Raw genomic sequence first — 115343 nt, 5'->3', positions numbered from 1 at the left:
GGCGTGGCGACAAATGCGGCGAGCAGGCCGGTAGCGAAGGAGCCGCCCGAACTCGGCTTTCCGCCCGAAATCGCGATCCCCGGAATGGAAAACAGGCCGAGGAAATTGGCCGTGATCGCAGCCGACAGGACGAACAGCGAGGCGATGATCGCAGGCTCCTGCAACTGGAACGCCCAGCCCACCTGTTGCCCTGCCGACCGCAGCAACAGGATCAGCGCGCCCAGCCCCGCACAGGCCAGCACGACGCCTGCGGTATAGGCCAGCGCATCGCGCCGCGCCGCAGCCTCGTCGCCGCCCGCCTTCGCCAGCGCGAGAGCCTTGAGGCTGAGGATCGGAAACACGCAGGGCATCACGTTGAGCAGCAGCCCGCCGAGCAGCGATGCGAGGAGCAGCACCCACAATTCGGGCACGGCATCCGGGCCGCGCAGGGGCTTCACCCCTTCGAGCGGTACGTCGGCAGGTTCGGCGACGAAGCGCACGCCGCGCCCTTCGCCCATCGAGAGAATGCCTTCGACCTGGGCGGGCGTTTCCCCGCCCGCTTTCCCGATACGGGTCAGCGGCAGTTCGGCAACGAGGAGATTGCCCTCGCGCACCCATGTCTGGATAGCGGCATATTGCGGCCTGAGGCCGTTCCCGAGGTCGGCATTCTCGAGGAAGAGGTGGAGATCGCCCAGTTCCATCGAGGCGGGCAGCGGGATGCCGATGCGCAGGCGTTCGCCTGTAATCTCGAAGCCTGCCGTGCTGTCGAGCAGCGGCGCGACTGCCGCCCGCCAAGCGGCGAAGTCGCCGCCACTCGTGGCCCGCAGCGCCGCATCCTGCGGCACGCAGACGCGGTCGGTGCAGGCCAGGTATTCGACATAGCCTGTTACCGGCGCAAGAGCGGCGACGTCGGCACCCTTGGGCGGCGTTATCGGCACGAGGACGACATACTCGCCCTCGAAAATGTGGTTCATCAGCCCGCCGATCAGCAGGGTCTGCGGCACGGGGTAGAGCGGCTTTCCGACCACCCAGCCGTCGGGCAGGTCGAGCTGCAAGTCCATACCCTGCCCCGCATCGCCCGGGTTCGCCCAATAGCCGTGCCATTCGGGCGCGCTCGGCGTGAACCGCAGGGCCAGCAACCATTCCTCGCCCGCTCCGGGCGCACCATTGGCGTAAAGCTGGACCGCGATATTGTCGTCGCCATAACGGGGCGCACGGTCCTGCGCGTGGGACACCGCCGGCAGCAGGCACAGGACAACGATCAGGATCATTGCCATCCTGACCCGCCAGACGTCCATAATCCTTGCCAGTGTCACGCCGCCCGCTCTAGGGACGGTGCCCATGACAGACAAGCGCGACCTGCTCATTCTCGGCGGCGGACTCGTCGGCTCCACACTGGCGCTGGCAGCCGCGAAACAGGGCTTTACTAGCCACCTGGTCGACCGGGCCGATCCGGCAGAACTCACCGCAGAAGGCTTCGACGGGCGGGCTTCCGCCATCTCGACCGCCAGCTGGCGCCTGTTCCGCAATATCGGCCTCGCCGACACGCTGGAGCCGCATGGCTGCCCGATCGAAAGCATCGCCGTGCTCGACCAGATGAAGCCGGGCCGCCTCGACTTCACGCCCGAGGAACACGAAGGCTCGTTGGGCCGGATGTTCGCCAACCGCGTGCTGCGCACCGCGCTGTTCGATGCGGTGAAAGCGGAACCGCTCATCACGCTCCATGCGCCGGTCGAAGTGACCGAACGCCACCGCGATGCCTATGGGGTCTCCGCCACGCTGGCGGACGGCAAGATGCTCAAGGCCGATTTACTGGTCGGCGCGGAGGGCCGCCGCTCCCCCACGCGCGAGGATGCCGCGCTCAAGATGGCGAGCTGGGACTACTCGCACCGCGCCATCATCACCGGGCTCGACCACTCGAAACCGCATGGCGGCGTGGCCTGGGAGATTTTCTATCCCGCAGGACCTTTCGCGCTCCTTCCGCTGCTCGACGGGCCGGACGGCCAGCACCGCAGCGCGCTGGTCTGGACCGTTGACGAGAAAGATGCAGCCGGCGTGCTGAAGATGGGCGAGCGTGCTTTCCTTGCCGAAGTGCAGAAGCGCATGGGCGACCTGCTCGGCGATCTCACGCTGAACAGCCCGCGCACCTCCTACCCGCTTACTTTCCAGCATACTGCGCGCATCGTGGGCGAGCGCATGGCGCTGGTCGGCGACAGTGCCCACGGGATGCATCCGATCGCGGGACAGGGCCTCAACCTCGGCCTGCGCGATGTCGGTGCATTGGTCGAAGTGCTCGGCGATGCCCGCAGGCTCGGCCTCGACATCGGCGATGCGCAGGTGCTGGACCGCTACGAGAAGTGGCGCGCGCTCGATTCCATCATGGTCATGGGCGCAACCGACAGCCTGACCCGCCTGTTCGGCGTGCCCGGCAAGGCGGCCAGCGCGGTGCGCAGGCTCGGCATGGCGGGTGTCCAGCGGTCAGGCTGGCTCAAGAAGTTCTTCATGGACGAGGCCCGCGGCGTTTCGGGCGACGTGCCCGAACTGATGAAGGCCTGAGCGCCTACTCCACCGGGCTCGGCTGTTCGATCCGGTTGCCTGCCCCGTCGCGCAGGCGACGTGGTTCGAGCACGGCTGCGGTTTCGATCAGGTCCAGCGCACGCTGCGCGGAGGCATAGCGTTCCGCATCGCGCAGCCAGCCTTCGGCATTGACCGCGCCCGGCAGGTTGCGAACCTCTGCCACGGCGGCATCCGCGCGGCCCGACTGCAGGAACAGCCGTGCCCGTTCCAGCCGCTTTTCGGGCTGCGGCGACGGCGCACTTTCGCGGCGGATGGTGAACAGCGCGCCCAGTTCGTCGGCAAAGCGTTCGAGGCTCGGCTTGCCTTCGCCCGTCTGCAATTGCGGGGCGAGCCCGTCGAGCCGGGCGATCAGCTGGTCGAGCGTCACCGGCTCGCGCGAGAAAGTGAGAATGGTGTTCACCGCATTGGGCAGCGCGTCGCCGAAACGCAGGCGCAGCTGGTCGGCGAGGTAGCCGAGCTCGGCCCCCTTATCGATCGCGCGGCGCGTGGCGAAGGCGATCAGTAGCCCTTCGGCGCGGGCGACATTGCCTGCCGAAGCTTCGGCCTGGAGATCCAGCCGGGCGAGGCGTTGTTCGGCAGCGGCAAGGCGCTGGTCGATACCGCCCTGTTGCTCGGCGACACGTTCCACCGCCTGTGCGGCGGCGCTTTCGCTGGCGCTGGGCGTGGGGCTTGGTGCGGCAGTTTCGGTGGCAGCGGGTGCGGCGATCTGCGCCGGTTCTTGCGCCACCTCTTCCGAGGCGTTCATCCGCCAGGCGACGTAGCCCACCAGGGCAGCCCCCAGCGCGAATGCGCCGGTCACGGCAAGCAACAAGGAGCGCGTGCTGCCCCCGGCCCGCCGAGTGCTCGAATACTCGTCCATCATACTCCAATCCACGACCCCGACGCCACTTTCCGGACGCCTGATTACCCCGCTCCTGTCTGGCACAGTTGTTCCACCAAGGCCAGTAGCTCGGCATCGCGAGGGTGGCTCGAGGTGTGGACGGATTGCCAGCCATCGCCTGCCATGCCCGCAATTCGCGGGCCGAGCGCCGCGACGGTGATGGCCGACCGGTCGATGCCCAGCCGCTCGCACTCCTCGCGCAGGCGCACTGCGGCCTCGCCCGAATGGAGCAGAACGATACCGCCTTTGCCCAGCGCTGCCGCCATGTCCTCCGGAATATCGAGCGGCACGGTGCGGTAGACCACGCGGGTGTCGATGCGGGTGCCTTCGGGCGGGTCCAGTTCGACATGCGCCTCGCCGGCCAGCCGCAGCAGACGACGTCCGTCCAGCTTCGCCTCGTCGAGCAGCGCCTGCAGGCCGCCGCGACCGGTGCGCGACACGATGAAGCCCTTTTCGCGGGCGCCTTCGGCTGTCGCTTCGCCCACGGCATAGACGGGCAGCTTGACCAACCGGTCGAGATTGATGCCGCCGTGCCGGAAGACGTTGGAGCTGCCGACCAGCAGGCCGTCGTAATCATCGGCGGTCGGCGCGCCCCATTCGGCCGGTTCGACCGCGAAGAGCGGACATCCGTGCGCGTCCAGGCCCAGTGCACGGGCGGTTTCCAGCGTTACGGACAGGCCCGGTTCGGGCCGGAAGACGAAGACCGGGCGGCTCACCCCATCTGCCCGAAATTGACCGACACTTCCCTCGGCGCTTCGCGCAGCATGTCGCGCGCAAGGGCGATGGCCTCGTCCGTGTCGTCCGGCTCGAAGCGCGCTTCGCTTTCGACGCGGATCGACCCGTCGGGGCTGTAGATGGCGGCGCGCATGTGCAGGCGTTCGCCCTCTTGCGTGGTGAGCACGGCGATGGGGCTGTGGCAGGTCCCGCCCAGCCCTTCGAGCAGGGCTCGCTCGGCCAGCACTTCCTGCCGGCTCTGTTCGTGGTCGATCGCGGAAAGAAGCTCGCGCGTGCGTTCGTCGCTGGTGCGGCATTCGACACCGATGGCGGCCTGGGCAGGCGCGGGCAGCCATTCCTGCGGATCGAGCCGAGTGCCGGTATTGTCCTCGCCCAGCCGCATCAGGCCCGCAGCGGCAAGGAAAGTCGCGTCGGCCTCGCCCGCTTCCAGCTTGGCCATACGGGTGGCGACATTGCCGCGAATACCGACCACTTGGAGATCGGGGCGGGCATGGAGCAATTGCGCGGCGCGGCGCGGGGCGCTGGTGCCCACCCGCGCGCCTACCGGGATGGCCGCGATGGAAGCTGCGCCCAGCAGCACGTCGGCCTTGTCCGCGCGCGGCAGGATCGCGCCGATGGCCAGCGCATCGGGGCGGATCGTCTCCACGTCCTTCATCGAATGGACCGCGGCGTCGATGCGCCCCTCGTTCAGCCAGATGTCGAGTTCGCGGGTCCACAGCGCCTTGCCGCCGATATCGGCGAGCGGGCGGTCCTGGATCCGGTCGCCGCTGGCGATAACGGGGACGAGTTCGACCGCCCCGACGTCCCAGCCGTGGGCGGCGCACAGGCGTGCGCGCGTCTCTTCGGCCTGCGCCATGGCGAGCGGCGAACGGCGGGTTCCAAGGCGCATGATCGGTGTGTCGGACATTGCGGTCGCTTGCCCTAGCGAGCGAGACCGCTAAGGGAAAGCGAAGTTATGACGCTTGTTCTCGGTATCGAAAGTTCCTGCGACGAAACCGCCGCCGCGCTGGTCGACGGCAACCGGCGGATCGTCGCGCAAAGGATCGCCTCGCAAGACGAGGAACACGCCCCCTTCGGCGGGGTCGTGCCCGAAATCGCGGCGCGTGCCCATGCCGAACGGCTCGCCCCGATGATTGCGGGCGTGCTCACGGATGCCGGCGTCACGCTGGACGATTGCGATGCCATTGCGGCCACTGCCGGCCCCGGCCTCATCGGCGGGGTCATGGTCGGGCTGGTCAGCGCCAAGGCGCTGGCGATGACGAGCGATACGCCGCTTATCGCCATCAATCACCTCGAAGGCCATGCGCTGAGCCCGCGCCTTGCCGATGCGGACCTCGCCTTCCCCTATGCCCTGCTGCTGGTATCTGGCGGACACTGCCAGATCCTGCGCGTCGACGGCGTGGGCCGCTATCGCCGGCTGGCGACGACCATCGACGATGCGCTGGGCGAGGCGTTCGACAAGACCGCCAAGATCCTCGGCCTCGGCTTTCCCGGCGGTCCTGCGGTCGAGCGGCTGGCGGCGACGGGCGATGCGAAGGCCGTCCCGCTTCCCCGCCCAATGGTCGGCAGCGGCGAGCCGCATTTCTCCTTTGCCGGCCTGAAAAGCGCCGTCATGCGTGCTCACGAGAGCGGGAAATATGCGCCCGAGGACATTGCGGCGAGCTTCCAGCAGGCCGCTGTCGATTGCGTCATCGACCGGCTGCGGATAGCGCTGGCAGCGATGGGACCCGTTGAAACACTGGTGGTGGCAGGCGGCGTGGCCGCCAATGCGACCGTGCGCACCGCGCTCGAAACCCTCGCGGGCGAGCATTCGATGCGCTTCACCGCTCCGCCGCCGCGCCTCTGCACCGATAATGCGGCGATGATCGCCTGGGCCGGTGTCGAGCGCCTGCTGATGGACGGCTTCGCGCCCGATCCGCTCGATATTTCGGCCCGCCCGCGCTGGCCGCTCGATCCCGAGGCAGAACCCGTGCGCGGTGCAGGAGTGAAGGCATGACGAGCGTCGGGGTTCTCGGAGCCGGTGCATGGGGCACGGCGCTGGCGCAGATGCTGGCAAGCGACGGGCGCGCAGTGCGCATCTGGGCGCGGGAGGAAGAACTGGTCGCCGAAATCAACGCCGCGCACACCAATTCGCTGTTCCTGCCAAGCGCGCGCCTGGCCGAGAGCATTACCGCCACATCCGACCTTGCCGACATGGCCGCGCTCGACGTGCTGCTGGTGGTCACGCCCGCCCAGCACATGGGCAGCGTGCTGGCTGCCATGCCAGCCCACCCGCGCGACCTCGTCCTGTGTTCCAAGGGTATCGAAGCCGGTTCGGGGCGCCTGATGAACCACGTGGCGAAGGAAGCCGCGCCCGGCAGCGCCATCGCCGTGCTGTCCGGCCCCACCTTTGCCCATGAAGTGGCCGCAGGGCTGCCGACCGCCGTGACGCTCGCCTGCGCGGGCGGCGAGGCGCAATGGGACAGGCTCTCGTCCGTCGTCGCCCGCCCCGCCTTCCGCCCCTATTATTCCGACGACGTGACCGGCGCGGAGATCGGCGGCGCGGTGAAGAACGTCCTCGCCATCGCCTGCGGTGTGGTAGACGGCCTCGGCCTCGGCCAGAATGCCCGCGCGGCGCTGATCGCGCGCGGTTATGCCGAAATGCTGCGCTTCGGCGAGGCATTGGGCGCAAGGGCGGAAACGCTGGCGGGCCTATGCGGCCTCGGCGACCTCGTGCTCACCTGCTCTTCCACCTCCAGCCGCAATTTCTCGCTCGGCAAGGCGCTGGGCGAAGGCCAGAGCGCCGAAGCGCTGATGGCCGACCGGCGCACCGTGGCCGAAGGCGCGCATACCGCGCCCGTGCTGGTCGAACTGGCCGCGCGCCACGCTGTCGCCATGCCCATCGTCGCCGCGGTCTATGCGCTGCTGCAGGGCGGCAATCCCAAGGCTGTGGTCGAAGGCATCCTCGCCCGCCCGCTCAAGGCCGAACTGGGCGATGCGGGATGAGTGCCGCCGCGCAGGATGAAGACCTGACCGCCCTCGCCAAGGGCGGACGGCAGAATTTCTTCGGCTTCCTGCTGCGCCTGCTGGCGCGCCTGCCCTTCCTGTTCATCGCGGGCCGCCTTTACGGCCCCGATGCGCTGGGTCGCTTCGCTTCGGCACTGGTCGTGGTCGAGCTTGTCGCGCTGCTGTGTTCCATGGGCGAGAAGCGCGGCCTTGCGCAGCGTCTTGCCGAAGGGGAGGACGCACACCCTGCAAACCTCGTCTACGACGGGATGCTGCTGGCGGTCGTCTTTTCCGCGATTGCCGCGGTTTTCTTCTGGTTCGTGCCCGCCCCGCTTTTCCCGAGCGGCGAGTTCACCCAGTTCGACCGGCTGATCGTCCTTGCCATTCCCGGCTATGCGCTGACCGAAATCGTGCTGGCAGCGCAGGCCTATCGCTATGACATCGCCACCACGGTGCGCGCCCGCGCGGTGGTGGAGCCGTGGACGATCTCGATCATGGCGGGCGTTTTCGTCTTTATTCCCGCGCTTGCCGACAGCGGCCTTGCGCTGGCCTATCTCGCCTCGATCTATGCGGGCCTCGCGGTTGGCCTGTGGTCTTTCTTCCGCAGCTATGGCCCGCCGCGCCGCTGGCGACCCGAATTCGGCTATATGCGCAAGGTCACTGCGCGCGCCCTGCCGCTGGCCACGGCCGATGCGATCGAATGGGGTACGCGCCGCCTCGACATTTTCATCCTCGGCCTGTTCGCCGCGCCTGCCGCGGTCGGCGTCTATTACATCGCCCAGCAGGTCGCGAGCCTGCCGCAGAAACTGAAGACCAGTTTCGAGCCGATCCTCGGGCCCGTCATCACCAAGAACCTGAAGACCAAGAACTACGAGGCGATCGCCAAGCAGGTCTGCCAGGTGGGCTTCTGGATCATCGCTGCACAGGCAGGCATCGCGCTGGCGCTGGGCGTTCCGGGCGAAGCGGTCATGGGCCTCGTCGGGCCGGAATTCGTCGGCGGCACGGGCGCGCTGGCCTTCCTGCTGGCGGCCGAAGTGGTCGCGGCGACCGCCGTCGTGTCCGAAGCGGTGCTGATCTACGTCGCGCGGGGCCGCAACCTTGCCATCTCGGTCGGCACGATTGCCTTCCAGGCGGCGTTGACGATCACGCTGATCCTGCTGGTCGAGCGGCTGGGTTACGGCGAGCCGTTCAAGGCCGCTGCGGCCGCGATCGCCCTCATGGTCGCGCTAGGCGTGGCAAGTCTCGTGAAGGCGCTGCTGCTGACCCGGATCCTCGGATATCCGATCAACAACTGGCGCTGGGCGCTGGTCTATGCGGTCGCCCCGGCAGTGCTGGTCGGCTGGGCCGCCACACAGCTTCCCGAATGGGCCGAACTGGCATTCGGCATACCGGCGATCCTGCTGACGTATGGCTTTATCATCTGGAAACGGGGCTTCGGCCCCGAAGACCGGGTGCTTTTCCAGCGAAATAAGGCAGAGACGCCCGAATAGGGCACGTCCTGCCGCGTTTTCCTAAAACACAATAGATTCAACATTTTGCCTGCGCATTGCAGCCAGTTTCGGCGCGCATCGACGTGTGCCCGATTGACTCTCGCCTTATTTATGCCACAATTTGGCCTTGTTGATGCCATTATTTATGTAATAACATCACATCTGGGAGAACGAATCGTGGAGAGGAAGAAAATGGACAATCGGACACGTCTTGCCGGCGGCTCGATGGCGCTGGCATCCACCATGGCCTTGCTGCTGCTTGCCGGATGCGAAGCGACCAACCGGAACGAGCAGGTCGAACACGTCACCACCCTGGATATTGCCGAACCGGCCTATGCGCCGATGTACGAAAGCGCCGAGGCCGAGGCCGTTGCCGCCCCCTCGCCCGTCATGGCTCCCTGGACCGGCGATCCTGCGCTGATCCCGCAAGAAGACCGCGAACGCTATGCCGGGGAGGCGGTGTCGCCCATCCGGATTGCCGCGGTGGAGCCGGTATCCACCTTCTCGGTCGACGTCGATACGGGCGCCTATGCCAATGCCCGCCGTTTCCTGACCATGGGCCAGCTGCCCCCTCAGGATGCGGTGCGCACGGAAGAGATGATCAACTATTTCCGCTATGACTATGCCGCGCCGCAGGACCGTTCCAAGCCGTTCTCGGTCACGCTCGACACGGCAGCCAGCCCGTGGAACGCGCAAGCGAAGCTGGTGCGCGTGGGCCTGCGCGGATACGACTTGCCGCGCGAAGATCGTCCGGCGGCGAACCTTGTCTTCCTCGTCGATGTGTCCGGATCGATGGACAGCCCCGACAAGCTGCCGCTGGTCAAGCAGGCGCTTTCCGGCCTTGCCGGGGAAATGACCGGCAGGGACAAGGTGTCGATCGTCGTCTACGCGGGCAGCACGGGCGTCGTGCTCGAACCCACCAGCAGCCCGGCCAAGGTGCGTGCCGCCCTCGCCCGGCTCGGTGCAGGCGGATCGACCGCCGGCGCGGCAGGGCTCGAACTCGCCTATGCCATGGCCGAACAAGGCTTCATCAAGGGCGGCGTCAACCGCGTGATCCTGGCCACGGACGGCGATTTCAACGTCGGCATTTCCAATACCGACACGCTGATCGACATGATCGAGCGGAAGCGCGACAGCGGCATTACGCTCACCACACTCGGCTTCGGGACAGGCAATTACAACGAGGCGATGATGGAACAGATCGCCGACCACGGTAACGGCAATTACGCCTATATCGACACCGCGCTGGAAGCGAAGAAAGTGCTGCGCGACGAGATGAGCTCCACGCTCTTCACCATCGCCAAGGACGTGAAGATCCAGGTCGAATTCAATCCCGCCGCAGTCAGCCAGTACCGCCTGATCGGCTACGAGAACCGCGTGCTTCGCGAAGAGGATTTCGCCAACGACCGCGTCGATGCCGGCGATATCGGGGCAGGGCACCAGGTCACCGCGCTCTACGAGGTGATCCCCGCAGGCGCAAAAGGCTGGGTCGGCGAACGCCGCTACGATGCGAATAAGGGCAAGGCTGCGTCCGGCCCCGCCGACGAAGCCGCCTTCGTCCAGCTGCGCTACAAGCTGCCCGGCGCATCGCAGTCGAAGCTGCTCCAGTACCGCCTGCCTGCAACTGCGCTGGAAACGCGGCGCCTGCCGCAGGGCGACTTCGCCTTTGCCACTGCAGTTGCGGCCTATGGCCAGAAGCTGCGCGGCGATGCGCTGCTCGCCGATTTCGGCTGGGACCAGGTTGTCAGGCTCGCCGGAAGCCAGTCCGATTTCTGGCGGCAGGAGTTCGTCGAGCTCGCCCGCACGGCCGAAGCGCAGATGTAATAGCCCGCCCCGCGCGCCGCAGGTCTTGCACCCACGCGGCGCGCGGCTAGAAGGCGGGGCGATGACGTCGCGCCCCGCCCTCACTATCGCGCTCGGTGCCGCCCTCGTGGCGGCGCTCGGCTATGTGGCGAGCGGACCGGGCGCCGATGCAATGGGCGCCCGCCTGGCCGAACAGGCCGATGCAGCCCTGAGGGAAGCCGGCCTCGGCATGGTCAGCGCGCAGTTCACCGACCGTTTCGGCGCGCCCACCCGGCACCCGATGCTCTCCGGCGGCGAAAAGCTCGACGAAGGCCGCCGCGCAGAAGCCGCCCGGCTGGTCGCCTCGCTCCCCGGCGTCGGCGGGACGAGCTGGGAAGACGGCTTCGCCAATGCCGCAGCAGGCGCGATCGAGTACGAACCGCTGCACTGCCAAGAAGATGTCGAAGGGCTGCTGCGCACCCGCTCCATCCGCTTCGAGGAAGCGAGCGCGGAATTGCTGCCGGTCAGCATGATCCTGATCGACGAGGTGGCGGACGCGCTGCGCCCCTGTCTCGGCTCGATCATCGCGATTACCGGCCATACCGACGACACGGGCACCGAGCCGGGCAATATCGCGCTCAGCATGGACCGTGCGCGTGCCGTGCGCGAAGCGCTGGTCCAGCGCGGCATCCCGCGCGATGGTCTGCGCGCGCAGGGCGTCGGATCGGCCGAGCCGGTCGAAGGCCTCGCTCCCAACGATCCGGCCAATCGCCGCATCGAATTCTCGGTCGTCCGGATCGAGCCGCTCAAACCCACGCCAGTCGATACGCCGGGACCGCGCTGATGCCCATCTGGCTCGAAACCACCGCCCTCATGCTGGCCGCCTACGGGTTCGGCCTCGCCATCGGCTGGACCATCTGGGGCCGCGCACCGGCGCCGGATACGGAAGATATGCAGGAGAAGGATACGCTATGAGCGAACTCATCGCCGAACAGTGGCTGCTGGTCGTCGTCGCCCTCGTCATCGGGCTGGTAGTCGCATTCTACCTCTTCCACGCAGGCAAGCGCACCCGCGTCACCGGCGCGAAAAGCGACGTGCTGGATGAAGGCGCGGAAAAAGCGCAGCGCAATGCCGCGCTGATCGACAGTGCGCCCGCCGCCACCCGTGATGCGACGCACGCCGCTGCGCCCGCTCCCGCCGCGACCGGGGGCGACGACCTCACCCGCATCAAGGGCGTCGGTCCGAAACTGGCCGCGACGCTGACCTCGCTCGGTGTCACCCGGTTCGAGCAGATCGCCGCCTGGGACGATGCCGAGATCGACCGGATCGACGCGCAGCTCGGCCGCTTCGAAGGCCGCATCCGCCGCGATGACTGGGTCGGCCAGGCCGCCTTCCTCGCCAAGGGCGACACGGCGGGCTTTACGCAGAAATACGGCGCCACCGCCTGATCCGGGAACCATCCCCTCCCCACGCGTTAATCATTTGGGTCGAGAGCGCGTGAGGAGACACGGATGGGACAATTGCAGCAGCCATTGCGCATTCTCGTGGCCGAGGATGAACTGATTATCGGCTACGACCTGTGCGATACCGTGGCGGAAGCCGGGTACGTCGTGGAAGGCCCGTTCGACGACCTTTCGTCGGCCATGCTCGCCTACCAGAAGAACAAGCCCGACATCGCGATTCTCGACGTCCAGCTTGGCGATGGCATCGTCTATCCGCTTGCCGAACAGATGATGGCGGAAGACGTGACGGTCATCTTCCATTCCGGCCAGTTGACACCCGACGAGGTGCATGAACGCTTCCCCGGTGCCCGCGCACTGATGAAGCCCTGCCCGCCTGCCGAAGTCATCCATTCGGTGCAGGAAGCTGCCCTGACCCACTGATTTCCGCTTGCCGGAACCTACCGCGCGCTCCGTCCATTGGCTTGTCATACGCAAGACAATTCAAGGAGTTCGCCATGTCCCTTCCCAAGATGATCGCCGCCCATCCGCAGGTGCAGGACGAGACCGAGGAACTGGTCCTCGCCGCGCGCCACGCGATGCTGTGTTCGCTGTTCTGCACCTCCTGCGCCGATGCCTGCGTGGCAGAGGACATGGACATGGCGCAGTGCATCCGTAACTGCCTCGACTGCGCCGACGTCTGCGCTGCCACCGCGCGGCTCGCCGTGCGCCGCACCGCGCAGAATATCGAGGTCCTGCGCGCCCAGCTCGAAACCTGCATCAAGGCCTGCGAGACCTGCGCTGCCGAATGCAGCCAGCACGACAACCCGCACTGCCAGCTGTGCGCCACCATGTGCCGCGAATGCGCCGAGGATTGCCGCAAGGCCCTGCCGCTCGTTAAGTGAGGCAAAGCGCGCCGGCTCGTGATATGCTGGGCGCTTCATGTCGAAGCTCCAGTCCTTCCTCGCCCTAGACGGCGCCGACCGGATCGCCACTTTCGAGGCGATGGGACTGCTGCTCTACGCAAGGCTGCTGGTCGCGATGGTACCGCCGCGCCGCTGGCGTTCGCGCTTCGGCTCGATCGGCTGCGCTTCGCCCCAAGGCGGACGCGAGGCGGTCGATCTCGGCACGGTCAGGCGCATGCGCCTTGCCGTGATGCGCGCGCTGCGCAATGTGCCCGGCGCGCCGAACTGCTTGCCCCAGGCGCTGGCGGCCCGCTGGATGCTGGAGCGGCGCGGGATCGCCTCCGACCTTTATATCGGCACCCAGCGCGCACCGGGCGACCACCCGCGCTTCCACGCGTGGCTCAAAGTGGGCGAGGAATGGGTCACGGGAGTATGCGACGAGGGCGAATATGCGCTCTTTTCTACAGGCGATGCGGAAGTGGCCTGAAAGGGCGCTTGTCCGGCCTTGCACCGCGCCGCGCTTGGTGCCAGTGCCCGACCCGTAACAAAGGAGACTATATGGCCGGCCCTAACAGCGGGATGGTGCCCTTCGACTGGGAAGACCCGTTCAACCTCGACGACCAGCTGACCGAGGAAGAGCGGATGATCCGCGATGCAGCAAATGCCTTTGCACAGGGCGAGCTGCAGCCGCGCGTCACCGACGCGTACCGTGAAGAAATGGACGCGCCCGAACTCTTCCCGCTTATGGGCCAGGCCGGCCTGCTGGGCGCGACCGTGCCCGAGGAATACGGCGGCGCGGGAGCCAGCTATGTCGCCTATGGCCTGATAGCGCGCGAGATCGAGCGCGTGGACAGCGGCTACCGCTCGATGGCCTCGGTCCAGTCCAGCCTCGTGATGTATCCGATCCACGCCTATGGTTCGGAAGAACAGAAGCGCAAATACCTCCCCGGCCTCGCCAGCGGCGAACTGATCGGCTGCTTCGGCCTGACCGAACCCGACGCGGGCTCCGACCCGGCCGGCATGAAGACCGTCGCGAAGAAGGACGGCGACGGCTACACAATCTCCGGCTCCAAGACCTGGATTTCCAACGCCCCCTTCGCCGACGTCTTCGTCGTCTGGGCGAAGAGCGAGGCGCATGGCGGCGGCATCCGCGGCTTCATCCTCGAAAAGGGAATGGAGGGTCTTTCCGCTCCCAAGATCAAGGGCAAGCTGTCGCTGCGCGCCTCGACCACCGGCATGATCGTCATGGACGAGGTGAAGGTGGGTGCGGACGCGCTGCTGCCCGAAGTGCAGGGCCTCAAGGGTCCCTTCGGCTGCCTCAACCGCGCACGCTACGGCATCAGCTGGGGCGCGCTGGGTGCAGCGGAATTCTGCATGCACGCCGCGCGCCAGTACGGCCTCGACCGTCACCAGTTCGGCGTGCCGCTGGCATCGAAGCAGCTCTACCAGCTGAAGCTTGCCGACATGATGACCGAAATCTCGCTCGGCCTGCAGGGTAGCTTGCGCGTCGGCCGCCTGATGGACGAAGGCAAATTCTCGCCCGACATGATCTCGATCGTGAAGCGCAACAATGTCGGCAAGGCGCTCGATATCGCGCGCAAGGCCCGCGACATGCACGGCGGCAACGGCATTTCCGAAGAATACCAGGTGATCCGTCACATGGTGAACCTGGAAACGGTCAACACCTACGAAGGCACGCATGACGTCCATGCGCTGATCCTCGGCCGGGCCATCACCGGGATCGCTGCGTTCTGATGCCCTTTCCTACTTTTGCGCGTGGTGGCATCAGGGTCTCATGAGAGAGCCGAGAACCGCAGCAACCCGCGCAAAAGCAGGCCCGGGCACGCCCGGCGCTTTTTCCGCCTGGACCGTGTTCCATCTGTTCCAAGCTGTAGGAGAGGCCGCATGATGAAGCTGCATGGCTACTACCGCTCGTCGACCAGCTACCGCCTGCGCATCGCGCTGGAATTGAAGGGGCTGGATTACGAATACGTGCCGGTAAACCTGCTGACTTCGGAGCAGAAGGGTCAAGCCTTCACCAGCCGCAATCCGTTCGGCTCGGTCCCGCTGCTCGAAGCCGACGGGCGCGACCGCGCGCAGTCGATGGCGCAGCTGGAATGGCTGGACGAAGCCTATCCCGAAAACCCGCTGCTGCCGGCGGACGTCGAAGACCGCTACACCGCCCGCGAACTGGCTTATGCCATCGCCACAGAACTGCACGCGCCGCTGAACCTGCCGGTGCTCAAGTACCTCGCCAATGAATACGGCAAGTCGCAGGACGAGATCGGCGTGTGGTACCGCCACTGGCTCGCCCGCACGCTCGAACCGCTCGAAGCGCGGCTTGCGCAGCTGGGCACCGGCGACTTCCTGTTCGATAAACCCGGCTTCTTCGAGGTCTGCCTGCTGCCGCAGGTCTACAATGCGCAGCGCTTCGCCTTCGACTTTAGCGCCATGCCCCACATCACCCGGATCGAGCAGGCCTGCCTTGCCCTGCCCGCCTTCCAGCGGGCCCACCCGGACAACCAGATAGACAACCCCGAGAGGAAATAGCCCCATGAAGCTCGCCACAATCAAGGACGGAACCCGCGACGGCAAGCTGGTGGTCGTCTCCAAGGACCTGACGCGCTACTGCGCCGCGGACAACATCGCCCCGACGCTGCAGGCCGCGCTCGACAATTGGGACGAGATCGCGCCCAAGCTCGAAGCGCTTTACATCGATGTCGAACACCAGGTCGTGCCGTGCGAACGCTTCCACGAGCGCGAGGCACATTCGCCGCTGCCGCGTGCCTACCAGTGGGCCGACGGCTCGGCCTACATCAACCACGTCGAACTGGTCCGCAAGGCGCGCGGCGCGGAAGTGCCGGAGAGCTTCTACCACGATCCGCTGATGTACCAGGGCGGCAGCGACAGCTTCCTCGCCCCGCGCGACGATATCCCGCTGGGCGACACCAAGTGGGGCTGCGACATGGAAGGCGAAGTCGCCGTCATCACCGACGACGTGCCGATGGGCGTCACGTCCGAGGAAGCAGCAGGACACATCAAGCTGGTCATGCTGGTCAACGACGTGTCCCTTCGCGGCCTGATCCCGGGTGAACTGGCCAAGGGCTTCGGCTTCTTCCAGTCCAAACCTGCCAGCGCCTTCTCGCCGGTCGCCGTCACGCCGGACGAGCTGGGCGATGCGTGGTCGGGCAATGTCATCCACTTGCCGCTGATGGTCGATTACAACGGCCAGCCCTTCGGCCGCGCCAATGCGGGCGTCGATGCGACCTTCAGCCTCGCCGATCTGGTGGCCCATGCCGCCAAGACCCGGAACCTGTGCGCAGGCAGCATCATCGGTTCGGGCACCGTTTCGAACCAGGGCCCCGATGGCGATCCGGGCAAGCCGGTGGCCGAGGGCGGCCTCGGCTACAGCTGCATCGCGGAAATCCGCATGATCGAGACTATCGCCGACGGCGAGGCCAAGACTCCCTTCATGAAGCCGGGCGACACGGTGCGCGTCGAAATGCGCGACAGCGAAGGGCACTCCATCTTCGGCGCGATCGAACAGAAAGTGGTGGAGGCCTGAATAGCCCCTCCCCCCTCGCGGGCAAGCGGATAGGCCTGCTGTCCTCGTGGGTCTCGCGCCGCAATGGCGGCGTGTTCGAAGCGGTGGTCGGGCAGGCGCAGATGCTGCGCGGCCTTGGCGCGGAGCCGGTCGTCATCGGCGTGCGCGATGCAGCGAGCGAAGAGGATCGCTGGCGTTTCGGCGATGCCGAAGTGCTGCTGGCGGAACCGCGCGGACCGCAGGCGCTGGCCTATTCGCCGGACCTCGACGCCCTCGTTGCGGGAGCGAAACTCGACCTCCTTCACCTGCATGGCATCTGGCAGTATCCCAGCCATGTGGCGGGCCGCTTCGCACGCACAACGCGAAAGCCGCTGGTCATCAGTCCGCACGGCATGCTCGATCCGTGGATCACCTCTCGCAATGCGTGGAAGAAGCACGCAGCCCGCTTCCTGTGGGAGCGCGAGGCATGGTCTTCGGCCAGCGCTTTCCACGCCCTCACCGAAGCGGAAGCCCGCGACATCGCTGCCGAAACCGGCGCTTCGCGGATCGATATCGTGCCCAACGCCGCCCCCGCCCTGTCGGGGGCGCGAACGGACCAGCGCCCGCCGATGGCGCTCTATCTCGGGCGGATCCATCCCAAGAAGAACATCACTGCCCTCGTCGACGCTTGGCTACAGGTGCGCGGCCGCCTGCCCGCCGATGCAGTGCTGACGATTGCCGGATGGGGCGACGATGAAGGGATCGCCGCGCTCGAAAGCGCAATGCCGCAAGGGGGCGCATCAGGTATCGAGTTCGTGGGAACGGCCTTCGGATCGCAAAAGGCGGCGCTGCTGGACCTCGCCCGTTTCCTCGTGCTTCCCTCGCAAAGCGAAGGCCTGCCGATGGCGGTGCTCGAAGCATGGGCGGCGGGCGTGCCTACGCTGATGAGCGAGGCCTGCCATTTGCCCGAAGGCTTCGCTGCGGGCGCGGCCATCGACTGCGGTACCGGCAGCGACACGATCGCCGCCGCGCTGCTCGCAGCTTTTGCCATGCCCGATAGCGAATGGGATGCGATGTCCCTTGCCGCGCGGAATCTCGCTTCGGGTCCGTTCTCGCAGGCCAGCGTCGCGAAGCGCTGGGAGGGGAGCTACGCCGCGTTGCTCTAGTCGCCCTGCCCCACCCGCTGGAGGCGCACATTGTCCAGCGTCACGGCATCGCTACCGGGACGCAGCCAGATGCCGACAACCTCGTTTTCGCACCCCTTGGCGCGCAGCAACTGGCCCCGTGCCAGCGCCCCTCCCGCCTGCGAGGGTCTTTCGGGTTGGCCGCAATCGAGCGAGGCGAGCAGCGTATCGCTTTGCGAACCAGCGACGCTGGCAAATGCCCGGTACTCGCCCGCTTCCAAGGCCACCGGCTGCGACAGGACGAGCCGCGTCACGCTGGTCCGGTTGGCCAGCTCCACCGCCCCGCCCACTGCCGCGATGCGGACACCGCCCGAGCCATGCCGCCGCCAGCCGAACAGCGCATCCTCGCCCAGCTTGTCGAAGGCGGGATCGGCCAGCAGTTGGCCACTGGATGCCCCGGAGCACTGCACGCGCTGGAGGGCCTGCGCATCGGCGCGGTAATTGCGCCGGGCCAACTCGCGCACCAGCGGATCGATCCGCGCACAGCCGAGCGGGATCGCCCCGGCATTGCGGGTCAGGAATGCCGCCCGCTCGCGCAGGATGGCCGCATCCTGCCCTTCGGCTCGCAGATAGGCATCGGTCCAGAGCGACTGCGTGCCAAGCCGGCGGGCCAGTTCCGCCCTGCCTTCCTCGCGCGATTCCATGATCGCGAACAGCCCGTCCAAGACGCGGGTTTCCGGATGAACCCTCAAGAGGATGTCAAAATGGCGCGCGGCATCTGCCACACGGCCCTCGTCCATCGCGATCGCCGTGAAGGCGCCCTGCGCCAGCGGCTCGCGTGCACTGATTGCGGCCGCGACCTTCATCGCTTCGCCGCCCAGGGCTTCGTCGCCGCTGGCATAGGCTGCCGCGCCAAGGAAGGCCGGACCGCGCGCATCGGCAGGATCCGCGAGGATCGCCTCGCGCGCCGAGGCCGACGCAAGGTCCAGCTCCCCCGCAACCAGGTGCCGCGCGGCAGTCACACGGGCGGCATCGGCGCGGAATGGCGCCGGGACGAGGCGCTCGTCGCCGGGCTGGTGCGAACTCAACCGGTCGAAACCGGAGAAGAGCGCAAGGGCAGCGAAGAGGGCAATGCCGAGCGTCGCCGGCCAGCGCCCCCGCAGCTTCGTCATGCCGCGCCGCGTCCTTGTTTGTCGGTGTAGGAATAGTAGTCGTAGCCGTAATAGGCCGAATAGCGATTGCCCGAACGGCTGGGATCGAACTTGGCCAGCGCCGCGCCGAGGATGGTCGGCTCCATCGAGCGCAAGCGCCGCAGCGCCGCCTTCAGGGCGCCGCTATGCCCGCGCTCTGCCTCGACCACGAAGATCGTGCCATCAGCGATGGCGGCGAGCATCGGCGCATCGGCAAGGCCGAGGATCGGCGGACTGTCGACGATAACCACGCCGTAACGCTGGCTGAAGCTTTCGAGCAGCTGGGCCATGCGCGGGGAGGACAGGAGCTCCGTCGGGCTCGGCGGCAGCGGACCTGCGGGAAGCAGGTCGAACTCGGTCTCGCCATGCTTGACGCGGGTCGCCACATCGCCTGGCTCGCCCTGCGCGATCAGCAGGTCGGTCAGGCCGCGTTCGCTGCTGATGCCCACCAGCTTGTGCAGCGCAGGTCGGCGAAGGTCGGCATCTATGAGCAGCGGCGCGATACCGATGCGCGCGAGGCCAACGGCGATGGCGAAGCTGGTCGTGCTCTTGCCTTCGGCCGCCTGCGCACTGGTGACCACGATGACCTTCGGCAGGCCGGTGGGCGTCGAATAGAGCAGTGCCCCGCGCATCGAGTTGTAGGCTTCCGCAATCGGCGATTTCGGTTCCGCCAAGGCTTCGAGCGGGGACTGGTCTTCCGCCCGCGGCACCACGCCGAGCAGCGAAAGGCCGAGCTTTTCTTCCACGTCCTCGGGTGTGTGGATCACGTCGTCCAACTGGTCGCGCAGGAAGATCGCGACACCCGCGAGGGCAAGGCCGATTAGCAGCCCAATGGCGAGATTGCGCGGCAGGCTGGGCGATGATGGATCGCCGGGCACTTCGGCGCGATCGATAATGGTAATGTTGCTCGAGGCGATGCCTGCCGAGGCGTTCAGTTCGCGGTAGCGCTGGAGCAGGCCGTCATAGATCGAACGGGCCGTATCCGCCTCGCGCGCGAGGACGTTGTAGCGCACCGACTGGTCCTGTTCGGCGAGCGTTGCACCGCGCGCCTCGCTGACCTGCCCTTCCAGCCGCTTTTCGGCAGCTTCCGCAGCGAGGTACTCGGACCGGATCGACTGACGCACCTCGTTGGCGGTGCGGGTCAGTTGGCCGTTGACGGCCGCAAGATCCCCTTCGAGCCGCGAGGTCGCGGGATGGCCTGCAAGATAGCGTTCGCGCGCGACCTGCAGTTCGCTTTCGAGCTGCGCGCGGCGGGTCATCAGCGCCTGGATCGTCGGATTGGACAGAACCGGCTGCGACGACAGGAGCGGGGCGTTTCTTACCGCGTCCCAACGCGACTGGGCGGCAATGCGTGCCTCGCGCGCGCGGATCGCGGCCTGGTTGTATTGCAGCAGGCTGGACGACGTGACCGTGCCGGTAGCCAGTTCAGGTCCCGTGGGCGCAAAGGCATCGCGCGTGCGGATAAGCCCCGTCTGGCGCGCGTAATCGTTGAGCGCTGCCTCCGACTGTTCGAGCGAGGCGCGCGCCTCTTCCAGCTGCTCGGCGACGAAATTGCGGGCATAGGCCGAACTGTCGAACCGCCGCTGCAGGTTCTGCTGGATGAATTCCTCGGCAAAGGCATTAGCGATGCGCGCGGTGATTTCCGCATCGGTGCTGGAGAATGCGACCAGCGCGATGCGCGTCGACCGGCGCAATTCGACCGTCGTGTTGTCCTGCAGCAGGTCGATCGCCAGCTTGCGCTTCTCGCGCTCTTCCGTCGGTACCGACTGCGGCGCGACTTCCATCGCGCCGAAGAACCGCTCGTCATTGGCCAGATCCAGCCCGTCGGCTACCCGCTCTGCCAATGCGCGGCTGCGCAGGACGTCCAGCTGCGTATTCAGAAAGCGGTCGATGTCCCAGTCGGACGGCGGGGCGATCTGCGTTTCGAATTCGCCGCCCAGCACTTCGTCGCTCTGGTCGTTGATCTGGACGCTGGACGTCGCGGTGAAGCGCGGCGTGTCGAGCATGGTGACCACCAGCGCCAGCGCTATGGCCGCTCCGACGATGCCGACCGCCATCCAGGCATACCGCCGGATCGCGCCCAGCACCGCGCGGATCGCCGCGCTGATGCCGTTTTCGCCCGATGCGGCATAGGCGGCCGCGTAGCGGTCACGCACGGTGGGCATGGCAGAAAGCGTCTGGTCGGTCATCCGATGGGCCTGAAGATGCCGAATACGGGCAAGGCGCGCAGGACATCCTGCCACGCGCCGCGAATGCTGGAATAGCCGACCACCACGACATCGCCGGGGACGAGCGCAACATCGGGCATCCGGCCGCCGCGGATCGCCCGCAGGTCGAAGCGGCCTGCCTGCCGCTGCCCGTCGACGGTGCGGAAGATCATCACCTCGTCGAGCTTGGCGGTTTCCGTCGGGCTGCGCGCAAGGGCCAGGGCCGACAGCAAGGTCTGCCCTTCCGCGTAGGGGAATACACCGGGCTGCTCGACTTCGCCTTCAACGGCAATGGTGCGGCCTTGCCCCTGCTTGACGAGGACAGTGACGCGGGGATCGCGCAGGTAATTGGTCGCGTAGGCGGCCTCTACCGCGGCAGCGAGTTCGGCGGCGCTGAGACCGACCGCGCGAACCTCTCCCACTAGCGGCAAGGTCACATTGCCCGCATTGTCGAGCGCGACCTCTTCCACCGAAAGTTCGGGTTCATCGAAGACGCGAACCGACACCACATCGCCGGGCGAAAGGGTGTAGCGGCTCGGCAGGGTCGCGGCGGGTTCGACTGCCACCGCATCGTACCCGGCCTGTCCGGCGGGAACCACCGGATCGAGCGGCGCTTGGCAAGCCGTAAGGCCCAGCACGCAGGCAAGCGCGATTGCGTGCTGTCCACCTGCCGTCTGCAAGAGCCGTGTCATCAATCCTGTTCCGTTTCCCGTCGGGCCCGGAAGGGCGGCCTGACAGGGCCAAGAAGCCCGGCCGCCACCCCTGCAAGGCAGGCGATCGCCATGTTTCGCAAGGGGTAATCGACGAGAGAATGCAGCGCAATGACGCCAAGCACGCCAAGGGCAAAGAACTGTGGAGTGCGCTCTTCGGGCGACTCGCGCAGGGCTATGCGGGCCAGCGAGACCAGCAGGACGGCACCAAGCACCAGCAGGACGGGAGCGCCTATGCCCGTCTCGAGCAGAAGTTCGAGATAATCGTTGTGCGCCCGGTTGATCGAAGGAGGCGCGAGGCTCTCGAAACTCTCGTAAGGCGTGAACGCAACGGGGAAGGTCCCTACCCCGCTGCCAAAAGGAAAATACGCCAGGGTCGCGGTCAGCGAGTCGCTCCATACGAACAGCCGCGCGTCGCTCGTGACGTCGAAGCGCGATGCAACGCCTGCCAGCCGCTGATTGCCCGCCAGAACGAGCGGCAGGGCCAGCAAGAGCAGGACGATACCGGCAGCACCCCGTGCAGCCCACTTCGGCGCACCGCCCAAGCCCACCGGCCCAAGGATGACGGCGTTCAGCGCCAGCACCGGCAGGATCAGCATTATTCCTGCGCGCGAGCCGGTCAGCACTGCGGCTAAGAGCAGGACGGCCTGCCCCGCCAGCAGGACCGGCACGCGGCGGCGCGCAATGGCAGGCGGCATGGCCTTGCCCGCAAACCACGCGCTCAAGGCCAGCGATCCGATGAGCAGAACGTCGACGGCAGCGTTCCGATTGGCGTGGAAGCCTGTCAGCCACCCGCGATGGCTCTTTTCGTAGAGCTGGAAAGCGCCGTCGCTTCCCGCCAGTTGCAGCGCTCCCAAGACAGCGCTTGTGATGGCGACGAGCGCGATTGTCAGCACCACGGCCCGGCGGTCCCGCGAGCCGAGTGTCGCTGTCGCCCACATGAGGCAAACGGCAGGGACCAACGCCAGCAGCCCTGCAAGCGTGCGCGGCGCGCTGATAGTCAGCGGTCGCCAGCTTTCCTGCGCCCCCACCAGCGTGAGCGAAGCGGCTTCAAGTTCCCGGCCCGGCAGCGCCTGCCAGATCGCAGCCGGCAGAGGCACGAGCTGGATGATGGGAATGGCGAGCAGCGCGCAGCCGAGGATCAGCAATTGGCGGGGTATCTGCCCGGCAGGAGCACTCTCGCCGCGCCGCGCCCACCATATCCAGGCGATCGCGGCGCCAACGAAACCGATCTGGACGATAATCTCGGCCTTGGGACTGGGCGATCCGCCTCCGCCCAGCACCATGGCCCAGGCAAGAAAGCCGGCGACCAGCAGGCCGTGATGCGAAACCGATAATGGAGCGCGCCTGCGCAAGAGCCCCTCCCCGAATTCCCTGGGACCAGATCACTAGCCCCAAGGATCGAGGCAGAACACTACATCGAGCGCGCAATCACCATTTTCATGACTTCGTTCGACCCGCCGAAGATGCGGGTGATGCGGCTGTCACGATACATGCGCGCGATCGGGTAGTCGTTGATGAAGCCTGCACCGCCATGGAACTGGAGGCACTTGTCGACCACTTCACCCTGCAATTCGGTGACCCAGTACTTGGCCATGCAGGCCGTATCGACACTGAGTTCGCGCTTGAGGTGCTTTTCGATGCAGTCGTTGACGAACACTCGCGCCGCGGTCGCCCGCGCCTTCAGGTCGGCCATCACGAACTGCGTGTTCTGGAAGTCCCAGATGGTCTGGCCGAAAGCCTTGCGCGACTTGACGAATTCCATCGTGGTCTCGAGCGCCTTCTCGATGCCGGTCATGGCACCCATGGCGATGATCAGGCGTTCCTGCGGCAGTTCGCCCATCAGCTGGTAGAAGCCCTTGCCTTCCACCCCGCCGAGCACGTTTTCCGCCGGGACGAAGACGTCGTCGAAGAACAGTTCGGAGGTATCGGCCGCATCGAGCCCGATCTTGTCGAGCTTCTTGCCGCGCTGGAAGCCTTCGGCTCCTTCCGTCTCGAGCAGCATGAGCGAAATGCCCTTGGCGCGCTCGTTAGGGTCGGTCTTGGCGACGACGATGATGAAATCGGCCGTCTGTCCGTTGGAGATATAAGTCTTGGCCCCGTTGATGCGGTAGCCGTTGCCGTCCTTCAGCGCGGTCGTTGTGACGCTCTGCAGGTCGGACCCCACGCCCGGCTCCGTCATCGCGATGGCGCTGACGAGTTCGCCGGTGACCAGCTTGGGCAGGTACTTCTTCTTCTGCTCCTCGGTGCCGTGACGCACGAGATAAGGCAGGATGACAGTGTTGTGCAGGCTGGCGGCAAAGCCTTCGACGCCGTGCTTGGCCTGCTGGTCGATCACCACCATGTCATGACGGAAGTCGCCGCCATGGCCGCCGTATTCCTCCGGCACCGACACGCCGAGCAGGCCCGCCTCGCCCGCCTCGCGCCAGAAATCGCGTTCGACCTGGCCTTCCTCGCGCCATTTGAGCACGCGCTTTTCAGGGGCATGCTGCTGGTAGAACTTGCCCACGGCATCGGCGAAGATCGAGATTTCCTCGTCGTCCATGAAAGCGGGCTGGGGTACGTCGATGACGGGCATTCCGGGGGTTCCTCTCTCGTGACTTTTTATCGCTATTCAGGGTCTTACTTGCCCTTCCAGTTCGGCTTGCGCTTCTCGGCAAAGGCGGCCGCGCCTTCGCGTGCGTCTTCGGAGACGAAGACCGGCGCGATCAGCTGGGCCTGGCGATTGTAGCGCTCGTCCATCGGCCAGCCGCGCGATTCCTTGATGATCTGCTTGGACACGCGCACCGCAAGCGGGCCGTTGGCAACGATCCGGTCGGCCAGCTCACGCGCACCGATCAGCGCCGAGCCATCAACCACGCGGTTGATGAGGCCGAGTTCATAGGCGCGGTCCGCACCGATGAAATCGCCGGTCAGCGCCAGTTCCATGGCAACGCGCTCGGGGATCTGGTCGGGCAGCATCATCACGCCTCCGGCCGCAGCGACGAGGCCGCGCTTGGCTTCGGGAATGCCGAACTTGGCATCCTTGTTCGCCACCACGAGATCGCAGGCGATCATCAGTTCGAGCCCGCCGGCCAGCGCATAGCCTTCGACGGCGGCAATCAGCGGCTTCTTCGGCGGAGCCTGCACCACGCCGCCGAATCCGCGACCTTCGATGCTGGGCGATTCGCCGCGCAGGAAGCCCTTGAGGTCCATGCCCGAACAGAAGGTGCCGCCAGCGCCGGTCAGGATGCCGACACGCAGGTCGTCTTCCGCATCGAGACGGTCCATCGCCGCAGCGATTCCCTCGGCAGCGGCCTTGTTCATGGCGTTCTTGGCTTCGGGACGGTTGATCGTGACAATCAGGACGCCGTTGTCGACCTCGGTCAGCACTTCCTCGGACATCTCGCTCTCTCCATTGCAAACTGAAACTGTTCTTGCGCCCTTGCTGCTTGAGGTTTACGCAAACGTCAACCGGCAAAAGCCGCAAGATTCGACAAGACGAGAGAGGATCAAGCCATGTCCGAAGCCTATATCATCGACGCCGTCCGCACTCCGCGCGGAATCGGCAAGCAGGGCAAGGGCGCGCTGGCCGCAATGCATCCGCAGCACCTCGCCGCGACCTGCCTGAAGGCGATCAAGGACCGCAACCACCTCGACACCAAGACCGTCGACGACGTGATCTGGTCGGTCAGCACGCAGGACGGCATGCAGGCGGGCGACATGGGCCGCATGGCCGCGCTCGATGCAGGCTACGACATCACCTCCTCCGGCACGACGCTCGACCGCTTCTGCGGCGGCGGCATCACCTCTGTCGCCCTCGCTGCAGCGCAGGTGATGAGCGGCATGGAAGACTGCGTCGTCGCAGGCGGCACGGAAATGATGAGCCTTACCGCCCAGATGTCGAAGGAAAAGATGGCCGCCGGCCTGCGCCCGCCGATGATGGGCAGCTATAACGAGCGCCTGATGCGCACCCACCCGCAGAGCCACCAGGGCGTGTGCGGCGATGCCATCGCCACGATGGAAGGCTTCACCCGCGAGGAACTGGACGAGGTCGGCTATCGCAGTCAGCAGCGCGCTGCGCAGGCGATTGCGGAGAACCGGTTTGCAAAGTCGGTGGTGCCGGTGGTCGACGACGACGGCAATGTCGTGCTCGACCGCGAGGAATACCCGCGCCCCGAAACCACTATGGAGGGCCTCGGCCAGCTGGAGCCGGCTTTCGCCAAGATTGCCAATGTCCCGCTCGACAAGAACGGCACGACCTTCGCGGGCCTCGTCAATGCCAAGTATCCCGACCTCGAGATCAAGCATTTCCACCACGCGGGCAACAGCTCGGGCGTGGTAGACGGCGCCGCCGCCGTGCTGGTGACCAGCAAGGATTATGCGCAGAAGCACGGCCTCAAGCCGCGTGCGCGCATCGTGGCGACTGCCAATATGGGCGATGACCCCACGCTGATGCTCAACGCGCCGGTCCCCGCCGCGAAGAAGGTGCTGGAAAAGGCCGGCCTGACCAAGGACGACATCGACCTTTACGAAATCAACGAGGCCTTTGCCGTGGTCGCTGCCAAGTTCGTGCGCGACCTTGATCTCGACTGGGACAAGGTCAACGTCAACGGCGGCTCAATCGCTCTCGGCCACCCGATCGGGGCGACCGGTTCGATCCTGATCGGCACGATGGTCGACGAGCTGGAACGGCAGGACAAGCGCTACGGCCTTGTCACCATGTGCGCGGCAGGCGGCATGGCCCCGGCGATCATCATCGAGCGGGTCGACGATTTCGTCGACTGATCCGGCCCGCCCCTATTTGAGGGGCAGGATCTTCGAGATCACGTAATCGGCAGCTTCTTCCGGGGTCATTTCCACCGTGTTCACGCGGATTTCCGGGTTTTCCGGGACTTCGTAAGGGCTGTCGATACCGGTAAAGTTCTTCAGCTTGCCTTCGCGCGCCTTCTTGTAGAGGCCCTTCACATCGCGCGCTTCCGCCACTTCGAGCGGGGTGTCGACGTGGATCTCGATAAACTCGCCCTCGCCCATCATGTCGCGGACCAGCTGGCGGTCGGCACGGAACGGGCTGATGAAAGCGGTCAGCACGATAAGGCCTGCATCGGTCATCAGCTTGGCGACTTCGCCGATGCGACGGATGTTCTCGATGCGGTCGCTTTCCGTAAAGCCGAGGTCCTTGTTGAGGCCGTGACGGATGTTGTCGCCGTCCAGCAGGAAAGTGTGGCGGTTCATCATCGCCAGCTTCTTTTCCACCTCGTTGGCGATGGTCGACTTGCCCGAGCCGGACAGCCCCGTGAACCACAGCACGCGCGGTTTCTGGTTCTTCATCGCGGCGTGGTCGTCACGCGTGATGTCGGTCGCCTGCCAGTGCACGTTCTGCGCGCGGCGCAGGGCAAAGTGGATCATCCCCGCCCCGACCGTGCGGTTGGTCAGCTTGTCGACGAGGATATAGCCGCCCAGCGTGCGGTTCTGCTCGTAAGGCTCGAACACGACGCGCCGGTCCGTGGTGATTTCGGCAACGCCGATCTGGTTCAGATGCAGCGTCTTGGCTGCGAGGCGGTCCATCGAATTGACGTCGATCTCGAACTTGGGTTCGGCCACGGTTACGCTGACGGTCTGCGTGCCGAGCTTGAGCCAGTAGCCGCGCCCGACGACCAGCGGTTCCTCGTCCATCCAGACGATCGTGCTTTCGAACTGGTCGGCAACCTGCGGCGGATTGTCGGCAGCGGCCAGGACATCGCCGCGCGAGCAGTCGATCTCGTCTTCGAGAGTGAGCGTGACCGACTGGCCCGCGCCCGCTTCGGGGAGGTCTCCGTCCATCGTCACGACCGCCTTCACGCGGCTGGTCTTGCTCGAGGGAAGCGAGCGCACTTCGTCGCCCGGCTTCACGCTGCCCGAGGCAATCAGGCCGGAGAAGCCGCGGAAGTCGAGGTTCGGGCGGTTCACCCACTGCACCGGCATCCGGAACGGGCGCGCGAGATTGGCGTCACTGCGCACCTCGACCGCTTCCAGGTACTCGATCAGCGTGGGGCCATCGTACCAGCCGGTATTGCCCGAGCGCGCGGTGATATTGTCGCCCGCGAGGCCCGAGATCGGGATGGCAGTGAAGCCTTCGATACCGATGCTCTGCGCGAAATCCGCATAGTCGGCCACGATCGCGTCATAGGCCGCCCGGTCGTAACCGATCAGGTCCATCTTGTTCACCGCCAGCACGAGGTGGCGGATGCCGAGCTGGTGGCACAGGAAGCTGTGGCGCCGCGTCTGCGTCAGCACGCCCTTGCGCGCATCGATCAGGATGACGGCGAGGTCGGCGGTCGAGGCGCCGGTCACCATGTTGCGCGTGTATTGTTCGTGGCCCGGGCAGTCCGCGACGATGAACTTGCGGCTTTCGGTCGTGAAGAAGCGGTAGGCGACGTCGATGGTGATGCCCTGCTCGCGTTCGGCGGCAAGACCGTCGACCAGGAGGGCGAAGTCGATCTCCTGCCCCTGCGTCCCCACCCGCTTGCTGTCGCTTTCCAGCGCGGCGAGCTGGTCTTCGAAAATCATGCGGCTGTCGTAGAGCAGGCGTCCGATCAGCGTGGACTTGCCGTCATCGACGCTGCCACAGGTGATGAAGCGCAGCATCGACTTGTGCTGGTGCTTGTCGAGATAGGCGTCGATGTCCTCCGCGATCAGCGCGTCGGTCTGGTAGGTGGGCTGCGTCATCAGAAATAGCCCTCCTGCTTCTTCTTCTCCATCGAGGCATCGCCGCCATCCTTGTCGATGACGCGCCCCTGCCGTTCCGACGTGGTGGTCAGTAGCATTTCCTGGATGATTTCGGGCAGCGTCGCCGCCTCGCTCTCGACCGCGCCGGTCAGCGGGAAACAGCCGAGCGTGCGGAAGCGGATCGAGCGTTCGGTGATCTCGGGCCGGCGGCCCATGACCTTTTCCAGCCGTTCGATATCGTCCGCCATGAACAGCCCGCCCTCGTATTCGAAGGTCGGCCGGCGGGCAGAGAAATAGAGCGGCACGATCTCGATGTTTTCCAGATGGATGTATTGCCAGATGTCGAGCTCGGTCCAGTTCGACAAGGGGAAGACGCGGATGCTCTCGCCCTTGGCCTTGCGGGCATTGTAGAGGTTCCAGAGTTCGGGGCGCTGGTTCTTAGGGTCCCAGCCATGGCTGGCGGTGCGGAACGAGAAGATTCGCTCTTTCGCGCGGCTCTTTTCCTCGTCGCGGCGCGCGCCGCCGAAAGCGGCATCGAAACCGTATTTGTCGAGTGCCTGCTTCAGCCCTTGCGTCTTCCACATGTCGGTGTGGAGCGGCCCGTGGTCGAAGGGGTTGATACCCCGCTCCTCGGCTTCGGGATTGCGGTGGACGAGCAGTTCCATGCCCGCATCGCACGCGCTCTTTTCGCGCAGATCGTACATGTCGCGGAATTTCCACGTCGTATCGACATGGAGCAGCGGGAACGGCGGCGGCGAAGGGTAGAAGGCCTTTTTCGCAAGGTGCAGCATGACCGCGCTGTCCTTGCCGATCGAATAGAGCATCACCGGCTTGTCCGCCTCCGCCACCACTTCGCGCATGATGTGGATGCTCTCGGCTTCGAGGCGCTGGAGATGGGTAAGGGTCATCGACGGTCGGGCCCGGGGTCTGCGAATTCTCTAATCGGCGAGCCGGTGAGATGGCCAGAAGCCTCCCGTCCCGCAAGCGCCATTTGGTCGCCTGCGGAATAGGATTGTTTTCAAGCCGGAAACGGCGGGCGTCCGGTGCGGCCCTATTCGCCCTTGGTCGAAAGCAGGCGGAAACCCCATGCCGGCAGCGTCACGCTGTCGCCTGCCTTCAGCGTCACCTTGTCCGCAGCGCGGAACTCGTCATAGGTGCCGGCGGCCAGCCCGTCGGCCAGCTTCGCGGTCACTTCCGAGCCCGAGAAGTTGAACAGGCCGACGACCTTGTTGCCTTCTTCCTGCCGCGCCCATGCCAGCACTTCCTGCGGCCGGTCGGTGACGACCTGGTGCATGCGCGCACCCCATTTGCCGTTTTCGAGCGCGGGGTTCGCCTTGCGGAAGGCGATCAGTTCCTTGACCAGCGCCGCGTAGTCGCAGCCTTCGCCCTGGCTCCAGTCGATCGCGTCCTTCTCGAAGAATTCGAGCCGCTTGGCATTGCAGGCCTCCATGCCGTTGTGCACCAGTGCGAGCCCTTCGCCGGTGAAGGACAGGGCCGTCATGGCATTCAGCGCGGGGCCGTAGTTTTCGGCCATGGTGCCTTCCCAGGCGTTGCTGTCGTGGTTCTCGATATAGGTCATGCGCATGGCCTGGCGCGGCCACAGGCTCTCGTTCTCGGCGTAATAGCCGTAGAAGCTGGTCGCATTGCCCTTGCCCTGCGCCACGTTTTTCGAAGTATTGTGCCAGTCCCAGCCATAGGTCGCGTCGAAGGCCTTGTGGTGCCAAGCGGTCTGCTGGACCTCGCCAAGCATGAAAACAGGCCGGATTGCATCGAGGCGCGGACGCATGGTTTCCCAGAAATCGAGCGGGACGTATCCGGCCACGTCGGCGCGGTAACCGTCGATGCCGAATTCGCGCACCCAGTATTCCATCGCCCCGCCGACGTGTTCGCGCACGCCTGGCTTCGACCAGTCGAGATCGACGATATCCGACCAGTCCCACCATGGCGTGGGGCGGAAATCGCCGTCCCAGCTCTTTTCGTACCAATCGGGATGTTCGGTGCGCAGCGCGTTGTCCCACGCGGTGTGGTTGGCGACGAGGTCGAGGATGACCTTGAAGCCTTGCGCGTGCGCGGCATCGACGAAGGCCTTGAGGTCCTCCTTCGTGCCGAATTCCGGGTTCACTCCGTAATAGTCCTGAACCGCATAGGGACTGCCGAGCGTGCCCTTGCGGTTTTCCTTGCCGATCGGGTGGATCGGCATGAGCCACAGCACGTCGACGCCCAGTTCCTTCAGGCGCGGCAGTTCCTCCTGCGCGGCGCGGAAGGTGCCTTCCTCGGTGAACTGGCGGGTGTTGATCTGGTAGAGCACCGCGTCGCGCGCCCATTCCGGGTTCTCGAGAGTGACCACGTCGCGCGGTTCCCAAGGCGAGGCCGCTGGCTCTTCGGCCGGCGAAGACATGGCATAGGCGCCCCCGGCCAGCGCGGCGGCGGCTGACGCCCCGATTACGAACTTACGCATGTGCAGTCTCTCCCGGAACGCTCACGCGGAGCATAGCAAAGCCGGCGAGCGCCCAGCTCGCGGCGGCGAAAAGCATGGTCCAGATGGGATCGGCCGGGAAAAACGCGTTCATCACGCTGCCCATGACCGTCGCCACCAGCAATTGGGGGACCACGATGAAAATGTTGAACAGGCCCATGTAGATGCCGAGCTTCGACTGCGGCAGGCTGCTCGCGAGGATTGCGTAGGGCATGGCAAGGATCGAGGCCCATGCAATGCCTTTCAGGATTTCGCAGATGATCAGCAGGTTCGGATCGCGCAGCACGAAATAGCCAAGGAACCCGAGGGCGCCGAGCAGGAGGCACGTCATGTGGGTGCGTGCCTTGCCGATCCTGCGGGACAGGAAGGGCAGCAGGATCAGCGCGGCAACCGCTGCGACACCGTTCTGGATGGTGTAGATCAGGTTCCACCAGTTCGCGCCTTCGTTATAGGCGGCAGTGGTGGGATCGGCGCTGCCGTAGAAATATTGCGACACGATCGGGCCGGAATAGATCCACATGATGAAGAGCGACGACCAGCTGAAGAACTGGACCACGGCCAGCCGCTTCATCGTGTCGGGCATCCCGCTGAAATCGCCCACGATGCTCGACAGCATGTTGGCGTGCTGGCCCTTCTTCGCCATCGAGATGGCGATCATGCTAAGCAAGCCGTAACCTGCGAGCAATGCGCCGAGCAGGAGGATCTCCTTCTCCAGGCCGAGCGTGTTCACGCTCAGGATGACCGCAAGGCCAAGGGCCATCCACACGGCAGCGGAGGTATAGGTTTTTGCCGCCAGCGCCCGCACGCTCTGGCCGGCTTCGGCCTCGCGCTCGGTTTCGAAAGCAGCCATTTCCTCGGGGCTGTATTCCTTGGTGGTCACGACGGTCCAGCCGATGGCGAGGAAGAGCGCGGCAGCGCCCGCCCAGAAGCTCCACTTGACCGTGTCGGGTATCTCTCCTGCCGGGGCAACGTTGCTCACGCCGAATTGCTCGAGCAGCCAGGGGAAAATGGCCGCAACGACAGCGCCAGCACCGATGAAGGCGGTCTGCACGGCGTAGCCGGTCGCGTGCTGCGACTTGTCGAGCATGTCGCCGACGAAAGCGCGGAACGGCTCCATCGAGATGTTGAGGCTGGCATCGAGCACCCACAGTAGCGCTGCCGCAAACAACAGCGGCGCGCCGAATGCGGGTGCCAGCGGCATGAGCAGGAGCGAGATCGCGGCCAGCAGCGCACCGGTCATGAAGTAGGGCCGGCGGCGACCGAACCGGTTCCAGGTCTTGTCCGACAGGTGCCCGATGATGGGCTGAACGATCAGGCCGGTAAGCGGTGCAGCGACCCAGAGCGCGGGCAAGTCATCGAGCGAGGCGCCCACCGTCTGGAAGATGCGGCTCATGTTGGAATTCTGCAGCACGAAGCCGATCTGGATGCCGAAGAACCCGAAGCTGATGTTGGCCAACTGGCCCCAGCCGACCTGCGGCTTGCGTGTTTCTAACCGTGCGGTTTCGGCCGCGCCCGTGGTCGCCATGCGAACAGTCCTCTCCCGGCCGGGTCGTCATGCCCGGTCTATCCGGAAGGTGGCTCGCACGAAGCGGGCCTTTGCGCAAACACGTATACGAATACGTAGCGCCTCAGACCGGCGCGGTGCTGCCCCTCGTGACGAGCTTGCCGGGCAGCTTGTGCGGCGGAATTTCGCGTCCTTCGATCTGCGCAAGCAGCGCATCGACTAGCGCTTCCCCGGCCCCCTTGATGTCCTGCATCACGGTGGTGAGCGGCGGAGTGGTGAGGCTGGCGGCAGGGATGTCGTCGAAGCCGACCACGGCAATGTCCGCGGGCACACGCTTGCCCGCTTCGGCAAGCGCGCGCATTGCGCCGATCGCGATGAGGTCGCTCGCGGCGAAAATGGCATCGCAGGCCCGGCCGCTGGCAAGCAAGGTCCGGGCCGCGGCATAACCCGCCTCTTCCGTGGTGATCGCAGCGAAGCAGGGCGGCGCGGCAAGGCCTGCCTCTTCCAGAGCGGAGCGCAGCCCCTCGTAGCGACCGGCGAATTCCGGGCTGGTATCCCCCGCCTCGCCGAGGAAGACCACGTCCCGCCGTCCGGTCTTGAGGAAATGGGCAGCCACCTGCCTGCCGGCATCGACATTGTCGGTTCCCACGGTGGCGCCGCTGGCATCGTGGCTTACCGAACCCCAGCGCGCATAATGCGTGCCCTGGTCCACCAGCTTCTGCAGCTTGGGCGTGTAAAGCGTGTAGTCGCCATAGCCGAGCAGGATGAGCCCGTCGGCACGGTGGCTATCCTGGTACTTCACGTGCCAGTCGTCTTCCATGCGCTGGAACGAAATGAGCAGGTCCAGCCCGCGATCCGCACAGGCCCGCGTGATAGAACCCAGCATCGCGAGGAAGAACGGGTTGATCATGCTCTCGTCGGGCGTCGGGTCCTCGAAGAAGAGCAAGGCGATCGTGTTGGAGCGCTGCGAGCGGAGCGAGGATGCGTTCTTGTCGACCGTGTAATTGAGATCCTGCGCGATCTGGCGGATTTTCTCTCGCGTCTGCGCGCTCACGGAACGGTCGCCGCGCAGGGCGCGGCTTACGGTCGGCTGCGATACTCCGGCAGCATAGGCAATGTCGAAACTGGTCGGGCGACCAGTCGGCTTGCGTCCCATCTCTCTCCTCCGGACCGGAGAACCGGTCCACGGCCGGACCATAAGCGCGACAAAGCGATCATGCAAAGCGGCAGGCCCTTCAAAGCGAATAAAAACGCGGTATTGGACGTGGTGAAGATGGAAAGCCCCCTCGCCCTTTCGCCGCAAGCCACGCTCTCGGTCGAGACATTCGGCCTCGAAGCGCAGCCGGTCGTGAGCGTGACCGATGCGCTGGCGGATGCCGATGCGGTGGTCGAGATCGCCGCCCGGCACCGGTTCGGGACCCACGGGGCATTCTATCCCGGCATTCGCGCCGGTGTATCCGAAAAGATCAGCATGCCCCTGGTCGAGCCGTTGCTGGAAAGACTTGCCGAGGTCTTCGCACTGCCGCGGCCACCCCGTTTCCGTGAATGCTATCTCTCGGTCGTTACCCACGCACCTGCGGAGCTCGCCCCCATCCAGCGGCTGCCGCATTTCGACGGTACCGAGCGCGAGCGGCTCGCGGTGCTGCTCTACCTCGACAAGGCCCAGCGCGGCGGGACGGCCTTTTACCGCCAACGGGCTACCGCTTTCGAAAGCGTCGATGGCGAGCGGTTCGACACCTATCGTTCGCAATTGGAGGCCGCGACTGCCGAACACGGTCTTCCGGGCCCCGCGTATATTTCGGGCGACACCGCGATTTTCGAGCAGATCCACCGCGTCGCCGACACGTTCAACTCCATGGTCATCTATCGCGGGAACACGCTTCACTGCGCTGATTTAGGGGCGAATTTCGTGCCCGATCCCGACCCGAAACGGGGACGGCTGACACTCAATCTCTTCCTCGACTGACCGACTTTCGTTTGTGTGACATTTCCGCGACTCGCTCTCCTGCGAACCGGTTGCGTATACGTATGCTGTCTTCCTGAGCCCGCCTGCTGACCCGTATTCAAGCCGCAATACGGGCGGGCTTTCGCCGCCTGTGGGGTATCGAGTCGGTCCATAAGGAAAGCCGGGGCCGGCCATCAGGGAGAGCACGATTATGGCATTTCGTTCCAAGCTCGTCGGGGGCATCAGCGCCGGCGCCGTCACTATCGCACTGGCCGCATTCGCAACGCCTGCAATGGCGCAGGAAGCCTCGGTCGAGCCGGGCGATGAAACCGCCTCGCAGGAAGAGCCGGGCGAAGACAACATCATCGTCGTCGAAGGCTATCGCCAGGCACTCGAAACCGCGATCAACCTGAAGCGCGACGCGCCGGTAATCGCAGAAGCATTCAGCTCGGAAGACATCGGCAAGCTGCCCGACGTCTCGATCGCGGAAACGCTGGGTCGCCTGCCCGGCCTCGCCGTCCAGCGTATCGACGGTCGTGCACAGAGCCTCTCGATCCGCGGCCTCGGCCCCGACTATTCGACCTCGCTGCTGAACGGCCGCCAGCTCGTTTCCTCGGGCGACAACCGCGCCGTCGAATACGACCAGTATCCGGCCGAACTCATCGACCAGGGCGTCATCTACAAGGTGCCTTACGCCGGTCTCATCGGCCAGGGCCTTGCCGGCACGGTCGACCTTCGCACCATCCGCCCGCTCGCCAAGGGTGAGCGTATCGTTTCGCTCTCGGGTCGCCTCGAGTTCAACGAAGACGGCTCGCTCAACCCCGACGTGAAGGGCTGGGGCTATCGCGCCACCGGCACCTATGTCGACCAGTTCGCCGACGACACGCTCGGCCTCGCGGTCGGCGTTGCCTACCAGTCGAGCCCGAGCCAGGTGAAGAAGTTCAACGCCTGGGGCTATCCCAACGACGCCGGTTACAACGTCCTTGGCGGCATGAAGCCCTTCGCCAAGTCGGTCGACCTCGATCGCCTGGGTGTGTTCGGTACCCTCGAATGGGAGCCGAGCCTCGAGTGGAATACTACGATCGACATCTTCTATGCCGACTATCGCGAGCGTATCCCGCAGCGCGGCATCGAATTCCCGCTCAACCCCGGCTGGGGTTCGGGCGCGACGATCACCGACAATAGCGGCGGCGATTTCCCGAACAGCGTGACCTTCACCGGCGTCCAGCCCGTGGTCCGCAACGACTACGACCGCAAGGACACCGAAACCTTCGCTGCCGGCTGGAACACCAAGTACGAGAACGACGACGTCATCCTCAACTTCGACGTCTCCTACTCGAGCTCGGACCGCCGCCTGCAGCAGATCGAAAGCTATTCGGGCCTCACCTATGCGGCCAATGCTTCCGGTCCGTCGGACACGGTGACCTACACCCGTCCGTCGAGCGGCTTCCCGTTCAACTTCACCAACACGATCGATTATTCGGACACCAGCCTCATCCAGCTGACCGACCCGCGTGGTTGGGGTGCCGGCGGCATCGTGCAGGCCGGCTTCATCAACGACACCTCGACGGACGACGAACTGTGGTCGGCCCGTGCGGAAGTGATCGGCAAGGTCGACAGCGGCTGGGTCAAGAACCTGGTTGCGGGTATCGCCTTCGACGATCGCACCAAGTCGCGTGACATCGTGCAGAACTTCCTGAGCCTTGCCGGCGGCCCTTCGGTCTATGCCGCCAACGGCGCAGTGACCCGCCTGCCGATCCCCAGCGATGCGCTGCTGACCCCGATCGCCAGCCTCGACTTCCTCGGCTTCGGTCCGCAGGTCGCCTACGATCCCTTCGTGCTGCTCAACAACGGCACCTATGTCCTGACCGACGTGCAGAGCTCCAGCCTGCCGTTCCCGGGTGACTGGTCCGTCAACGAGAAGGTCTGGAACGGCTGGCTTCGTGCCGACCTCGAAGGTTCGCTCGGCGCGATCCCGGTCGAAGGCAACATCGGCGTGCAGCTGGTCTTCACCGACCAGAGCTCGGACGGCTTCCAGTCGAACGGCGGTATCGGCGCTGCGCTGATCCCCGTGGCCGGCGGCGACGAATACGCCCACGTCCTGCCCAGCGCGACGTTCAACTTCGAAATCTCGCCGGACATGAAGCTGCGCTTGGGTGCAGCCCGCACGCTAGCCCGTCCGCGCATGGACCAGCTGAACGCGTCGTATAACGCCAGCATCGCCAACCAGCCCCCGTCGAGCGGTTTCAACTCGATCTTCAGCGGTGGCGGCGGCAACCCGCAGCTGCGTCCCTATGTCGCAGACGGCATCGACGCATCGTTCGAATGGTATTTCGGCGGCGAAGGCTACCTGGCGCTTGCGACCTACTACAAGTGGCTGAGCGACTTCGTGAACCCGAACGCTCCTGTCCTGCGTGACTTCTCCTACCTCGTTCCGACCCTGACGCCGGCCCAGCAGCTTGCATTCGCTGCCACCGGCAACCAGACGCAGGGCCTCGTGGGTGGTCCGGACAACGGAGCCGAAGGCTACATCTTCGGCGTGGAAGGCAGCATCGCGCTTCCGCTGGGCGAAATGACCGGCATTCTTCCGGGCTTCGGCGTCCAGTCCAGCGCTTCTTACACCGACAGCAAGCTCGATGTGACCCTGTCCAATGGCGACACGTTCAACGTCGACACGCCCGGTCTGTCGAAGTGGGTGGTCAACTCGACCGTCTACTACGAAAACAGCGGCTTCGAAGCGCGTGTCAGCCACCGCTATCGTACCGGCTTCCTTGCCGAATTCATCGGCATCTCGGCCAGCCGTTCGTTCCGCCAGACCTATGCGGAATCGATCTTCGATGCACAGATCGGCTATCGCTTCCAGGAAGGTTCGTCGCTCGACGGTCTCGCCTTCACCCTGCAGGCGCTGAACCTCACCAACGAGCCGTTCGTCAACTACACCGACGGCAATCGCGAGTTCATTGTCGACTACGAGGAATACGGCCGGACTTACCTGGTCGGCGTTTCCTACAAGTTCTGATCGGCTATCGACGGCGGGGCGGTTCACATCTCCTCCGGATCGCCCCGTCCCCGATACGCCGGATGCGCAGCCATGCTATGGCCCGCGCATCCGGCGTGACGGGAGCCCAGAGCCATGACCCAGGACACCAATTCCAGATACGTGATAGCCGGGGGCGGAACCGCCGGTTGGATGGCCGCGGCGGCCCTTGCCCGTTTCGCCCCGCCCGGGACTTCGATCACGCTCGTCGAAAGCGATGCGATCGGCACGGTCGGCGTCGGCGAGGCAACGATCCCGCAAATCCATCTCTTCAACGGCGCACTCGGTCTCGACGAGGCAGAATTCGTCCGTGAAACCAAGGGCAGCTTCAAGCTCGGCATCGAATTCGACGGCTGGCGGCGTGAAGGCGAAAGCTACATGCACGCTTTCGGCAACATCGGCCGCGGCGTCGGATTGCTCCCTTTCCAGCATTACTGGCTGCGTGCCGCAAAGCTCGGCATGGCCAAGCCGCTGATCCGCTATTCGCTCAACGAACTGGCTGCGCGCACCATGCGGATGCAGCGCGGGCGCCGCACACCGCAATCGCCCGAAATGCCCTATGCCTACCATTTCGACGCAGGGCTCTATGCCGCCTATCTCCGGCGCTTCTCGGAAGCCCGGGGGGTCGTGCGCAAAGAAGGCATGGTCGCGCAGGTCGAACAGCACGGCGAGGCCGGCACCATCGCCGCCCTCTCGCTCGAGGGAGGAGAGCGCATCGAGGGCGACTTCTTCGTCGACTGCACCGGTTTTCGCGGCCTGCTGATCGAACAGGCGCTGGGCGCAGGGTTCGACGACTGGACGCATTACCTGCCCTGCGACCGCGCCATGGCCGTCCCATGTGCCAATGGCGGCGATTTCACGCCCTATACGCGGTCCAGTGCGCGCAAGGCGGGCTGGCAGTGGCGCATCCCGCTGCAGAACCGCATCGGCAACGGCATGGTCTATTCCTCGGCGCACCTGTCGGACGACGAGGCTGCTTCGACCCTGCTCGCCCACCTCGATGGCGAACCGCTAGGCGATCCGCGCCCCATCCGCTTCACCACCGGCAAACGCCGTCGACACTGGCAGGGCAACTGCCTTGCTCTCGGCCTCGCAGCCGGTTTCATGGAGCCGCTGGAATCGACCAGCATCCACCTCATCCAGAGCGCGATCAGCAGGTTCCTGTCGGTTCTTCCCGCCGGCCGGCCCGACCCGGCCATTGTCGACTGGTTCAACGACCAGGCCGACTTCGAATGGACCCGCATCCGCGATTTTCTCGTCCTTCACTACACGGCCAACGAACGTGAGGGAGAGCCCTTCTGGGACGCAGTCCGGCACATGGAATTGCCGGACACGCTGGAGACCAAGCTGGAAAACTGGCGGGCCTCCGGCTTCATTCACCGCGAGCACGAGGAACTGTTCACCGAAGTGGGCTGGTTCCAGGTGCTCGTCGGACAGGGCGTGGAAGCGCGGGGCTACAACCCGATCGCCGACACGCTCGCAGAAGAGGAACTGCGCCAGCTCCTCGACGGCACGGAATTCACTCTCATCGAAGAGGTGAAGCAGATGCCGCGGCATCTCGATTTCGTGCAACAATTCATCAATGCCTCTCCCCAGCAGGAAGTCCCCGCATGATCCGCAAGTCCCTTCCTCTCCTGGCCTTGGGCCTCGCGGCCTGTGCGACGGCGCAGACCCCGGCTGCTACCGTTTCGACCGGGCCGGAGGTGAATTTCAGGGACCGCCTGCCGAGCGAGGAAATCGTCTATTTCGTCCTGCCCGACCGGTTCGAGAACGGCGATCCGACGAACGATCGTGGCGATTTCACGGGCGACCGCCTGCAGACGGGTTACGACCCCACGGCCAAGGGTTTCTTCCACGGGGGCGACCTAAAAGGGCTGACCGACCGGCTCGACTATCTGGAGAAGCTGGGCGTCACCGCCATCTGGTTCGCGCCGATCTTCCAGAACAAGCCGGTGCAGGGCCCTTCGGGTGACGAAAGCGCTGGATACCACGGGTACTGGGTCACCGATTTCACTCGCCCCGACGGCCATTTCGGCACGCGCGAGGAGTTCAAGGCCTTCGTCGATGCAGCCCATGCGCGCGGGATGAAGGTCTACATGGACATCATCACCAACCATACGGCCGACGTCATCACCTATGCCGATGGCGAAGCGACCAATTTCGAATACCGCAGCAAGGGGGACTATCCCTATTCGACGCGCGGCGGCCCCGATGGTGCTCGCATCAATGAAGGTTTCATGGGCGATGCCGACAGCAGCGAGGCGAATTTCGCCAAGCTGACCGATCCGAACTACGCCTACATCCCGGTCGTGCCCGAGGCGGAAAAGGACGTGAAGGTCCCCGCTTGGCTCAACGATCCGATCTATTACCACAACCGCGGCAACAGCTCGTTCACGGGCGAAGACAGCCGCTTCGGCGATTTCTCGGGCCTCGACGACCTGTTCACCGAGCACCCGCGCGTGCGCGCCGGCATGATCGAGATTTTCGGCGACTGGGTGCGCGACACCGGCGTCGACGGCTTCCGCATCGACACCGCGCGCCATGTCGATCCCGGTTTCTGGCAGGAGTTCGTGCCCGCTCTCGAAGCCGTGGCGAAAGAGAACGGCATCCCGAACTTCCACATGTTCGGCGAGGTCTACAAGGACATCCCGGAAAACGGCTACATCGCCGAATACACGCGCCGCGACAAACTGCCCGCCGTGCTCGATTTCGCCTTCCAGGCAGCGATGCGCGAACTGCTCGGGCGGGACAAGGGAACGGTCGTTCTGGCGCATATGTTCGACGGCGACGTGCTGTATGAAGGCGGCGAGGAAACCGCAGGCAAACTGCCCACCTTCCTCGGCAACCACGACATGGGGCGTTTCTCGACGCTCATCAAATGGGACAAGCCCGATATCTCGCAGGACGAACTGCTGAAGCGCGTCATGTTGGGCCACGCGATGATGCTGAGCCTGCGCGGCAGCCCGGTGATCTATTACGGTGACGAGCAGGGCTTTGTCGGTGACGGCAACGACCAGCTTGCGCGCGAGGACATGTTCCCTTCGCGCACCGCGGTCTACAACGATAACGACCTGATCGGCACGGACGCGACCACTGCCGACAGCAATTTCGACGAGAACCATCCGCTGTTCCGCCTGATCGCGGAATTCTCCGCCATCCGGCGCGCGCACCCCGCCCTCACCCGCGGGCGCCAGGAAGTGCGCCATTACGAGCAGGAGCCGGGCATTTTCGCCGTAAGCAGGTTCGATCCCGTTGACGGGACGGAATATCTCGCCGTGTTCAACACCACCGGTGCCCAGCGCAGCGCCAACGTGATGCTCGGTTACGATGCCCGCCGCCTCGACACGCTTGCAGGAACCTGTCCGGCAGCGGTAACCGCGCCGGGCAGCGCCGCCGTTACCCTTCCTGCCTTCGGCTGGGCCGTGTGCCGCGTTTCGGAGACCTCGAAATGAACCGCGCAAGTCCGATTGTGAACGTTCACACCGACGCTGCCAACCTGTCTTGGTGGAAGGGCGCGGTGATCTACCAGATCTATCCGCGCAGTTTCCGGGATTCGAACGGGGACGGTATCGGTGACCTTCCGGGCATCACCGAAAAGCTGCCGCACATTGCCGGCCTGGGTGTCGATGCGATCTGGATTTCACCCTTCTTCAAGTCGCCGATGAAGGATTTCGGATACGACGTGTCCGACTATTGCGATGTCGACCCGATCTTCGGCTCGCTGACCGATTTCGACGCGCTGGTCGCCCGCGCGCACGAACTGGGCCTCAAGGTCCTGATCGACCAGGTCTATTCGCACACTTCTGACGAGCATGACTGGTTCGCCGAAAGCCGTTCCAGCCGCGATAATGCAAAGGCCGACTGGTATGTCTGGGCCGATGCCAAGCCGGACGGCTCGCCGCCTTCCAACTGGCAGTCGGTGTTCGGCGGCCCGGCATGGACGTGGGACGCGCGCCGCGGCCAGTACTACCTGCACAATTTCCTCAACAGCCAGCCGCAGATGAACCTGCACAATCCGCAAGTGCAGCAGGCGGTGCTGGACGTCATGCGCTTCTGGCTGGAGCGGGGCGTCGACGGCTTCCGCATCGATGCGCTCAATTTCGCGATGCACGACCCGCAGTTGCGCGACAACCCGCCTGCCCCGGCGACCGACCGGCAGCGAACGCGTCCGTTCGATTTCCAGCTCAAGACATACAACCAGTCGCACCCCGACATTCCCGCCTTTATCGAGCGTATTCGCGCCCTGACCGACGAATATGACGGCGTGTTCACCGTCGCCGAAGTCGGCGGGGACGATGCAGAGCGCGAGATGAAGGCCTTCACGGAAGGCGAGAGCCATCTCAATTCCGCCTACGGGTTCAACTTCCTCTATGCCGAGAAGCTGACGCCGACGCTGGTCTGCTCCGCGCTGGCCGAATGGCCCGACGAAGAGGGTATCGGCTGGCCGAGCTGGGCCTTCGAGAACCACGACGCGCCGCGCGCGCTGAGCCGCTGGTGCGCTCCGCAGGACCGCGACGCCTTTGCGCGCCTCAAGGTGCTCCTGCTGATGAGCCTGCGCGGCAATGCCATCCTCTATTACGGCGAGGAGCTGGGCCTCACGCAGGTCGATATCCCGTTCGACCAGCTGCACGATCCCGAAGCCATCGCCAACTGGCCGCTGACCCTCAGCCGTGACGGTGCGCGCACCCCCATGCCGTGGGATGCCAGCGCAGATGCAGGCTTCGGCAGCAGCGAACCCTGGCTGCCGGTGGGCGACGAGAACCTCGGCAAGGCCGTATCCGCCCAAGACGGCGCGGCGGGCTCGCTCCTCGAATTCACCCGCCAGGCGATTGCCCTGCGCAAGGCCAATCCGGCGCTGCACCACGGCCCCGTTGTCGCCTGCAAGCATGACGGCGACCTGCTCGAACTGGTCCGCGAGGCCGGCGGCCAGCGCCTGCGCTGCCGGTTCAACCTCGGCGCGGGCACGATCGCCTGCGAGGATTGCGACGGCCAGCCGCTGATCGCCATCGGCGGATCCAGCGTGACCACCCTTCCCCCCTACTCCGCCATCATCCTGGAGACTGCCGCATGATCCGCCACATTGCCCTGCTGCTGGGCGCATCGCTTCTTCCCATCAGCGCGGCACAGGCGGAAACCGTGACCTCGCCCGACGGCCGGATCAAGGTAACGCTGGACGCTGACGGCGAAGGCATTCCCTACTACGAGGTCACGCGCGACGGCGTGCCGGTGATCACCAAGTCGAACCTCGGCTTCAACTTCACCGACGCCGATCCCATGCGCCGCAATTTCGAGGTCGTCTCCTTCCGCGAGGAAGCGCACCAAAGCAGTTGGGAACAGCCTTGGGGCGAACGCCAGTGGGTGCAGGACTTCCATAACGAACTCGCCGTGACCTTCCGCCAGCGCGATACGTCGGCGCGCGAAATCACGGTGCGGATGCGCGTGTTCGACGACGGCATGGGCTTTCGCATCGAATTTCCCGAAAACGCGTCGCAGCCGGTCTACCGGATCGCCGACGAACTGACCGAATTCAACATTGCGGGCGACGGCACTGCCTGGTCGATCCCTGCAGGTGACTGGAACCGCTACGAGTACCTGTACCAGAAGACGCCTGTCAGCGCGCTTTCGACGGTCCACACGCCCGTCACCATGGTCATGGACAATGGCATCCACCTCTCCTTCCACGAAGCTGCGCTGGTCGATTATTCGGGCATGTGGCTCAAGCGCATGGACAGCACACGCTTTCGCGCCCTGCTATCGCCTTCGCCCCGCGGGCCCAAGGTCATCCGCGAAGGTGCTTTCACAACCCCCTGGCGCACGATCCAGATCGCCAGCAACCCCAAGGGCCTGTTCGAGAGCAATATCATCCTCAACCTCAACGAGCCGAACAAGCTCGGCGACGTCAGCTGGTTCACGCCCCACAAGTACATCGGCATCTGGTGGGAAATGCATCTCGACAACACCAGCTGGGCGAGCGGTGCCAAGCATGGCGCGACCACCGAGAATGCTATGAAGCATATCGATTTCGCAGCCGAACACGGGTTTCGCGGCGTGCTGATCGAAGGCTGGAACCTGGGCTGGGACGGCAACTGGTTCGGCAATGGCCGCGATTTCGATTTCACCACCGCCTATCCCGATTTCGATATCGAGGCGGTAGCCGCCTATGCCCGCGAAAAGGGCGTGCGCATCATCGGCCACCATGAAACCGGCGGCAACATCAAGGTCTATGAAGAGCAACTGGCAGACGCGATGGCGTTCTACGAGCGGCTCGGCATCGATGCGGTCAAAACCGGCTATGTCGCCGACGCGGGCAGCGTGATCGCCCCCGCAGATGAAAACGGCGAAGGCGAAATCCTGGTCTGGCACGACGGGCAGGAAATGGCGCGCCACCACCTCAAGGTCGTGAAGGAAGCCGCCGAGCACAAGATCGCCGTCAATCCGCACGAGCCGATCAAGGACACGGGCCTGCGCCGCACCTATCCCAACTGGGTTAGCCGTGAGGGCGCGCGCGGTGCAGAATACGATGCCTGGGGCGTGCCCAAGAACGATGCCGGGCACGTGCCCGAGATGATCTTCACCCGCCTGCTGGCAGGACCGATGGACTATACGCCGGGCGTCTTCTCGCTGGAAGGACGCGGGGCCGAAGCAGCGGACATTCCCAGCACGCTTGCCCGCCAACTGGCCTTCTACGTGGCGATCTACTCGCCCATCCAGATGGTCGCCGACTTGCCGGAAAATATCGCGAAATACCCGCAGGCGCTTGACTTCGTGAAACGTGTGCCGGCCGATTGGGCTGAAAGCATGCTGGTCGACGGCAAGGTCGGCGAATTCGCGGTCATCGCCCGGCGCGATCGCAACACGCTGAACTGGTACGTCGGCGCCGTGACCGATGACAAGGAACGGCAGGCAAAGGTGCCGCTCAGTTTCCTCGATCCGGGCAAGAGCTACCGCGCGACCGTGTGGCGCGACGGGGCAAAGGCCGATGGACTTGGAGCCGATCGCCATGCGATGGAGGTCGAGACCATGACCGTGACCTCCGACAAGACACTCGACCTTCGCCTCGCCCCTGCGGGCGGCTTTGCGATCGAGTTCGTGCCGCTGGGGTGATGGACGCGGCCAAACCGCCCCGCGTCGTCGTGCTGGGCGGCGGCAGTGCAGGCTGGATTACCGCCTGCCTGCTGCACCGCGAATGGGGCGGGCGCGGTGGCAGCGTCACTGTCGTCGAAAGCCCCGCCATCGGCATCATCGGCGTGGGCGAAGGCTCGACACCGCAGCTCAAGGCGTTCTTCGACCATCTCGGCATCGCCGAGGCGGACTGGATGGCCGCCTGCGACGCCACCTACAAGCTCGGTATCCGTTTCACCGGCTGGAGCGAGCGGGAAGGCTGCGAGAGCTATTTCCACCCCTTCCCCGGCCCTGTCGACCTGCATACCGAGCCCGGCTTCACCCACAATTGCGCGTTGCGGCGCCGCGGGGTGGACGTCCCCGCCCACCCGGACGACTGGTTTCTTGCAGCGACGCTCGCTTCGGGCCGCAAGGGGCCGCAGCCGGACGCCAACTTTCCCTTCCCGCAAAGCTACGGCTACCATTTCGATGCCCACAAGCTCGGCGCGTTCCTGCGCGACTGGGCCGTGCCGCGCGGCGTCGAACACCGGGCGCTGAAGGTTGAGGACGTCGAACTGGATGCGCGCGGCGACGTGGCTGCACTCCTGTGCGAAGGCGGGGAACGCGTGGAGGGCGATCTCTTCGTCGATTGTTCGGGCTTCGCCGCGCTGATTGCCCAGCAGAAACTGGGTGAACGGTTCATCCCGTTCGCGGAGAACCTGTTCAACGACCGCGCGGTGGTCTTGCCCACCCCTCATTCCGGCCCTGTGGTCCCGCAGACCGAAAGCGTCGCGATGAAGGCCGGCTGGCGCTGGTCGATCCCGCTGACGACTCGCGTGGGGAACGGCTATGTCTATTCCTCCCGCCACATTTCCGACGAGCAGGCCGAAGCTGAACTGCGCGCGGCACTCGGCCTCGGACCGGACGAACCGCAGGCGCGCTTCCTGCAGATGAAGGTCGGCCGGCTGGAGAACAGCTGGACGCGCAACTGCCTTGCAGCCGGACTTTCACAAGGTTTCATTGAACCGCTCGAGGCGACTGCGCTGCATATCGTCATCGCCACAGCGCTCGATTTTGCCAGTGCCTATGAAAGCGGCGGTTTCACCGACCGGCACTGCGACGAATTCAACCAGCGTATCGCTACTCGCTACGACGGGATCCGCGACTACATCGTCGCCCACTACCGGGTGAACCAGCGCAGCGACACGGATTACTGGCGGGAAAATGCCGCCAACCAGGCGCTGTCCGACAATCTCAAGTCGATGATGACGGCATGGTTCACGCAACAGCCCATAATCGAGGCAAATGCTGCCATTTACGGGCAGGAACCGGCCTATGCCGCGATGAGCTGGTATGCGCTGTTCGCAGGCTATGGCACCTTCCCGCCGCGCGAGAAGATGCAGGCCGCACCACCAGGGCTGGATGTCGCGGATGTGGAGGCGACCCGCGCGATGCTGGCCGCCTGCGCGCGCAATTTTCCCGACTATTCGCCCGTCTGAGAACGCTTAACGCGGGTCCGGCGTATCGACCGGGCCGACCTGGCCCTGCACGACTTCGCCCGACTGGAAGATCGGTCCCTGCGTCGGCAATGCCGTGGTGGTTTCGCCCGTCGCCGGGTTCTGCGTGGCGACCACGACCGGCTGCTGCGCGGACGCAGGCGGGACCTGCGTCGAAGCCGTGGCGCTACGCGGCGCGGTTGCCGGCATGGAGTTCACCAGCGTCTGCCCCGGTGCGACATTGACCCTTGGATCGAGCGGGTTGGTGTAACCCTGCACCGTGGTGGTCACGGACGACGGGCCGTATCGCGAATCCCAGGCCGCCAGATCGACGCGGTACTGCTCGTAAGCGCGGTAGAAATCGTTGAACACCGACTCGATCCGCGGCAGCGCGACCGCCGCGAAGCTGTCGAGCGTGTTCGGCTCTGCCAGCAGCACTTCCTGGCTGACGGAATAGGACACGTCGCAGAAGTTCTTCAGCGCCGGCGGCAACGCGAAATAGTTGTAGACCTGCGTCATGTAGGAATCCTGCACGTCGCGATAGGTCGCGCCGTACTTCTGGCGGAATTCGCTCTGCAGGGCGCGATTGGTGGCGGACAGCTGGCGCGCATTGCGCTTCAGGAAAGCACCGTAATTGTCGACGATCGAGGTACGCATCGGCTCGGGGCAATTGAGCGCAGCCACGTTCAGGGCCGAACGCAGGTTCCACGTCGTCTGCGACGGTGTGAGGTTGGCATTGACGGTCTGGCGTACGCCGTTCGCCACCAGCGGGATCGTCATGCCCGTAGTCGCGCCCATCGGCGGGACCGGACGCGGCGGGATCACCACCGGAGGGGGCGGCGGAGGCGGCGGCGGAGGCGGGGGCGGCGGCGGAGTGGCACAGGCGGCAAGTGCGAGCAGACCGCCGGCAATGGCGGTGAAGCGGATTGTGATGTTCGAACGGCGGCTCACGGCGCGCTGACCCTCCTCAAGCATGTGCGACCCCAACATGCGCCTGCCTGCATTGACCGGCGATGAAGCGTGGCCGAAACCTAGCCGCAAGCAGAACCAAAGAAAATGCCCGGGGCGCAAGTTACGCCCCGGGCACGATGAAGAGAGTCGCTGCTGCGACGGGCGGAGCGAATTACTCGCGGTTGCCCAGGAACTGCAGCAGGAACATGAACAGGTTGATGAAGTCGAGATAGAGGCTGAGAGCGCCCATCACGACGGCCTTGCCCGCATATTCGGTGCCGCGGACGTAGCTGTATTCATTCTTCAGGCGCTGGGTGTCGTAGGCGGTGAAGCCGGCGAAGATCAGCACGCCGAGGATATTGATCACCAGGCCCATGGCGCCCGACTGGAAGAAGAATGCGTTCAGCAGCATCGCCACGATGATGCCGATCAGGCCCATCAGCAGGAAGCTGCCCCAACCAGACAGGTTCTTCTGCGTGGTGTAGCCGAACAGGCTGAGGCCGGCGAAGGCAGCGGCCGAGGCGAAGAAGGCCGAAGCGATCGATTCACCCGTGTAGGTGGCGAAAATCGTCGACATCGACATGCCAAACAACACGGCGAAGCCCCAGAACATCGCCTGAAGCGTCGTCTTGCTGAACCGCGCCACCCCGCCGAAGCTGAGGACGAGGATAAAGGCCAGCGGCGAAAGCGAGATGATCCAACCCAGCATAGTCGGCTGGATGGCGTTGCCTGCCGCGGTCGGCACGACCCGGTAGGCCGCTTCGAACAGCGCCGTGTTGACGAACAGCAGCGCGACGATGCCGGTCAGCAGCACGCCCGATGCCATCATGTTGTAGATCGACAGCATGTGCTGGCGCAGGCCAGCATCGAAAGTGGTCTGGCGGGATACGGCGTCGCCCGCGCGCGGTACGGACGTTGCGCCCGTCCTACGGTCGGTGTCGTTCCAGTCGGACATTGTCAAAACTCCTCTGCGCGCCTCACACAATAGTGCGGCGCTCCGGACACGAATATCGGTGTTTCTCCGGTCGATTTCAAGCGAAACCGGAACGCCCTTGGCTAACGCAAATCAACCATTTGGGCCCTGCGGTCAGGCTTCTCCGGCCGCATCCACCATGGCCGCCTTCAGCGCCTCGCGCGGGGTCTTGTCGCCCCACAGCACGAATTGGAACGCCGGGTAGAACCGGTCGCATTCCTCGACCGCGATTTCGACCAGCGACTGCGCCTGCGACAGGCTGAGCAGCCCTTCGTCGCCCAGGATGGTGCCATTGCGATAGAGCAGCACGCCGCCGTTCGACCAGATGTCGAAATGGCCGAGCCACATCTGCTCGTTGACCAGCGTCACCAGTTCCTGCGCCACCGCCCGCTTTTCATCCGGGATGCGGATTTCCGGCAGGCACAGCAGTTGCAGCACCATGTCTTCAGGGCGCCAGATTCCGCGCAGCTGGTAACTGGTCCAGCTGCCCGGTACCTCGCCGCTCATTTCCTCGCCCGACGACCCGCAGGCCCAGCCGCGGGCCTCGAACAGGGCCATCAGCATGTCGAGTGGAGCGGCGTCCTCTTCGGCCTCGAACCGGCTTTCCGAGGTTCTCATTCTGGCGATCCCGTGGCTCTCATGGGACGCCTTTTGCAGAACGGCGTGGCGGCTTGGCAATCGGCCTGCGCGAGGGTGCTGGGGAGAACGCAAGCGGCTTGTGCAAACCCTGTGCACAAGCTGCAGGATACGGATAGGCGAGCCCCGCTCAATCGAGCGGCGCAATCTCCTGGCCCTCGTCGCTGGAAAACGGGAAACTGTCGATTTCCAGCTCTTTCAGGCGGGTCACCATGGCGCGCGCGGCATCGCGCGATTCGTAAGGCCCGGCCAGCAGGCGGTTCGCTTCGCCCCAAGGCGTGGTGAACGGACCCTTCTTGTCGAGCGCGCCATCCGCCTTGCGCGAAATCCGGCGCCAGTCGAAGCCCAGCGCCTTCAGATCCTTGCCGGTCGCGACCTGCACCCAGTGGCGTGCGGGATGTTTCGGCGGGGGCGGCGGAGGCGGTGCCTCCACCTCGCGCGGGGCCTTGATGCGGGTGATATCCACCGCACCGGCGCGCGGGGTGGCGCTGGTTTGCGCAAGGTCGAAATCGGCGAAAGCATCCGCGACGCTCGGCTCCGGCTCGGCCGGTGCAGGCGCGGTAGGCGGCGGTGCTGGCGACGGAGGCGGAGGCGGCGCGGCCTGCGACACGGGTGTCGTTGCCGGAAGCTCTCCCCGCGCAACGACGACCGGCTCGCTGACAGTCGACGCAATCTGCGGTGTGGGTGCAGGCGTGGGCGTCGGCGCGGGAGCAGGCGCCGGAGGAGGTGGCGGCGGCGGCGCAGGTCGCTGCACCACGGGTTCGATGCGCGGCCGGCTCGTGACCGAGCGCTCGAAGGCCGGGATCGTGCTCGCCACCTGCGGTGCGGCGCGGCGCGGTTCGGGCGATGGGGCAGGCGTCGGCGCCGGTGCCGGCCTTTGGGCCTGTGCCTGCTGCTGCGCGCGGGTACGCTCGAGCTGCGAACCCATCGGCGGGCCTTGCGGGGCAAGACCTGCATCTGCTCCGCGCACGGCGGAACTGTCGAAGCCGGCGATCGCCGGATCGTCGCGCCCGATCGCTGCCGTGCGCGGGAATACGCCGAGCGTCCCTGCGGCCGCCTGCTGCGCGGGCGTCAACTGCGGCATGTAGCGCAGGTAAGGTTCCACCCGCGAAGCCATGGGGGTGGGCATCATGTCGCGCGCGATCTTCACCGCGGCCTCGACCTCGCCGAGCACGGCAAGGCCGAACGCACGGGTCCGGAACGCGGCATTGTCGCCCTGCTGCAGCAGCGGCAGCAGCGTCGCCTCGAACCCGGCCTTGTCACCGGATATCGCCTGGCTGAGCGCGAGATTGCGACGGATATCGGAATTCTCGCCCTGCGACAGCGCCAGCCGGTACAGCGCCTGCGCACTCGCCGCATCGCCGACGAGATCGAAGGCGAGCCCGCGATCGGCGGCCATCAGTGCAGGTGCGACCCCTGCCCGCTCCGCCTCGGCGAAGAGCTGCAACGCCTCAACGGGGCGACGGGAATAGGTATAGGCGCGCGCAAGGCCCAGCGTGATGCGCGAATTGGCAGGCGCGATGTCCTGGGCGCGGCCGAAGAAACCGATGGCTGCGGGAATGTCGCCAAGCTTGAGCGCCGCTTCGCCAGCGTCGAGCAGGGCTGCGACGTCGCCCGAATTGCGTGCCAGCCGCTGCAATGCCGAGTTGAGGTCGTCAGAACCTTCCGGCGGGAGCGGCTGCACCACTTCCTGCGCAGCAAGCGGGGTCGCGGCGATGGCGAGCGCGACCAGGGCCGCGCCGCGCCATCTGCTGTTTTTCATCGATCGATACATGGCCTGCCCTTGCCGCGCCCGGGGCGCAGCGGGGTTCGGAAACCTTACTGGTTGTTCTGGCGCCCAAGGAAACGCGGGATGTTGAGCGAGCCGCTGTTGCCTTCGTCCTCGTCGCCATCGTCATCGTCGTCGCTTTCCGACTGGGAGGAGCCGCGCGACAGGTTCGCCATGCGTTCGAACAGCGTGCTGCCCTGCGAGGCGGGTGCACCGCCGCCGCCGGCGCCGCTTCCGCCACCTGCACCGCCGCCGAGGATCGCCTGCTTGCGGCCGGGCTTGCTGGCGAGCGGGCTTTGCCCGTCGGCATACTGGTCCGCGCCGAGCTGCAGTTCGTCCTGGCCTGCTTCACCGTCGAGCGGGTCGGACAGGTCGAGCGGCGAACCGGCAGCGCCGTCGCCATCGTCCGTCCAGCCGTCACCGAAGCCGGTGTCGTCGGCCGGCGAAGGCAGGTCGTCTTCATCGTCGGCGTAATTGTCGAACCGCTCGGTCTCTTCGTTGCGCAGGCCGGCGAGCGGATCGACGATGCCGTCGACGTCGTCGTCTTCCTCGTCCTCGTCACCGAAATCGTCGGCGCTGGCAGACGACAGGCCGAGCGAGGAGATGCCCTCGTCTTCGGCCATGGTGTCGAGCACGTCTTCTTCCGGCTCGGCCGAGAGGCCTTCGCTCAGCTCGAAGGGTTCGTCGTCGGTCACGCTCTCGCTCGGCAGGTCGAGCACGGGGCGCTGCGGGGCGCGCGATTCCGACATGGAGAAGCTGCGCGTCGGCGCTGCGGCAGCCGAACCGCTCTGTTCGATGCCGGTGGCAACGACCGAAACGCGGATCTTGCCCTGCAGGTCGGGGTTGAATGCGCTACCCCAGATGATGTTGGCGTCTTCGTCGACCAGCTCGCGGATGTGGTTCGCAGCCTCGTCGACTTCGAGCAGCTTCATGTCTTCGCCGCCGATGATCGAGATGATCACACCCTTGGCGCCGGCCATCGAAACGCCGTCGAGCAGAGGGTTGGCGATCGCCAGTTCGGCGGCCTCGAGTGCGCGGTTTTCGCCCTCGCCCTCGCCGGTGCCCATCATGGCCTTGCCCATTTCGCTCATCACCGAACGCACGTCGGCGAAGTCGAGGTTGATGAGGCCCGGCATGACCATCAGGTCGGTGATCGAACGCACGCCCTGCTGCAGCACCTCGTCGGCGAGCATGAAGGCTTCCTTGAAGGTGGTTTCCGCCTTGGCGACCAGGAACAGGTTCTGGTTCGGAATGACGATCAGCGTGTCGACGTGCTTCTGCAGTTCCTCGATACCGGCTTCCGCAGCGCGCATGCGGCGGGTGCCTTCGAACAGGAACGGCTTGGTCACGACGCCGACAGTCAGCACGCCCTTGCGGCGCGCGGCTTCCGCAATGACGGGCGCTGCACCGGTGCCGGTGCCGCCGCCCATGCCGGCCGCGATGAAGACCATGTTGCAGCCGTCGAGCGCGTCTTCGATGTCCTCGACCGTTTCTTCGGCCGCGGCCTTGCCCACTTCAGGGCGGGCGCCAGCGCCGAGGCCGCCGGTGATATCCGGGCCGAGCTGGATGCGCTTTTCGGCCGACGAGCTGGACAGTGCCTGCGCATCGGTATTGGCCACGATGAATTCCACGCCCTCAATCTCGGCCGCCATCATGTTCGCGATCGCATTGCCACCGGCGCCACCGACGCCGATCACCATGATCTTGGGACGCAAATCATCGCTGGAAGCGGGGCCGATATTGATGCTCATTGAGCTTTCCTCGAAGTAAAAAGTCGACTGAAAACGGTTATGTCACACCTTTGGCATAAAGCGAATCGCCGCGCCAAAGGTAAATAGCCTTATCCACAAGGCCTAAAGCGCGTGTTACCTCGGTGTTCAACCATCAGAAGTACTCCTTCACCGCCTGGACCACGCGGTTGAGCAGGCCGAGGCCCGAATAGCGCCGCGAGGGCTGGTAGCTGGGGCCGATGGACCGGATGTCGACCGGGTCTTCCGAGGCATAAAGACACAGCCCTGCCAGCGTCGCGAAGCCGGGTGTCGCATGCGCTTCGGGCAGGCCGCGCAAGGCCGGCGGCTTGCCGGTCCGCACGGGCAGGCCGAGCGCACCCTGCATGAATTCGGCAATGCCGTGGAGTTCCGCCCCGCCGCCGGTGAGGACGACCTGTCCGCCGCTGCTGCCCGAAAAGCCCATGGCTTTCAGCCCCTTGGCAATTTCGGAGGTCATCGCACCCAGCCGGTCGGTGACGACCGACACGAGTTCGGCGCGCGGGATGCGGTTGTGTTCGTCCGCGCCGCGCGCAGGCTGGCCGCTGGGCTCCTCGTCCGGCGCGTTCACCGGAATCATCTCGCGGTGGTCGCTCGGCGTCGCGATGGCCGATCCCGAAACGCACTTCAGGCGTTCTGCCTGGCTGCGCCGGATGCCCAGCGAAGAGGCGATGGCATCGGTGATGTCGTTGGAGCCGACCGGGATCGAGCGCAGGCCCAAGAGCATCCCGCCGGCATGGACCGAGACATTGGTCACCTGCGCGCCGATTTCGACCAGCGCCACCCCAAGTTCGCGCTCCTCGGCAGACAGGCAGGCATAGGCCGCGGCAAGCGGGCTGGCGACCACGCCTTCGACATCGAGATGCGCGCTTTGCACCGCTTCGATGAGGTTCCTGACCGGCGCGCCTTCGGCGAGCGTGACGTGGATATCCACGCCCAGCGATTCCGCATGGAGGCCGGTGGGATTGGCAATGCCGTGCGCCCCGTCGAGCGTGTAATGGGCCGGCTGCGCGTGCAGGACCATGCGCCCGTCGGGCTGGATATGGTCGCGCGCGGCGTAAAGCAGGTGTTCGAGGTCGTCCTCGTCGATGCGGCGCCCGCCGATGGCGATCTCGACACTGGCGATCTTGCTCGACAGGCCTGCGCCCGCACAGCCGATCCACACGCTCGACACGGAGGTATTGGCGTTCGCCTCCGCCTTTTCGACGGCATTGCGGATGGCGTGCGTGGCAAGGCGCATGTCGGTGACATAGCCGCGCTTGATGCCCTCGCTCTTGCGGTGGGACGAGCCGAGCACGACCATCTCGCCGTCTTCGGCCTGGCCCATGATCATGGCCGAGACGCGGAACGAACCGATGTTTACCGCGCCGAAGACGCGGGTAACGCGCGGCAGGGGAAGCTGCGTGGCCATTACTGCGCGCTCATCCCGCGCGGACAGGGGCCGTCCTTGCAGCGCAGGTAGGCACGGTCGGGAACGCGCATGTCGATGGCGACCGCCTGCCCCCCGATGAGCCGGTTGCGCCCGTCCATCTCGGCGAATTTTACCAGCGCGGCTGGCCCCATTTCCCCTTCGGGAAGCGCGAGCATCTGGCCGGTGCGGAAGGTGAGGTTCCAGCGGCGATTGCCGACCCATTCGGCGGCAACGATCTGCGGCTTCAGCGCCGGCGCTGCATCGAGCAGGCGGCCGAGGTCGGCGACCTGCTTCTGCGCGCCCGGACCGGAGATCAGCAGCTTGCCCTTGGCAGCATCGGCCGACACGGGTTCGAGCTCGTGCCCCTCGTCATCGACCAGCATCAGCCGGTCGGGCTTCGCCAGCACGGCATGCGGCTCTCGCTCGACGATATCGATGCGCAGCGTGTCGGGCAGCTGGCGCGAGACGCGCGCATCCTTGACCCACGGCAGTTCGAGCAAGCGCTCGCGGATTTCCTCCAGCTCGACGAGCGGCATCGGCCGGTCGGTTTCGCCCAGCACCTTCTGGTAGACGAGCTGTTCGCTCATCCGGTCGACGCCGGTGACGCGTACGGTGCGTACCTCGTAACCTGCGCGGCTGGCGGATTTCGCCAGCTCGGCACGCGCGAGCTCGGGCACGCCGGCAAAGCTTGCCACCGTCCATGCGATGCCCAGCCCTGCTGCGACGATCAGGAAAAGGAAGAACTTGTTCCACTGCTCTTCGGTGAAAGGCAGCGCCGCCATCACCTTGTCGAGCATCCCGCTGGTATGCCGCTTGGCCGCCCGTGCCTTCTGGTTGCGGCTGCGCGCCGCAGCCGAGCGCCTGACGCCGGTGGGCTTGCGGGTGACCTTAGCCATCGCGCCGGCCCTTCTCGCGCAGGGCGGCGGCGATGATGGTTTCCACCAGCTCGCCATAGTCCATGCCGATGTGGCGCGCCTGTTCGGGCACGAGGCTGAGCGGCGTCATGCCCGGCTGGGTGTTGGTTTCGAGCACGAAGAGCCCGTCCTCGCCCTGCTCCTCATCCCAGCGGAAGTCCGTGCGGCTGGTGCCCTTGCAGCCCAGCACCTTGTGCGCCTTAAGCGCGATTTCGAGGCAGAGGTCGCGGATATTTTCGGGAATGTCCGCCGGGCACACGTGGTCGGTCATGCCGTCGGTATATTTCGCGTCGAAATCGTAGAAGCCGCTCTTGGGCTTGAGTTCGGTGACGGCGAGCGCGCGCGGACCATCCCCGAAATCGACCACGGCCGAGGTCATCTCGCGCCCCTTGATGTAAGGTTCGGCGAGCAGTTCCTTGAATTCCTGCCACGGCCCCTTGGCATCGCGCGCAATCGGATTGCCGTAATTGCCCTCGTCGGTGACGATTGCGACGCCGACCGAGCTGCCTTCATTGACGGGCTTGAGCACATAGGGGCGCGGCAGGGGATCGCGCTCGAACAGCTCTGCGCTCTTCACGATGCGGCCGCCGGGCATGGGAATGCCATGCGGCACCAGCGCCTGCTTGGTCAGCTGCTTGTCGATCGCGATGACCGAGGTGACGAGGCCCGAATGGGTATAGGTCACGCCCATCAGGTCGAGCATGCCCTGCACCGTGCCATCCTCGCCCGGAACGCCGTGGAGCGCGTTGAACACCACATCGGGAGCAGCCTCGGCAATGCGGGCGGCGACCTGGCGGTCCATGTCGATGCGCGTGACTTTGTGGCCGCGCGCTTCCAGCGCCTTGGCGACGCCTTCGCCCGACATCAGCGAAACGGGCCGTTCATTGGCCCAGCCGCCCATCAGGACGGCGACGTGAATCTTGGCGTCTAGAATGCTCATCGTATCAGGGCCTTCCAACCCGCTGGATTTCCCATTCGAGCATGACGCCCGAGTTTTCGTAGACGCGCCGGCGCACTTCCTCGCCCAGCCCTTCGATATCGGCGCTGGTGGCCGTGCCGGTGTTGATGAGGAAGTTCGTGTGCTTCTCGCTCACCTGCGCGCCGCCCATGGTGAGGCCGCGGCAACCGGCCTTGTCGACCAGTTCCCACGCCTTCATCCCGGGCGGGTTCTTGAACGTGGACCCGCCGGTCTTGGTGCGCAGCGGCTGGCTGGCCTCGCGTGCATCGGCGATGCGGTCCATTTCCGCGCCGATGGCTTCGGGGTCGCCGGGCGTGCCTTCGAACCGGGCCGACACGACGACCGCGCCGTCGGGCAGGGCGGAATGGCGATAGGTATATTGCAGGTCCGCCGCAGGCAACGTCACCAGCGCGCCGTCGGGCAGGATCACCTGGCAGTCGATAAGGCAGTCCGACACCTCGCGCCCGTAGGCACCGCCGTTCATGCGCACGAAGCCGCCCACGGTGCCGGGAATGCCGCGCATGAATTCGAGGCCCGCAACGCCCGCATCGCGCGCCGCACTGGCGACGAGGATGCCGTGCGCGCCGCCGCCGCAAGTCACGACCTGACCGTCGACCGAAACCTTGGCGAAGGGCTTGCCCAGCTTAATCACCACGCCCGGCACGCCCCCATCGCGCACGATCATGTTCGAGCCGAGGCCGAGCGCCATCACCGGAAGTTCGCCTTCCAGCCGTTCGAGGAACAGGCGCAAGTCGTCGAGGTCTTCGGGCTCGAACATCCAGTCGGCATTGCCGCCGGTCTTGAACCACACCAGCTTTGCAAGCGGCGCGTCCGGCGTCAGCTTGCCGCGCAACCCGTCCGTCGAAACGGGGGTAGCGACACCGCCTTCGACTTCGCAGTCGGGTGCCATGCCGTTGTCCCAGTTGAAGACGTCGTCGGGCTGCTCCATCACGCGCCGCGCTCCTTGGCGATCGCGTCGGCAAGCCCGGCGGCCCATTTCGTGATGTCGCCCGCGCCAAGGCACACGACGAGATCGCCCTGCTGGACCTCCCCGGCCAGTTGCCGGGCGAGATCATCACGGTCGGTCACCGTGGCGACGGAACGGTGGCCCCGCGACTTGATGCCGGCGGCAAGCGCTTCGGCATCGACACCGGGGATCGGGTCCTCGCCCGCGGCATAGACGGGCGTGATGTAGACGAGGTCGGCCTCGTTGAAGGCGCTCTGGAAGTCGTCCATCAGATCGCGCAGTCGGGTGTAACGATGCGGCTGCATCACCGCGATCACGCGGTTGCCGGTCGCTTCGCGCGCGGCGCCCAGCACGGCGCGGATTTCGACCGGGTGGTGGCCGTAATCGTCGATGACGGTCGCCTTGCCGTCGCGCGTGGCGACTTCGCCAACCTTCGTGAAACGCCGGCGCACGCCGCCGAAGCTGGAAAAGCCGTTGCAGATTACATCGTCGGGGCAGCCCATCTCGATGGCGACCGCAATCGCGGCGAGCGCGTTCTGCACGTTGTGGCGGCCCGGCATCGGCAGGGCCACATTCTGGATCCGGCGATCTTCCTCGCCGCGCTGGCGGACGATCACGTCGAAGCGGTTGCCGCCTTCGTGCGGCTGCACGTTGACGCCGCAGATGTCGGCTTGGAGGCTGAAACCGTAGGTGATCACGCGGCGGTCGCGGACCTTGGCGGTCACGGCCTGCACTTCCGGGTGATCGATGCACATCACCGCCGCGCCGTAGAAGGGCACGTTGTGGATGAATTCCACGAAGGCGTCCTTCACCCCGTCGAAATCGCCGTAATGGTCGAGATGTTCGGGATCGATGTTGGTGACGACCGCGATCGTCCCGTCGAGCCGGAGGAAGCTGCCGTCGCTCTCGTCCGCTTCGACCACCATCCAGTCGCTGTCGCCGAGGCGCGCGTTGGAGCCGTACTGCTCGATGATGCCGCCATTGATGACGGTCGGATCGATATTGCCCGCATCGAGCAGGGCCGCGATCATGCTGGTCGTGGTCGTCTTGCCGTGCGTGCCCGCGACCGCGATGGTCGACTTGAGACGCATGAGTTCGGCCAGCATTTCGGCGCGGCGCACCACGGGTATGCGGTTTTCCAGCGCATGGGCGACTTCGGGATTGGTCCGGCGCACGGCGGTCGAGGTGACGACCACGGCCGCGCCTTCGACGTTTTCGGGCTGGTGCCCGATCTTCACCGCAATGCCCTGTTCGCGCAGGCGTTCGACCACCGGGCTTTCGTTGATGTCGGAGCCCTGCACCGTGTAGCCGAGGTTGTTCATCACTTCCGCGATGCCCGACATGCCGATGCCGCCGATGCCGACGAAATGGATGGTGCCGATGTCGGTTGGTACGCCCTTCATTCGGCCATCTCCCGGTTCGCGCCCTGCCCCGCCGGGATCCCCTGCGACGCCCCGCGGGCATTGTTTCCGCCGACGCGGATGACGTCCATCATGTCCGCCCCGCCGAAGCTTTCGACGAGGTCGGCGAGGTCTTCCACCGCCTTGGGCCTGCCGCAGTTCCACGCCGCATGGGCGGCATTGGCGAGCCCCTTGGGATCGTCCGCCAGCACGCGGATCTGCTTGGCGAGTTCCTTCGCCTCGAAACGGTCCTGCCGGATCATGCGCGCACCGCCTGCCTTGACCATCTCGCGCGTGTTGGCGGCCTGGTGGTCGTCTGTCGCGATAGGCAGCGGCACGAGGATCGCGGGCCGGCCCACGGCGGTCAGTTCGGCAATGGTTGAGGCGCCTGCGCGCCCGATGAACAGGTGCGCATCGGCAAGGCGGCTCGCCATATCCTCGAAATAGGTGGCGAGTTCTGCCGGAATACCGTGGCTGCGATAGCGCTCGCGGACATTGTCGAGGTCTTCGGCGCGGCACTGCTGGGTGACCTGCAGCCGGTCGCGGATGGCAGGGGGCAGCATCGCCAGCCCGTCAGGCACGATTTCGGACAGCACGCGTGCGCCCTGGCTGCCGCCGGTCACGAGAACGCGCAGCAAGCCGTCTTCGCCGAATGCGGGAAACGGTTCGTCACGCAGCGACAGCACGCCTGCGCGCACCGGATTGCCGACGAGGTGGACCTTGCCTTCATGCTTCGGCTTGAGGCGCTGCACGTCGGGATAGGCCGTGGCGATGGCGTCCACCCGGCCCGACAGCAGGCGGTTCACGCGGCCAAGCACGGCATTCTGTTCGTGCACCACGGTGGGGATGCCCGCCGAGGTCGAGGCGAGGATGGCGGGAAGCGAGGGATAGCCGCCGAAACCCACGACCGCGCTCGGCTGGAAGCTGTCGTAAAGGCGCAGCGCCATGCTGCGACCTTGCGCAACGGCCCGCGCGCCCTTCAGCCAATGCAGCGGGTTCTTGCCGAACCGGCCTGCGGGCAGGACGTGGGCGGGCATGAAATCGGGCTTGCCGGGGATTTCCGCCCCGCGCTCGTCGGTGATCAGCGCGACGTGATGGCCGCGCCGGTCGAGTTCGGCAGCAAGGGCGAAAGCGGGCAGCAGGTGGCCGCCGGTCCCGCCGGCGGCAAGCACGTAATGTCGGTTGGAAGCACTCATTGGTAGATATCGCGCGTCACACGCACCTGTTTGGTATCCATCGGTTCCGCCTGCCCTAAACCGAGCAGGTCGCCAAGCCCCCGGGTCGACCTTTTCAGGAACGGATTACGCCGCGTAATCGCGATCAGCAGGCCGATGCCGAAACACACTGCGATGGTGGACGAACCGCCATAGCTGATCAGCGGTAGCGTCATGCCCTTCGAAGGGAAGAGCTGCAGGTTGACGAGGATGTTGATGAAGGCCTGCCCGCCAAGCAGCGCGGCAAGGCCGGTGCCCGCCAGCAGCGCGAAAAGGTCGTCCTCGTCGATCAGGCGCATCAGCACGCGAATGACCATGCCGAGATAGAGCAGTACGATCACCGCGCAGGCGATCAGGCCGAATTCCTCGCCGATGACGGAGAAGATGTAGTCGGTGTGCGCTTCGGGCAGGCTCATCTTGCGGATGCCGAGGCCGTATCCCGCGCCGGTCCACCCGCCAGCCAGCAACGTGCGGCTGGCAAGGTCGACCTGATCGAATGCCGTACCGCCGCCGAAGAAGGAATCGATGCGGTGGCGCGCGTTGTCGTAGAGGAAATAGGTCGCGGTGATGCCGACGATGCCGCCGCCGATGACCGCGCCGAGCCGCTTTACCGGAATGCCCGCGACCAGGATCATCACCAGCCACATCCCGGCAAACAGGATCGCCTCGCCGAAATTTGGCTGCAGCATCAGCAGGCAGAAGATGAGGCCCGTGAGCGCGGTGGATATACCCAGCACCGGCAGGTTCGGATCGCGCATCCGCCAGGCAAGGATCCACGCCATCCCCACGGCGAAAGCGGGCTTCAGGAATTCGGACGGCTGGAACTGCATGCCGAGCCAGATCCAGCGCCGCGCACCGTTGATCTCCACCCCGATGAAGGGGACGACGAACAGCAGCGCGAGCATGGCTGCACCCAGCAGCAGGGCAAGCCGCCGCGCGTTCTCGCGGCTGAGCATGGACACGCCCAGCAGCACGGCCAGCGCGATCGCCTGCCAAGCGAGGTGGCGGTAGAAGAAGTAGAGCGGGTCGAGCGAGGTCGCCGAGGTCGACAGGCGGTCCGCACTCGCGGGACTGGCCGCAGCGACCGCAATCGTGCCGAGCGTCATCATCAGCAGCACAAGGCCGAGCAGCGCACGGTCGATCTCGCGCCACCAGATCTTCAGTTCGCTCCAGCGCGACAGCTTGCCCGCTGGCATATGCGCAGGCTTGCGTTTCGCGCCGGGGACGAAGGGCTGCATGGTGCTCATTTCAGCCCCTCCACAAGCGCGCGGAAATGGTCGCCGCGCGCTTCGAAATCGCGGTACTGGTCGAAGCTGGCGCAGGCGGGCGAGAGCAGGACGGTATCGCCCGCCTCTGCCTTCGCTGCGGCAGCGCTCACCGCGCGGTCGAGCGTCTCGCACTGCTCCACCGGAACGCGGTCTTCGAGCAATGCGGCGAAGTCGGGTCCGGCCTTGCCGATAGTGTAGGCGGCTTTCACGTGGCCGAGTTCCGCCTCGCACTCGCCCAGCCCCGGCTCCTTGGCGAGCCCGCCGAGGATCCAGTGGATATTGTCGAAGGCCGCCAGCGCGGGGGCAGAGGCGGCAGTGTTGGTGCCCTTGCTGTCGTTGACATAGGCGACGCCGGAGATTTCAGCGACGCGCTCCATGCGATGGGCAAGGCCGCGGAAACTGGCGAGCGCAGCATTCACTGTCGGTCGGTCGACGCCGAGGTCGAAAGCGACAGCCCAGGCCGCATAGGCGTTCTGCGCATTGTGCGGACCCTGCAGCGACGGGGCATCATCGAGGTCGAGAAACGCGCTGTCCTTCGTCCCATCTGCAAGCGTGGTCACTTCTCCGGGCCCGTCGATCTGCCTGATCGCCTCGGCAATGTCCGGATCGCAGCTGGCATCGACGCCGGTATGCCCTTCCGACTGCATGACGAACAGGCGCAGCTTCGATGCGCGATAAGCCTCGAACCCGTCGTACCGGTCGAGATGGTCCGGCGTCACGTTGAGCAGCACTGCCACATCGCAATCGAGGGAATAGGTCAGGTCAATCTGGTAGCTTGACAGCTCCAGCACATAGACGCCGCCTTTAGGCAGCGGCTCCTGCTCTAGGATCGGGAGGCCGATATTACCGCCCATGGTGGTCGGCACGCCTGCGGTCTTGAGGATGTGGTGGACCAGCGCGGTGGTGGTCGACTTGCCGTTGGTGCCGGTGATGCCGACGACCTTGTGCGGCGGCAGGTCACCCCGCGCCTGCGCGAATAGCTCGATATCGCCGATGACCGGCACACCGAAGCTGTCCGCATGCGGCTTGATCGGGTGGGTGTTGAGCGGAACGCCGGGGCTGACCACCAAACCCGCATAGCCGGTCAGGTCCGCTTCCAGCGGGTCGCCGATGGCGCAGCGTCCGGCATAGGGCTCGCGTGCCTCGGCGCGGTCGTCCCACACCAGCACGTCGGCTCCGGCGGCAAGCAGCGCTTCGACCGTCGCCCGACCGGACCGCGCGAGGCCGAGCACCGCGTATCTTTTGTCCTTCCAGGCAGGCGAGGTGATCATCGTAGCTTGAGCGTCGCGAGCCCCAGGAGTGCGAGCACGATGGCAACAATCCAGAAGCGGATCACGACCTTGCTCTCGGACCAGCCGAGCTGCTCGAAATGGTGGTGGATAGGCGCCATGCGGAAGACCCGCTTGCCCGTTCGTTTGAACCAGAAGACCTGGATGATAACGCTCAATGCCTCGAACACGAACAGCCCGCCGACGATGGCGAGGACGACCTCGTGATGCGTTGCCACTGCAATCGCACCCAGCGCGCCGCCAAGGGCCAGTGAACCCGTGTCACCCATGAAGACCGCAGCCGGCGGCGCGTTGAACCACAGGAAGGCGAGCCCCGCGCCCATGATCGCAGCGCAGAACACGGCCATCTCGCCGGCACCCGGCACGTGCGGGATGCCGAGATAGGCGGAATAGTCCACGCGGCCGACAAGATAGGCGATGATGGCGAAGGTCCCTGCCGCGATGATCACCGGCATGGTCGCCAGCCCGTCCAGCCCGTCGGTCAGGTTCACCGCATTGCCCGCGCCCACGATGACGAAGGCGGCAAAGACGAAATAGAACCAACCCAGCTCGATACCGAAATCATTGACGAACGGCACGTAGAGGAAGGTGTTGATCTGGCTGACGATGATCCAGCTGGCAGCGCCTGCCACGATGAATTCGAACAACAGGCGGGTACGGCCCGACACGCCCTTGTGGCTGGCCTTGGACACCTTGTCGTAATCGTCGAGGAAGCCGATCAGGCCGAACCCGCCGGTTACGGCAAGGCAGGCCCAGATGAAGGGGTTCGACAGGTCCATCCACAGCAGCATGGAAATGAACAGGCTGACGAGGATCATCAGGCCGCCCATGGTCGGCGTGCCGCGCTTGGCGAGGTGGGTCTGCGGCCCGTCTTCGCGGATCGGCTGGCCCTTGCCCTGGCGCACGCGCAGCATGTCGATGAAGCGCGGGCCGATGACGAGGCCGATAAGCAGCGCGGTCAGCAGCGTCGCACCCGCACGCGCCGTCTGGTAGCGGACCAGGTTGAACAGGCCTTCGAAATTCAGGTACTCGGCAAGGAGGTAAAGCATCGGGCCGCGCGGGGCCTCCTATTCAGGGCGAGTGAAACGGTCCACGAGCCGGCCGAGACCGACCGAATTGGAGCCTTTCACCAGCACCGCGTCGCCCGACACGATGCCGAAATCCTCGAGCAGCTCCATCGCCTCGTCGGCGGTCTGGCAATGCTCCCACTCAAGCGGCTTGCCAAGCGAGTTCAACACCGGTTTCCCCAGTTCGCGGGCCAGCGCGCGCATCTCGTCGCCCACCAGCACCGCATAGTCGATGTCGGCGGCGATCACGTGCTGCGCAAGGTCGGCGTGGAACTGCGGGCCGAAGTCGCCAAGCTCCTTCATCGCGCCCAGCACCGCAATGCGGCGGGTGGACGGCGTGGCGCCCAGCTGTGCGAGCGTTGCGCGCATGCTGGCGGGGTTGGCGTTGTAGCTTTCGTCGATCAGCAGCGCCTTGCCGCCCGGCGCGTCGATCCCGTGGCGGGCACCGCGACCCTTGAGGCCGCCCATCTCGGCAAGCGCGAGGCCGGCAGCCGCCATGTCGCCGCCCGCTGCCCTTACGGCAGCCATCACGGCGAGCGAGTTGATGATCCAGTGTTCGCCCGGCTCGGCCACGGTGTAGCACAGGCGGCCGGTATCGAATTCACAGGTGACGAGGCTACCGCCGTTGGCGCTGGGGATGGCATCGAGCAGGCGCATGTCCGCATGGCGCGCCTTGCCGAAGCTGACGATCCTGGCGCCGAGACGCTCGGCGGCGGCGCGCAATTGTTCGTAATGGGGCGTGTCGGCGGGGATGACCGCCGTGCCGCCCGCCTCCAGCCCGGCAAAGATTTCCGCCTTGGCGTCGGCGATGGCCTCCATCGAACCCAAATTCTCGATATGGGCGGGCGCGATCGTGGTGATGACCGCGACATGGGGGCGCACCTGCGTGGTCAGGCCCTCGATCTCGCCGGCATGGTTCATACCCATCTCGAACACGCCGAAACGGCTGCGGGCACCCATGCGCGCTAGGCTGAGCGGCACGCCGACATGGTTGTTGTAGCTGCGGGTCGAACGGTGCGCCGCCCCGCGGCTGGCGCGTTCGAGCGCAGCGAAGATGGCTTCCTTGACGCCCGTCTTGCCGACCGATCCGGTGACCCCGATGATACGCGCCTGCGTACGTTCGCGGGCAGCGCGGGCCAGCGCTTTCAGCGCCTCGGTCGTGTCCTCGACCAGGATGTGCGGATAGTCGACCGGGCGGTCCACCAGCGCGGCGACCGCGCCGTTGGCGAAGGCCTTGTCGAGGAAGCGGTGGCCGTCCATCGCCTCGCCCTTCAGCGCGACGAACAGATCGCCGTGTACCACGTCGCGGCTGTCCATCTCGACACCCGCGACCTGGAAATCGCAGCTGGCCGTGCCGCCCGTCGCCTCGGCGATGGCGCGGGCATCCCACAGCGTCAGCGGCAGGCGGTCGCGCGGGTCGGCAGGCCAGTCGATGAAGGCCGGATGGCGCAATATGGCAGCGCTCACGCGTCACCTCTGGCGAGTGCGGCAGCGCATTCGCGCGCGACTTCCACATCGTCGAAGGGCAGCACCTTCATGTTCTCTCCCAATCCGATGATCTGACCCTGTTCGTGTCCCTTGCCCGCGACGAGCACGATGTCCTCGGGACCGGCCTCGCCGATGGCGGCGCAGATGGCGTCTCGGCGGCCTGCTATCTCGCGGGCACCCACCGCGCCTTCAAGGACGGCGCGGCGGATATCCGCCGGGTCTTCCCCGCGCGGATTGTCGTCGGTGACGATGACCACGTCGCTCGCCTTGGCGGCAGCTTCGCCCATGGGTGCGCGCTTGCCGTGGTCGCGGTCGCCGCCAGCACCGAAAACCGTGATGAGACGGCCCGTGACATGAGGACGAAGCGCGGCGATGGCCGCCTCGATCGCGTCGGGCGTATGGGCGTAATCGATATAGACCGGAGCACCCGAGGGCGCGATGACCGCGCGTTCCAGCCGCCCGCGCACGGGCTGCAGGCGTGCTACACCGTCCCACACGCGGCCGGCATCGATACCGGTTGCAAGCGCGAGGCCCGCGGCAACAAGCGCGTTCGAGACCTGGTAGGCACCGATCAGGGGCAGGTTGATGGTCCGCTGCGCCCCGGCATGTTCGACCGTCAGCGACTGGCCGAGCTGCGTGGGTTCGCGCTTGACGAGGCGGATGTCCTCGCCCGTCTCGCCGACCGTCATGACCGCAAGGCCGCGTGCCTTGGCGTGTTCGACCACGCGCGCATTCCATTCGCTGCCGTCGAGCCACACCACCGCGGTCGCGCCGTCCGATGCAACCTCGTCGAAGAGGCGCATCTTGGCGGCGAAATAGTCTTCCATGTCCTTGTGGTAATCGAGATGGTCGCGGCTGAAATTGGTGAAGGCAGCCGCTTCGACCGGCACGCCTTCGTTCCGCGATTGGGACAGGCCGTGGCTCGACGCTTCATAGGCGACATGCGTCACGCCTTCGCGCGCCAGGCCGCTCATGTTCGACAGGAAAGTGACGATGTCGGGTGTGGTGAGGCCGGTAGAGACGCTCTCGTCCGGGGTCGTGACCCCCAGCGTGCCGATGCTGGCCGCACGCTCGCCCGCCATGCGCCAGATCTGGCGGGTCATTTCTACGGTGGAGGTCTTGCCGTTGGTGCCGGTGACCGCAACGATATGGTCGGGCACGGGGGTGAAGAAGTGTGCGGCCAGCAGGGCGAAGGCCTTGCGCGGTTCGTCGGCGGCGATGTGGAGTGCGCCTTCTACCGTTGCCTCGGGCCGCGCGACGACTGCGATAGCGCCAGCCTCGATGGCGGCAGGGATGTAATCCTCGCCATTGGAAACGCTACCGCGAAACGCGCCGAAGACCGTGCCGGGCGCGACCTTGCGATTGTCGATCGCAAAGCCCGTCACGCTGGCATCGCCCCCTTCGGGACACGCCATGCCAGCCTTTTCACACAGCCTTGAAAGCTTCACTCCTGCGCCTCCGGGATCAGCGGCTTGATTGCCGAGATGTCGATGTCGCGCGTATCGTCGGGGCGCACGCCGATCAACGGCCCGATGCGCGGTACGAGCCGGCCCACGATGGGCGCTGCATTCCATGCGGCAGTTCGCTGGAAGCTGGAGGCGACAGTGCCCTTGGGCTCGTCGAGCATGGCGATGATGACGTAGCGCGGGCGGTCCATCGGGAAGGCCGCGGCAAAGGTCGATACGAGCGCGGTCTTGCGGTAGCCGGCCGAACCGCCGGGCTTTTCGGCAGAGCCGGTCTTGCCGCCCACGCGGTAACCGGGAGCATCGGCATTGCGGCCAGTGCCGTAGACGGCGATGGCGCGCATCATCTGGCGCATCCGGCTGGAGGTGGAAGCCTTGAACACGCGGCGACCCTTGGGCGCTTCTCCTGCGCCCAGCTTCTTCAGCGTGGCGGGACGCCAGACACCGCCGTTGACCATGGCGGCATAGGCGCTGGCGAGGTGAAGCGGGGTGACGGCGATACCGTGGCCGAAGCCGACGGTCATGTTGGTCAGGCGCGCCCAGTCGCCGCGCGGCCAGAGCGGGAAGCCCTTGGCCGGCAGTTCGATATGCGGACGCTCGTTCATGCCCATGTCGATCATGTACTGGCGCAGGCGCTCAGGCCCCATGTCGTCGGCGATACGGGCGGTAGTGGTGTTGGACGAATGGATGAGCGTTTCCACCGCGTTGAGCGTCGGGCCCATCGCGTGGCTGTCCTTGATGGTGAAGCGGCCGACCTTCACCGGCGATGCGTCGTAGCGCTTGCCGAGGTCGCGGATCGTGCCGGAATCGATCGCGGCCGCCACGGTCAGCGGCTTGAAGGTCGATCCCAGTTCGTAGACCTGGTTGGTCACGCGGTTGAACATCAGCGCCTGGCCGCGTTCGTCGATCTTGTTGGGGTCGAATTCGGGAAGCGAGGCCAGCGCGAGCACTTCGCCCGTATCGACGTCGAGCACGATGCCCGCACCGCCCTGCGCCTGCGTCAGCTTCATGCCGCGGCGCAGTTCGTCTTCCAGCGCGCCCTGCACGCGCACGTCGATCGACAGCGCGACCGGCGTGCCGCGAGTGGCGGGATTGCTGAGGTGGTCGTTCAGGACCTGCTCCATGCCGACGCGACCCGTGCCGTCGGCAGCGACATAGCCGAGCACGTGCGCGCCCATCGCGCCCTGCGGATAGTGGCGGTCTTGCTCCATCGGCACTTCGAGGGCGAGCTCGCCGATTTCCTGCACGCGATTGGCTTCTTCCGGCAGCAGGCGGCGGCGCAGGTAGCCCTGCTTGCCCGACGCGAGATGCGCGGTCAGCTTGTTCTCGTCGAGGTCAGGGAAGATCGCGACCAGCTTGCGCGCCACTTCGCGCGGCGAACGCACCAGCGGATCGCCGTCTTCGCCCAGCGCCTTGGGATTGAACCACAGGGCATAGGCCGGGAAAGCGCGGGCCAGCGGCACGCCGTTGCGGTCGGTGATCTCGCCGCGCGGCGGCAGCAAGGCATCGGCCAGCGAGGTGGCGCGGGCGCCCTCGCCGTTCATGCCGAGATAGGAAATGCGCATCAGCGCGACCATTGCGGCCAGCGCGAAGGCCAGCGCGATCCACAGCACGCGCCAGCGCGCCAGGTCGAGCGAGCGCTGGCGCAGCGTGACGAGCTGCACCCGCCCGCTTGCAACCGCCATGCTAACCGCGCCGGGCCCGCCATGGATGGCGGAAAAAGCGTTCACCGAGCCACCTCGGCAGCGGCAAGCGTGGCATTGCCCGGCTGCGACAGGCGCTGGGCAAGCGTGGTGGCGAGGCCGTTTGCGACTTCACGCCGGGCGCCGGCGGGAGGTTGTTCCTCCTCGCCGAGCCAGTCCCCGAAGAGGCTCTCTTCGTTATCACCCTGGCTGACAGGGCGGAGCATGGCGACACGAATGGGCTCCGGGGCATCCATCCCGCGCGGCGAGCCGAGCGCGGCGAGCTGGCGTTCCTGCTCGACATACTGGTCGGCCCGGGGGGCGGAATATCCGAACTCGACCTGGTTCCAGGCGGCGAGCTGCTGCTGGCTGGCGCGGGTCTGGAACTCGGTTTCGAGCATCAGCTTGGCGCGTTCGGCAGCGATGATCTGGCGTTCGACAAGGCGCACGTCGCTCTTCACCGCGTTCACCTTGAAAGTGAGCGCGAGGAGCACTGCAAGGCAGGCGCCGAGCGAGAGGAGCCAGCCGATCTGGCGCAGGCGGGAAGACCGGGCCATCATGCCGCCTCCCTCGCTTCTGTGGCCGTGCGCGTGGCATGGCGCAGGACCGAGGAACGGGCGCGCGGGTTGCGCTCGATCTCGGCATCGGTCGGCTTGATTGCCTTGGAAACCTTGATGAAGACCGGATCGCGCTGCGCCGCCTGTGGGACGTGACGCGAGGCGCTTGGGGTTGAGGATGCCTCGCGCAGGAAGCGCTTGACGATCCGGTCTTCGAGGCTGTGGAAGCTGACCACCGCGAGGCGGCCCCCTTCGCGCAGCAGGTGTTCGGCGGCGGACAGCCCCTGGGACAGTTCGTCGAGCTCGCCGTTCACGTGAATCCTGATGGCTTGGAAAGTGCGGGTGGCCGGGTCCTTCTTGTCATGGGGCTTGTGCCCCAAGGCGCTGCGCACCACGCGCGCCAGTTCGCCGGTCGTCTCCAGCGGGCGCGCGGCGACGATGGCGCGGGCCACGCGGCGCGACTGGCGTTCCTCGCCATAGCGATAGATGACGTCGGCAATCGCCGCTTCGTCGGCGGTATTGAGAAAATCTGCCGCGCTTTCGCCGTCCTGGCTCATGCGCATGTCGAGCGGACCGTCCGCGGAAAAGGCGAAGCCGCGCTCCGCCTGGTCAAGCTGCATTGAAGACACACCGATATCCATCACCACGCCATCGACTCGCGCCACCCCGGTCGACGTCATGACGTCGAGCATTTCGGAGAAACGGTGCGGATGGAGAATAAGGCGCGGCGGGTTTTCCCCCGTCTCGCGCCAGGTGCGACCCGCAGCAATTGCGTCGGGATCCCGGTCGAAGGCATGGACCGTTGCGCCGCGCTCCAGGAGCGCGCGCGTATAGCCGCCCGCACCGAAGGTCGCGTCGATGACGACGTCGCCCGGCTGCGGGTCGAGAGCCTCGATCACTTCGTCGAGGAGGACGGGGATATGGGGCGCGGCGCTCATTTGCCCTTCGCCTTCGCTTCGGCGAGGAAGCTTTCGCAGGCTGCCTTCGCGCCCGCCCATTCATCGTCCATCTTGGCCAGTTCGGCGGGGTTCCATAGAGTGAAGAAGCGGCCGCCGCCCTGGAAGTAGAGCCCGTCCTCGATCTTGCCGAGCGCGCGCAGGTGCTCCGGCATCACGAAGCGACCGCTGTCGTCGAAGGGCATTTCGATGAAGCCGAACAGCTGGCTGGCACGGGTGTCGCGGTCGAAATCCCTGCCGAGGCGCACGGCCATTTCTTCCTCGCGGTCGAGCTGGTCGTTGAGCTCTTCCTTGCGCGACAGACCGAAGCCGACGAGGCAGTCCCACTTGTTGTGCTTCATCAGGCACAGCACGCGACCGTCGCTGGATTCCTTGAGCGCCTTGCGGAAGACCGGCGGAAGCACAAAGCGGCCCTTGTCGCCCGCAGGCGAATAGGCTTGTCCGCTGTACCCTCCGAATTGCACCTACCCCGTCCCCGGCTCGTGTTCGACACATGGCCCCGGACACACCTCCCCCGTCCCGGGCGAGCAAGGCTCGACCGGCTCGCCCAACCCATTGATCGAGCGCGCAAAGACACTGGCTGTCCGATGTCAGGTAGATTTATCGCGGGAGACGCGGGGATGGAAGGGAAAATTGCGGGAAATTACGGGATAAACCAGCAATACACTGATTTATAACATGTTTTTACCGAAAAAGCTTGTGGGCAATCTTACCACATCCTTAAGCCAAGTCACGGAATTCCGCGGAGAATCGGGCGCGGTCCCGTGAATTCCCGGCATCCCTCCCGGGTTTTCCCGAGCCTTACCGGCTCCGGAGTCGCGCCAGCAGCGACTCGACTGCGGCACGGCGGTTTGCGTCGTCGCTTTCGGTGTCGAGGATGGCGGCATCCGCCAGCAGCAGCACGCGTCCCTCGCCCACGCTGCAATCGGCCAACAGGCCCTCGCCCACTATGGCGCATTCGGCATCTTCACCGTTCTGAGCCGTAACAAAGCGACCGGCCAGCCGCACGGGCACCGCCGCATCGCCGACCGTGACGACGCGTTCGTCCTCGCCCTGCGTGTCGTCAAATTCGAGCGCGAGACCCCAGCGTGCGAGGATGGGCGAGATCAGCACGACATCAAACGGGCGACGCGGATCGCCCAGCGCGAAATCGGAATGCTGGGTGAGGAAGGGGTCGGCCAGCACCAGCGCCCTGCCCCCGCCACGCACCCAGTCGTCGAGCGCGACGTTCTCTTCCGCCGACAAGGCGCGCGGCTGCGCGATCAGCAGCGTGTCGAGGCCGGAGATGGCACCGACTTCCAGCGTGTCGAGCGGCACCAGCTCGTGACGTTCCTCCAGCGCGGCACGAACCCAGGAAGGCTCCTGCGCCTCGGGTTCGAGCATGGCGGCGATGTCCTGCTGCTCGTTCCAGTAGATCGGCAGCGTGGTGAACAGCCCCAGCCGCTCTCGCGGCCCTTGGGCCTCTGCCTCGTCCGCCGCGCCGCCATCCGCCCCGCAGGCGGCGAGCAGGAGGGCGGCAAGCGGAGCTAGGAGGTTATTCGCCCGCAGGCGCGGCATTGCCCACACCCTGTTCGGGCACGGGGGCCGGACTTTGCGATGCGGTCGGGCTGGGCCCGGCCGGAAGATCGGGGACCACGCCCGCTTCCACCAGCGGGTCGGCCTGCGTGGGGCCGGCGCTCGGCTCGGTCGTGGAGGCAGCTTCCGGTACGGCAGCGGCATCGACTTCGCGGGTACGTTCCTGGACGAGGCTCGCAAGTCCGACGAGCAGGACCATCAGCACCACGCCGGCCACGCCGATCTGCATGCGATGAATGGCCTGCGCACGGGTGCCTCCGAGCGGAACCTCGGGAAGCTCGCCCGGCTCGGGCTTGCTGGTCGACAGATCGAAATAGCGCGGCATTCAGGAGATTCTGCGCTGCTTGGGGCGCGAGGTCAATCGGTGCCTTCGAGCCAGTCGAACACCGGCAGGCCCTTCGCCTCCAGCCAGTCCGCATTGTAGAGCGTCGAGAGATAGCGGAAGCCGGTGTCGCACAGGATGGTGACCACGCGCGGGTTTTCGCGGCCTTCGGCCACCAGCCGCTTGCCCAGTTCTACCGCGCCGCCGACATTGATGCCGCTCGACAGGCCGAGGCAAAGGCCTTCCTCGCGCAACAGGCGGGCGACCCACTTCAAGCCTTCCTCGTCGGAAACGCGGAACTGCGTGTCGATCGGCGCGCCTTCGAGATTGCCGGTGATGCGGCCCTGCCCGATGCCTTCTGCAACCGAAGACCCTTCGGCCTTGAGTTCGCCATTGGCGTAGTAATTGTACAGCGCCGCGCCGTGCGGGTCGGTCAGTGCGATGACGACATTCTCGTCCAGCTCCTTGAGACCCATGCCGACGCCGGCAATCGTGCCGCCGGTGCCCGCGGCGCAGGTGAAGCCGTCGATCCGGCCGCCGGTCTGGTCCCAGATTTCCTTCGCCGTGCCTTCGATATGCGCCTTGCGGTTGGCGGTATTGTCGAACTGGCCCGCCCAGATAGCGCCCTCGATCTCGTCGGCCATGCGGCGCGAGACGTGCTGGAAATGGTTGGGGTCGGCGTATTTGGTCGGCGGGACGAGGACCAGCTCTGCGCCGAGCGCGCGCAGGGTCTGCATCTTTTCCTTCGACTGGTTGTCGGGCATCACGATGATCGTGCGATAGCCCAGCGCATTGGCGACCAGTGCAATACCGATGCCGGTGTTGCCGGCCGTGCCTTCGACCACGGTGCCGCCGGGCTGCAGTTCGCCCCGCGCTTCTGCATCGCGGATGATGTAGAGCGCGGCGCGGTCCTTCACCGAGGCGCCGGGATTGGCGAATTCGCACTTGCCATAGATGTCGCAGCCGGCTTCCGCGCTCGGCCCTTCGAGGCGGACGAGCGGCGTGTTGCCGATCAGGTCGAGCGTTCGCTCGCGAATGGGAATTGAAGTCATGGTCGCTGAGGTAGGCGCGCGGCCCCTACCTCGCAAACAACATCAATCTTCAGGGGCGATAGTAACCTTCATCCCGTCGAGGTCGCCGGTGAAGGGGATCTGGCACGACAGGCGCGAGGTTTCGGTGCGATGGTCGGTCGATTCGAGCAAGTCGTCCTCGTCCTCGCTCATCTTGGGGAGCTTGTCGGCAAAGGCCGGGTCGACATGGATATGGCAGGTCGCACACGAACAGCAGCCACCGCACAGCGCCAGCAGCTCGTCGAAGCCGTTGTCGCGGATCGCTTCCATTACTGTGAGGCCGTCCTCGACCTCGATCTCGCTCGTCTCGCCTTCGCGGGTGGTGACGATCAGCCTGGGCATCGATTGCGTATCCTTGTTGCCTCGCCCGCCTTGCGGGCCCTATGCCGCGTGCTGCTATTCAAAGTGACGCGGGAGCGCAAGGTGGGCCTGACCAATTCGCAATTGCGCGAGCATCTCGATGCCGTTGCCGCGCAGGACAAGGTGGTGGCCGGCGCGCTGGAGCGCTGCGGCTATCCCGAGGAACGCATCCGCCCGACCGGCTATCGCACCCTGCTGCGCACCATCGTCGGCCAGCAGGTCAGCGTGGCCGCCGCCGCCTCGGTCTGGAACAAGCTGGAGGCCGAACTGGGCGAGGACATGCACGCCCACGAACTGCTTGCCCGCGATTTCGACACGCTGCGCGCCTGCGGCCTCTCGCGCCAGAAACAGGGCTATGCCCGGTCCCTGTGCGAACTGGTGGCAAGCGGCGAACTTGAATTCGACAGCCTGCCTGAAGACGACGAGGAAGCCATCGCCGAGCTTACCCGAATCAAGGGCATCGGGCGCTGGTCGGCGGAAATCTACCTGCTGTTTGCCGAAGGGCGGCAGGATATCTGGCCGGCGGGCGACCTTGCCGTGCAGGAAGCGGTGGGGCGCCTGCTCGACCTGCCTGCGCGGCCTAGCGAGAAGGAAACCCGCACGCTGGGTGATCGGTGGAAGCCCTATCGCGGGGCGATGGCCATCTTCACCTGGCACACCTATAACAACGCGGCGCTGTGAGGGACGCACAAGGGGAGAGATATTCGATGAGCCAGCGTAAGGCCATTTTCATCACCGGCGGCGGATCGGGTATCGGCCGCGCCATCGCGCTCAAGTTTGCCTCGGAAGGCTGGTTCGTCGGCCTCGGCGATATCGACCAGCGCGGCATGGACGAGACGCTGCAGCTGATCGAGAACGGCTTCACCTACACGCACAAGTTCGACGTGCGCGACCGCGCGGCATGGGACACGGCGCTGGACGGCTTCTCCACCGCGGCAGGCGGGCGCATCGACGTGCTCGCGAACAATGCCGGCATCCCGCTGGGCGGTGCACTGATCGAGAACAGCACCGAGGAAATCGAGCGCTGTCTCGACATCAACCTCAAGGGTGTATTGTTCGGCGCGCAGGCGGCCTACCCCCACCTCAAGAAGACCGCGCCCGGTTCGTGCCTGCTCAACACCGCGAGCGCCGCGGGCATTTACGGCACGCCTGGGGCGAGCGTCTACACGGCGACCAAGTTCGGGGTGAAGGGCATTACCGAAAGCCTCGACGGCGAATGGGCGGATGATGGCATCCTCGTGCGCTCGCTGTGCCCCAGTTTCATCGACACGCCGCTGCTCGAACACGCGCCCAATGCGCAGAGCAACGAGGCGATCCGCCAGCGCGTGAAGGACGCGGGGCTGGAAATCACGCCGGTCACCGATGTCGCGGAAGCGGCCTGGGTCGCGGTGCATGGCGACAAGCTTCACACGCTGGTCGGCAAGACCGCGCGCAGCCTCGCCTTCGGGGCGCGCTGGATGCCCGGCCGGGTGCGCAAGCAGACCCGCTCCAGCCTGAGGCCGCTCGGCCAGTAGGGAGCCGACCGTGGGAATTCGCCTCCTGCTGCCGCTTGCGGCACTAGCCCTCGCCGTGCCCGGTGCCGCGCAGCTTCCGCAGGCCGAACCTTACGTGCTGGGCCAGACTTACACGGTTTCAACCGAAATCCTCGAAGGCGAGAGCCGCAAGGTGACGGTGAGGCTGCCGGTGGAATACGAGGCTGAGCCCGAACGGCGGTTCCCGGTCGTCTACCTGCTCGACGGCGGGCCGGACCAGGACTTCGCGCATATCGCCGGCATCGCCCAGAGCCGCGAGATGAACTATTCGTTCGAGCCGTTCATCCTGGTCGGCATCCAGAGCGTGAACCGGCGGCATGAACTGGCCCCGCCCGTGGCCGACCCGCGCCCTTACGAGCAGTTCCTCAATGCGACGCCCGGCGGTTCGCCCGCGTACCGCCGCTTCCTGCGCGAGGAGCTGAAGCCGCTGGTCGAGGCGAATTTCCGCACCGACGGTCACGATACGATCATCGGGGAATCGCTTGCCGCGCTGTTCGTGGTCGAGACGCTGCTCGAAGACCCCGAACTGTTCGACGACTACATCGCGATCTCGCCCTCGCTATGGTGGGAGGAGATGAAATACGGACGCGAGGCAGCGGGCTATTTCGCGCGTCATCCGGCGGGTAAGCGCAGGCTCTACCTCACCACCGCGAACGAGGGCGACTGGCACCGCGAAGGGACCGAACGGCTGGTCGCGGCACTGCGCAGCGATGCGCCCGAGAGCCTGCGCTGGACCTTCGTGGACGCAGGCAAGAGCGAGACGCACGGCACCCTCCTCCACCCGATGGCGCTCGATGCCTTCCGCGCGCTCTACGGCACGCCCAGCCGCGAATATCGCGGCAGCCCGCTGATCGGCGGCCCCGCGATTACCGAGCGAACGGCAGAGGAAAAGGCGCTGCTCGAGCGCGAATGCACGCGCGACAACAGTCGCGCAATGACGCCGGGCACCGCCGAACGCGGGCGCGAGGCGCTCTATTACCGCTGCCTGCTGCTGGAACTCGGCCCTGCCCCGCGGGAAGGGACGCTGGGCGACTAGACCAGCGCGTCGATCTTCTTGGCCATGTTGACGTCGCGCAGGGACAGGCCGCCCGCGTCATGTGTGGTCAGGGTGATTTCCACGCGGTTGTAGACGTTGAACCATTCAGGATGGTGATCGCGCTTTTCCGCCATGATGGCGACGCGCGTCATGAAGGCAAAAGCCTCGGCGAAGTCGGAAAACTCGAACTTGCGTTCGATCGCAGCGCCGTCGCGAGCCAGCGACCACTTGGGCAGCGCACGCAGCCAGGTGGTGCGTTCTTCCTCGGTCAATTGTTCGACGGCGGCCATTTGCGAATCTCTCCTGCTTGTCGCTGCGGGCGCTTTTGCCTATCGCTCGCGCCCATGCAAGCGCGCCTCGCAGCAATGGACCTCGCCTGCCGCCGCGGCGAGCGGCTGCTTTTCCGTGGGCTGTCCTTTTCCTGCGAACCGGGCGCCGCGCTGCAGGTCGCGGGCGCCAACGGCATCGGCAAGTCGAGCCTCATCCGCATCCTTGCGGGCCTGCTGCGCCCGTTTGCCGGACAGGTCGAAAGCGAAGGCGCCATGGGTCTCGTCGACGAACGGCTGGCGCTCGATGCGAACCTGCCGCTGGGGCAGGCACTCGGATTCTGGGAAAGCCTCGACGGGTGCCGCGATGCGGGCCGCGCGTTCGAGGTCCTGCAACTCGACCCGCTGCTCGACGTGCCCGTGCGCTACCTGTCCACCGGGCAGAAGAAACGCGCCGCGCTCGCCCGCCTGCTCAATCGCAACTGCCCGATCTGGCTGCTGGACGAGCCGCTGAACGGGCTCGACACGCAGGCGATGAAGAGCGTGGAGGCACTGGTGGCGCTGCATTGCGGGCGCGGCGGCATCGCGGTCGTCGCCTCGCACCAGCCGATGGCGCTGCCCGACCCGCAGAAGATCGACCTCGCAAGGTTCTCGGCATGAGCGGGTTTGCGACCCTGCTGCGCCGCGATCTTGGCCTGCTATTGCCCGGCGGGCGCGGCGGCGCGGGCGTCCTGCCGCTGTTGTTCTTTCTCGCCGTCGCCATGCTCTACCCCTTCGCGGTCGGACCCGATGCGCAATTGCTCGGTCGGACCGGCGGCGGCGTAATCTGGGTGGCGGCGCTGCTGGCGGCGATCCTGCCGCTCGAAAAGCTGGTGTCGGGCGATCTGGAGGCCGGGGTGTTCGACCAGCTGGCCCTGCGCGGTGTGAGCGAGGAATGGGCCATGGCCTCGCGCCTCATCGCGCACTGGCTCGCCTTTGCGCCGTTGCTGCTGGTCGCGACCCTGCCTGCTGCCGCCCTTCTCGGCCTGTCCGGCGAGACGACGCGGACGGTGCTTCTCGGCCTGCTCGCAGGCACACCGGGACTTGCTGCCGTTGGACTTGCCGTCGCGGCGCTGACAGCCAGCCTGCGCGGCGGCGCGGCCCTTGCCGGACTGATGGTCATCCCGCTCGCCGTGCCGATCCTGATTTTCGGAGCCGGTAGTCTTGCCCGCCCCGATCCGAGCGGGATCCTGCTGACCGCGGCTATCAGCCTCGGCCTGTGCGCCCTTGCCCCGATTGCCGCAGGCGCGGCGATCCGGGCTGCACGCGAAAGCTGACGGGACCTAAGGCACGCGGTGTCGCAAGGGCGACCGCCCGCCCGAGCCTTTGCGAGGTAGCCAAGCAGTGCGGACGCACTCCGCCCGGCGACTGAGGGCGCTTACGAATAAGGCGGCTTGTGGAGGCCCTTGGGGCTTTCGGTGAAGATTTCCACGCCGTTCTCGGTGATGCCGATCGAGTGTTCGAACTGCGCCGAGAGCGACTTGTCGCGCGTCACGGCGGTCCAGCCGTCGCTCAGCATCTTGGCGTGCGGACGGCCGAGATTGATCATCGGTTCGATAGTGAAAAACATCCCCGGCTTCAGCAGCGGGCCGGTGCCCTTGCGGCCGGTGTGGATCACTTCGGGTGCGTCGTGGAACAGGCGACCGAGCCCGTGGCCGCAGAATTCCTGCACCACGCCGTAACGGTTCTGGCGCGCATGCGCCTCGATAACCGCGCCGATATCGCCGAGGCGGGCACCGGGCTGCGAGGCCGCCTCGATGCCGAGCATGAGGCATTCATAGGTCACGTCGACCAGCCGCTTGGCCTTCAGCGGAACGTCGCCGACGAGATACATCCGGCTAGTATCGCCGTGCCAGCCGTCGAGCAGCGGGGTCACGTCGATATTGATAATGTCCCCGTCCTTGAGCGCCTTGTCGCCCGGGATGCCGTGGCAGATCACGTGGTTGATTGAGGTGCAGCAGCTGTGCGCATAGCCACGATAACCCATGGTCGCGGGCACCGCGCCGCCATCCAGCGTCATGGTCCGCACGAGATCGTCGATCTGGCCGGTAGTCACGCCCGGCTTCACGAAATCGGTCAGCTCGTCGAGGATCTGCGCAGCCAGTCTCCCGGCCTTGCGCATGCCTTCGAAGCCTTCCGGCCCGTGGAGCTTGATGGTCCCGTCGCGGTAGACGGTCTGTTCGCTGTCGATCACCTGGTATTCGGTCATGGCCGCCACATAGCGATGCCAGCGCGAAATTGCGAGGGGATCAGCGCGCGACGCGAAACGCCTCGGCGAATTCCGGCTTCACCGCGTCGAGGACGGAGGCGGTGACGGGAAAGTTCAGCTCGTAGGCTCCCTCGGCATAGGAGCCGGCCACATAGGGGCCGAAATAGATGCCGATCCGGTCGAAATGCTCACCGTCGGAAGAGCCGACGAAGACGCTCGCCTCGTCGAGGCCCGGGCAATCGTCGAAGATGCCCCCGGCTGCCCTGTCCACCTTGATGCCGCGCTTGCGCTCGCGCTGGCGGTCGAGCGCGTCGCACAGCTTGCGACCCAGCGCATTCTCCAGCGTGACAGGCGACTTGAATAGCGCGATGCCGTCCACGCCCTCGCCAGTTTCACGGTTCCACACGAGCGAACTGCGGCCGTAATTGCCGTGCGCCCCGCCGGTGAAAACGTAGAGGTCCTGCGACAGGCTCAGCCAGCCGGGGATGTCGGCGACGACCTTCCATTCGACCTCGTAGCCCCGGTTGACGCAGGAAATGCAGCCTTCGGGCGAGGTGGCCAGTGCTTCGGCCCATTCCGCCTTCTGTTCGGCCAGCGCCTTGTCGCGCTCGGCAGTCAGGCGCTGGGCGAGCGCAGGGGTAGCCGACACGGCAGACGGCCATTTGTAGGCGAACTCGCGTACCGCCTCGCCTTCCTTGTCGTTGTCCTCTAAGTCCACCGCCTTCGCGGTGCCGGCGGTCGTTGCCCCGGCATCCTCCTCCGCGTCCGCAGTCGCGGCAGGAGCTGGTTCGTCCGCCGCGTTTTCGCCTGGAGATTGCGAGCAGGCGGCACTCGACAGGGCGAGCGAAATCAGGAACAGGCGTGTGCGCATCTCATTTCCATGCCCGAGATCAGATTAGTACGGGGTGAACTTCATGGCCGATACCGCCGCTCTCATCCAGCCCGACCAGGGCCAGGACGCAACGCTTATCCACCTTGTGAACAAGGACGGGTTCGAAACCTTTGCGAAGAAGCTCTCCGCACCCCAGCGTGCAGCGCTCAAGGCGCAGAAATTCGACGGCAGCGGATACCAGGTGGGCATCGTGCCCGATGGCGACGGCTGGTTCGCGGTCGGCGGCGTGGCCAATCCCGACAAGCTGACAAGCTGGTGCATGGCCAAGCTGGCCGAAGTCCTGCCCGAAGGCACCTATCGCCGCGCCGAAGGCCAGCCCGGCCCGGCGCTGCACGGCTGGCAGACCGCGCAATACCGCTTCGAACGCTACAAGAAGCCCGAACAGCCGGTCGGCCCGCGTATCCTGCTGACCAAGGAAGCCGGCAGGATCGAAGGCGCCATCGCAGAAGCGAAGGCGATCTGCCTCGTGCGCGATCTCGTCAACACGCCGGCCGAGGACATGGGCCCGGCAGACCTCGAGGACCAGGTGGAAAAGCTGGCCAAGCTCCATTCGGCCAAGGTCAGCGTGACCAGGGGCGACGCGCTGGAGCGGGATTATCCCATGGTCCATGCGGTCGGGCGCGCTGCGGCTCGCAGCCATGCACCGCGCCACATCCACCTCACCTGGGGCAAGGAAAGCGATCCCGTGCTGGCGATCGTCGGCAAGGGCGTGTGCTTCGATTCCGGCGGTCTCGATGTGAAAAGCTCTGCCGGCATGCTGCTGATGAAAAAGGACATGGGCGGCGCGGCCCATGCCATCGCGCTGTCCGGGCTGATCATGGGTGCCAAGCTGCCGGTGCGCCTGCACCTGCTGGTCCCGGCGGTGGAGAACGCCATTTCCGGCAACAGCTTCCGTCCGGGCGACGTGCTCAAGACGCGCAAGGGGCTGACCGTGGAGATCGGCAACACCGATGCCGAAGGCCGCCTGATCCTGGGCGATGCGCTGACCCGTGCGAGCGAGGAGAAGCCCGACCTCGTCATCGACTTCGCCACGCTGACCGGCGCGGCACGCGTGGCCCTCGGCCCCGACTACCCTGCCCTGATGACGCGCCGCGACGAAACCGCGCAGGCGCTGATCGAGGCAGGCAAAGCCAACGATGACGAGCCGTGGCGCCTGCCCCTGCCCGAAGCCTATCGCGAATGGCTCAACTCCGACATCGCCGACACGAACAACGCCCATGCCAATTCCTTTGCCGGGGCGAGCGTGGCGGGACTGTTCCTCGACAAGTTCGTGGGTGAAGGCATCGACTGGGCGCATTTCGACACTTTCGCATGGCGTCCGATGCCCAAGCCGGGGCGGCCCAAGGGCGGCGATGCCTATGGCCTGCGCGCCGCGTGGCACATGCTTAAGGCGCGCTATGCGGGGACATGAGGGGCAGCCGTCTTGCGGGAATGGCCAAGCGCGGCTAAGCGCGCGGGCTTGTATCCAATAGCATGACATCCGGTTTCGTGAGCGAGCATACCAGCTATTCCCTGCCCGAAGGCATCGTCGGACTGAAAGGTCCGGTCACCCGGCCTGCGCCCGGGACGCTGCCGCTGCGCGGAGATCTGGCGCATATCGCGCTCGCCGGACGCTATCTGGCAGCGCATTATGTCGTTCCCGTGAAACGCCGGGTCGGCGATGCCGACGTCGTCCTGAAAGTGGGCATGCGCGACGATGCCGACAATGGCGCAACGCTGTCCGCCGGCAGCGACGTCGAACTGCTCGACATTGCCGGCAACTGGGCGTGGATCGCGGTCGGACCGGACGGGCCGAGCGGCTACGTCCACATCGCCGCGCTGGCTGCCGAAAGCGGTGCATAAGGTCTTTATCGACGGCGCGGCCGGGACCACCGGCCTCGAAATCGCCGCACGGCTGGAAGGCCGCAGCGAATTCGCGTTGATCACACTCGACAACGAACGCCGCAAGGACGCCTCCGCCCGCCGCGAGGCGCTTAACGAGGCCGATGTCGCCATCCTCTGCCTGCCCGACGATGCCGCGCGCGAAGCAGTCGGGCTGATCGATCCGGCCAGCGGCACGCGGGTGATCGACGCATCGTCCGCGCATCGCACGGCCGAGGGCTGGTGCTACGGCTTTCCCGAGCTGGTCGGCGCCGACCGCGTGGCCGACGCTCGCCGGATCAGCAATCCGGGCTGCTACCCCACGGGCTTCCTCGCCCTTGTCGCGCCGCTGGTGCGCGAGGGCCTGCTGCCCGCCGACTGGCCCTATACGGTCAATGCCGTCAGCGGATATTCGGGCGGCGGCAAGGCGCTGATCGAACGCTTCGAGGCCGGAGGCGCGCCCGCCTTCCGCGCCTATGGCTACGACATGGCGCACAAGCACCTGCCCGAAATGAAGCGCCACGCCGGGCTCGAGCATCCCGTGATCTTCGCCCCTGCCGTGGTCCCCGCCTATCGCGGCATGATCGTGGAAGTCCCGCTACATCTCGGCGCAATGGCCACCGATCCCGGCGCCGATGCCCTGCGCGATGCGCTGCGGGCGTTCTACGCCGGATCCGAGGTCGTGACCGTCCGCGAGGCGGGGGTGCCGGGCGAACTGCTGCTGGAACAGGATGCCGCGCCGTGGGACGGGATCGAGCTTGCGGTGTTCGGCAATGAGGGCGGCTGGAACGCGCGGCTGGTCGCGCGGCTCGACAATCTCGGCAAGGGTGCGAGCGGGGCTGCGGTGCAGAACCTCAACCTGCTATGCGGCCTTCCCGAAACCGCCGGCCTGCAACTTTAGCCCTGCCTAAAATTTAGGCACCACCCGACTGCGCTTTAGGCAGCGGCAGCGCGCAAATCAGCCCCGATTGCGCAGTCTTGGCAAAACCCTTGCCTAAAATGACGCAATCCCGCCGCAGGGCTTGCCGAATCCCTCCCGCACCGCCATCGCGCCGCTTGGCACGATTCTTGGAACACCGCGCGCAAGCGCGCATTCGTTCACCAGGGCGCGCGCAATTCTGACCAGGCGGGAAACAGGCCACGTGAAAAAGATCGAAGCGATCATCAAGCCCTTCAAGCTCGACGAGGTGAAGGAAGCTCTGCACGAAATCGGCGTGTCCGGCATCACCGTGACCGAGGCCAAGGGCTTCGGCCGCCAGAAGGGCCACACCGAGCTGTATCGCGGCGCCGAATACGTCGTCGATTTCCTGCCCAAGGTGAAACTCGAAGTCGTCGTGACCGACGACATCGCCGAACGCACCGTCGAAGCGATCGCTGCCGCCGCGCAGACCGGCCGCATCGGCGATGGGAAGATTTTCGTCTCGTCGATCGAAAGCGCGCTGCGCATTCGCACCGGCGAAAAGGACGAAGACGCAATCTGAGCTACCTGCCCGGCAATCCGCCGGGCGCAACACGAACTACCCCATACGGAGGCAATACAATGGCTAGTGCTAAGGACGTCCTCAAGCGCATCAAGGACGAAGGTATCGAGTGGGTCGACCTGCGCTTCACCGATCCCAAGGGCAAGTGGCAGCACCTGACCATGGTCGCCAAGATCCTGGGCGAGGACGAGTTCGAGGACGGCCTGATGTTCGACGGTTCGTCGATCGCCGGCTGGAAGGTCATCAACGAATCCGACATGATCCTGAAGCCCGACCTCGAGCGCGTCTACATCGACCCGTTCAGCGCCGAGCCGATGATGATCATCTTCTGCGACATCGTCGAACCCTCGACCGGCGAATGGTATGCCCGTGACCCGCGCACCACCGCCAAGCGCGCCGAAGCCTTCCTCAAGTCGACCGGCATCGGCGACACCATCTACGTCGGCCCCGAAGCCGAATTCTTCATGTTCGACGATGTCCGCTTCGAAGACGGCTATGCCGGCTCGGGCTACGCCATCGACGACATCGAACTGCCGACCAACACCGGCAAGGAATACGAGAGCGGCAACCTCGCTCACCGTCCGCGCGCCAAGGGCGGCTACTTCCCCGTGGCCCCGGTCGACAGCGCCGTCGACATCCGCGGCGAAATGGTCTCGACCATGATCGAAATGGGCCTCAACTGCGACAAGCACCACCACGAGGTGGCCGCAGCGCAGCACGAACTCGGCCTCACCTTCGGTACTCTGGTCGAAACCGCCGACAACATGCAGATCTACAAGTATGTCGTGCACCAGGTCGCCCACATCTACGGCAAGACCGCGACCTTCATGCCCAAGCCGATCAAGGCGGATAACGGCAGCGGCATGCACACCCACATGTCGATCTGGGACAACGGGAAGCCGACCTTCGCCGGCAACCAGTACGGCGGCCTGTCGGAAAACTGCCTCTATTTCATCGGCGGCGTGATCAAGCACGCCAAGGCCCTCAACGCCTTCACCAACCCGACCACCAACAGCTACAAGCGCCTGGTGCCGGGCTTCGAAGCGCCGGTGCTGCTGGCCTATTCGGCCCGCAACCGCTCGGCATCGTGCCGTATTCCCTACGGCACGGGCGACAAGGCGAAGCGCGTTGAATTCCGCTTCCCCGACGCGATGGCCAACCCCTACCTCGCCTATGCCGCGCTGCTGATGGCCGGCCTCGACGGGATCCAGAACAAGATCCACCCGGGCGAAGCCATGGACAAGAACCTCTACGACCTGCCGCCGGCCGAACTGGCCGACGTGCCGACCGTGTGCGGCAGCTTGCGCGAAGCGCTGGAATCGCTCGAAGCCGACCACGAGTTCCTGCTCAAGGGCGATGTCTTCACCAAGGACCAGATCGACGCCTATGCCGAACTGAAGTGGGAAGAAGTCCTGCGTGTCGAAACGACGCCCTGCCCGGCCGAATTCGACATGTACTACAGCGCGTAAGCACTGCAGCCCTCAAGCAGCGAAGCAGTAGGGCCGACAAGACGCCCTCAAGCAGCGAAGCGGTAGGGCAACAATAAAAGGGCGTCCGGAGCGATCCGGGCGCCCTTTTGCGTCGGATTGCAGTGCCCATGCGTTTTGGTTTTCCTACTCGCACGCCTTGGGCCTAATTCCCCCGCCTCGATTTTCCACACGAGGTGCCGATCCATGAACCGCAAGACCATCTTCGACCACGTCCGCCGCCTGCTCGGCAGAGGCTTTCGCCAGAGCGAGGTCGAGGCGCTCGACCGCGTGCTCGACGAGGCGGGAGGAATTCTTCCCCAAGACCGTGTTCCATCCGTTCCATCCTGTGGTGTCTCGCCTGCAGGCATCCAACTGGTGAAGCGGTTCGAGGGATGCGCGCGGCTGCGGCCCGACGGGCTGGTCGAAGCCTATCCCGATCCGGGCACCGGAGAAGCGCCCTGGACCATCGGCTGGGGCGCCACGGGGCCGGATATCGGCCCGGCCACCGTCTGGACCCGCGAGCAATGCGATGCGCGGCTCGAGGCCGACCTGCAGCGCCATGCCGCCGACGTGCGGGAAGCCATCGGCGATGTCCCGACCACGCAGGCGCAGTTCGATGCGCTCGTCAGCTTCCACTACAACACCGGGGCCATCCGCCGCGCCAGCCTGACCCGCCTCCACCGCGCCGGCCGGCATGCGGATGCGGCCAACGAGTTCGCGAGGTGGAAATACGCAGGCGGCCGCGTTCTCAAGGGCCTCGTGCGGCGGCGTAACGAGGAAGCGCGGCTATACCGTTCCTGAGGCGAGACGGTTTACCAACCTTGCCAGCAGCTTAACCGGAACCCGAATCGGACAAGGCCCGTTACCCGAGGCAAAGGAGTTAACAAATGCGAGTTCTACTAGCAGGTGCTGCCGCGCTCGCCCTTGCAGCGAGCGGGGCTGCGGCACAAGGAAACGGTAATGGAAACGGCAAGGGCAATGGCGGCGACAAGCCGGCCGCTGCCCAGGCCAAGGGTAACGGCAATGCCAAGGCCGATCGCGGTCCGCAGCGCAATGAAGCGCGCGGAAACGGGAACGGCAACGCCAAGGCGGAACGCGGCAATGACCGCCGTCCCGCACAGGCCGGCAATGCCAACCGCGGTAACGGCAACGGCAATGACCGTGTCGTCGAACGCCGCGGCAATGGAAACGGCAACGGAAACGACCGCAACGATGTGCGTGTGCGCTACGACGACCGCGGACGCGATGCGCGGGGCGTGAACGTGCGCTACGACGGCGGCGGCTTCTGGCTGGCCGGCGACCGTGAGCGAGGCCTGATCGACGGCTGTCCTCCGGGCCTCGCCAAGAAGCGCAATGGCTGCAACCCGCCGGGCCAGCTCAAGGACGATTATCGCCGCAGCCTGTTCGGCGTGGACTATCGCCCGAGCCTGTTCGGCCTCACCAGCTATGGCCGCGGCGACTACTATTATCGGGACGGCTATCTGGTGCGGTACGGCAATGACGGCATTTCCGGCTGGATCCCGCTGCTCGGCGGCGCGCTGGGCGTCGGCAATCTCTGGCCGGTCGGCTACACCAGCTATCAGGTGCCCGACTATTACGTCGACTATTACGGTCTCGGCGGGCCCGACCGCTATCGCTATGCCGATAATGTGATCTACCGGGTCGATCCCGAAGATGCGGCGATCATGTCGATTGCAGCCCTAATTACCGGTGACGAGTTCGCCGTCGGCCAGCCGGTGCCGCAGGGCTATGACGTCTACAACGTCCCCGCGCCCTATCGTGACCGGTATTACGACACGCCGGATGCCTATTACCGCTATTCGGACGGGTATGTGTACCGCATCGACCCGGAAACGCAGCTCGTGGCTGCTGCCATCGACCTGCTGATCTGAGGAGACGCGAGCAATGCTGACAAAGAACAAGCCCTTCGCCCACGCCTTCGCAATCGTGGGACTGGTCGCCCTCTCCGCCTGCGGCAGCGGCGCGGAAACCGATGCCGCCGATGGGTCGACGCAGATCGACGAGACGGAAACGCTGGCCGCCGCCCTTGGCAAGCTGCCCGAGCTGTCGACCGTGAACTCGGCAATCGTGACCGCCGATCTCAACACCGTGTTCGACGGCGTCGGCAGCTACACGCTGCTCGCCCCGAGCGACGAGGCCTTCGCGGCTCTCGGTGAGGCCGGGCAGGCGCTCATGACCGAGGAGCAGAAGCCGATCCTGGTCGGCGTACTGCGCAATCACATCCTGCCGGGCTATCTGCAGCCCGAAGACATCGCCACGGCGATCGATGCCAAGGATGGCGCAGTGACCATGACCACGCTCGGCGGAGACGATGTGACCTTCACCAAGGACGGCGAAACGATCACTGTCACGCGCGAGGACGGTGCAAGCGCGCAGTTCTCGGGCAAGGCGGTCGCCGCATCGAACGGCGTCGTCATTCCGATCGGGGCTGTTCTCCAGCCTCAGTAATCGCGACTGATCTCGGCCACGACGCTCTCGCGTCCGATGGTCGAGACACTCGCCAGCAGCGACACCCAGCTCGTGACACGGAACTCGACCTGGGTGGCGCTGTAGCCTTTCCCGTCGGTGATGATCTCGACGTAGAAGCGCCGGCCGATGTTCTTGCCGAGCGCAATGCCCGTGCCCCGTCCAAGCGCCGGATCGGCGCTGACGATGCGCAGGCGATCGAGGCCGATGGCAGAACGCAGCTGGTTGATCGGGTCCATGCCTCCGCCACCGCGCAGGCTGGCGACAGCCGCGCCGAGCTGTAGGGCGTCGGTGGCGGACAGCGTGGTGATCGAACCGCCGAACAGCAGGCGCGCAAGGATCTCCTCTTCCGGCAGTGACGGGTCGGAGGCAAAGGCGATTTCGGGCTGTACGGCATTGCCGGTGATCGTGACGATGACGTTGGTGTCGCCTGCCTCCGTCTCGGCCCTGATGTCGAGGCGCGGGTTGATCGGCACGTTCTCGTCGAAGTCGATCTCGCCGCGGGTCAGTTCGAAGCGCGTACCGGCGAACGTATAATCGCCGCGCACGACCTCGGCCGTTCCGCCGATGCGCGGATCGTCGGTGGTTCCGCGCAGGATGATTTCGCCGCGCCACTCGCTGTCGAGGCCCATGCCGTCGACATCGATCCGGCTCTCTGCCTTGGCGTCGATCAGGTAACGCCACGGCCTTGCGGAAGCCGCCCGGCGGCGCCTGTCCGCAGGCAGGTTGATCTCGCGCGTGCTGATTCGCGGCAGGCGCAGGTCATCGGCCGCCGTTCCGAGGCGCCAGCTGGCCCGGTCCACGCGGAGACGACCTGCAATCGTGCCGCCAAGCCCGTTGGAGATGATGCGCAACGGTCCCGTGACCGTCGCCGATAGCCCATTCGCTTCCACCAGCTTGGCGTTCCTGGCTGCAGCACGCAAATCGAGCGTCGGGCCGCGAATTTCGACGAAACGCCCTTCGACACGCTCGCCAAGTCCTGCGAGATCGACGATACCGCTTCCGGAAACCGTCCCGCCATTGGCGGTCGCTCCGGCAAAGCGGCTAAGGCGAAGCCGCGAACCGGCGAAAGAACCGCGCACGGTCACGGCGCTGATGTCCGTGCCGGACAGGGCGCTGCGGACCCGCAGGTCATCGCTGGCCACGGTGCCCCGCACCCTTGGTTCGGCAAGCGAACCGCTGGCATTGGCAGCGATCGATACAGGTCCGGTCAGGTCGAACGCCTCCACCGCAGCGAGCCTCCAGAGGCTTTCGGCCGCACCCTGGAACCGCAGCTGGCCATCGAGGCGGCCGGCCCTGAGACGGCGAGTCAAATCGCCCTCTGCCGGCAGGCCCGTGATGTAGGCCTGCACGCGTCCGCGCCGGATTTCGTCGCTTTCCATGACGGCGCGGGCTTCGAAACTGTCGGTTTCCAAACGTGCTACTAGCGACAGGTCCATCGGTTTCGACGACAGGACGAGGCCCGAGCGGGTGAGATCGTCGACCTTCACCCGGGCCAACCCGGTCGGCAGGCCGCCAGCCGGGCTGCGGTACTCGACCACACCGGAGATCGTGCCGCCAAGGCCGAGGTCCGACAGGGCGACATCGCCGAGCGACAGCGGCATGCGCGCCAGCTTCACGTCGAGCGCAAGATTGCCGCCGCCGAATTCACCCGAGGCGACCATTCCGCCATCGCCGTAAGACAATTGCGTCGGCGACAGCCTCCACCCGCCGTCTTCCATCTTGGTGAGGTAGGCCCGCCGCGGCATGTAGATAGACCGACCGGAAAATTCGCCCTGCGCGGCGACAGCGATGCGGTCCGGCTGGAAGCGTCCCTTGAGGTCGAGTGCGAATCGGACCCCGCGCTGGCCGCTTATTCGGGCATCGACGCTGCCAACCCCGTTTTCCACCTTACCCTGCGCCGCGAGCCGGGCAATGAACAGCCTGCCGTACTGGACCCCTTGCGCATTCGCCGTGCCCGAGAAGCTGGAATTGCCTTCGCCCAGCAGGCCCTCGACGTCGATGTCGGCGCGCGCGATGGTCAGCGATGTATCCCCGCCGAAGCTGGCGTCGCGAGCGGTGAGGTCGATGACGAGCCCCTGCCGGCCACCCTGCGGAGCAAGCGCTATGGTGCCTTCCAGCCCGCCCCGCGTAAGCGCGAGCGTCCCGTCGACGCCGCCGTCAACCAGCGTCAGGCCGCCGCTAACCGAGGTCTCGGACACCGTGAGCCGTTCGACGTCGATACGCGTCGGGCCATTCGCCGGAGCAAACAGGGCCAGGATCCCGTCAAACGGGCCGAGCACGGAATCGCCCTGTGTGTCGATGGCAAAGCCGTTTTCGCTCGGAGCGATGGCCACGCGTACGTTCTCGATCCCGGTGAAAGGCCTTGCAAAGACCAATTGCGCGGTGGGGCCGTCGTCCGCGATGCGCGCTTCGACGGTGAAGTCGCCGTATTCAATATGTGTGCCGGACCCTGCCAGCTGGGTCGTTCCGCCAGAAACCGAACCGTTGAGCGCCATCTGCAGCTTTTCGGCGCTGACCCGGACGCGGTTGAAATCGAGCGCCGCCCCGCTGCCGGTCGCGATGCCGCCACGCACGCGGATCGCCGATCCCGCCAGATTGGCGAGGGTCGCATTGGTCACCGGCGAGACGCGCGCATCGAGGTCCGCGCCAAGCCTCCAGCCACCCGGAAAGAGTTCAAAGTCGGCCATGGCGGTTCCGCCTGCCCGCCCGACATTGTCGAGCACCAGCCCGTCCGCCCGCACGGGACCGCGCAACTGGTAGCGACCGGCATCCAGATCGCCGCGCAAGGCCAGATTGGCTGCGAGGCCGCGGAAGGCGACAGTGAGGTCATCGGCAACCAGCCGGTTACCTGACAGCGCAAGCTGGCCGCGCAGGACGCCGTCCACCAGCCGCGGATCGACCAGCGCATTGCCGGTCGAAACCCGGCCTGCAGTGACTGCCAGCGGGACAGTCCAGGTCTGGCCGTCGTATCGAGCCGTTCCTTGCTGTCTCAGAGATGCGACCCGTGTCTCGCCCGAGACGAGTTCGCCGATTCTCAGTTCGTGCACGATGTCGAGCTGGTCGAAAGCACCGTTCAGCGTTGCCGTCACTGTCGTACCGTTGAGGCGCAAGCCGTCATCGAAAAGCGCCGGATCGCGGAGACTGGCGGCGAGACGGTAATCCTCGACACGGTTTTCCGCGAGGTCGAGCAGGCCGTCGCCATCGAGCAGGATGCCGCGCCCGACGAGTATCGTTCGCCCGTCGAATTTCCGGTCGTCGATCGTCAGCTTTGCCTTGATCGCCGTGTCATTGCCGAGCGCGCGTTCGGGCAGGCCGTCAACGAAATCGCTCGCATCGAATTTGCCCAACAGACCAAAAACGCCCTCGCGATTGATGATGCGGAGCGCTGCAATGCGTTCACCCCCGCTGCGGACTAGCAAGCCACCCTTCCACGCCGACCAAGTGCCATCGCCGCGCAGGCGCGCCTCGTACGGACCCTCGACACCCAGGATGCCGGCAATCGCCCCGCCCTCGCTTGCGGAGATATCGGCGGAGAGGTCGAAATCGTCCCCGTCCGGTTCTGCGTGCAGCAGCAAGGCCAGCGAATCGTCCGTGCCGAGCTTCGCGTCGCCATCGACGAACAGGAGCCTGTCACGGACCTGCACTTCGGCAGCAAGGTCCACGCGTTGGGAGGCGTCGCCGGCAATCCCCGGCGCAAGCATGAGGTTGTCGATTTCTAACCGGTCTATGGCGATGTCGAAACCGGGCAGCACCGGCCCGTCGTCCTCGCTCGGCAAGAATTCGGGTATGCGCGTGAGATTTCCGCGGCGGGCGACGAAGCTGTCGATGTCGAGCCGGTTACGCAGCCAGCCGCGCGGGTTCCAGTCGATCTCGGCACGCGGGATCGTCAGGAAGACGCCTTGCGGATCGGACACGCGCACATCGTGCAGCACCGCATCGCCATAGATGTTCCCGTCGATCCGTCCGATGGCGATGTTGAGACCATTGGGAAAGACATGGCGCGCGATCCGGTCGGCAAGGAAACGCTCCCCGATGGGGGTGTTGAGAAGCAGAACCGCGCCCACGACCAGCAGGACGACAGCGCCCAGCAGACCGAATGTCCATCTGGCGATACGCCCGGCGATGGACCTGCGCTTCGGCGCCTCGGTGGACACGGCAACCTCTTCCATCAGAAAGCCTGCCCCAGCGATACGTAGACGGCGACAGGCGCATCGCCTTCGTCGGGGTTGAGCGGCACGCCGACATCGAGGCGCAACGGGCCGAAGCCGGTATCGTATCGCACACCGACGCCCGCACCGTATTTGACGAAGCGGAAATCGGGGGTGGTATCGATCGAGACAGCCCCGATATCGAAGAACGGGACCACCGATAGCGCGCCATCGAAAAAGCCCGTCCCGATCCGCGCTTCAACCGAGGCTTCGACGAGGCTGCGCCCGCCGGTCGGTTCGCCGAGGTCGTTCTTGGGGCCGACGGCCTGGTAGCCGTAGCCACGCACGGAACCGCCGCCACCGGCATAGAGCCGGCGGGAGGGCGCAATCGCGAATAGCGGCGCCCCCAGGATGCTAGCGTATCGCAACCTGCCGGCAGCAACGATGTTGCTCCCGATCGACTGGTAATAGGAAGCATCCGCCTGGTTCGCGAGATAGTAGAACTGCTCCCCCGCCGTGCGCGAGGTTGCCGGGGCCAGGAAGCCCGAGACACGGAAACCCTTGGTCGGATCGAGCAGCGAATCCGTCGTGTCGACAGTCGCACGGCCATAGATCGAAGCGACAAGGTAGGTCTGGCGGGGACGGGGAATACCCTTCAGCACCCGGTTGCGATCGTCCGTTGCGAGAATGAGCGCACCGAGCGTCCAGCTGAGGGGCTTCTGGAACAAGAGGGTCGAGAGCCGCTCGTAAGTGCCGGACAGGGCAATCGAGTTCGCGTCATAGGCGACCGTGTCGATCGCCGAGACATAGGCATCGACCGTCAGGACCTGGTCGCGCCCGCCGAAATTGTTCTTGCGGAAGGTAACGCCTGCCAGCTGTTCCTGCGTCCCCAGCACGCCGCGCACCTTGAGCGACCCTTCGGGCGGGAAGAGATTGCGATGCTCCCAACTTGCCTGGACGCGGAAGCCCTCTTCCGAACCGTACCCGATTGCGCCCGCAATGGTGCGTAGCTTGGCGCGGGTCATTTCGACGTCCATCGCCACCACGCCCGGCTCGTCGCCTTGCGGCGCGGTAATCTCGCGCGGCGTAATCGCGACTGAAGACACGAGGCCGGTCGCGGTCACCGCGCGGCGCAGGTCCATCGACAGGCTGCGCTGGTACGTGTCGCCCGGCTCGAAACGCGCGATGCTGGAAAGGTGGCGGCTGGACAGGAACTCGGGATCGTTGCTGGTGACTTCGCCGAACACGTACTTGCCGCCCGGCTCTACCGGCAGTGTGAGATCGCCTTGCTCCCGGTCGTGGTCGATCAGCAGTTCGGGCTCGTCGATCCTGGCGAAGGCGTAGCCACTTTCGCCAAGGGCGCGATCGAGGTCGAACTGTTCCTGGATGATCGTGTCGCTCTGGAGGTAATCGCCCGGCAGGATGTTGAAGACATCGCGCAGTGCGTTGTAATCCGGCGCGCTCCTCAGATTGCCGAGGTCGATGGTCCCGTAACGATAGCGCACGCCCGGGATGACATCGAAGCGCACGACCGGCCTGCCGTCTGCCTCGCCCTCGCCCGGTTCGACCGCACCGATCGTGCGGATGATCTCTCCATTATAGTAGCCGTATACCCGCAGGAGGTTGTTGAGCAGCTCCTCGTCCTCGCGCGCACGGGCCGCGATCTGCGCGACATTGGCATCGTCGGACCCGAGCTCCTCGATGGTCGAAAGCGCCTCGTATCGCGCAACGAAGCCGCCTCGTTCGGAAAATGGCGGTTCCGCTTGCGGGAAACCGAGGATCAGATTGTCGGCAAGTTGCTCTGTCTCGGCGTTTTCGAACGCGATCTGCGGGGCGCCGGTATCGAGATCGGCGAACTGGATGTCCTCTTCCGGCTCCAGCGGCTCGAAACCGTCGATTTCCAGCTCGTCTGGCCATGCGAGATCGAAGCCGGGAGGAGCGTCGATCGGCGTTTCGGGTTCGGGAACGACGTCGCCCGTGGTTTCTGTGTCTTCAACCGTGCCCTGCGCCGCCCACTCCTCGGGATTGTCGAGCGCGCTGTCGGGGATCAGGTCCTCGAGCCGTTCGGGCGCCTGCTGGTCCTGCGCAGCCGCAGGTACCGCCACAAGGGCGATCGCGGCAACACAGCTTTTCAGGAATGCGCGTATCGGTTCAGTCGGCCAGCTTGTATTCGCGCTGGCTTCCGTCCTTGGCCGGCAGGGGCTCGGCAGTGCGAGCGACGCGTGGCCGGGTTGCTGCGGTGATAAGGCGCTTCTGCTCGTCTTCGGGCATGCGTTCCCATCCGCCGCGGGTAAGCCGTTCGAGCGGGCGGTAACGCACCTTGTACTGCATCCGCTCCGACCCTTCGACCCAATAGCCGAGGTAGACGTAGGGCAGGCCCTGCGCGGCTGCCCGGCGGATGTGGTCGAGGATGATGAAATTTCCAAGCCCGGCACGATCCTCAATATCAGGGTCGTAGAAGCTGTAGATCATCGACAGCCCGTCACCCTGCACGTCCGTGAGACAGGCGCCGATCAGCCGTCCCGGCTGCGACCCAACTCCCGGCTCCCGATATTCAACGACATAGCTGGATACCGGAGTGTGTTCCACCATATCCGCAAAGTCGGATTCGTCCATCTCTGCCATGCCGCCTCCGGGGTGGCGATGGGAGAGGTACTTGCGGAGCAATTCGTACTGTTCGTCGGTCGCCCAGGGGCGGCATTCCGCGACTTCGATATCGCTGTTCGCCTTCAGCGTGCGCTTCTGGCTGCCGGAAGGCTTGAATTCGTTGGCGACGACGCGGACCGATACGCAGGCCTGGCAGTCGAGGCAGGACGGCCGGTAGGCGACCGTCTGGCTGCGGCGGAAACCGATTCGCCCGAGCGCTTCGTTGAGTTCGTCCGCGCTCTGCCCGCGCAATTCGGTGAACACCTTTCGCTCGCTCTTGCCCGGCAGATACGGGCACGGCGCGGGGCTCGTCACGAAAAAGCGGGGAAAGCGGATCGGGGCCGTCACGGGTTGATGACATCCTCTGCGTTGCGGGCGACTTATATCTTTAACGACTCCTTTATGCCCGAGTGGTGCCCGGGTTAAAAGTGCCTTAACCACGAAAGTGGACCCAAGGCCGTTTCCGACCCCACCGTTCGCCCTATTCCAGCTCGGCCAGTTCGACCGAATAGCCCTTGGCTTCCAGCGCCTTGACCAGGCGGTCGATCTGGCTGCCGTCGCGCGCCTCGCACTCGATCTCGGTGATCAGGCCCTTGGCGGGAAGCGCGGTGAAGATGCGCTGGTGGTAGATCTCGATGATGTTGACGTTGTGGTCGTTGAACTCGCGCATCACCTTGTAGAGCGCGCCGGGGCGGTCCTGCAGCGTGATCCTGAGACGCGCCAGTCGCCCGCTGCGGGCAAGGTCGCGCAGCAGCACGTTGGCGAGCAGGCGGGTGTCGATATTGCCGCCACACAGCACGAGGCCGACGGTCTTGCCGGCAAAGCGTTCGGGATAGGACAGGACGGCGGCAAGACCCGCAGCGCCAGCACCCTCCACGACGGTCTTCTCGATCTGGAGAAGCAGCGACACGGCGTGTTCCAGCTTGGGTTCGCCGACCAGCAGGACTTCGTCGACCAGTTCGCGGATGACCTGGCTGGTAAAGGCACCGGGCTGCTTGACCGCAATGCCCTCCGCCAGCGTGTCGCCGCCGCAGGGCAATTCCTCGCCGGTCACGGCCGAATACATCGAGGGGAACAGCTGGGCCTGCACGCCCACCATCTCGATATCGGGGCGCAGCGCCTTGGCGACCGTCGCCATGCCGCTCATCAGGCCGCCGCCGCCGATTGGCACGACGAGACAGTCGAAATCGTCCTTTGCCTCGAGCATCTCGAGCGCGACCGTGCCCTGCCCTGCCGCGACATTGGGATCGTCGAAAGGGTGGACGAAGGTGAGGCCGCGTTCCCGCTCCAGCTCGCGCGCATGGTCATAGGCCTCGTCGAAGGTCTCGCCGAACAGTTCGACCTTTCCGCCGACGCTTTCGGTCTGCATCACTTTCACGCTGGGCGTGGTCGAGGGCATCACGATGGTCACCGGAACGCCCAGCCTGCGCCCGTGATAGGACAGGCCCTGCGAGTGGTTGCCTGCGGACGCCGCGATAACGCCGCGGCGTCGCTGCTCTTCCGACAGGTGGAGCAGCGCGTTCAATGCGCCGCGTTCCTTGTAGGCGGCCGTGAATTGGTGGTTTTCGAACTTCAGCCAGATGTCCGCCCCGGTAATCTCCGACAGGGTGATGGAGTGCATCAACGAGGTCTTGACCACTGCGCCTTCGATACGCGCAGCAGCAGCCCTCACATCGTCGAGGGTCAGGAGATCGGTCGCCTTCTCTCCGGTCGGCAGGGGATTGGCCTGTGTCATCGCCGGGGAAACTACGGACCCCACCTTGGTGGCGCAATGAGCGAAAGGGTTTGCCCGTGCCAAGCTTTGCCTTATCGCAGGCCCCGAACACGGATTGGGAAAGCCTGATGAAGAAGACACTTGTTGCCGCCCTGCTCGCCACCACCGTCGCCGTGCCTGCACAGGCCGACGTGCTCGTCGACAACGTAACCGGCATCACCATGGATGCAGACGGCAAGGTGAAGCGGTTCGAGGCGCTGGTGATCGACGACGACGGCAAGGTGGCGAAGGTCATCGGCCGGGGCGAAGACCGCCCGCGCACCGACTACCGCGAAGATGGTAAAGGCCGCGTCATGCTGCCGGGCATGATCGATGCGCACGTCCACGTCATGGGCGTCGGCTTCGGCGCATTGACGCTGGACCTGTCGGAAACGAATTCGCTTGAGGAAGCGCTCGACAAGATCCGCACTTTCGCTGCCGAAAACGAAGCCCGCCCGTGGATCCTCGGGCGCGGCTGGAACCAGGAAAAATGGGGCCTTGGCCGATTCCCGACCGCTGCCGAACTCGACAGCGCCGTCGCCGACCGCCCGGTCTATCTCGAGCGCGTCGATGGCCATGCCGGCTGGGCCAACAGCCTCGCCATGCAGGCTGCCGGGATCACGGCGCAGAGCAAGTCGCCTGCAGGCGGCAGGATCGAAACCCTGCCCGGTACGAAACAGCCCAGCGGCGTCTTCGTCGATGCTGCCGAGGAACTTATGCGCCAGGCCATCCCGGCCCCGCGCGCCAACGAGCGCGACCTGGCGCTCGCCGAGGCGCAGAAGGTCTTCCACCGTTACGGCATCACCGCGGTCGCCGACATGGGCACCACGATCGAGGACTGGCAGGCTTTCCGCCGCGCCGGTGACATGGGCGCGCTGAACCTGCGCATCATGTCCTATGCCTCGGGCCCCGAACAGATGGTGCTGATCGGCGGATCGGGGCCCTCGCCCTGGCTCTACGACGACAAGCTGCGCATGAACGGCGTGAAGCTCTATCTCGATGGCGCGCTGGGCAGCCGCGGGGCCTGGCTGAAGCGCCCCTATGCCGACGATCCGGGCAATTACGGCCTCCCGCTGCAGACGCCTGCGCAGCTTCGCAACATCCTCGTGCGTGCCGCACAGGGCGGCTTCCAGCCGGCAGTCCACGCCATCGGCACGGCTGCCAATGCGGAAGTGCTGAACGCGGTAAACGAGATCGCGGAAAGCTTCGATGGCGATCGCCGTTGGCGGATCGAACACGCGCAGATCATCGATCCGGTCGACCTGCCCAAGATCGCGCAGAACGGCATCATCGCCTCGATGCAGCCGCTCCACCAGACGTCGGATCGCCTGATGGCGGAGGCGCGGCTGGGCATGGACCGCCTCGAAGGCGCCTATGCGTGGAACACCGTGCTGCAACTGGGCGGCAAGCTGGCTTTCGGCTCGGACGCGCCGGTGGAACCGTCGGACGTCTTTGCCGGTTACGCGGCCGCGATCACCCGCATGGATGCCAACGGCCAGCCCTTCGGCGGCTGGCTGCCCAAGGAACGCGTCAATCGCGAGGAGGCGCTTGCCGGATTTACTGCCGACGCGGCCTATGCCGGATTTGCCGAAGGCCGTTTCGGCAGACTACTTCCGGGCGAGCGGGCCGACTTCATCCTGGTCGACCGCGACCCGCTGATGGCGACGCCGGAAGAAATCCGCGCGACCAAGGTGCTGGAAACCTGGGTCGGCGGCCGGAAGGTCTACGACGCGGACTGATCGGCGGCGGGTTCTTCCGCCGCCTTTTCCTTCGCATCGCGCTTGTCGAAGATGCGCATCAGCACGAGCGAGCCTTCGAACAGCAGCAGCAGCGGTATGGCCAGCAACAGCTGCGAACCCGGATCGGGCGGCGTGATGATCGCCGCCACGATCACGACCAGCACGATCACATAGCGCCGTGCATTGACCAGCTGTTCGCGCGTCACGATGCCTGCGCGATGCAGCAGCAGCAGCAGGACGGGGAGCAGGAAGCTCATCCCGAAGGCGAGGATGAACTGCATGACGAGGCCGAGGTATTCGTTCGCCGTCGGCAGGGCATTGATTTCGAGCCCGCCTGCAGTGCCCTCGAAGCCGAGGAACCACTCGAAAGCGGTCGGCATCACGACGTAATAGGCCAGTGCCGCGCCGCAAGTGAACAGGAAGGGCGTCGCGATCAGGAAAGGCAGGAAAGCCTTCTTTTCGCGCGCATAGAGCCCCGGCGCGATGAACGCCCAGAGCTGGTTTGCGATATAGGGAAACGCGATGCAGAAGCCTGCGAACAGCGCCACTTTCAGCTCGACGAAGAACACCTCGTAAAGCTTGGTGAAGATCAGCTGCCCCTTGCCGTCGGGAAAGGACGATTTGAGCGGCTGTATCAGGAAGCCGAGGATGTCGTCCGCGAAATAGAGGCACGCGCCGAACGCCACCACCAGCGCGGCGACGCAGCGGACCAGCCGCGTGCGCAGTTCCATCAAATGGTCGAGCAGCGGCGCCTGGCTCTCGTCGATGTCCTTGATCTCGAAGGCCATGTCAGCTCTCGCCCTTGGCCGGCGGAGGGGGCGGTACGTCACCAAGCGGCAGGCCCGGTTCCGCCTCGGCGGGGCCGCCATGTTCCGGTGCTTTCTTCGGCGCGGCCCGCTTGATGGCCGCCTCTGCCGCAGCGTCGGCATCCGCCGGGTCTGCCGCAGGAGCCATGGGCGTCATTTCGCTATCGGGCGCGCCGCCTTCCGGCTCGTTGCCGGTCGGATACTTGGCCATGATTTCCTTGTTGCGGTCGGCCCACTGCTTTTCCATGTCCTCGATTTCCGCCTGCCGGACCATCTCGTCGATGCCGGCGCGGAAATGGGTGGACATGCGGCGCAGCTTGCCGATCCAGCGTCCGGCGGTACGCATGGCACGCGGCATGTCCTTCGGGCCGATCACCAGGATCGCCACGATGACAATCACCAGCAGTTCGCTGGCGCCGATATCGAACATGCGTGCCTCCGCCCTCTAGCGGATTACTTGGTGTCGGACGTCGACTTGACCTGGTCTTCGGTCAGCCCCTCGCTGGCGGGCTTCGCCTCGTGCTCGAGGTGCTTGGTCGGCTTGGCGTCATCCTCGTTCATGCCCTGCTTGAAGCTTTTGATGCCCTTGCCGAAATCGCCCATCATCTCGGAAATGCGGCCGCGGCCGAACAGGACGAGGATGACGATGGCGATAATGATGAGCTGCCAGGGGCCGAGCGACATGGGATTACCTTTGTAAGTGGGTTTCTGCCGATATAGGCGCTCGGCAGGCGCAATGCCAGTCAGCTTGCGTCTTCGCTCTCGTCTTCCTCTTCCGGCATGGCGGTGAGTTCCTCGAACGAGTCGTCGACCGGATCGAGCAGGCCGGTCGCACGCAATTCCGCGATTCCGGGCAGGTCGCGGCGGCTGGAAAGGCCGAAATGGTCGAGGAATTCGGGCGTCGTCGCGTAGATCGTGGGGCGCCCGGGCACTTCCCGCCGGCCGGCGATTTTCACCCAGCCCGCTTCCATCAGCACATCCAGCGTGCCGCCCGATGTCTGGACCCCGCGGATCGATTCGATTTCGGCGCGGCTGACCGGCTCGTGATAGGCGATGATAGCCAGCACCTCGGTCGCGGCGCGGCTGAGGCGGCGGACCTGCTCCTTTTCCTTGCGCAGGAAATGGGCAAGATCGGGCGCGGTTTCGAAATGCCAGCGCTTGCCGCGCTCGACCAAGTGGACGCCGCGTTCGGAGTAAGTTTCCGCCAGCACGGCCAGCGCATCGCGAACGTCCGACGTTGCCGCGTCACCCAGGAACCCCGCCAGCGCATCCACGCTCATCGGTTCCTCAGCCGCGAACAGCGCCGCTTCGATTGCCCGTTCCAGTTCGGTCACGACACGCGCCTCAGGCGCAGCGGGCCGAAGATATCCTCCTGCGCAAGCTCGGCCTTGCCGAGCCGGGCGAGTTCGAGCGCTGCCACGAAGCTCGATGCAAGCGCCGAACGCTTGAGGCGCGGTTCGGCATGTGGCGGCAGGAAATCGCGGATTTCCATCCATTCCAGCGTCACGCCCAGCATGTTCGACACGCGTTCGAGCGCGCTGTCGAGCGTCATTACGGGCCGTTCGCGGACCATGTGGATGGCGGGCGCAGTGCGCGCCTTGACCCGTCCATAAGCCTCGATCAGCGCGAACTGGTCGCAGTGCCACTGCGTCTTGCGGACAATGGCGAGGCCTTCGGGTGCCCCGCGCAGGAATACGTCGCGCCCGATGCGGTCGCCGCCCATGAGGCGCGCTGCCGCATCGCGCATCGCGCCAAGCCGCTGGAGGCGCAACTGGAGCCTGAGCGCCAGTTCTTCCGGGCTCGGATCCTCCAGCTCTTCCTTGGGCAGCAGCATCGCGGACTTGAGGTAGGCAAGCCAGGCGGCCATCACGAGATAGTCCGCCGCCAGTTCCAGCTTCAGCGCCTCGGCCTTGTCGATATAGTCGAGATACTGCTCGACCAGGGCGAGGATCGAAATCTCGCGCAAGTCGACCTTCTGGCGCCGCGCGAGGTCAAGCAGCAGGTCGAGCGGCCCTTCCCACCCGTCGAGTTCGAGGTAGAGCGCGCCGTCGTCGACCGGTGCCTCAGCGGCAATGCCGTCCCAGTCGTCCGCCTGATCGGGCGCGTCGCCAAAGAGCAGCCCGTCGCTCATGCCGCATGCTCCGCCACTGCGAGCAGCGCGTCGCGCTTGGCCAGGAGATGGCCTATCTCGACCTCGTCCGCAGGATCGCCCATCAGCGCGTGGACGCGTTCGAGGCGCGCGCTCGCTGCATCGCCCATCGCACCGATCCTATTCGCAATGGCGATCTGGTCATCCATGCGCGCCCAGCAGTTGAGAGCGATGTCGCAGCCGGCGGCCAGCGCCTTCTCGCAGCGTTCGGGGATCGTGCCTTCGAGCGCCTGCATGTCGATATCGTCGGACAGGAGCAGGCCGTCGAAGCCGATCTTCCCGCGAATGACATGGCCGATCACATCGGGCGAAAGCGTTGCCGGGCGATGCTCGTCCCAGGCGGTGAAAACGATGTGTGCGCTCATGCCGAGCGGGTGGCTGGCAAGCGAGCGGAACGGTTCGATATCGACCTCCAGTTCCGCCTCGCTCGCATCGACGCGGGGGAGTTCCTTGTGGCTGTCGACCGTGGCGCGGCCATGGCCCGGCATATGCTTGAGGCAGCCGACCACGCCTGCATGACCCATGCCGTCGAGCACGGCGCGGCCGAGTGCCGCCACCTGCATCGGGTCGCTGCCCAAGGCCCGGTCGCCGATGACATTGTCCGTTTCGGGCCGCCGCACGTCGAAGGGGGCATGGAAATCCACGCTGACGCCGACGCGGGCGAGTTCGCGGGCGATTGCCTCCGCATTCACGCGGGCCGCCTCGATCGCGGATGCCGGGGCGATTTCGAACAGGCGCGCGAATGCCTCGCCAGCAGGGAATTTCGGCCATTCCGGGGGCTTCATGCGCGAAACGCGCCCGCCCTCCTGGTCGATAGAGACGATCAGGCGGTCGCGGCCATGGATGGCCCGCAAATCGTCGGTCAGGCGCCGCATCTGCTCGCGGTTTTCGCAATTGCGCGCGAACAGGATGTAGCCCGCCGGATCGGCGTCCTTGAAAAAGGCGCGTTCCTCGGCCGTCAGTTCGCGGCCGGAAATGCCGAAGATTACGGGCAACATGCGAGGAATTTGCGCCGCTTGCCCCTCGCAGGCAAGCGGGTTGCCGACGGGAGATGTGGAAAGCGCGCCCTATCTGGCCGGCCGGGCGCTATTTCACGAAACAGGGCAGGCCGTCGGACTTCAGCCGGCCGCACAGCGCATTGGCCGAACCGCGATCGCCCGCGACGGCCTGGAGGCGGTAGACCTTGCCGATATCGACCTGCGCCTCGACCACGCGGTGGCTTACCCCGCTCAGCGCCTCGGTCTGGCGGATGAGGCGAGCCCAGGCCGCTTCCGCTTCCTCGCGGCTCGGGAATGCGCCGACCTGGACACCGACGCCCGAACGCGGTTCCGGCTTCGGTGCAGGCGCGGCTGCGGGCTCGTCCCCGGCATTGAGCGTCGTGGCGAGCGACGGGGCGGCAGCGTTGCCGGGCCTGTCGGCGAGACGACCTTCGCGGGTCTGCCCTTCGCCCACGGCAAAGCTGGTGTCGCCCGTGCCGGCATAGGTCTTGCCGCCCGGGTTTTCGGGCCGCGACTTGTAGGGCTCGTCGGGAGCGGCAATCAGGCTGCCGTCGGCAGGCGGTTCGCTGGCCGCGCCGCCGAGAAAGTACCAGGCACCGCCGAGGATCGCACCGATCAGGACGACGGCAAGCACGCCAATGAGGACGATGCGCGAGGTCGCATAGCCACCTTCGTCGCCTTCTTCCTCGTCGGCTTCCAGCCACGGCAAGCGCTCGTCGCTGTCGATCAGCTCGAGATCTTCGCCTTCGTCCCAGTCTGCGCCCTGGTCGTAGCCGCCTGCGGCCATTCCTACATCTCCTCGACCGCCTCGACCCCGAGAATGCCGAGGCCGTTGCGGATTACCTGCCCGATCTGCGAAGCGACGAACAGCCGCGCTCCGGTCAATTCGGCATCCCCCTCCTGGATGATGCGCTTTGCCGGATCATCGTTACCCGCATTCCAGTAGCTGTGGAAGGCGGCGGCGAGATCGCCGAGGAAAAAGGCGATGCGGTGCGGTTCGCGGGCACGCGCGGCGGCCTCGACGATACGCGGGAATTGCGCAGCTTCGTGCACCAGCGCCAGCTCGTCCGCGCCGAGGCGATTGAGATGCGCATCGCTCGGCTCGACACCGGCCTTGCGCAGCGTCGAGCGGATACGCGCATGGGCGTACTGGAGGTAGAATACCGGGTTGTCCTTGCTGGCTTCGACCACCTTGGCGAAGTCGAATTCCATCTGTGCTTCGGGCTTGCGGGTCAGCATGGTGAAGCGGACCACGTCCTTGCCCACTTCCTCGACCACGTCGGCCAGCGTCACGAACGTGCCCGAACGCTTGGACATCTTCACCGGTTCGCCGTCGCGCATCAGGTTGACCATCTGCACCAGCTTCACGTCGAAGGGGATCGGCTGGCCCTGCCCTTCGGAAAGCGCGGCGACAGCCGCCTTGATCCGCTTCACCGTACCGGCATGGTCGGCGCCCCAGATATCGATCAGCGCGTCGGCCTTTTCCGCCTTCTGCAGGTGATAGGCAAGGTCGGCCCCGAAATAGGTCCAGGCCCCGTTCGATTTCTTGATCGGGCGGTCCTGGTCGTCGCCGAACTTGGTCGAGCGGAACAGCGGCAGTTCGACCGGCTCCCAGTCTTCGGGCGGGGCCTTGCCCTTGGGCGCTTCGAGCACGCCGTCATAGACGAAGCCGTGTTCGCGCAGCCACTTTTCGGCTTCTTCCGGCTTTCCGGCAGCCTGCAATTCGGCCTCGGAGGCGAAGGTATCGTGATTGATGCCGAGCAGCGCGAGGTCGGCGCGGATCATGTCCATCATCGCCGCGACCGCCTTCTGGCGGAACAGCACCAGCCATTCGCTTTCAGGCGCAGCGGCGTACTTGTCGCCGAATTCGGCAGCCAGCGTCTTGCCGACCGGCTTCAGATATTCGCCCGGGTAGAGGCCTTCGGGGATTTCGCCGATGTCTTCGCCAAGCGCCTCGCGGTAGCGAAGGTGTGCCGAGCGGGCGAGCACGTCCACCTGACCGCCCGCATCGTTGACGTAATATTCGCGGATCACCTCGTGACCGGAAAATTCGAGCAGGCCGGCCAGCGCATCGCCCACCACCGCGCCGCGGCAGTGGCCCATGTGCATCGGGCCGGTCGGGTTGGCCGAGACATATTCGACATTGACCTTCTGGCCCCCGCCCATCGCGGAACGGCCATAGTCTGCGCCCATGGCGGCAATCGCCGAGAGTTCGCGCAGCCACGCCGTGTCGGCAAGGCGCAGGTTGATGAAACCCGGGCCGGCAATGCTGGCCTCGACGATATCGGGCTCGCGCGTGAGGTGATCGACGATCAGTTCGGCCAGCGCGCGCGGATTGGTCTTCGCCTGCTTGGCCAGCACCATGGCGGCATTGGTCGCAAGGTCGCCATGCGAGGGATCGCGCGGCGGTTCCACCGTGACGTTCGATCGGTCGGTCCCGGACGGAAGCTGTCCTTCCATCTCGAGAGCATTGAGAACAGCGTCGATTTTCGCCGCGAAAGAGGCGTGGAGTGTCTGCATGTCAGCCATGCCCGCGCGCCTAGACGAATCGGGCGAAATGGCAAGATGCGAGGGGCGCCGGCGCCCGCCCGGTCAACGGGTGACGTTGTAGCGCAGCTGGTCTTCGGTCAGCTGGAAGCCGACGAGCAGTTCGAAGGTCGCGCGCTGGACGGCGGCACGCACTTCGGGATCGGCCAGCGGATCGAGCGCGGCATCGGGATCGCCCGGCTCGCGCTTGCGGGTGATGCGCTCGCGCACATCGGCGGGCAGCGTCGCATCGGCGCGGTTGACGAAGGCACCCGCCTTGGCCGAGGCGCTGGCGCGTTCCTGGCCATCGGCAAAGTTGAGCGTCACGGTGCCGACACGCTTGGTGACAACCGCGCTGCCACCGCGCAGGACGGTGGAGAAATAGGGCAATTCGACCGTGCGCGCGCCGCGCACATCGCTGCGGCGGGCGACCACGTCGAAGCTCGCTTCGGAATAGACGCGCTCCACGTCTTCCGAGCAGGTCGAGGTCAGATTGGTGATCGCGGCGGTCACGTCGAGATCGGCCTGCGTCTTGGTGCCCGTGTTGCGGAACACGGTGATATCGCCGGTGTAATCGGGAATACCGACGGCGGGGCAGGCCGTGCGCACTGCGGTAATGCCGACCGCGTTTCCGGACACGACCAGTTCACCATCGCTCTTGCATCCCGCCAGTGCGAGACCCATTCCAAGTGCGGTCAGGAGGCGAAAGCGATTGGTCATGTCTGCGGCATTCCTCGTAAGTTCGTATTCAAAGACCCGACCGGGGCGAGCGTGCCCTAGCTTGGCGCGATGCAAAGCGCTAGAGGGGCGCGCATGAACGCCCCCTTTCCATCCACCGCTGCGGGCAATGACCCCCGGCTGCCCCTGAAGCTGCTGATTGCGGCACCCCGCGGATTTTGCGCCGGCGTCGACCGTGCGATCGAGATCGTGGAGCGTGCGCTCCAGAAATACGGCTCGCCCGTCTATGTGCGGCACGAGATCGTCCACAACCGCTACGTGGTCGATTCCCTGAAGGCCAAGGGCGCGATTTTCGTCGAGGAACTGGACGAGGTGCCCGACGATGCACCGGTCGTCTTTTCCGCGCACGGCGTCCCGAAATCGGTCCCGGCCGAGGCCGAGCGGCGCAAGCTGCTTTATGTCGATGCCACCTGCCCGCTGGTGAGCAAGGTGCACCGCCAGGCCGAGCGCCAGATCGAAAAGGGGCAGCATATCCTCTTCATCGGCCATGCCGGCCACCCCGAGGTGATCGGCACCATGGGGCAGGTCCCCGAAGGCCAGATCACGCTCGTCGAAACGGTCGAGGATGTCGCCGCCCTGCCCTTCACGCAGGATGACGACCTGTCGTTCCTCAGCCAGACCACGCTGTCGGTCGACGACACGCGCGAAATCATCGAGGCGCTGCAGGACCGCTATCCGCAGATCGTCGCGCCCAAGGCCGAAGACATCTGTTACGCCACCAGCAACCGGCAGGCGGCAGTGAAGGAAATCGCCGGCGGCTGCGATCTCGTCCTCGTCATCGGTGCGCCGAATTCGTCGAACTCGCTGCGCCTCGTCGAGGTTGCCGAACGCATGGGCACCGATTCCCGCCTCATCCAGCGGGCCGAGGATATCGAGCCCGAATGGCTCGAAGGCGTGGCCACGCTGGGTCTGACGGCAGGCGCGTCCGCACCCGAAAAGCTCGTGCGCGAAGTGGTCGACCGCTTGTCCGACTGGCGACAGGTGAGCGAGGAGATCATCACCACCGCCGAGGAAAACATGGTGTTCAAGCTGCCCCGGCAGCTGACCGAGTAGCTTGGCGGTCTACACCCATCTCGGTGCCGAGGAGCTTGCCCGGCTGATCGCCGAATACGACGTCGGCCAGCTAGTGTCGGCCAAGGGCATCGCGGAAGGCGTCTCCAATTCGAACTGGCTGGTCGAAACGACGCAAGGCCGATTCATCCTGACCATGTACGAGCGGCGGATCGACACGGGCGACCTGCCCTTCTTCCTCGGCCTGCTCGACCACCTTGCCGAACGCGATTGCCAGGTACCGGCAACGATCCATGATCGCAGCGGCGGCCTTTACCGGCTGATCGACGGCAAGGCGGTGGCGCTGATCGAATTCCTGCCGGGCGTTTCGCCCAATGCTCCCACGCCGGCGCAGGCCCACGCGGTCGGCGCTGCCCTTGCCGAAGTGCATCTTGCCGCGCGCGATTTCCCGCTCGACCGGACCGACGAGCTCGCTCCGCGCAATACGCTGGCAATACTGGAGCGGTGCGGCAGCAGCGCGCTCGCCTCCATCGATGCCGACCTTCCGCGCGCCCTCGAAAAGGGCCGCGAGGTAGTGGCCGCGTGGCCGGGCGACCTGCCCTCCTCGGTCATCCATTCGGACCTCTTCCCGGACAATGTCCTGATGCTGGGCGAGCAGGTGACGGGGATGATCGACTTCTATTTCGCCTGCAACGGGTCGATGGCCTACGACCTTGCCGTCACGCATGCGGCATGGTGCTTCGACAAGCGCGGCGAGCGGTTTGACGCGGCCATCGGACAGGCCCTGATGGACGGCTATTGCGGTGTCCGGCCACTCGGCGGTGCCGAACGGGCGGCCCTGCCGCTGCTGGCGCAAGGGGCGTGCCTGCGCTTCGTTGCCAGCCGGGCCGAAGACTGGCTCGATACGCCGGCCGACGCGCTGGTGACGCGCAAGGATCCGATGGATTTCGTGCGGCGGTGGGATTTCTACGTCGAAAACGGCGCGCGGGTCTTCGCCTGAGCGGATCGGGCAGCTAGGGCGCGCGACGATGAAACACGTAGAACTCTTCACCGACGGTTCGTGCAAGGGCAACCCGGGCCCCGGCGGCTGGGCCGCGCTGCTGCGCATGGGACGCCACGAAAAGGAAATGTCGGGGGGCGAGCCTCACACGACCAACAACCGGATGGAAATGACCGCAGCGATCCGCGGCCTGTCCGCCCTGATCGAGCCCTGCAAGGTCGATATCTATACCGACAGCAAGTACCTGATCGACGGCATTACCAAGTGGGTGCACGGCTGGAAGAAGCGCGGCTGGGTCAATGCCAGCAAGAAGCCCGTCATGAATGCCGAACTGTGGCACGACCTCATCGAGGTGACGGCGCGTCATCATGTCGAATGGCACTGGGTCCGCGGCCATTCGGGCCACCCGGAAAACGAACGGGTGGATGCCCTCGCCAACCAGGCCGCCGACAGGGCGGCGGTCGGCGAGGGATCATAGGGTCAGCTTTCGTCGACCGTTTCGGCGCCCGGGCCGTTCTTCTTGATCGATTCAATCGCGTTCTTGGCGCTGGCCTTCGAGCTGTAACCCTCGGTCCAGAAGATCGCTTCCGAATTGTACATGAAGTAGGCGACGAACTCGCCGGCCTTGTTCTTCTTGATCTTGAAATGGTGAGCCATCGATTTTCTCCCGTTTTTGCGGCTTCGGATGCCCCACACTAACAAATGATATGCGCTTGGCTAGGGGAAGCGGGCCGGCGAATAGAGGGTTGCATCAATTGTGCGGGTCATTTCATCGCTTGCGGCGCCTGTCAGCAGCTGTGCTGCAAGCCGCGCCGCCGCCGGTGACGTCTGGATGCCGAAGCCCCCCTGCCCCGCGAACCAGGCAAATCCCTCGACCTGCGGATCGAAGCCGTAGACCGGCAACCGGTCCGGCGCGAAGCTCCTGAGTCCCGCCCACTTTCGCTCCAGCGCAAGCACCTTCCAGTCGACGACCTGTTCGAACCGGTCGATCGCTTCGGCGACTGCCAGTTCCTCCGGCGCGGCATCGCAGGCCTCGACCGGATCCTCGTCATGCGGGCTGAGCCACACCCGGCCCGTCTCCGGCTTGAAGTAGAAGCTCCCCGCGATGTCGAGCACGAGCGGCAGGTCCGCGTCCGGTGCAGGATCGGTGCGCAATTGGGCAACGGTGCGCCGATAAGGCTGGATGCCCAGGGCCTTTACCCCGGCAAGCCTTGCCACGTCGTCCGCCCAGGCACCCGCAGCATTGACCAGCACTGTGGCGCGATAGGTTTCGCCCTTCGTGTCCGCCAGCGTCCACACACCGTCGGTGCGGGAAGCGGCAGCCAGCCGCGCGCGGCACGCGATGCCTACGCCAAGCTGGCGAGCACGGCCGAGATAATGCGCATGGAGCCCTGCCACGTCGATGTCGGCACAGGCAGGTTCCCAGATGGCCGAGGTCCAGCTTTCGCGCAGGCCTGGGACACGGCCCTCCAGCTCGTCCCGGCCGATGCGTTCGATCGTCGCGCCGCTATCGGCGAAGCGGGACATGAAGGCGTCGAGTTCACCGGCGTCGCTTTCCCGCCCGATATACAGCGCGCCGCGCGGAGTCAGAAAGCCGTGCTCCCGCAGGTATGCACCCGATGCGATCGTCAGCGGGACGATCTCGGGTCCGCCGTAGCATTCCTCCCAGAAAGCGGCGGACCTGCCCGTCGAATGGTAGCCCGGCTGGTCCTCCGCCTCGAGCACAAGCACGCTCGAACCGGCCTCTGCTAGTTCGGCGGCAAGGCTGGCTCCGGCGATACCGGCCCCGACAATGGCAAAATCGTATGTCGTCACGATGCGGCGGGTGCCACCCGGTCAAGGAAATCGGTCACGGCGCCTAGTGCGCGATTACGTACGGCTGGCACCTCGCGGAAAATCTCGTGATGGGCTTCCGCGCCGAACTCGACCAGCTCGCCGTGCGGCAGGCGTTCGGCCGCGCGTTTGGCCGCAGCGTGGCTGACCAGCTTGTCGTTCGTGGTGGAGACGATCAGCACTGGCACGTCGATTCCCTCCATCGCGCCCGCAGCCTCGATCGCGCGGGTCGAGGCATAGGCACGCTCGACCCAGCCCCAGCTGCCCGGGCCCATGACCAGCTCCGGGCGCTTCTCGCGCCACCAGAGTTCATCGGCATAGCGTTCACCGTCATGAGTGAGCAGGTCGCGGCGGCGTGCAGGGATTTCGCCGGGCTTCTCGCTCCACTTCCACGCAGGCCGCGTCGGTTCGCCGACCTTGGTCATGACCTTGGCGACGCCGTGAAGCAGCGGCAGCGGCAGAGGCGGGCCGCTCATGCCGAGCATCGGAGCGGACAGGACCACCGCATCGGGCGATACGGCACCGTCCACGAGGGCGCGCATGACGATATGCCCGCCCATGGAATGCGCGGCGAGGACATGCGGGCCCGGGGTCTGTGCCGCCCACTCGCGCCACAGGTGCGCAAGATCGTCCACCCAGTCGGAGAAGTCGCCGACATGGCCGGTGATCGCATCGTCGCCCAAACGGCCCGAGCCTGCCTGACCGCGCCAGTCGGCCGCGGTCACCCCCCAGCCTGCCCGATGCCATTCCTCAAGCGTCTCGAGGTATTTCTCGTAGAAGTCGCCGCGCCCCGGCAGGAACAGGATCGAGCCGCGCGGCGAGCCCTGCGCGCCCGGCCAGTCGATCCGGCGCAACGCATGGCCGTCTGCGGCCATCCACACGCCCTCGCTCGCATGGGCCGGGATGGCGCGGCGATCGATTGCTGTCCGGGCGGTTTTTTCGGTGGCGTCGGGAATGATGTCCTCCGGCATGCGCGTCGATGGCATGGTTACTATTTGGTAAGCATGTTTCGGTAGCACCACCCCCTGAGATCAGTTCCGGGGGCGTGATGCACGACCAGATTTTCACCTACGTTTTGCTTGCCGCCTTGGCAATCGGCCTGCTGTGGGCAGCGGTGACCGATCTCAAGAGCCGCACCATCGGCAATCGCCTTAACCTGGCGATCGCCGCCGGCGCGCCGCTGTTCTGGTGGGCCAGCGGACTTTCGCTGTGGCCCGGCGTTGCCATTCAACTCGTTATCGCAGTCGTGACCTTCGCGGTCTGCTGTCTGTTCTTCGCCATCCGCCAGATGGGCGGCGGCGACGTAAAGCTGCTGACCGCGCTGGCGCTGTGGTTCCCGCCGACCAACTTCATGGTGCTGGTCATCATCATGGCCATGGCCGGCTGGGTACTGACCCTGGCCATGGGCATGTGGGGCGTTGCGCATTCGCGCGTCGTGGGCGGACGTCCTGTCCGCGATACGCTGCTGCTGGGTGCCTGCACGCTGGTCGCGGCGAATTTCGCCAGCGCCGTCCTGGGTGGTCCCAAGCTGGCCCTGCCCGATGCGATCATGGAACCGCTGGCCTCGAACGGGGCCGCGTCGATCCTGGTCGCGCTGGTGCCGGTTGCCATTCTTTCGTTCGTTACGCTGGCCTCGATCCGGATCATCCGCCGGCACGACCAGCAGCCGCGCATTCCTTACGGACTCGCCATCGCAATCGCCGGCCTGTGGGTCGCGGGCGGTGATCTCGTTGCAGACTTTTCTCAGACCTCTTTGGGCTGACAACCCGATTTTAACCAATCGGATCGTAGAGACGGAAACCATAGCAGCCCGCCATCGATTCACGCGGGCCTTATGAGGGGGCTTAAAAGCCATGGATAGGAAGAAGCTGGTTCTGCTGGTTGGTGCGCTGGTCGTTGCGATCGGCACGGCACTTGTTGCCCGCAGCATGTTCGCAGGAGCCGCGGCTCCGGATGCCAACGCCGCAGCGCAGGTCGAAGCCGCCGGACCCAAGGTCCTGGTCGCGCAGCGTGCCCTGCCCACCGGCACCATCATCACTGCTGACGCCATCGGCTACCAGCTGTGGCCGGAAGAGCTGGTGCAGGATGCCTACTTCCTCGACGGCGAGGCCGACATCAGCAAGCTGATCGGCACTGTCGTGCGTCATCCGATCACGGCCGGCGAGCCGGTGACCCAGGGTTCGCTCGTGAGCCCCGGCGACCGCGGCTTCCTTGCCGCAGCTCTTACTCCGGGCATGCGCGCCATCACGGTTCCGGTCGATGCGAAGAGCGGCGTTGCCGGCTTCGTCTTCCCGGGCGACCGCGTCGACATGGTCCTCACCCAGACGGTGACCGGCAATGACGGCATGGCGCTGAAAGCATCGGAAACCATCCTTCGTAACCTTCGTGTGCTGGCGACCGACCAGTCGACCACGCAGGAAACCATCGATGGCGTTACCCAGGTCAAGGCGTTCCGTACGGTTACGCTCGAAGTGACCCCGGTGATCGCCGAGAAGGTGGCCGTCGCCCAGACGATCGGCACGCTCAGCCTCGCGCTGCGCGCCATCGCCGACAGCGAAGGCGAACTCGAACGTGCCCTCGCCTCGGGCGACGTGAGCATCCCCGACGATGCCACGCCCGAAGAGGAAGAGCGTATCCTGCGCACGGCCATGAGCCGTCCGGACGATGCCCGCGGCACCTATGTGACGGGCGGTGACGTCTCGCGCTTCCAGCGCACCACGATGCCGCCGCAGGGATCGCGTGGCCGCACCTCGGACAATGAAGATGGTACGTTCTCCAACACTTCGCCGCGCAGTTCGGCCCCGTCGGCTCCGGTCGTGCGTGGTCCGATGGTCCGCGTGACCCGTGGCAAGAGCACCGAGGCCGTTCCGGTCGCGATGCAGGGTTCGATCCACAGCATGAACAAGGCCATTGGCGACGGTGCGGGCAAGGCAGCGGACACTGTTCCGGTCGCGCTCAAGACCCTTCGCTAAGATCAAACAAGCTCAGGAAGCCATTCAGGGGGCAATTCCATGAAACGTCGTCTTTCCACCAAACTGCTGCTTGCCGGCCTGGCGATGGCGCCGCTGGCAGCCGCACCGACGACTACGGCCACGGCCCAGTCGGTTGTCCGCCCGAGCCAGGACATCGTCCTCTCGATCGGTCGCGGCGAACTGGTCAACGTGCCCGGCGCAATGACCGACGTGTTCATCTCGAACGAGAACGTCGCGGATGTGCAGGTCAAGTCGCAGCGCCAGCTCTACCTGTTCGGCAAGTCCGGCGGCGAGACCACGGTCTATGCCAGCAACGCGGCAGGCGACATCATCTGGTCGGCCAACGTCCGCGTTGGTTCGAACATCGGCAGCATCGACCAGATGCTCGCCCTGGCGATGCCCGAAGCGCAGATCAACGTGGCGACCATGGGCACCAACGTGGTTCTCCTGACCGGCACGGTGGCAGCTCCGGAAGACGCGGCAGAGGCACAGGCCCTCGTGGAAGCCTTCGTGGGTGAAGACACCAATGTCATCAGCCGCCTGCGCATGGCGACCCCGCTGCAGGTCAACCTGCAGGTCCGCATCGCGGAAGTCAGCCGTTCGCTGGTTCGCACGCTGGGCGTGAACCTCCAGTCGATCGACAGCTCCAGCGGCTTCAAGATCGGCATCGGCCAGGGTCGTCCGGCCACGCTGTTCGCACCCGGCCAGTCGCTCGGCATGAACGCCCGCACCAACGATGTCGGCACCAACCCGATCACCGGTGAAGACGTCATCGTTCCGGCGACCTCGATCATGGGTGCCGACCTTGGCAGCACGCTCGGCTTTGCCGGCAAGTTCCTCGGCCTCGACATCGGCGGCGCGCTCGACCTTGCGGAAACGCAGGGCCTGGTAACCACGCTGTCGCAGCCGAACCTGACCGCCCTTTCGGGCGAAACGGCAGAATTCCTCGCCGGTGGCGAATTCCCGATCCCGCTCAACCAGGGCCTCGGCAACACAACCATCGAATACAAGAACTACGGCGTCAGCCTCGCCTACACCCCGACAGTGCTTTCGAACGGCCGGATCTCGATCCGCGTGCGTCCGGAAGTATCGGAACTGTCGGCCCAGGGCGCGATCGAGTTCGAAGGCTTCCGTATCCCCGCGCTTATCACGCGCCGTGCGGAAACGACCGTGGAACTCGGCTCCGGCCAGAGCTTCATGATCGCCGGCCTGCTGTCGAACAACCAGTCCAACCAGATCGAGAAGGCACCGGGTCTCGGTGACATCCCGATCCTCGGCAACCTGTTCCGATCGACCGACTATCGTCGCGGCGAGACCGAGCTGGTCATCGTGATTACGCCGTACCTGGTGAAGCCGGTCAATGCGAACGACATTCGCCTGCCGACCGACGGCTATCAGAAGCCGACAGAATTCCAGCGCCTGCTGGGCTTCCGCGAAGGCGACAGCAACAGCGAAGGCCCCGCCCGCCCGGTTCCGACCGTGCGCGATGCAGGCAGCGCCGATCCGCAGATCTCCTACGAGACCTCGGGCGATAACAAGCGCGTGGCAAACAAGGGCGAAGCCCGCCGCGAAGAGAAGACCGCCGCTGCAAAGCCCGGCTTCAGCTTTGAATGAGGGGACGAGACGTGACTAACGCAATCAACCGCAAGCTTACCGCTTCGATCGCAGCCTCGCTCGCCCTCGCACTGGGCGCCTGCGGCAGCTCGAACATGGAAAACCGGACGCTTTACAGCGTGAAGCAGCCGGTGGTGGAACGCTCCAACTTCGTGCTGGACGTGAACACGAATGCCGACGGCCTGCCCGTGTCCGAACAGCAGCGCCTGGCCGAATGGTTCGAAAGCATGGACCTGCGCTACGGTGACCGCGTCGCCATCGAGGACGCGACCGGTTCGGCCGCTGTCCGCGAAGACGTCGCCGTGCTCGCCGGCCGCTATGGCCTGCTGCTCGCCGAAGGTGTGCCGGTCACTGCCGGATACGCCCAGCCCGGCCAGGCACGCGTGGTCATCACCCGTTCGACTGCATCGGTCCCGGGTTGCCCGGACTGGTCGCACACGGCCGAGGGCAATAGCAGCAATGCGACCAACCCGAACTACGGCTGCGCCATCAACGGCAACCTCGCCGCGATGGTCGCCAATCCCGAAGATCTGATCCGCGGCCAGCAGGGCAGCGGTGAAACCGTCGTCACCACTTCGACCAAGGCCATCAAGGCCTATCGCGAGATGGAGCCGACCGGAAAGGGCGGCCTGCCCGAAGTCAGCACCACTGAAGGGGATTAATTCATGAGCGCTTCCTGGAAATCCGGAATGCCCGGAAATCGCGATCCGTTTGCAGCTTTCATCTGCGACGAAACCGCGCTGGATGTCCTGCGCCCGGTGGTGATCGAGCTCGGTTGGCAGCCTGAAAAGTGCAACAAGGGCGGCCTGCGCAACGCGATCCAGTCGCTGTCGGTGTCGGCCAGCCCGAACATCCTGATGGTCGACCTGTCGGAAAGCGGTGACCCGCTGAACGACATCAACGCCCTCGCCGAGGTATGCGAACCCGGCACGGTGGTGATCGCGATCGGCCAGGTCAACGACGTGCGCCTTTATCGCGACCTGCTTGCGAGCGGCATCCACGACTACCTGCTGAAGCCGCTCTCGGCCTCGGTCCTGCGCGATTCGCTCAACGCTGCACAGGCGGTCTTCATGGCCCCGCGCGGCGGCGAGGCCGACCAGGTCAAGCGTCATATCTCGACTGCGGTCGTGGGTACGCGTGGCGGCGTCGGTGCCTCGACCCTCGCGACCTCGCTCGCCTGGATCTACGCGGAAAAGCACATGCCGACCGCGCTGCTCGACCTCGACGTGCACTTCGGTGTCGGCGCACTCACGCTCGACCTCGAGCCGGGCCGCGGCCTGACCGACGCGATCGACAACCCGAGCCGCATCGACGGCCTGTTCATCGAACGCGCCATGATCCGCGCCAACGACAACCTGGCGATCCTGTCGGCAGAAGCGCCGATCAACTCGCCGCTGATGACCGATGGCTCGGCCTTCCTGCAGCTGCAGGAAGAGTTCCGTCACGCCTTCGAGATGACGCTCGTCGACATGCCGCGCAACATGCTGATCAACTTCCCGCACCTGCTGAACGACGTGAATGTCGTGACGCTGGTCACGGAAATGACGCTCGCCTCGGCGCGCGACACGATCCGCATCCTGTCCTGGCTCAAGACCAATGCCGCGCATGCCACTCCGGTGATCGTGGCCAACAAGGTCCAGCCGGGCATGCAGGAAATCAGCAAGGCCGACTTCGAGGCTTCCATCGAACGCTCGATCGACGTCTCGATCCCGTACGATGCGAAGGCCGCAGTGAACGCCGCCAAGCTTGGCAAGACCTTCGTGGATGCGAACGGCTCGAGCAAGGCGACCGGCGCGATCAAGCAGCTGTCCTCGCGCATCATCGGCCTCGGCGACGAGGAAAGCGACGAGGCGCTGGACGTCGGCGGCAACAAGAAGTCGCTGCTGGGCAGCTTCGACATCAAGTCGCTGCTGGCCAAGAAGGACAAGGCCCAGTTCGAGAACGCGGGCGAATAACTATCCCGGAGGCGGGTTGGCCCCAGCGCCCCCGCCTCCCGGACTGACCTAGTAATCACGGGACGGGACGGAGAGACACGATGAACTTGATCCAGCTCTTGCTGGTTACCGGCGGGCTCTTCACGCTGCTCGTGCTCGGTTACGTGGCTTTCGCAGGTCCCGACGCCGGCAAGAACAGCCAGCGCCGCCTGCAGCAGCTCCGCTTCCGGCATTCGGAAAGCACCGATGCCAAGGTGGAATCGCAGCTGAAAAAGGCGATCGCTGCCCGCAAGCCCAAGCAGTTCAAGCAGGCCGGATCCGGCTCGCGCGTGGAAGCTCTCGCCATCCGGCTCGACCGGACGGGCAAGGGCTGGACGCTGAGCCAGTATGCCTATGCCTCGCTCGGCATCGCGCTGGTCCTCACGCTGCTCATCTTCTTGAAGAGCGGCGCGTTCCTCCTCTCGATCGGTGTCGGCCTGTTCGCAGGTGCAGGCATCCCGCATTTCATCGTCGGCCGCGCGATCAAGAAGCGTACCAACCAGTTCAACGTGAAGTTTCCCGACGCCATCGAACTGCTCGTTCGCGGCCTTCGCTCGGGTCTTCCCGTGACCGAGACGCTGGCCGTCGTCGCCCAGGAAGTACCGGGCCCCGTGGGCGCGGAATTCAAGGGCATCGTCGAGCGCATCAAGATCGGCCGGACCATGGAGGATGCCCTCCAGCAGACTGCCGATCGCCTGGGCATTCCCGAATTCAACTTCTTCTGCATCACGCTGGCCATCCAGCGCGAAACGGGCGGTAACCTCGCTGAAACGCTGTCCAACCTTTCGGATGTGCTTCGCAAGCGTGCGCAGATGAAGCTCAAGATCAGGGCGATGAGCTCGGAATCGAAGGCCTCGGCCTATATCGTCGGCGCCCTGCCCTTCATCGTGTTCGGCATGATCTGGTGGATCAACCCGAGCTACATCGGCGCCTTCTTCGAAGATGACCGCCTGATCGTGGCCGGCCTCGGCGGCCTCGTGTGGATGAGCATCGGCGGCTTCATCATGGCCAAGATGGTCAGTTTCGAAATCTAAGGAAGCAGGGAAGAGCAATCATGGAACCCGCAAGCGGCCCCACCCTCCTCGGCTTCGACGTCATCCTCGTCGGCTCGATCCTTGCCGGGATCGCGGCACTGGCGGTGTTCGTGGCGATCTATTCGGCCGTCACGATCAAGGACCCGATGGCCAAGCGCGTGAAAGCGCTCGAAGGCCGCCGTGAAGAGCTCAAGCTCGGCCTGATCACGACCAGCGCCAAGAAGCGCCAGAGCCTCGTGCGCAAGAATGACACGGCGGACAAGGTCAAGGACACGCTCGGCAACCTCAAGGTGCTGCAGCAGAGCCAGGTCGAGGACATGCAGCAGAAGCTGGCCTGGGCCGGTCACCGCAACAAGGAAGTCGCGGTCCTACTCATCGGCCTGCGGATGGTGCTGCCGATCCTTCTCGGCGGCATTGCCGCGATCCTGCTCTACGGCGTCGAGATCTATCCCGACTGGCAGTTCAAGCGCGTGGCCGCGCTCGCACTGGCGACCTTCCTTGGCTACAAGGGCCCGGAAATCGTCCTCAAGAACAAGGCCACCAAGCGCACCGACGCGATCCGCAAGGGCCTGCCCGACGCGCTCGACCTCCTGGTCATCTGCGCCGAAGCCGGTCTGACCGTCGACGCCGCTTTCAACCGCGTCGCCAAGGAACTGGGCCGCGCCTATCCGGAACTGGGCGACGAATTCGCCCTGACCGCGATCGAGCTGTCCTTCCTCAACGAGCGCAAGCAGGCCTTCGACCACCTTGCCTATCGCGTGAACCTGGAAGCGGTGCAGGGCGTGGTCACCACCATGATCCAGACCGAACGCTACGGTACGCCGCTCGCCAGTGCGCTGCGCGTGCTGTCGGCGGAATTCCGCAACGAGCGCATGATGCGCGCCGAAGAGAAGGCCGCGCGCCTTCCGGCGATCATGACCGTGCCGCTGATCATGTTCATCCTGCCGGTGCTGTTCATCGTCATTCTCGGCCCGGCAGCCTGTTCGATCTCCGACGCCTTCAGTGGCGGTATCGGATAACCCGGCTACCCGGCAGAAAAGCGGGTCGTTATCGAGAGCCTGGTCGACTACCTAGTCGGCCAGGCTTTCTGCATCGAAGTCCCCCGCATTGTCGCGCACACGGGCGAGCATGTCGCGCAGCGCCGCCTGCTCGCTCTCGTCGAGCACCGAGAACATCTCCCGCTCGATCGTCAGGGCCAGCGGCATGATGCCGGCATGAACCGCCCTGCCCTCCGCCGTCAGCGCCAGCAGGTGCGAGCGCCCATCCTTGGCATTGGGCGTGCGTTCGGCCAGCCCCCGGCTT

General features: G+C 65.6%; 106 protein-coding genes (2 of these 106 only partly in view). 47 read left to right on the top strand and 59 right to left on the bottom strand.

What is annotated here, in order from left to right; all coding sequences use genetic code 11:
- Positions 1-1250, bottom strand: the 5' portion of a protein-coding gene (locus tag LC083_RS10600; RefSeq protein ID WP_226700359.1) for a protein-disulfide reductase DsbD family protein. 799 nt of this gene lie to the left of the window's left edge; only the first 1250 of its 2049 coding nucleotides appear in the window; it begins with the start codon at positions 1248-1250; the stop codon falls past the left edge of the window.
- Between the two features lie 70 nt (positions 1251-1320).
- On the opposite strand from LC083_RS10600, the gene LC083_RS10595 reads away from it, so the two are divergent.
- The gene (locus tag LC083_RS10595; RefSeq protein WP_226700358.1) at positions 1321-2535 is read left to right on the top strand and encodes an FAD-dependent monooxygenase; all 1215 of its coding nucleotides are present in this window, start codon (positions 1321-1323) and stop codon (positions 2533-2535) included.
- Positions 2536-2539: 4 nt separating this feature from the next.
- Here LC083_RS10595 and LC083_RS10590 read toward each other — a convergent pair whose 3' ends face one another.
- From LC083_RS10590 to hemC, 3 genes are read right to left on the bottom strand one after another with little or no spacing between them, the layout of a single operon-like run.
- Positions 2540-3415 (bottom strand): MICOS complex subunit MIC60, encoded by an 876-nt coding sequence (locus LC083_RS10590; protein WP_226700796.1) that lies wholly within the window; start codon positions 3413-3415, stop codon positions 2540-2542.
- 44 nt (positions 3416-3459) lie between these two features.
- Positions 3460-4152 carry a uroporphyrinogen-III synthase gene (locus LC083_RS10585; protein ID WP_226700357.1) on the bottom strand — a complete coding sequence of 231 codons (693 nt, stop codon included), beginning with the start codon at positions 4150-4152 and terminating at the stop codon, positions 3460-3462.
- Positions 4149-5078: a hydroxymethylbilane synthase gene (gene hemC / locus LC083_RS10580; protein ID WP_226700356.1), complete on the bottom strand. Its 930-nt coding sequence runs from the start codon at positions 5076-5078 to the stop codon at positions 4149-4151. Before hemC ends, LC083_RS10585 begins: the two co-directional genes overlap by 4 nt.
- 48 nt (positions 5079-5126) lie before the next feature.
- On the opposite strand from hemC, the gene tsaD reads away from it, so the two are divergent.
- The 14 genes from tsaD (at position 5127) to LC083_RS10515 (ending at position 17461) form a co-directional block, all read left to right on the top strand.
- A complete protein-coding gene (gene tsaD, locus LC083_RS10575; protein WP_226700355.1) occupies positions 5127-6167 on the top strand; it encodes a tRNA (adenosine(37)-N6)-threonylcarbamoyltransferase complex transferase subunit TsaD in 1041 nt (346 codons plus the stop codon).
- Positions 6164-7156, top strand: coding sequence for an NAD(P)H-dependent glycerol-3-phosphate dehydrogenase (locus tag LC083_RS10570; protein ID WP_226700354.1), 993 nt, complete (start codon positions 6164-6166; stop codon positions 7154-7156). Before tsaD ends, LC083_RS10570 begins: the two co-directional genes overlap by 4 nt.
- Positions 7153-8646, top strand: coding sequence for a lipopolysaccharide biosynthesis protein (locus tag LC083_RS10565; RefSeq protein ID WP_226700353.1), 1494 nt, complete (start codon positions 7153-7155; stop codon positions 8644-8646). Before LC083_RS10570 ends, LC083_RS10565 begins: the two co-directional genes overlap by 4 nt.
- Positions 8647-8838: 192 nt before the next feature.
- Entirely contained in the window at positions 8839-10470 is a 1632-nt protein-coding gene (locus LC083_RS10560; RefSeq protein ID WP_226700352.1) for a vWA domain-containing protein, read from the top strand.
- A 61-nt stretch (positions 10471-10531) separates the two neighbouring features.
- Entirely contained in the window at positions 10532-11272 is a 741-nt protein-coding gene (locus LC083_RS10555) for an OmpA family protein (protein WP_226700351.1), read from the top strand.
- The gene (locus LC083_RS14015; protein ID WP_264187271.1) at positions 11272-11403 is read left to right on the top strand and encodes a hypothetical protein; all 132 of its coding nucleotides are present in this window, start codon (positions 11272-11274) and stop codon (positions 11401-11403) included. The genes LC083_RS10555 and LC083_RS14015 overlap by 1 nt, the downstream gene beginning before the upstream one ends.
- Complete coding sequence (locus tag LC083_RS10550; protein ID WP_226700350.1) at positions 11400-11876, top strand: hypothetical protein; 477 nt, start codon at positions 11400-11402, stop codon at positions 11874-11876. Before LC083_RS14015 ends, LC083_RS10550 begins: the two co-directional genes overlap by 4 nt.
- 63 nt (positions 11877-11939) lie before the next feature.
- A complete protein-coding gene (locus LC083_RS10545; protein ID WP_226700349.1) occupies positions 11940-12311 on the top strand; it encodes a response regulator in 372 nt (123 codons plus the stop codon).
- A gap of 74 nt (positions 12312-12385) precedes the next feature.
- On the top strand, positions 12386-12772 hold the full coding sequence (locus LC083_RS10540) for a four-helix bundle copper-binding protein (protein WP_226700348.1): 387 nt from the start codon (positions 12386-12388) through the stop codon (positions 12770-12772).
- 37 nt (positions 12773-12809) lie between these two features.
- On the top strand, positions 12810-13259 hold the full coding sequence (locus tag LC083_RS10535; RefSeq protein ID WP_226700347.1) for a lasso peptide biosynthesis B2 protein: 450 nt from the start codon (positions 12810-12812) through the stop codon (positions 13257-13259).
- Between the two features lie 92 nt (positions 13260-13351).
- Entirely contained in the window at positions 13352-14527 is a 1176-nt protein-coding gene (locus LC083_RS10530; RefSeq protein ID WP_226700795.1) for an acyl-CoA dehydrogenase, read from the top strand.
- Between the two features lie 153 nt (positions 14528-14680).
- On the top strand, positions 14681-15322 hold the full coding sequence (maiA, locus tag LC083_RS10525) for a maleylacetoacetate isomerase (protein ID WP_226700794.1): 642 nt from the start codon (positions 14681-14683) through the stop codon (positions 15320-15322).
- Positions 15323-15326: 4 nt separating this feature from the next.
- Positions 15327-16337 carry a fumarylacetoacetate hydrolase family protein gene (locus LC083_RS10520; RefSeq protein WP_226700346.1) on the top strand — a complete coding sequence of 337 codons (1011 nt, stop codon included), beginning with the start codon at positions 15327-15329 and terminating at the stop codon, positions 16335-16337.
- A 71-nt stretch (positions 16338-16408) separates the two neighbouring features.
- Positions 16409-17461, top strand: coding sequence for a glycosyltransferase (locus LC083_RS10515; RefSeq protein WP_226700345.1), 1053 nt, complete (start codon positions 16409-16411; stop codon positions 17459-17461).
- Here LC083_RS10515 and LC083_RS10510 read toward each other — a convergent pair.
- The 6 genes from LC083_RS10510 to LC083_RS10485 are packed head-to-tail and all read right to left on the bottom strand — an operon-like array spanning position 17458 to position 24910.
- Positions 17458-18591, bottom strand: coding sequence for a hypothetical protein (locus LC083_RS10510; RefSeq protein ID WP_226700344.1), 1134 nt, complete (start codon positions 18589-18591; stop codon positions 17458-17460). The two genes, LC083_RS10515 and LC083_RS10510, sit on opposite strands and share 4 nt — an antisense overlap.
- A complete protein-coding gene (locus LC083_RS10505; RefSeq protein ID WP_226700343.1) occupies positions 18588-20798 on the bottom strand; it encodes a GumC family protein in 2211 nt (736 codons plus the stop codon). Before LC083_RS10505 ends, LC083_RS10510 begins: the two co-directional genes overlap by 4 nt.
- Positions 20795-21508, bottom strand: coding sequence for a polysaccharide biosynthesis/export family protein (locus LC083_RS10500; protein WP_226700342.1), 714 nt, complete (start codon positions 21506-21508; stop codon positions 20795-20797). Before LC083_RS10500 ends, LC083_RS10505 begins: the two co-directional genes overlap by 4 nt.
- Complete coding sequence (locus tag LC083_RS10495) at positions 21508-22881, bottom strand: O-antigen ligase family protein (RefSeq protein WP_226700341.1); 1374 nt, start codon at positions 22879-22881, stop codon at positions 21508-21510. The genes LC083_RS10500 and LC083_RS10495 overlap by 1 nt, the downstream gene beginning before the upstream one ends.
- 59 nt (positions 22882-22940) lie before the next feature.
- Positions 22941-24104, bottom strand: coding sequence for an acyl-CoA dehydrogenase family protein (locus LC083_RS10490; RefSeq protein WP_222554387.1), 1164 nt, complete (start codon positions 24102-24104; stop codon positions 22941-22943).
- Positions 24105-24148: 44 nt separating this feature from the next.
- Positions 24149-24910: a crotonase/enoyl-CoA hydratase family protein gene (locus tag LC083_RS10485; RefSeq protein ID WP_222554388.1), complete on the bottom strand. Its 762-nt coding sequence runs from the start codon at positions 24908-24910 to the stop codon at positions 24149-24151.
- A 114-nt stretch (positions 24911-25024) separates the two neighbouring features.
- On the opposite strand from LC083_RS10485, the gene LC083_RS10480 reads away from it, so the two are divergent.
- Positions 25025-26293, top strand: a complete 1269-nt coding sequence (locus tag LC083_RS10480; RefSeq protein ID WP_222554389.1) for an acetyl-CoA C-acetyltransferase — start codon at positions 25025-25027, stop codon at positions 26291-26293.
- A gap of 12 nt (positions 26294-26305) precedes the next feature.
- Here LC083_RS10480 and cysN read toward each other — a convergent pair whose 3' ends face one another.
- From cysN to LC083_RS10455, 5 genes are all read right to left on the bottom strand, one after another.
- Positions 26306-28213, bottom strand: a complete 1908-nt coding sequence (gene cysN, locus LC083_RS10475; protein ID WP_226700340.1) for a sulfate adenylyltransferase subunit CysN — start codon at positions 28211-28213, stop codon at positions 26306-26308.
- Positions 28213-29121 carry a sulfate adenylyltransferase subunit CysD gene (gene cysD / locus LC083_RS10470; protein WP_226700339.1) on the bottom strand — a complete coding sequence of 303 codons (909 nt, stop codon included), beginning with the start codon at positions 29119-29121 and terminating at the stop codon, positions 28213-28215. The genes cysN and cysD overlap by 1 nt, the downstream gene beginning before the upstream one ends.
- Before the next feature lie 143 nt (positions 29122-29264).
- The gene (locus LC083_RS10465; RefSeq protein WP_226700338.1) at positions 29265-30671 is read right to left on the bottom strand and encodes an alpha-amylase family glycosyl hydrolase; all 1407 of its coding nucleotides are present in this window, start codon (positions 30669-30671) and stop codon (positions 29265-29267) included.
- Positions 30664-32214: an MFS transporter gene (locus LC083_RS10460; protein ID WP_226700337.1), complete on the bottom strand. Its 1551-nt coding sequence runs from the start codon at positions 32212-32214 to the stop codon at positions 30664-30666. Before LC083_RS10460 ends, LC083_RS10465 begins: the two co-directional genes overlap by 8 nt.
- Positions 32215-32317: 103 nt before the next feature.
- Positions 32318-33349 (bottom strand): LacI family DNA-binding transcriptional regulator, encoded by a 1032-nt coding sequence (locus tag LC083_RS10455; protein ID WP_160606268.1) that lies wholly within the window; start codon positions 33347-33349, stop codon positions 32318-32320.
- 117 nt (positions 33350-33466) lie between these two features.
- Here LC083_RS10455 and LC083_RS10450 point away from each other — a divergent pair, with 117 nt between their 5' ends.
- The 7 genes from LC083_RS10450 (at position 33467) to LC083_RS10420 (ending at position 45775) form a co-directional block, all read left to right on the top strand.
- Positions 33467-34159, top strand: a complete 693-nt coding sequence (locus LC083_RS10450) for a DUF6445 family protein (RefSeq protein ID WP_226700336.1) — start codon at positions 33467-33469, stop codon at positions 34157-34159.
- A gap of 190 nt (positions 34160-34349) precedes the next feature.
- Positions 34350-37157, top strand: coding sequence for a TonB-dependent receptor (locus tag LC083_RS10445; protein WP_226700335.1), 2808 nt, complete (start codon positions 34350-34352; stop codon positions 37155-37157).
- Between the two features lie 114 nt (positions 37158-37271).
- Positions 37272-38789, top strand: a complete 1518-nt coding sequence (locus LC083_RS10440; RefSeq protein ID WP_226700334.1) for a tryptophan halogenase family protein — start codon at positions 37272-37274, stop codon at positions 38787-38789.
- Entirely contained in the window at positions 38786-40627 is a 1842-nt protein-coding gene (locus tag LC083_RS10435; protein WP_226700333.1) for an alpha-amylase family glycosyl hydrolase, read from the top strand. Before LC083_RS10440 ends, LC083_RS10435 begins: the two co-directional genes overlap by 4 nt.
- Entirely contained in the window at positions 40624-42246 is a 1623-nt protein-coding gene (locus tag LC083_RS10430) for an alpha-amylase family glycosyl hydrolase (RefSeq protein WP_226700332.1), read from the top strand. Before LC083_RS10435 ends, LC083_RS10430 begins: the two co-directional genes overlap by 4 nt.
- Positions 42243-44279, top strand: a complete 2037-nt coding sequence (locus LC083_RS10425; RefSeq protein WP_226700331.1) for a glycoside hydrolase family 97 protein — start codon at positions 42243-42245, stop codon at positions 44277-44279. The genes LC083_RS10430 and LC083_RS10425 overlap by 4 nt, the downstream gene beginning before the upstream one ends.
- Positions 44279-45775, top strand: coding sequence for a tryptophan halogenase family protein (locus LC083_RS10420; RefSeq protein ID WP_226700330.1), 1497 nt, complete (start codon positions 44279-44281; stop codon positions 45773-45775). The genes LC083_RS10425 and LC083_RS10420 overlap by 1 nt, the downstream gene beginning before the upstream one ends.
- A gap of 6 nt (positions 45776-45781) precedes the next feature.
- Here the strand turns inward: LC083_RS10420 and LC083_RS10415 are convergent, their stop codons facing one another.
- The 24 genes from LC083_RS10415 to LC083_RS10295 form a co-directional block, all read right to left on the bottom strand.
- Entirely contained in the window at positions 45782-46723 is a 942-nt protein-coding gene (locus LC083_RS10415; protein ID WP_226700329.1) for a hypothetical protein, read from the bottom strand.
- A 172-nt stretch (positions 46724-46895) separates the two neighbouring features.
- Positions 46896-47678 carry a Bax inhibitor-1/YccA family protein gene (locus LC083_RS10410; RefSeq protein ID WP_226700328.1) on the bottom strand — a complete coding sequence of 261 codons (783 nt, stop codon included), beginning with the start codon at positions 47676-47678 and terminating at the stop codon, positions 46896-46898.
- 132 nt (positions 47679-47810) lie between these two features.
- A complete protein-coding gene (locus tag LC083_RS10405; RefSeq protein WP_224832136.1) occupies positions 47811-48314 on the bottom strand; it encodes a YbjN domain-containing protein in 504 nt (167 codons plus the stop codon).
- A gap of 148 nt (positions 48315-48462) precedes the next feature.
- Positions 48463-50094, bottom strand: coding sequence for an SPOR domain-containing protein (locus LC083_RS14010; RefSeq protein WP_264187270.1), 1632 nt, complete (start codon positions 50092-50094; stop codon positions 48463-48465).
- Between the two features lie 56 nt (positions 50095-50150).
- Positions 50151-51851 carry a cell division protein FtsZ gene (gene ftsZ, locus LC083_RS10390; RefSeq protein ID WP_226700327.1) on the bottom strand — a complete coding sequence of 567 codons (1701 nt, stop codon included), beginning with the start codon at positions 51849-51851 and terminating at the stop codon, positions 50151-50153.
- Between the two features lie 133 nt (positions 51852-51984).
- Entirely contained in the window at positions 51985-53277 is a 1293-nt protein-coding gene (gene ftsA, locus LC083_RS10385) for a cell division protein FtsA (protein ID WP_160606502.1), read from the bottom strand.
- Entirely contained in the window at positions 53277-54173 is an 897-nt protein-coding gene (locus LC083_RS10380) for a cell division protein FtsQ/DivIB (protein WP_160606255.1), read from the bottom strand. The genes ftsA and LC083_RS10380 overlap by 1 nt, the downstream gene beginning before the upstream one ends.
- A complete protein-coding gene (locus LC083_RS10375; RefSeq protein ID WP_226700326.1) occupies positions 54166-55131 on the bottom strand; it encodes a D-alanine--D-alanine ligase in 966 nt (321 codons plus the stop codon). The genes LC083_RS10380 and LC083_RS10375 overlap by 8 nt, the downstream gene beginning before the upstream one ends.
- Before the next feature lie 4 nt (positions 55132-55135).
- On the bottom strand, positions 55136-56059 hold the full coding sequence (gene murB / locus LC083_RS10370) for a UDP-N-acetylmuramate dehydrogenase (RefSeq protein ID WP_226700792.1): 924 nt from the start codon (positions 56057-56059) through the stop codon (positions 55136-55138).
- A 38-nt stretch (positions 56060-56097) separates the two neighbouring features.
- Positions 56098-57519 (bottom strand): UDP-N-acetylmuramate--L-alanine ligase, encoded by a 1422-nt coding sequence (murC, locus tag LC083_RS10365; protein ID WP_222554410.1) that lies wholly within the window; start codon positions 57517-57519, stop codon positions 56098-56100.
- A complete protein-coding gene (gene murG, locus LC083_RS10360; RefSeq protein ID WP_222554411.1) occupies positions 57516-58712 on the bottom strand; it encodes an undecaprenyldiphospho-muramoylpentapeptide beta-N-acetylglucosaminyltransferase in 1197 nt (398 codons plus the stop codon). The genes murC and murG overlap by 4 nt, the downstream gene beginning before the upstream one ends.
- On the bottom strand, positions 58709-59968 hold the full coding sequence (locus LC083_RS10355; protein ID WP_226700791.1) for an FtsW/RodA/SpoVE family cell cycle protein: 1260 nt from the start codon (positions 59966-59968) through the stop codon (positions 58709-58711). The genes murG and LC083_RS10355 overlap by 4 nt, the downstream gene beginning before the upstream one ends.
- A gap of 5 nt (positions 59969-59973) precedes the next feature.
- Positions 59974-61269 (bottom strand): UDP-N-acetylmuramoyl-L-alanine--D-glutamate ligase, encoded by a 1296-nt coding sequence (gene murD, locus LC083_RS10350; protein ID WP_226700325.1) that lies wholly within the window; start codon positions 61267-61269, stop codon positions 59974-59976.
- Complete coding sequence (gene mraY / locus LC083_RS10345; protein ID WP_160606249.1) at positions 61266-62336, bottom strand: phospho-N-acetylmuramoyl-pentapeptide-transferase; 1071 nt, start codon at positions 62334-62336, stop codon at positions 61266-61268. The genes murD and mraY overlap by 4 nt, the downstream gene beginning before the upstream one ends.
- An 18-nt stretch (positions 62337-62354) precedes the next feature.
- On the bottom strand, positions 62355-63821 hold the full coding sequence (locus LC083_RS10340; protein ID WP_226700324.1) for a UDP-N-acetylmuramoyl-tripeptide--D-alanyl-D-alanine ligase: 1467 nt from the start codon (positions 63819-63821) through the stop codon (positions 62355-62357).
- Complete coding sequence (locus LC083_RS10335; protein ID WP_226700323.1) at positions 63818-65290, bottom strand: UDP-N-acetylmuramoyl-L-alanyl-D-glutamate--2,6-diaminopimelate ligase; 1473 nt, start codon at positions 65288-65290, stop codon at positions 63818-63820. The genes LC083_RS10340 and LC083_RS10335 overlap by 4 nt, the downstream gene beginning before the upstream one ends.
- A complete protein-coding gene (locus tag LC083_RS10330) occupies positions 65287-66990 on the bottom strand; it encodes a peptidoglycan D,D-transpeptidase FtsI family protein (protein ID WP_160606498.1) in 1704 nt (567 codons plus the stop codon). Before LC083_RS10330 ends, LC083_RS10335 begins: the two co-directional genes overlap by 4 nt.
- A 41-nt stretch (positions 66991-67031) precedes the next feature.
- The gene (locus LC083_RS10325) at positions 67032-67544 is read right to left on the bottom strand and encodes a hypothetical protein (RefSeq protein WP_226700322.1); all 513 of its coding nucleotides are present in this window, start codon (positions 67542-67544) and stop codon (positions 67032-67034) included.
- On the bottom strand, positions 67544-68482 hold the full coding sequence (gene rsmH, locus LC083_RS10320) for a 16S rRNA (cytosine(1402)-N(4))-methyltransferase RsmH (protein WP_160606246.1): 939 nt from the start codon (positions 68480-68482) through the stop codon (positions 67544-67546). The genes LC083_RS10325 and rsmH overlap by 1 nt, the downstream gene beginning before the upstream one ends.
- Entirely contained in the window at positions 68479-68964 is a 486-nt protein-coding gene (locus LC083_RS10315) for a division/cell wall cluster transcriptional repressor MraZ (protein WP_160606496.1), read from the bottom strand. Before LC083_RS10315 ends, rsmH begins: the two co-directional genes overlap by 4 nt.
- 337 nt (positions 68965-69301) lie before the next feature.
- Positions 69302-70057, bottom strand: coding sequence for a GldG family protein (locus LC083_RS10310; RefSeq protein WP_226700321.1), 756 nt, complete (start codon positions 70055-70057; stop codon positions 69302-69304).
- A complete protein-coding gene (locus LC083_RS10305; RefSeq protein ID WP_160606244.1) occupies positions 70035-70400 on the bottom strand; it encodes a hypothetical protein in 366 nt (121 codons plus the stop codon). Before LC083_RS10305 ends, LC083_RS10310 begins: the two co-directional genes overlap by 23 nt.
- 32 nt (positions 70401-70432) lie before the next feature.
- Positions 70433-71449: a cysteine synthase A gene (locus LC083_RS10300; RefSeq protein WP_226700320.1), complete on the bottom strand. Its 1017-nt coding sequence runs from the start codon at positions 71447-71449 to the stop codon at positions 70433-70435.
- A gap of 42 nt (positions 71450-71491) precedes the next feature.
- Positions 71492-71809, bottom strand: a complete 318-nt coding sequence (locus tag LC083_RS10295; RefSeq protein ID WP_160606242.1) for a 2Fe-2S iron-sulfur cluster-binding protein — start codon at positions 71807-71809, stop codon at positions 71492-71494.
- 81 nt (positions 71810-71890) lie between these two features.
- On the opposite strand from LC083_RS10295, the gene LC083_RS10290 reads away from it, so the two are divergent.
- Genes LC083_RS10290 through LC083_RS10280 form a run of 3 tightly spaced genes read left to right on the top strand, consistent with a single transcriptional unit; the run spans position 71891 to position 74395 of the window.
- Entirely contained in the window at positions 71891-72508 is a 618-nt protein-coding gene (locus tag LC083_RS10290; protein WP_226700790.1) for a DNA-3-methyladenine glycosylase family protein, read from the top strand.
- 26 nt (positions 72509-72534) lie between these two features.
- Positions 72535-73341 carry an SDR family oxidoreductase gene (locus LC083_RS10285; RefSeq protein ID WP_226700319.1) on the top strand — a complete coding sequence of 269 codons (807 nt, stop codon included), beginning with the start codon at positions 72535-72537 and terminating at the stop codon, positions 73339-73341.
- A gap of 10 nt (positions 73342-73351) precedes the next feature.
- The gene (locus LC083_RS10280; RefSeq protein ID WP_226700318.1) at positions 73352-74395 is read left to right on the top strand and encodes an alpha/beta hydrolase; all 1044 of its coding nucleotides are present in this window, start codon (positions 73352-73354) and stop codon (positions 74393-74395) included.
- Here the strand turns inward: LC083_RS10280 and LC083_RS10275 are convergent.
- The gene (locus tag LC083_RS10275) at positions 74392-74685 is read right to left on the bottom strand and encodes a 4a-hydroxytetrahydrobiopterin dehydratase (RefSeq protein ID WP_222554422.1); all 294 of its coding nucleotides are present in this window, start codon (positions 74683-74685) and stop codon (positions 74392-74394) included. The genes LC083_RS10280 and LC083_RS10275 overlap by 4 nt on opposite strands.
- Before the next feature lie 54 nt (positions 74686-74739).
- On the opposite strand from LC083_RS10275, the gene ccmA reads away from it, so the two are divergent.
- Both ccmA and LC083_RS10265 read left to right on the top strand, forming a co-directional pair.
- On the top strand, positions 74740-75321 hold the full coding sequence (gene ccmA / locus LC083_RS10270) for a heme ABC exporter ATP-binding protein CcmA (RefSeq protein ID WP_226700317.1): 582 nt from the start codon (positions 74740-74742) through the stop codon (positions 75319-75321).
- Positions 75318-75977 (top strand): heme exporter protein CcmB, encoded by a 660-nt coding sequence (locus tag LC083_RS10265; protein ID WP_224832118.1) that lies wholly within the window; start codon positions 75318-75320, stop codon positions 75975-75977. The genes ccmA and LC083_RS10265 overlap by 4 nt, the downstream gene beginning before the upstream one ends.
- Positions 75978-76078: 101 nt before the next feature.
- On the opposite strand, the gene map is transcribed toward LC083_RS10265, so the two are convergent.
- Together map and LC083_RS10255 are read right to left on the bottom strand one after the other, a co-directional pair.
- A complete protein-coding gene (gene map, locus LC083_RS10260; RefSeq protein ID WP_226700316.1) occupies positions 76079-76909 on the bottom strand; it encodes a type I methionyl aminopeptidase in 831 nt (276 codons plus the stop codon).
- 40 nt (positions 76910-76949) lie between these two features.
- Positions 76950-77780, bottom strand: coding sequence for a PdaC/SigV domain-containing protein (locus tag LC083_RS10255; RefSeq protein ID WP_226700315.1), 831 nt, complete (start codon positions 77778-77780; stop codon positions 76950-76952).
- Positions 77781-77823: 43 nt separating this feature from the next.
- On the opposite strand from LC083_RS10255, the gene LC083_RS10250 reads away from it, so the two are divergent.
- From LC083_RS10250 to LC083_RS10215, 8 genes are all read left to right on the top strand, one after another.
- On the top strand, positions 77824-79212 hold the full coding sequence (locus LC083_RS10250; RefSeq protein ID WP_226700314.1) for a leucyl aminopeptidase family protein: 1389 nt from the start codon (positions 77824-77826) through the stop codon (positions 79210-79212).
- Positions 79213-79289: 77 nt separating this feature from the next.
- Positions 79290-79643, top strand: coding sequence for a hypothetical protein (locus LC083_RS10245; RefSeq protein WP_226700313.1), 354 nt, complete (start codon positions 79290-79292; stop codon positions 79641-79643).
- Complete coding sequence (gene argC, locus LC083_RS10240) at positions 79636-80562, top strand: N-acetyl-gamma-glutamyl-phosphate reductase (protein ID WP_226700312.1); 927 nt, start codon at positions 79636-79638, stop codon at positions 80560-80562. The genes LC083_RS10245 and argC overlap by 8 nt, the downstream gene beginning before the upstream one ends.
- A gap of 241 nt (positions 80563-80803) precedes the next feature.
- Entirely contained in the window at positions 80804-81142 is a 339-nt protein-coding gene (locus LC083_RS10235; RefSeq protein ID WP_160606231.1) for a P-II family nitrogen regulator, read from the top strand.
- A 59-nt stretch (positions 81143-81201) separates the two neighbouring features.
- Positions 81202-82611 (top strand): type I glutamate--ammonia ligase, encoded by a 1410-nt coding sequence (glnA, locus tag LC083_RS10230; RefSeq protein ID WP_222554430.1) that lies wholly within the window; start codon positions 81202-81204, stop codon positions 82609-82611.
- 204 nt (positions 82612-82815) lie between these two features.
- Positions 82816-83412 carry a lysozyme gene (locus LC083_RS10225; protein ID WP_226700311.1) on the top strand — a complete coding sequence of 199 codons (597 nt, stop codon included), beginning with the start codon at positions 82816-82818 and terminating at the stop codon, positions 83410-83412.
- A gap of 86 nt (positions 83413-83498) precedes the next feature.
- Positions 83499-84503, top strand: coding sequence for a hypothetical protein (locus tag LC083_RS10220; protein ID WP_226700310.1), 1005 nt, complete (start codon positions 83499-83501; stop codon positions 84501-84503).
- 13 nt (positions 84504-84516) lie between these two features.
- Complete coding sequence (locus LC083_RS10215; RefSeq protein ID WP_226700309.1) at positions 84517-85080, top strand: fasciclin domain-containing protein; 564 nt, start codon at positions 84517-84519, stop codon at positions 85078-85080.
- Here the strand turns inward: LC083_RS10215 and LC083_RS10210 are convergent.
- From LC083_RS10210 to LC083_RS10195, 4 genes are all read right to left on the bottom strand, one after another.
- Positions 85074-89270: a translocation/assembly module TamB domain-containing protein gene (locus LC083_RS10210; RefSeq protein ID WP_226700308.1), complete on the bottom strand. Its 4197-nt coding sequence runs from the start codon at positions 89268-89270 to the stop codon at positions 85074-85076. The genes LC083_RS10215 and LC083_RS10210 overlap by 7 nt on opposite strands.
- Positions 89270-91354 carry an autotransporter assembly complex protein TamA gene (locus tag LC083_RS10205; RefSeq protein ID WP_226700307.1) on the bottom strand — a complete coding sequence of 695 codons (2085 nt, stop codon included), beginning with the start codon at positions 91352-91354 and terminating at the stop codon, positions 89270-89272. Before LC083_RS10205 ends, LC083_RS10210 begins: the two co-directional genes overlap by 1 nt.
- Before the next feature lie 46 nt (positions 91355-91400).
- Positions 91401-92243 carry an arginyltransferase gene (locus LC083_RS10200; protein ID WP_226700306.1) on the bottom strand — a complete coding sequence of 281 codons (843 nt, stop codon included), beginning with the start codon at positions 92241-92243 and terminating at the stop codon, positions 91401-91403.
- Positions 92244-92376: 133 nt separating this feature from the next.
- Positions 92377-93630 carry a threonine ammonia-lyase gene (locus LC083_RS10195; protein WP_226700305.1) on the bottom strand — a complete coding sequence of 418 codons (1254 nt, stop codon included), beginning with the start codon at positions 93628-93630 and terminating at the stop codon, positions 92377-92379.
- Positions 93631-93737: 107 nt separating this feature from the next.
- Between LC083_RS10195 and LC083_RS10190 the strand changes: the two genes are divergently transcribed.
- Positions 93738-95387, top strand: a complete 1650-nt coding sequence (locus tag LC083_RS10190) for an amidohydrolase (protein ID WP_226700304.1) — start codon at positions 93738-93740, stop codon at positions 95385-95387.
- On the opposite strand, the gene tatC is transcribed toward LC083_RS10190, so the two are convergent.
- From tatC to LC083_RS10145, 9 genes are all read right to left on the bottom strand, one after another.
- The gene (gene tatC / locus LC083_RS10185; protein ID WP_160606222.1) at positions 95372-96175 is read right to left on the bottom strand and encodes a twin-arginine translocase subunit TatC; all 804 of its coding nucleotides are present in this window, start codon (positions 96173-96175) and stop codon (positions 95372-95374) included. The two genes, LC083_RS10190 and tatC, sit on opposite strands and share 16 nt — an antisense overlap.
- 1 nt (position 96176) lies before the next feature.
- The gene (gene tatB, locus LC083_RS10180) at positions 96177-96623 is read right to left on the bottom strand and encodes a Sec-independent protein translocase protein TatB (RefSeq protein WP_226700303.1); all 447 of its coding nucleotides are present in this window, start codon (positions 96621-96623) and stop codon (positions 96177-96179) included.
- Positions 96624-96646: 23 nt separating this feature from the next.
- Entirely contained in the window at positions 96647-96877 is a 231-nt protein-coding gene (tatA, locus tag LC083_RS10175; protein ID WP_160606220.1) for a twin-arginine translocase TatA/TatE family subunit, read from the bottom strand.
- Between the two features lie 59 nt (positions 96878-96936).
- On the bottom strand, positions 96937-97527 hold the full coding sequence (scpB, locus tag LC083_RS10170; protein ID WP_226700302.1) for an SMC-Scp complex subunit ScpB: 591 nt from the start codon (positions 97525-97527) through the stop codon (positions 96937-96939).
- Positions 97524-98324: a segregation and condensation protein A gene (locus LC083_RS10165; protein WP_226700301.1), complete on the bottom strand. Its 801-nt coding sequence runs from the start codon at positions 98322-98324 to the stop codon at positions 97524-97526. Before LC083_RS10165 ends, scpB begins: the two co-directional genes overlap by 4 nt.
- Positions 98321-99340, bottom strand: coding sequence for a beta-N-acetylhexosaminidase (gene nagZ / locus LC083_RS10160; RefSeq protein WP_226700300.1), 1020 nt, complete (start codon positions 99338-99340; stop codon positions 98321-98323). The genes LC083_RS10165 and nagZ overlap by 4 nt, the downstream gene beginning before the upstream one ends.
- Before the next feature lie 88 nt (positions 99341-99428).
- A complete protein-coding gene (locus tag LC083_RS10155; RefSeq protein ID WP_226700299.1) occupies positions 99429-100127 on the bottom strand; it encodes an SPOR domain-containing protein in 699 nt (232 codons plus the stop codon).
- A 2-nt stretch (positions 100128-100129) separates the two neighbouring features.
- A complete protein-coding gene (gene argS / locus LC083_RS10150) occupies positions 100130-101869 on the bottom strand; it encodes an arginine--tRNA ligase (protein ID WP_226700298.1) in 1740 nt (579 codons plus the stop codon).
- Between the two features lie 63 nt (positions 101870-101932).
- Entirely contained in the window at positions 101933-102586 is a 654-nt protein-coding gene (locus LC083_RS10145) for a hypothetical protein (protein ID WP_160606214.1), read from the bottom strand.
- Positions 102587-102679: 93 nt separating this feature from the next.
- Here LC083_RS10145 and ispH point away from each other — a divergent pair, with 93 nt between their 5' ends.
- The 3 genes from ispH to rnhA are packed head-to-tail and all read left to right on the top strand — an operon-like array spanning position 102680 to position 105093.
- Positions 102680-103657, top strand: a complete 978-nt coding sequence (gene ispH / locus LC083_RS10140) for a 4-hydroxy-3-methylbut-2-enyl diphosphate reductase (RefSeq protein ID WP_226700297.1) — start codon at positions 102680-102682, stop codon at positions 103655-103657.
- 1 nt (position 103658) lies between these two features.
- A complete protein-coding gene (gene thrB / locus LC083_RS10135; protein ID WP_226700296.1) occupies positions 103659-104615 on the top strand; it encodes a homoserine kinase in 957 nt (318 codons plus the stop codon).
- Positions 104616-104643: 28 nt separating this feature from the next.
- Positions 104644-105093, top strand: a complete 450-nt coding sequence (gene rnhA / locus LC083_RS10130; RefSeq protein WP_226700295.1) for a ribonuclease HI — start codon at positions 104644-104646, stop codon at positions 105091-105093.
- 2 nt (positions 105094-105095) lie between these two features.
- Here rnhA and LC083_RS10125 read toward each other — a convergent pair whose 3' ends face one another.
- Genes LC083_RS10125 through LC083_RS10115 form a run of 3 tightly spaced genes read right to left on the bottom strand, consistent with a single transcriptional unit; the run spans position 105096 to position 107419 of the window.
- Positions 105096-105272, bottom strand: a complete 177-nt coding sequence (locus tag LC083_RS10125) for a YegP family protein (RefSeq protein ID WP_160606210.1) — start codon at positions 105270-105272, stop codon at positions 105096-105098.
- Between the two features lie 60 nt (positions 105273-105332).
- On the bottom strand, positions 105333-106430 hold the full coding sequence (locus tag LC083_RS10120) for an NAD(P)/FAD-dependent oxidoreductase (RefSeq protein ID WP_226700294.1): 1098 nt from the start codon (positions 106428-106430) through the stop codon (positions 105333-105335).
- Positions 106427-107419 carry an alpha/beta hydrolase gene (locus LC083_RS10115; protein WP_226700293.1) on the bottom strand — a complete coding sequence of 331 codons (993 nt, stop codon included), beginning with the start codon at positions 107417-107419 and terminating at the stop codon, positions 106427-106429. Before LC083_RS10115 ends, LC083_RS10120 begins: the two co-directional genes overlap by 4 nt.
- 77 nt (positions 107420-107496) lie before the next feature.
- Here LC083_RS10115 and LC083_RS10110 point away from each other — a divergent pair, with 77 nt between their 5' ends.
- From LC083_RS10110 to LC083_RS10080, 7 genes are all read left to right on the top strand, one after another.
- Positions 107497-108210 (top strand): prepilin peptidase, encoded by a 714-nt coding sequence (locus LC083_RS10110; RefSeq protein WP_226700292.1) that lies wholly within the window; start codon positions 107497-107499, stop codon positions 108208-108210.
- A gap of 91 nt (positions 108211-108301) precedes the next feature.
- Positions 108302-109420, top strand: a complete 1119-nt coding sequence (gene cpaB / locus LC083_RS10105) for a Flp pilus assembly protein CpaB (RefSeq protein WP_226700291.1) — start codon at positions 108302-108304, stop codon at positions 109418-109420.
- A 39-nt stretch (positions 109421-109459) separates the two neighbouring features.
- Positions 109460-111034, top strand: a complete 1575-nt coding sequence (locus LC083_RS10100; protein WP_226700290.1) for a type II and III secretion system protein family protein — start codon at positions 109460-109462, stop codon at positions 111032-111034.
- A gap of 11 nt (positions 111035-111045) precedes the next feature.
- Entirely contained in the window at positions 111046-111696 is a 651-nt protein-coding gene (locus tag LC083_RS10095; protein ID WP_226700289.1) for a CpaD family pilus assembly protein, read from the top strand.
- 3 nt (positions 111697-111699) lie between these two features.
- Positions 111700-112989 (top strand): pilus assembly protein CpaE, encoded by a 1290-nt coding sequence (locus LC083_RS10090; RefSeq protein ID WP_226700288.1) that lies wholly within the window; start codon positions 111700-111702, stop codon positions 112987-112989.
- Between the two features lie 80 nt (positions 112990-113069).
- The gene (locus tag LC083_RS10085) at positions 113070-114041 is read left to right on the top strand and encodes a type II secretion system F family protein (RefSeq protein WP_226700287.1); all 972 of its coding nucleotides are present in this window, start codon (positions 113070-113072) and stop codon (positions 114039-114041) included.
- A gap of 20 nt (positions 114042-114061) precedes the next feature.
- On the top strand, positions 114062-115060 hold the full coding sequence (locus LC083_RS10080; protein WP_263611773.1) for a type II secretion system F family protein: 999 nt from the start codon (positions 114062-114064) through the stop codon (positions 115058-115060).
- A 51-nt stretch (positions 115061-115111) separates the two neighbouring features.
- On the opposite strand, the gene LC083_RS10075 is transcribed toward LC083_RS10080, so the two are convergent.
- Positions 115112-115343, bottom strand: the 3' portion of a protein-coding gene (locus tag LC083_RS10075) for a MarR family winged helix-turn-helix transcriptional regulator (protein ID WP_222554456.1). Its footprint extends 239 nt past the window's final position; the window shows 232 of its 471 coding nt (coding positions 240-471); the start codon falls outside the window, past its right edge — the gene reads right to left on this strand; it ends in the stop codon at positions 115112-115114.

This window comes from Qipengyuania gaetbuli, assembly GCF_020524765.1.
GTDB lineage: Bacteria > Pseudomonadota > Alphaproteobacteria > Sphingomonadales > Sphingomonadaceae > Qipengyuania > Qipengyuania gaetbuli_A.
Note: the sequence above shows the minus strand (reverse complement) of the source record. Positions and strands in the feature narration are given on the sequence as shown.

Excerpts from the sequence above, each read along its gene's own strand:
- LC083_RS10555 (WP_226700351.1), top strand. The coding sequence starts at position 10,532 with ATGACGTCGCGCCCCGCCCTCACTATCGCGCTCGGTGCCGCCCTCGTG.
- tsaD (WP_226700355.1), top strand. The coding sequence starts at position 5,127 with ATGACGCTTGTTCTCGGTATCGAAAGTTCCTGCGACGAAACCGCCGCC.
- LC083_RS10465 (WP_226700338.1), bottom strand. The coding sequence starts at position 30,671 with ATGCGTAAGTTCGTAATCGGGGCGTCAGCCGCCGCCGCGCTGGCCGGG.
- LC083_RS10250 (WP_226700314.1), top strand. The coding sequence starts at position 77,824 with ATGGCCGATACCGCCGCTCTCATCCAGCCCGACCAGGGCCAGGACGCA.
- murG (WP_222554411.1), bottom strand. The coding sequence starts at position 58,712 with ATGAGTGCTTCCAACCGACATTACGTGCTTGCCGCCGGCGGGACCGGC.
- argS (WP_226700298.1), bottom strand. The coding sequence starts at position 101,869 with ATGGCTGACATGCAGACACTCCACGCCTCTTTCGCGGCGAAAATCGAC.
- ccmA (WP_226700317.1), top strand. The coding sequence starts at position 74,740 with ATGCAAGCGCGCCTCGCAGCAATGGACCTCGCCTGCCGCCGCGGCGAG.
- LC083_RS10310 (WP_226700321.1), bottom strand. The coding sequence starts at position 70,057 with ATGCCGCGCCTGCGGGCGAATAACCTCCTAGCTCCGCTTGCCGCCCTC.
- ispH (WP_226700297.1), top strand. The coding sequence starts at position 102,680 with ATGAACGCCCCCTTTCCATCCACCGCTGCGGGCAATGACCCCCGGCTG.
- LC083_RS10590 (WP_226700796.1), bottom strand. The coding sequence starts at position 3,415 with ATGGACGAGTATTCGAGCACTCGGCGGGCCGGGGGCAGCACGCGCTCC.
- LC083_RS10595 (WP_226700358.1), top strand. The coding sequence starts at position 1,321 with ATGACAGACAAGCGCGACCTGCTCATTCTCGGCGGCGGACTCGTCGGC.
- LC083_RS10565 (WP_226700353.1), top strand. The coding sequence starts at position 7,153 with ATGAGTGCCGCCGCGCAGGATGAAGACCTGACCGCCCTCGCCAAGGGC.
- murC (WP_222554410.1), bottom strand. The coding sequence starts at position 57,519 with ATGAAGGGCGTACCAACCGACATCGGCACCATCCATTTCGTCGGCATC.
- ftsA (WP_160606502.1), bottom strand. The coding sequence starts at position 53,277 with ATGGCCACGCAGCTTCCCCTGCCGCGCGTTACCCGCGTCTTCGGCGCG.
- maiA (WP_226700794.1), top strand. The coding sequence starts at position 14,681 with ATGAAGCTGCATGGCTACTACCGCTCGTCGACCAGCTACCGCCTGCGC.
- LC083_RS10520 (WP_226700346.1), top strand. The coding sequence starts at position 15,327 with ATGAAGCTCGCCACAATCAAGGACGGAACCCGCGACGGCAAGCTGGTG.
- LC083_RS10430 (WP_226700332.1), top strand. The coding sequence starts at position 40,624 with ATGAACCGCGCAAGTCCGATTGTGAACGTTCACACCGACGCTGCCAAC.
- LC083_RS10210 (WP_226700308.1), bottom strand. The coding sequence starts at position 89,270 with ATGGAAGAGGTTGCCGTGTCCACCGAGGCGCCGAAGCGCAGGTCCATC.
- LC083_RS10420 (WP_226700330.1), top strand. The coding sequence starts at position 44,279 with ATGGACGCGGCCAAACCGCCCCGCGTCGTCGTGCTGGGCGGCGGCAGT.
- LC083_RS10265 (WP_224832118.1), top strand. The coding sequence starts at position 75,318 with ATGAGCGGGTTTGCGACCCTGCTGCGCCGCGATCTTGGCCTGCTATTG.
- cysN (WP_226700340.1), bottom strand. The coding sequence starts at position 28,213 with ATGACGCAGCCCACCTACCAGACCGACGCGCTGATCGCGGAGGACATC.
- LC083_RS10080 (WP_263611773.1), top strand. The coding sequence starts at position 114,062 with ATGGAACCCGCAAGCGGCCCCACCCTCCTCGGCTTCGACGTCATCCTC.
- LC083_RS10505 (WP_226700343.1), bottom strand. The coding sequence starts at position 20,798 with ATGACCGACCAGACGCTTTCTGCCATGCCCACCGTGCGTGACCGCTAC.
- LC083_RS10285 (WP_226700319.1), top strand. The coding sequence starts at position 72,535 with ATGAGCCAGCGTAAGGCCATTTTCATCACCGGCGGCGGATCGGGTATC.
- nagZ (WP_226700300.1), bottom strand. The coding sequence starts at position 99,340 with ATGTTGCCCGTAATCTTCGGCATTTCCGGCCGCGAACTGACGGCCGAG.
- LC083_RS10405 (WP_224832136.1), bottom strand. The coding sequence starts at position 48,314 with ATGAGAACCTCGGAAAGCCGGTTCGAGGCCGAAGAGGACGCCGCTCCA.
- LC083_RS10085 (WP_226700287.1), top strand. The coding sequence starts at position 113,070 with ATGAACTTGATCCAGCTCTTGCTGGTTACCGGCGGGCTCTTCACGCTG.
- LC083_RS10165 (WP_226700301.1), bottom strand. The coding sequence starts at position 98,324 with ATGAGCGACGGGCTGCTCTTTGGCGACGCGCCCGATCAGGCGGACGAC.
- LC083_RS10125 (WP_160606210.1), bottom strand. The coding sequence starts at position 105,272 with ATGGCTCACCATTTCAAGATCAAGAAGAACAAGGCCGGCGAGTTCGTC.
- tatA (WP_160606220.1), bottom strand. The coding sequence starts at position 96,877 with ATGTCGCTCGGCCCCTGGCAGCTCATCATTATCGCCATCGTCATCCTC.
- LC083_RS10480 (WP_222554389.1), top strand. The coding sequence starts at position 25,025 with ATGTCCGAAGCCTATATCATCGACGCCGTCCGCACTCCGCGCGGAATC.
- LC083_RS14010 (WP_264187270.1), bottom strand. The coding sequence starts at position 50,094 with ATGAAAAACAGCAGATGGCGCGGCGCGGCCCTGGTCGCGCTCGCCATC.
- LC083_RS10485 (WP_222554388.1), bottom strand. The coding sequence starts at position 24,910 with ATGTCCGAGGAAGTGCTGACCGAGGTCGACAACGGCGTCCTGATTGTC.
- LC083_RS10100 (WP_226700290.1), top strand. The coding sequence starts at position 109,460 with ATGAAACGTCGTCTTTCCACCAAACTGCTGCTTGCCGGCCTGGCGATG.
- LC083_RS10540 (WP_226700348.1), top strand. The coding sequence starts at position 12,386 with ATGTCCCTTCCCAAGATGATCGCCGCCCATCCGCAGGTGCAGGACGAG.
- LC083_RS10535 (WP_226700347.1), top strand. The coding sequence starts at position 12,810 with ATGTCGAAGCTCCAGTCCTTCCTCGCCCTAGACGGCGCCGACCGGATC.
- LC083_RS10455 (WP_160606268.1), bottom strand. The coding sequence starts at position 33,349 with ATGGGACGCAAGCCGACTGGTCGCCCGACCAGTTTCGACATTGCCTAT.
- tatB (WP_226700303.1), bottom strand. The coding sequence starts at position 96,623 with ATGTTCGATATCGGCGCCAGCGAACTGCTGGTGATTGTCATCGTGGCG.
- LC083_RS10380 (WP_160606255.1), bottom strand. The coding sequence starts at position 54,173 with ATGGCTAAGGTCACCCGCAAGCCCACCGGCGTCAGGCGCTCGGCTGCG.
- LC083_RS10545 (WP_226700349.1), top strand. The coding sequence starts at position 11,940 with ATGGGACAATTGCAGCAGCCATTGCGCATTCTCGTGGCCGAGGATGAA.
- LC083_RS10510 (WP_226700344.1), bottom strand. The coding sequence starts at position 18,591 with ATGACGAAGCTGCGGGGGCGCTGGCCGGCGACGCTCGGCATTGCCCTC.
- LC083_RS10460 (WP_226700337.1), bottom strand. The coding sequence starts at position 32,214 with ATGGCGACCACGGGCGCGGCCGAAACCGCACGGTTAGAAACACGCAAG.
- LC083_RS10090 (WP_226700288.1), top strand. The coding sequence starts at position 111,700 with ATGAGCGCTTCCTGGAAATCCGGAATGCCCGGAAATCGCGATCCGTTT.
- LC083_RS10450 (WP_226700336.1), top strand. The coding sequence starts at position 33,467 with ATGGAAAGCCCCCTCGCCCTTTCGCCGCAAGCCACGCTCTCGGTCGAG.
- LC083_RS10490 (WP_222554387.1), bottom strand. The coding sequence starts at position 24,104 with ATGCCCGTCATCGACGTACCCCAGCCCGCTTTCATGGACGACGAGGAA.
- LC083_RS10435 (WP_226700333.1), top strand. The coding sequence starts at position 38,786 with ATGATCCGCAAGTCCCTTCCTCTCCTGGCCTTGGGCCTCGCGGCCTGT.
- LC083_RS10355 (WP_226700791.1), bottom strand. The coding sequence starts at position 59,968 with ATGCAGCCCTTCGTCCCCGGCGCGAAACGCAAGCCTGCGCATATGCCA.
- LC083_RS10115 (WP_226700293.1), bottom strand. The coding sequence starts at position 107,419 with ATGCCGGAGGACATCATTCCCGACGCCACCGAAAAAACCGCCCGGACA.
- LC083_RS10330 (WP_160606498.1), bottom strand. The coding sequence starts at position 66,990 with ATGGCGGTTGCAAGCGGGCGGGTGCAGCTCGTCACGCTGCGCCAGCGC.
- LC083_RS10500 (WP_226700342.1), bottom strand. The coding sequence starts at position 21,508 with ATGACACGGCTCTTGCAGACGGCAGGTGGACAGCACGCAATCGCGCTT.
- LC083_RS10155 (WP_226700299.1), bottom strand. The coding sequence starts at position 100,127 with ATGGCCGCAGGCGGCTACGACCAGGGCGCAGACTGGGACGAAGGCGAA.
- LC083_RS10445 (WP_226700335.1), top strand. The coding sequence starts at position 34,350 with ATGGCATTTCGTTCCAAGCTCGTCGGGGGCATCAGCGCCGGCGCCGTC.
- cpaB (WP_226700291.1), top strand. The coding sequence starts at position 108,302 with ATGGATAGGAAGAAGCTGGTTCTGCTGGTTGGTGCGCTGGTCGTTGCG.
- LC083_RS10255 (WP_226700315.1), bottom strand. The coding sequence starts at position 77,780 with ATGCGCACACGCCTGTTCCTGATTTCGCTCGCCCTGTCGAGTGCCGCC.
- LC083_RS10440 (WP_226700334.1), top strand. The coding sequence starts at position 37,272 with ATGACCCAGGACACCAATTCCAGATACGTGATAGCCGGGGGCGGAACC.
- LC083_RS10195 (WP_226700305.1), bottom strand. The coding sequence starts at position 93,630 with ATGACACAGGCCAATCCCCTGCCGACCGGAGAGAAGGCGACCGATCTC.
- LC083_RS10530 (WP_226700795.1), top strand. The coding sequence starts at position 13,352 with ATGGTGCCCTTCGACTGGGAAGACCCGTTCAACCTCGACGACCAGCTG.
- LC083_RS10110 (WP_226700292.1), top strand. The coding sequence starts at position 107,497 with ATGCACGACCAGATTTTCACCTACGTTTTGCTTGCCGCCTTGGCAATC.
- glnA (WP_222554430.1), top strand. The coding sequence starts at position 81,202 with ATGGCTAGTGCTAAGGACGTCCTCAAGCGCATCAAGGACGAAGGTATC.
- murB (WP_226700792.1), bottom strand. The coding sequence starts at position 56,059 with ATGGCACCCGACTGCGAAGTCGAAGGCGGTGTCGCTACCCCCGTTTCG.
- ftsZ (WP_226700327.1), bottom strand. The coding sequence starts at position 51,851 with ATGAGCATCAATATCGGCCCCGCTTCCAGCGATGATTTGCGTCCCAAG.
- LC083_RS10215 (WP_226700309.1), top strand. The coding sequence starts at position 84,517 with ATGCTGACAAAGAACAAGCCCTTCGCCCACGCCTTCGCAATCGTGGGA.
- LC083_RS10190 (WP_226700304.1), top strand. The coding sequence starts at position 93,738 with ATGAAGAAGACACTTGTTGCCGCCCTGCTCGCCACCACCGTCGCCGTG.
- LC083_RS10220 (WP_226700310.1), top strand. The coding sequence starts at position 83,499 with ATGCGAGTTCTACTAGCAGGTGCTGCCGCGCTCGCCCTTGCAGCGAGC.
- map (WP_226700316.1), bottom strand. The coding sequence starts at position 76,909 with ATGACCGAATACCAGGTGATCGACAGCGAACAGACCGTCTACCGCGAC.
- LC083_RS10225 (WP_226700311.1), top strand. The coding sequence starts at position 82,816 with ATGAACCGCAAGACCATCTTCGACCACGTCCGCCGCCTGCTCGGCAGA.
- LC083_RS10275 (WP_222554422.1), bottom strand. The coding sequence starts at position 74,685 with ATGGCCGCCGTCGAACAATTGACCGAGGAAGAACGCACCACCTGGCTG.
- LC083_RS10560 (WP_226700352.1), top strand. The coding sequence starts at position 8,839 with ATGGACAATCGGACACGTCTTGCCGGCGGCTCGATGGCGCTGGCATCC.
- murD (WP_226700325.1), bottom strand. The coding sequence starts at position 61,269 with ATGATCACCTCGCCTGCCTGGAAGGACAAAAGATACGCGGTGCTCGGC.
- LC083_RS10300 (WP_226700320.1), bottom strand. The coding sequence starts at position 71,449 with ATGACTTCAATTCCCATTCGCGAGCGAACGCTCGACCTGATCGGCAAC.
- mraY (WP_160606249.1), bottom strand. The coding sequence starts at position 62,336 with ATGCTTTACCTCCTTGCCGAGTACCTGAATTTCGAAGGCCTGTTCAAC.
- LC083_RS10425 (WP_226700331.1), top strand. The coding sequence starts at position 42,243 with ATGATCCGCCACATTGCCCTGCTGCTGGGCGCATCGCTTCTTCCCATC.
- cysD (WP_226700339.1), bottom strand. The coding sequence starts at position 29,121 with ATGACCCTTACCCATCTCCAGCGCCTCGAAGCCGAGAGCATCCACATC.
- hemC (WP_226700356.1), bottom strand. The coding sequence starts at position 5,078 with ATGTCCGACACACCGATCATGCGCCTTGGAACCCGCCGTTCGCCGCTC.
- tatC (WP_160606222.1), bottom strand. The coding sequence starts at position 96,175 with ATGGCCTTCGAGATCAAGGACATCGACGAGAGCCAGGCGCCGCTGCTC.
- rnhA (WP_226700295.1), top strand. The coding sequence starts at position 104,644 with ATGAAACACGTAGAACTCTTCACCGACGGTTCGTGCAAGGGCAACCCG.
- LC083_RS10410 (WP_226700328.1), bottom strand. The coding sequence starts at position 47,678 with ATGTCCGACTGGAACGACACCGACCGTAGGACGGGCGCAACGTCCGTA.
- LC083_RS10305 (WP_160606244.1), bottom strand. The coding sequence starts at position 70,400 with ATGCCGCGCTATTTCGATCTGTCGACCAGCAAGCCCGAGCCGGGCGAG.
- LC083_RS14015 (WP_264187271.1), top strand. The coding sequence starts at position 11,272 with ATGCCCATCTGGCTCGAAACCACCGCCCTCATGCTGGCCGCCTACGGG.
- LC083_RS10325 (WP_226700322.1), bottom strand. The coding sequence starts at position 67,544 with ATGGCCCGGTCTTCCCGCCTGCGCCAGATCGGCTGGCTCCTCTCGCTC.
- LC083_RS10550 (WP_226700350.1), top strand. The coding sequence starts at position 11,400 with ATGAGCGAACTCATCGCCGAACAGTGGCTGCTGGTCGTCGTCGCCCTC.
- LC083_RS10570 (WP_226700354.1), top strand. The coding sequence starts at position 6,164 with ATGACGAGCGTCGGGGTTCTCGGAGCCGGTGCATGGGGCACGGCGCTG.
- LC083_RS10295 (WP_160606242.1), bottom strand. The coding sequence starts at position 71,809 with ATGCCCAGGCTGATCGTCACCACCCGCGAAGGCGAGACGAGCGAGATC.
- rsmH (WP_160606246.1), bottom strand. The coding sequence starts at position 68,482 with ATGAGCGCCGCGCCCCATATCCCCGTCCTCCTCGACGAAGTGATCGAG.
- LC083_RS10145 (WP_160606214.1), bottom strand. The coding sequence starts at position 102,586 with ATGACCAATCGCTTTCGCCTCCTGACCGCACTTGGAATGGGTCTCGCA.
- LC083_RS10375 (WP_226700326.1), bottom strand. The coding sequence starts at position 55,131 with ATGAGCATTCTAGACGCCAAGATTCACGTCGCCGTCCTGATGGGCGGC.